Annotated in this window: 97 protein-coding genes and 3 riboswitches (2 of these 100 only partly in view); of the genes, 42 read left to right on the forward strand and 55 right to left on the reverse strand. The window is 52.5% G+C overall.

Annotation, left to right across the window (positions count from 1 at the left end; genetic code table 11):
* The 3 genes in view from Q5741_RS09955 to Q5741_RS09965 are tightly spaced (at most 4 nt apart) and all read right to left on the reverse strand, a layout consistent with a single transcriptional unit that may run on beyond the window.
* Window positions 1–1364, reverse strand: the 5' portion of a protein-coding gene (locus tag Q5741_RS09955) for a response regulator (protein ID WP_305023939.1). 316 nt of this gene lie to the left of the window's left edge; 1364 of the gene's 1680 nt are visible here — the first part of the coding sequence; its start codon is at window positions 1362–1364; the stop codon falls past the left edge of the window.
* Window positions 1361–4420, reverse strand: coding sequence for an ATP-binding protein (locus Q5741_RS09960; RefSeq protein WP_305023940.1), 3060 nt, complete (start codon window positions 4418–4420; stop codon window positions 1361–1363). The genes Q5741_RS09955 and Q5741_RS09960 overlap by 4 nt, the downstream gene beginning before the upstream one ends.
* Before the next feature lie 4 nt (window positions 4421–4424).
* Window positions 4425–4811, reverse strand: a complete 387-nt coding sequence (locus Q5741_RS09965; protein WP_305023941.1) for a response regulator — start codon at window positions 4809–4811, stop codon at window positions 4425–4427.
* Window positions 4812–5061: 250 nt separating this feature from the next.
* Here Q5741_RS09965 and Q5741_RS09970 point away from each other — a divergent pair, with 250 nt between their 5' ends.
* Window positions 5062–5526 (forward strand): CcdC family protein, encoded by a 465-nt coding sequence (locus tag Q5741_RS09970; protein ID WP_407074344.1) that lies wholly within the window; start codon window positions 5062–5064, stop codon window positions 5524–5526.
* Window positions 5527–5600: 74 nt separating this feature from the next.
* Here Q5741_RS09970 and Q5741_RS09975 read toward each other — a convergent pair whose 3' ends face one another.
* The 3 genes from Q5741_RS09975 to map all read right to left on the reverse strand — a co-directional run bounded on the left by Q5741_RS09975 (window position 5601) and on the right by map (window position 9074).
* On the reverse strand, window positions 5601–7040 hold the full coding sequence (locus Q5741_RS09975) for a sensor domain-containing diguanylate cyclase (protein ID WP_305023943.1): 1440 nt from the start codon (window positions 7038–7040) through the stop codon (window positions 5601–5603).
* 174 nt (window positions 7041–7214) lie between these two features.
* A complete protein-coding gene (locus Q5741_RS09980; RefSeq protein WP_305023944.1) occupies window positions 7215–8234 on the reverse strand; it encodes an NADP-dependent oxidoreductase in 1020 nt (339 codons plus the stop codon).
* Between the two features lie 93 nt (window positions 8235–8327).
* Complete coding sequence (gene map / locus Q5741_RS09985; protein ID WP_305023945.1) at window positions 8328–9074, reverse strand: type I methionyl aminopeptidase; 747 nt, start codon at window positions 9072–9074, stop codon at window positions 8328–8330.
* Between the two features lie 311 nt (window positions 9075–9385).
* Here map and Q5741_RS09990 point away from each other — a divergent pair, with 311 nt between their 5' ends.
* The 8 genes from Q5741_RS09990 to Q5741_RS10025 all read left to right on the forward strand — a co-directional run bounded on the left by Q5741_RS09990 (window position 9386) and on the right by Q5741_RS10025 (window position 18040).
* On the forward strand, window positions 9386–10084 hold the full coding sequence (locus Q5741_RS09990; RefSeq protein ID WP_305023946.1) for a GntR family transcriptional regulator: 699 nt from the start codon (window positions 9386–9388) through the stop codon (window positions 10082–10084).
* Between the two features lie 195 nt (window positions 10085–10279).
* Window positions 10280–11641, forward strand: coding sequence for a GntP family permease (locus Q5741_RS09995; protein ID WP_305023947.1), 1362 nt, complete (start codon window positions 10280–10282; stop codon window positions 11639–11641).
* Between the two features lie 143 nt (window positions 11642–11784).
* On the forward strand, window positions 11785–13317 hold the full coding sequence (gene gntK, locus Q5741_RS10000) for a gluconokinase (RefSeq protein ID WP_407074345.1): 1533 nt from the start codon (window positions 11785–11787) through the stop codon (window positions 13315–13317).
* A gap of 202 nt (window positions 13318–13519) precedes the next feature.
* A complete protein-coding gene (locus Q5741_RS10005; protein WP_305023948.1) occupies window positions 13520–14221 on the forward strand; it encodes a response regulator transcription factor in 702 nt (233 codons plus the stop codon).
* Window positions 14218–15705 carry a sensor histidine kinase gene (locus tag Q5741_RS10010; RefSeq protein ID WP_305023949.1) on the forward strand — a complete coding sequence of 496 codons (1488 nt, stop codon included), beginning with the start codon at window positions 14218–14220 and terminating at the stop codon, window positions 15703–15705. The genes Q5741_RS10005 and Q5741_RS10010 overlap by 4 nt, the downstream gene beginning before the upstream one ends.
* 110 nt (window positions 15706–15815) lie before the next feature.
* On the forward strand, window positions 15816–16964 hold the full coding sequence (locus tag Q5741_RS10015; protein ID WP_305023950.1) for a TolB-like translocation protein: 1149 nt from the start codon (window positions 15816–15818) through the stop codon (window positions 16962–16964).
* A 47-nt stretch (window positions 16965–17011) separates the two neighbouring features.
* Entirely contained in the window at window positions 17012–17701 is a 690-nt protein-coding gene (locus tag Q5741_RS10020; protein WP_305023951.1) for a DUF4309 domain-containing protein, read from the forward strand.
* 120 nt (window positions 17702–17821) lie between these two features.
* Entirely contained in the window at window positions 17822–18040 is a 219-nt protein-coding gene (locus Q5741_RS10025; protein WP_305023952.1) for a hypothetical protein, read from the forward strand.
* A 111-nt stretch (window positions 18041–18151) separates the two neighbouring features.
* On the opposite strand, the gene Q5741_RS10030 is transcribed toward Q5741_RS10025, so the two are convergent.
* A complete protein-coding gene (locus Q5741_RS10030) occupies window positions 18152–18988 on the reverse strand; it encodes a serine/threonine protein kinase (RefSeq protein ID WP_305023953.1) in 837 nt (278 codons plus the stop codon).
* A 92-nt stretch (window positions 18989–19080) separates the two neighbouring features.
* On the reverse strand, window positions 19081–19854 hold the full coding sequence (locus Q5741_RS10035; protein WP_305023954.1) for a MerR family transcriptional regulator: 774 nt from the start codon (window positions 19852–19854) through the stop codon (window positions 19081–19083).
* 345 nt (window positions 19855–20199) lie between these two features.
* Here Q5741_RS10035 and Q5741_RS10040 point away from each other — a divergent pair, with 345 nt between their 5' ends.
* A complete protein-coding gene (locus Q5741_RS10040) occupies window positions 20200–21153 on the forward strand; it encodes an L-lactate dehydrogenase (RefSeq protein ID WP_305024061.1) in 954 nt (317 codons plus the stop codon).
* Window positions 21154–21244: 91 nt separating this feature from the next.
* On the opposite strand, the gene Q5741_RS10045 is transcribed toward Q5741_RS10040, so the two are convergent.
* The 6 genes from Q5741_RS10045 to Q5741_RS10070 form a co-directional block, all read right to left on the reverse strand.
* Window positions 21245–24706 (reverse strand): PAS domain S-box protein, encoded by a 3462-nt coding sequence (locus Q5741_RS10045; protein WP_305024062.1) that lies wholly within the window; start codon window positions 24704–24706, stop codon window positions 21245–21247.
* A gap of 395 nt (window positions 24707–25101) precedes the next feature.
* Window positions 25102–25830, reverse strand: coding sequence for an ABC transporter permease (locus Q5741_RS10050; RefSeq protein WP_305023955.1), 729 nt, complete (start codon window positions 25828–25830; stop codon window positions 25102–25104).
* Window positions 25831–26544: an ABC transporter permease gene (locus Q5741_RS10055; RefSeq protein WP_305023956.1), complete on the reverse strand. Its 714-nt coding sequence runs from the start codon at window positions 26542–26544 to the stop codon at window positions 25831–25833.
* Window positions 26541–27512, reverse strand: coding sequence for an ABC transporter ATP-binding protein (locus Q5741_RS10060; RefSeq protein WP_305024063.1), 972 nt, complete (start codon window positions 27510–27512; stop codon window positions 26541–26543). The genes Q5741_RS10055 and Q5741_RS10060 overlap by 4 nt, the downstream gene beginning before the upstream one ends.
* 84 nt (window positions 27513–27596) lie before the next feature.
* Window positions 27597–29024: a sensor histidine kinase gene (locus Q5741_RS10065; protein ID WP_305023957.1), complete on the reverse strand. Its 1428-nt coding sequence runs from the start codon at window positions 29022–29024 to the stop codon at window positions 27597–27599.
* The gene (locus tag Q5741_RS10070) at window positions 29021–29701 is read right to left on the reverse strand and encodes a response regulator transcription factor (protein ID WP_305023958.1); all 681 of its coding nucleotides are present in this window, start codon (window positions 29699–29701) and stop codon (window positions 29021–29023) included. Before Q5741_RS10070 ends, Q5741_RS10065 begins: the two co-directional genes overlap by 4 nt.
* 193 nt (window positions 29702–29894) lie before the next feature.
* Here Q5741_RS10070 and Q5741_RS10075 point away from each other — a divergent pair, with 193 nt between their 5' ends.
* Window positions 29895–31694 (forward strand): alpha-glycosidase, encoded by a 1800-nt coding sequence (locus Q5741_RS10075; RefSeq protein ID WP_305023959.1) that lies wholly within the window; start codon window positions 29895–29897, stop codon window positions 31692–31694.
* A gap of 62 nt (window positions 31695–31756) precedes the next feature.
* Here Q5741_RS10075 and Q5741_RS10080 read toward each other — a convergent pair whose 3' ends face one another.
* Both Q5741_RS10080 and Q5741_RS10085 read right to left on the reverse strand, forming a co-directional pair.
* Window positions 31757–33265, reverse strand: coding sequence for a multicopper oxidase family protein (locus tag Q5741_RS10080; RefSeq protein WP_305023960.1), 1509 nt, complete (start codon window positions 33263–33265; stop codon window positions 31757–31759).
* 444 nt (window positions 33266–33709) lie between these two features.
* Entirely contained in the window at window positions 33710–34603 is an 894-nt protein-coding gene (locus Q5741_RS10085; RefSeq protein WP_305023961.1) for a DMT family transporter, read from the reverse strand.
* Between the two features lie 277 nt (window positions 34604–34880).
* Between Q5741_RS10085 and Q5741_RS10090 the strand changes: the two genes are divergently transcribed.
* The 3 genes from Q5741_RS10090 (at window position 34881) to poxB (ending at window position 41191) form a co-directional block, all read left to right on the forward strand.
* Entirely contained in the window at window positions 34881–36932 is a 2052-nt protein-coding gene (locus Q5741_RS10090) for a methyl-accepting chemotaxis protein (RefSeq protein WP_305023962.1), read from the forward strand.
* Window positions 36933–37257: 325 nt separating this feature from the next.
* On the forward strand, window positions 37258–39270 hold the full coding sequence (locus Q5741_RS10095; protein ID WP_305023963.1) for a methyl-accepting chemotaxis protein: 2013 nt from the start codon (window positions 37258–37260) through the stop codon (window positions 39268–39270).
* 196 nt (window positions 39271–39466) lie between these two features.
* Window positions 39467–41191, forward strand: coding sequence for a ubiquinone-dependent pyruvate dehydrogenase (gene poxB / locus Q5741_RS10100; RefSeq protein ID WP_305023964.1), 1725 nt, complete (start codon window positions 39467–39469; stop codon window positions 41189–41191).
* Window positions 41192–41274: 83 nt separating this feature from the next.
* Here poxB and Q5741_RS10105 read toward each other — a convergent pair whose 3' ends face one another.
* Both Q5741_RS10105 and Q5741_RS10110 read right to left on the reverse strand, forming a co-directional pair.
* A complete protein-coding gene (locus tag Q5741_RS10105; protein WP_305023965.1) occupies window positions 41275–42720 on the reverse strand; it encodes a PH domain-containing protein in 1446 nt (481 codons plus the stop codon).
* Window positions 42713–43204, reverse strand: a complete 492-nt coding sequence (locus tag Q5741_RS10110; RefSeq protein WP_305023966.1) for a PH domain-containing protein — start codon at window positions 43202–43204, stop codon at window positions 42713–42715. Before Q5741_RS10110 ends, Q5741_RS10105 begins: the two co-directional genes overlap by 8 nt.
* Window positions 43205–43386: 182 nt before the next feature.
* Here Q5741_RS10110 and pdaA point away from each other — a divergent pair, with 182 nt between their 5' ends.
* Complete coding sequence (pdaA, locus tag Q5741_RS10115) at window positions 43387–44181, forward strand: delta-lactam-biosynthetic de-N-acetylase (RefSeq protein ID WP_305023967.1); 795 nt, start codon at window positions 43387–43389, stop codon at window positions 44179–44181.
* A gap of 52 nt (window positions 44182–44233) precedes the next feature.
* On the opposite strand, the gene Q5741_RS10120 is transcribed toward pdaA, so the two are convergent.
* The 3 genes from Q5741_RS10120 to Q5741_RS10130 all read right to left on the reverse strand — a co-directional run bounded on the left by Q5741_RS10120 (window position 44234) and on the right by Q5741_RS10130 (window position 46703).
* Complete coding sequence (locus Q5741_RS10120) at window positions 44234–45925, reverse strand: glycoside hydrolase family 13 protein (RefSeq protein ID WP_305023968.1); 1692 nt, start codon at window positions 45923–45925, stop codon at window positions 44234–44236.
* A gap of 219 nt (window positions 45926–46144) precedes the next feature.
* A complete protein-coding gene (locus Q5741_RS10125; RefSeq protein ID WP_305023969.1) occupies window positions 46145–46486 on the reverse strand; it encodes a hypothetical protein in 342 nt (113 codons plus the stop codon).
* The gene (locus Q5741_RS10130; protein WP_305023970.1) at window positions 46479–46703 is read right to left on the reverse strand and encodes a hypothetical protein; all 225 of its coding nucleotides are present in this window, start codon (window positions 46701–46703) and stop codon (window positions 46479–46481) included. The genes Q5741_RS10125 and Q5741_RS10130 overlap by 8 nt, the downstream gene beginning before the upstream one ends.
* Before the next feature lie 421 nt (window positions 46704–47124).
* Here Q5741_RS10130 and Q5741_RS10135 point away from each other — a divergent pair, with 421 nt between their 5' ends.
* Both Q5741_RS10135 and Q5741_RS10140 read left to right on the forward strand, forming a co-directional pair.
* The gene (locus Q5741_RS10135; RefSeq protein ID WP_305024064.1) at window positions 47125–48168 is read left to right on the forward strand and encodes a site-2 protease family protein; all 1044 of its coding nucleotides are present in this window, start codon (window positions 47125–47127) and stop codon (window positions 48166–48168) included.
* A gap of 102 nt (window positions 48169–48270) precedes the next feature.
* Window positions 48271–48492: an excalibur calcium-binding domain-containing protein gene (locus tag Q5741_RS10140; RefSeq protein ID WP_305024065.1), complete on the forward strand. Its 222-nt coding sequence runs from the start codon at window positions 48271–48273 to the stop codon at window positions 48490–48492.
* Between the two features lie 87 nt (window positions 48493–48579).
* Here Q5741_RS10140 and Q5741_RS10145 read toward each other — a convergent pair whose 3' ends face one another.
* On the reverse strand, window positions 48580–49560 hold the full coding sequence (locus Q5741_RS10145) for a cation diffusion facilitator family transporter (RefSeq protein WP_305023971.1): 981 nt from the start codon (window positions 49558–49560) through the stop codon (window positions 48580–48582).
* A gap of 134 nt (window positions 49561–49694) precedes the next feature.
* Window positions 49695–50480, reverse strand: coding sequence for a GNAT family N-acetyltransferase (locus Q5741_RS10150; RefSeq protein WP_305023972.1), 786 nt, complete (start codon window positions 50478–50480; stop codon window positions 49695–49697).
* A 171-nt stretch (window positions 50481–50651) separates the two neighbouring features.
* On the opposite strand from Q5741_RS10150, the gene Q5741_RS10155 reads away from it, so the two are divergent.
* Window positions 50652–51734 carry a hypothetical protein gene (locus Q5741_RS10155; protein WP_305023973.1) on the forward strand — a complete coding sequence of 361 codons (1083 nt, stop codon included), beginning with the start codon at window positions 50652–50654 and terminating at the stop codon, window positions 51732–51734.
* Window positions 51735–51794: 60 nt separating this feature from the next.
* Here the strand turns inward: Q5741_RS10155 and Q5741_RS10160 are convergent, their stop codons facing one another.
* From Q5741_RS10160 to serS, 3 genes are all read right to left on the reverse strand, one after another.
* The gene (locus tag Q5741_RS10160; RefSeq protein ID WP_305023974.1) at window positions 51795–52817 is read right to left on the reverse strand and encodes an EAL domain-containing protein; all 1023 of its coding nucleotides are present in this window, start codon (window positions 52815–52817) and stop codon (window positions 51795–51797) included.
* A gap of 236 nt (window positions 52818–53053) precedes the next feature.
* The gene (locus Q5741_RS10165; protein ID WP_305023975.1) at window positions 53054–53488 is read right to left on the reverse strand and encodes a pyridoxamine 5'-phosphate oxidase family protein; all 435 of its coding nucleotides are present in this window, start codon (window positions 53486–53488) and stop codon (window positions 53054–53056) included.
* A gap of 72 nt (window positions 53489–53560) precedes the next feature.
* A complete protein-coding gene (gene serS / locus Q5741_RS10170) occupies window positions 53561–54859 on the reverse strand; it encodes a serine--tRNA ligase (RefSeq protein ID WP_305023976.1) in 1299 nt (432 codons plus the stop codon).
* Window positions 54860–55246: 387 nt separating this feature from the next.
* Window positions 55247–55354: riboswitch (TPP riboswitch) on the forward strand.
* Between the two features lie 135 nt (window positions 55355–55489).
* On the opposite strand from serS, the gene Q5741_RS10175 reads away from it, so the two are divergent.
* From Q5741_RS10175 to Q5741_RS10195, 5 genes are all read left to right on the forward strand, one after another.
* Complete coding sequence (locus tag Q5741_RS10175) at window positions 55490–56518, forward strand: ABC transporter substrate-binding protein (protein WP_305023977.1); 1029 nt, start codon at window positions 55490–55492, stop codon at window positions 56516–56518.
* Between the two features lie 70 nt (window positions 56519–56588).
* Window positions 56589–56882 carry an MTH1187 family thiamine-binding protein gene (locus Q5741_RS10180; protein WP_305023978.1) on the forward strand — a complete coding sequence of 98 codons (294 nt, stop codon included), beginning with the start codon at window positions 56589–56591 and terminating at the stop codon, window positions 56880–56882.
* The gene (locus Q5741_RS10185; protein ID WP_305023979.1) at window positions 56879–57643 is read left to right on the forward strand and encodes an ABC transporter permease; all 765 of its coding nucleotides are present in this window, start codon (window positions 56879–56881) and stop codon (window positions 57641–57643) included. Before Q5741_RS10180 ends, Q5741_RS10185 begins: the two co-directional genes overlap by 4 nt.
* A gap of 47 nt (window positions 57644–57690) precedes the next feature.
* Window positions 57691–58545, forward strand: a complete 855-nt coding sequence (locus tag Q5741_RS10190; protein ID WP_305023980.1) for an ABC transporter ATP-binding protein — start codon at window positions 57691–57693, stop codon at window positions 58543–58545.
* Between the two features lie 51 nt (window positions 58546–58596).
* Window positions 58597–59421: a TatD family hydrolase gene (locus tag Q5741_RS10195; RefSeq protein ID WP_305023981.1), complete on the forward strand. Its 825-nt coding sequence runs from the start codon at window positions 58597–58599 to the stop codon at window positions 59419–59421.
* A 19-nt stretch (window positions 59422–59440) separates the two neighbouring features.
* On the opposite strand, the gene Q5741_RS10200 is transcribed toward Q5741_RS10195, so the two are convergent.
* The 9 genes from Q5741_RS10200 to Q5741_RS10240 form a co-directional block, all read right to left on the reverse strand.
* Complete coding sequence (locus tag Q5741_RS10200; protein ID WP_305023982.1) at window positions 59441–59968, reverse strand: transporter; 528 nt, start codon at window positions 59966–59968, stop codon at window positions 59441–59443.
* A 154-nt stretch (window positions 59969–60122) separates the two neighbouring features.
* Window positions 60123–60866 carry an oxygen-insensitive NADPH nitroreductase gene (gene nfsA / locus Q5741_RS10205; RefSeq protein ID WP_305023983.1) on the reverse strand — a complete coding sequence of 248 codons (744 nt, stop codon included), beginning with the start codon at window positions 60864–60866 and terminating at the stop codon, window positions 60123–60125.
* Entirely contained in the window at window positions 60863–61456 is a 594-nt protein-coding gene (locus Q5741_RS10210; protein WP_305023984.1) for a TetR family transcriptional regulator, read from the reverse strand. The genes nfsA and Q5741_RS10210 overlap by 4 nt, the downstream gene beginning before the upstream one ends.
* Window positions 61457–61598: 142 nt before the next feature.
* The gene (locus Q5741_RS10215; RefSeq protein WP_305023985.1) at window positions 61599–62765 is read right to left on the reverse strand and encodes a YhgE/Pip domain-containing protein; all 1167 of its coding nucleotides are present in this window, start codon (window positions 62763–62765) and stop codon (window positions 61599–61601) included.
* Between the two features lie 170 nt (window positions 62766–62935).
* A complete protein-coding gene (locus Q5741_RS10220) occupies window positions 62936–66475 on the reverse strand; it encodes a fibronectin type III domain-containing protein (RefSeq protein ID WP_305023986.1) in 3540 nt (1179 codons plus the stop codon).
* A gap of 207 nt (window positions 66476–66682) precedes the next feature.
* Window positions 66683–69133, reverse strand: a complete 2451-nt coding sequence (locus Q5741_RS10225) for a heavy metal translocating P-type ATPase (RefSeq protein WP_305023987.1) — start codon at window positions 69131–69133, stop codon at window positions 66683–66685.
* Between the two features lie 148 nt (window positions 69134–69281).
* Window positions 69282–69482: a copper ion binding protein gene (locus Q5741_RS10230; RefSeq protein ID WP_305023988.1), complete on the reverse strand. Its 201-nt coding sequence runs from the start codon at window positions 69480–69482 to the stop codon at window positions 69282–69284.
* Window positions 69483–69541: 59 nt separating this feature from the next.
* A complete protein-coding gene (locus tag Q5741_RS10235; RefSeq protein ID WP_305023989.1) occupies window positions 69542–69880 on the reverse strand; it encodes a metal-sensitive transcriptional regulator in 339 nt (112 codons plus the stop codon).
* Window positions 69881–69958: 78 nt separating this feature from the next.
* Window positions 69959–70630 (reverse strand): sulfite oxidase-like oxidoreductase, encoded by a 672-nt coding sequence (locus Q5741_RS10240; RefSeq protein WP_305023990.1) that lies wholly within the window; start codon window positions 70628–70630, stop codon window positions 69959–69961.
* Between the two features lie 401 nt (window positions 70631–71031).
* Between Q5741_RS10240 and Q5741_RS10245 the strand changes: the two genes are divergently transcribed.
* The 6 genes from Q5741_RS10245 (at window position 71032) to Q5741_RS10270 (ending at window position 78134) form a co-directional block, all read left to right on the forward strand.
* Window positions 71032–71619, forward strand: a complete 588-nt coding sequence (locus Q5741_RS10245) for a DUF5317 domain-containing protein (RefSeq protein WP_305023991.1) — start codon at window positions 71032–71034, stop codon at window positions 71617–71619.
* Window positions 71620–71938: 319 nt separating this feature from the next.
* Window positions 71939–73813, forward strand: a complete 1875-nt coding sequence (locus Q5741_RS10250) for a bifunctional diguanylate cyclase/phosphohydrolase (RefSeq protein WP_407074341.1) — start codon at window positions 71939–71941, stop codon at window positions 73811–73813.
* 122 nt (window positions 73814–73935) lie between these two features.
* Entirely contained in the window at window positions 73936–74769 is an 834-nt protein-coding gene (locus Q5741_RS10255; RefSeq protein WP_305023993.1) for a sensor histidine kinase, read from the forward strand.
* Window positions 74766–75428, forward strand: a complete 663-nt coding sequence (locus tag Q5741_RS10260) for a response regulator (RefSeq protein WP_305023994.1) — start codon at window positions 74766–74768, stop codon at window positions 75426–75428. The genes Q5741_RS10255 and Q5741_RS10260 overlap by 4 nt, the downstream gene beginning before the upstream one ends.
* Window positions 75429–75628: 200 nt before the next feature.
* The gene (locus tag Q5741_RS10265; RefSeq protein ID WP_305023995.1) at window positions 75629–77359 is read left to right on the forward strand and encodes a copper resistance CopC/CopD family protein; all 1731 of its coding nucleotides are present in this window, start codon (window positions 75629–75631) and stop codon (window positions 77357–77359) included.
* 79 nt (window positions 77360–77438) lie between these two features.
* Window positions 77439–78134 carry a YcnI family copper-binding membrane protein gene (locus Q5741_RS10270; protein WP_305023996.1) on the forward strand — a complete coding sequence of 232 codons (696 nt, stop codon included), beginning with the start codon at window positions 77439–77441 and terminating at the stop codon, window positions 78132–78134.
* A gap of 179 nt (window positions 78135–78313) precedes the next feature.
* On the opposite strand, the gene Q5741_RS10275 is transcribed toward Q5741_RS10270, so the two are convergent.
* From Q5741_RS10275 to Q5741_RS10300, 6 genes are all read right to left on the reverse strand, one after another.
* On the reverse strand, window positions 78314–78784 hold the full coding sequence (locus Q5741_RS10275) for a KGG domain-containing protein (RefSeq protein WP_305023997.1): 471 nt from the start codon (window positions 78782–78784) through the stop codon (window positions 78314–78316).
* A gap of 208 nt (window positions 78785–78992) precedes the next feature.
* Complete coding sequence (locus Q5741_RS10280) at window positions 78993–79955, reverse strand: acetylxylan esterase (protein WP_305023998.1); 963 nt, start codon at window positions 79953–79955, stop codon at window positions 78993–78995.
* Between the two features lie 29 nt (window positions 79956–79984).
* Window positions 79985–80920, reverse strand: a complete 936-nt coding sequence (locus tag Q5741_RS10285) for a glycoside hydrolase family 113 (RefSeq protein WP_305023999.1) — start codon at window positions 80918–80920, stop codon at window positions 79985–79987.
* 43 nt (window positions 80921–80963) lie between these two features.
* On the reverse strand, window positions 80964–81797 hold the full coding sequence (locus tag Q5741_RS10290) for a carbohydrate ABC transporter permease (RefSeq protein WP_305024000.1): 834 nt from the start codon (window positions 81795–81797) through the stop codon (window positions 80964–80966).
* Between the two features lie 2 nt (window positions 81798–81799).
* Complete coding sequence (locus Q5741_RS10295) at window positions 81800–82681, reverse strand: carbohydrate ABC transporter permease (protein ID WP_305024001.1); 882 nt, start codon at window positions 82679–82681, stop codon at window positions 81800–81802.
* Between the two features lie 86 nt (window positions 82682–82767).
* On the reverse strand, window positions 82768–84087 hold the full coding sequence (locus Q5741_RS10300; protein WP_305024002.1) for an ABC transporter substrate-binding protein: 1320 nt from the start codon (window positions 84085–84087) through the stop codon (window positions 82768–82770).
* A 276-nt stretch (window positions 84088–84363) separates the two neighbouring features.
* On the opposite strand from Q5741_RS10300, the gene Q5741_RS10305 reads away from it, so the two are divergent.
* The 3 genes from Q5741_RS10305 to Q5741_RS10315 all read left to right on the forward strand — a co-directional run bounded on the left by Q5741_RS10305 (window position 84364) and on the right by Q5741_RS10315 (window position 87931).
* Window positions 84364–85539, forward strand: coding sequence for an AGE family epimerase/isomerase (locus Q5741_RS10305; protein ID WP_305024003.1), 1176 nt, complete (start codon window positions 84364–84366; stop codon window positions 85537–85539).
* The gene (locus tag Q5741_RS10310) at window positions 85536–86717 is read left to right on the forward strand and encodes a glycoside hydrolase family 130 protein (RefSeq protein WP_305024004.1); all 1182 of its coding nucleotides are present in this window, start codon (window positions 85536–85538) and stop codon (window positions 86715–86717) included. The genes Q5741_RS10305 and Q5741_RS10310 overlap by 4 nt, the downstream gene beginning before the upstream one ends.
* 176 nt (window positions 86718–86893) lie before the next feature.
* On the forward strand, window positions 86894–87931 hold the full coding sequence (locus Q5741_RS10315) for a substrate-binding domain-containing protein (protein ID WP_305024005.1): 1038 nt from the start codon (window positions 86894–86896) through the stop codon (window positions 87929–87931).
* 74 nt (window positions 87932–88005) lie between these two features.
* Here the strand turns inward: Q5741_RS10315 and Q5741_RS10320 are convergent, their stop codons facing one another.
* Together Q5741_RS10320 and Q5741_RS10325 are read right to left on the reverse strand one after the other, a co-directional pair.
* Window positions 88006–88968, reverse strand: a complete 963-nt coding sequence (locus Q5741_RS10320) for a copper amine oxidase N-terminal domain-containing protein (RefSeq protein WP_305024006.1) — start codon at window positions 88966–88968, stop codon at window positions 88006–88008.
* Window positions 88969–89161: 193 nt separating this feature from the next.
* Window positions 89162–90418 (reverse strand): DUF445 domain-containing protein, encoded by a 1257-nt coding sequence (locus Q5741_RS10325; protein WP_305024007.1) that lies wholly within the window; start codon window positions 90416–90418, stop codon window positions 89162–89164.
* Between the two features lie 238 nt (window positions 90419–90656).
* Here Q5741_RS10325 and Q5741_RS10330 point away from each other — a divergent pair, with 238 nt between their 5' ends.
* The gene (locus tag Q5741_RS10330) at window positions 90657–91484 is read left to right on the forward strand and encodes an aldo/keto reductase (RefSeq protein WP_305024066.1); all 828 of its coding nucleotides are present in this window, start codon (window positions 90657–90659) and stop codon (window positions 91482–91484) included.
* 86 nt (window positions 91485–91570) lie between these two features.
* Here Q5741_RS10330 and Q5741_RS10335 read toward each other — a convergent pair whose 3' ends face one another.
* Entirely contained in the window at window positions 91571–92029 is a 459-nt protein-coding gene (locus tag Q5741_RS10335; RefSeq protein ID WP_305024008.1) for a cupin domain-containing protein, read from the reverse strand.
* A gap of 447 nt (window positions 92030–92476) precedes the next feature.
* On the opposite strand from Q5741_RS10335, the gene Q5741_RS10340 reads away from it, so the two are divergent.
* The 4 genes from Q5741_RS10340 to Q5741_RS10355 all read left to right on the forward strand — a co-directional run bounded on the left by Q5741_RS10340 (window position 92477) and on the right by Q5741_RS10355 (window position 95475).
* Window positions 92477–93205 carry an amino acid ABC transporter ATP-binding protein gene (locus tag Q5741_RS10340; RefSeq protein WP_305024067.1) on the forward strand — a complete coding sequence of 243 codons (729 nt, stop codon included), beginning with the start codon at window positions 92477–92479 and terminating at the stop codon, window positions 93203–93205.
* Between the two features lie 48 nt (window positions 93206–93253).
* A complete protein-coding gene (locus Q5741_RS10345; RefSeq protein WP_305024009.1) occupies window positions 93254–94072 on the forward strand; it encodes an ABC transporter substrate-binding protein in 819 nt (272 codons plus the stop codon).
* Window positions 94073–94149: 77 nt separating this feature from the next.
* Window positions 94150–94809: an amino acid ABC transporter permease gene (locus Q5741_RS10350; RefSeq protein WP_305024010.1), complete on the forward strand. Its 660-nt coding sequence runs from the start codon at window positions 94150–94152 to the stop codon at window positions 94807–94809.
* A gap of 15 nt (window positions 94810–94824) precedes the next feature.
* Window positions 94825–95475: an amino acid ABC transporter permease gene (locus Q5741_RS10355; protein ID WP_305024011.1), complete on the forward strand. Its 651-nt coding sequence runs from the start codon at window positions 94825–94827 to the stop codon at window positions 95473–95475.
* A gap of 90 nt (window positions 95476–95565) precedes the next feature.
* Here Q5741_RS10355 and Q5741_RS10360 read toward each other — a convergent pair whose 3' ends face one another.
* The 4 genes from Q5741_RS10360 to Q5741_RS10375 all read right to left on the reverse strand — a co-directional run bounded on the left by Q5741_RS10360 (window position 95566) and on the right by Q5741_RS10375 (window position 100271).
* Window positions 95566–96444, reverse strand: coding sequence for a S1 family peptidase (locus Q5741_RS10360; RefSeq protein ID WP_305024012.1), 879 nt, complete (start codon window positions 96442–96444; stop codon window positions 95566–95568).
* A gap of 111 nt (window positions 96445–96555) precedes the next feature.
* Window positions 96556–97989, reverse strand: coding sequence for an NAD(P)/FAD-dependent oxidoreductase (locus tag Q5741_RS10365; RefSeq protein WP_305024013.1), 1434 nt, complete (start codon window positions 97987–97989; stop codon window positions 96556–96558).
* A gap of 77 nt (window positions 97990–98066) precedes the next feature.
* Window positions 98067–98166: riboswitch (purine riboswitch) on the reverse strand.
* A gap of 177 nt (window positions 98167–98343) precedes the next feature.
* On the reverse strand, window positions 98344–99105 hold the full coding sequence (locus Q5741_RS10370) for a GTP cyclohydrolase II (protein ID WP_305024014.1): 762 nt from the start codon (window positions 99103–99105) through the stop codon (window positions 98344–98346).
* A gap of 68 nt (window positions 99106–99173) precedes the next feature.
* Window positions 99174–100271 (reverse strand): FAD-dependent monooxygenase, encoded by a 1098-nt coding sequence (locus tag Q5741_RS10375; protein WP_305024015.1) that lies wholly within the window; start codon window positions 100269–100271, stop codon window positions 99174–99176.
* Window positions 100272–100743: 472 nt separating this feature from the next.
* Window positions 100744–100857: riboswitch (glycine riboswitch) on the forward strand.
* 253 nt (window positions 100858–101110) lie between these two features.
* Here Q5741_RS10375 and sdaAB point away from each other — a divergent pair.
* From sdaAB to Q5741_RS10390, 3 genes are all read left to right on the forward strand, one after another.
* On the forward strand, window positions 101111–101785 hold the full coding sequence (gene sdaAB, locus Q5741_RS10380; protein WP_305024016.1) for an L-serine ammonia-lyase, iron-sulfur-dependent subunit beta: 675 nt from the start codon (window positions 101111–101113) through the stop codon (window positions 101783–101785).
* Window positions 101786–101790: 5 nt separating this feature from the next.
* Complete coding sequence (gene sdaAA, locus Q5741_RS10385; protein WP_305024017.1) at window positions 101791–102696, forward strand: L-serine ammonia-lyase, iron-sulfur-dependent, subunit alpha; 906 nt, start codon at window positions 101791–101793, stop codon at window positions 102694–102696.
* A 135-nt stretch (window positions 102697–102831) separates the two neighbouring features.
* Window positions 102832–103779 carry an alpha/beta hydrolase gene (locus Q5741_RS10390; RefSeq protein ID WP_305024018.1) on the forward strand — a complete coding sequence of 316 codons (948 nt, stop codon included), beginning with the start codon at window positions 102832–102834 and terminating at the stop codon, window positions 103777–103779.
* A gap of 83 nt (window positions 103780–103862) precedes the next feature.
* On the opposite strand, the gene Q5741_RS10395 is transcribed toward Q5741_RS10390, so the two are convergent.
* Window positions 103863–106208 (reverse strand): Ig-like domain-containing protein, encoded by a 2346-nt coding sequence (locus Q5741_RS10395; RefSeq protein WP_305024019.1) that lies wholly within the window; start codon window positions 106206–106208, stop codon window positions 103863–103865.
* Window positions 106209–106460: 252 nt separating this feature from the next.
* Between Q5741_RS10395 and Q5741_RS10400 the strand changes: the two genes are divergently transcribed.
* Window positions 106461–106721 carry a hypothetical protein gene (locus Q5741_RS10400; protein ID WP_305024020.1) on the forward strand — a complete coding sequence of 87 codons (261 nt, stop codon included), beginning with the start codon at window positions 106461–106463 and terminating at the stop codon, window positions 106719–106721.
* Between the two features lie 86 nt (window positions 106722–106807).
* Here the strand turns inward: Q5741_RS10400 and Q5741_RS10405 are convergent, their stop codons facing one another.
* The 6 genes from Q5741_RS10405 to Q5741_RS10430 all read right to left on the reverse strand — a co-directional run bounded on the left by Q5741_RS10405 (window position 106808) and on the right by Q5741_RS10430 (window position 113469).
* On the reverse strand, window positions 106808–107266 hold the full coding sequence (locus tag Q5741_RS10405; protein WP_305024021.1) for a pyridoxamine 5'-phosphate oxidase family protein: 459 nt from the start codon (window positions 107264–107266) through the stop codon (window positions 106808–106810).
* 26 nt (window positions 107267–107292) lie between these two features.
* Complete coding sequence (locus Q5741_RS10410) at window positions 107293–108474, reverse strand: response regulator transcription factor (RefSeq protein WP_305024022.1); 1182 nt, start codon at window positions 108472–108474, stop codon at window positions 107293–107295.
* Window positions 108471–110186: a sensor histidine kinase gene (locus tag Q5741_RS10415; RefSeq protein ID WP_305024068.1), complete on the reverse strand. Its 1716-nt coding sequence runs from the start codon at window positions 110184–110186 to the stop codon at window positions 108471–108473. Before Q5741_RS10415 ends, Q5741_RS10410 begins: the two co-directional genes overlap by 4 nt.
* Before the next feature lie 112 nt (window positions 110187–110298).
* The gene (locus Q5741_RS10420; RefSeq protein ID WP_305024023.1) at window positions 110299–111123 is read right to left on the reverse strand and encodes a carbohydrate ABC transporter permease; all 825 of its coding nucleotides are present in this window, start codon (window positions 111121–111123) and stop codon (window positions 110299–110301) included.
* A 15-nt stretch (window positions 111124–111138) separates the two neighbouring features.
* Window positions 111139–112029 carry a carbohydrate ABC transporter permease gene (locus tag Q5741_RS10425; protein WP_305024024.1) on the reverse strand — a complete coding sequence of 297 codons (891 nt, stop codon included), beginning with the start codon at window positions 112027–112029 and terminating at the stop codon, window positions 111139–111141.
* Window positions 112030–112125: 96 nt separating this feature from the next.
* Window positions 112126–113469: an extracellular solute-binding protein gene (locus Q5741_RS10430; RefSeq protein WP_305024025.1), complete on the reverse strand. Its 1344-nt coding sequence runs from the start codon at window positions 113467–113469 to the stop codon at window positions 112126–112128.
* Between the two features lie 324 nt (window positions 113470–113793).
* On the opposite strand from Q5741_RS10430, the gene Q5741_RS10435 reads away from it, so the two are divergent.
* Window positions 113794–115343, forward strand: the 5' portion of a protein-coding gene (locus Q5741_RS10435) for a gamma-glutamyltransferase family protein (RefSeq protein ID WP_305024069.1). 61 nt of this gene lie beyond the right edge of the window; 1550 of the gene's 1611 nt are visible here — the first part of the coding sequence; the start codon lies at window positions 113794–113796; its stop codon lies off the right edge, out of view.

Here is a 115343-nt window from a genome sequence, read left to right on the forward strand (position 1 = left end):
GCCAGATCACCCAGGCGCTTCGTCAGCATGCTGCGCATAAGGCCATCATCATCAATGACCGCCACCCTGATTTTGTCTGAACGTTTGGCTGCAGCAGCCCCGGTCCGATAGACGGCGGCGTACCCTCCGCCGCCCTGTTTCGCTGCTTCAAGTGCTTCATGCGCTTCATCCAGCGCGGCATCAGCCGGCATGCTGGTCCGGACCGAAGCGATACCAGCCGTTACGCTTAGACTGTAGGGCTTCCGGCCTTCAGCATAGAAGGTACGGGCGCCAAAGGTATCCAACATGTCTTGAATACATGCCCGGGCCTCCTCTTCGTTCAGCCCCGGCTGCAGCAGCAGGAAGCGGTCGGATCGGTCACGCGCCCATATGTCCCGCCTTCGCAGTCCGCCTCGAATGCCGGCTGCAAAACTCTGCAGCACCCGATCCCCTTCCTCGAATCCGTAATCTGCATTGATTCGGGCAAACCCGTCCAGATTCAATTCTGCCAGCGTGAGCGGCTGGCTGTTCAGACTGCTCTCTTCCAGGTGACGCTCTAGCTCCTGACGGAAGAAAGTAGCATTATACACTCCTGTCAATCCATCCAGCAGCAGCATGGAAGTCAGACGCTTCCGGCGGCTGATCTGACGCTCTACACGTACTGCAAACTCCTCGGGATCGAATGGCTTCACGATAAAATCGTCAGCTCCCGAACGATAGCTTCGCAGCCGGGTGTCCCTGTCACTCTTGCCGGTCATGAGAAGGGTTGGCACCAGATACTGCTCACATTTCTCCCGAATGTCCTGCAAGATATTAAACCCGCTATCCTGCTCGAGCACGATATCCAGAACGACACAATCCGGCTTCAGCTCGTAGAACCATTCCCGTGCACGGTCAGGTGAAGGGGTAGCCAGCACCATCATTCCCTGAGCCTCGAGGGTATCCTTCAGCAGGCACAGCAGACCGAGATCATCATCTACCAGCAGGACAAGCGACCTGCCCGGCTTCATCGGCGTGCCAACCTGAAGGAACGGACGCTCATGACCCGGTTCACTTTCCGCTGGCGGCCGGCGGCCAACGACTGCGGCGGGTTCCGCAGGGCTGTCTCCATGTTTCAGTGTTCTGGTCTTCAGCAGATGTACAAAGGGCTGCAGCAGCAGCTCCGTCTCCTCCCGGCTCCAGAGCCGTGGATTTCCTTCATCCACCTGCTTCAGGGCAGAAACAGCTTCCTCGCTCCACCGCGGCATCCCCATCGTCCCGCCGGTCCCCTTGATGGAATGGAGCAGCAGGTACAGCTCATTTTCCTTTACACCCTGCAGGCGCTGCAGCAGCATGTTAATGCGTGTCTCCATCTGCTCCATAAACATGTTTTGATATTTGTTCATTCGTTCTCCTGTCCAGGATCTGTCCGGCTTGCGGGATCCTTGCCGCCGGCCTGAAGATCTACTTTCATATAATCGTTGTCCACCTGCAGGTCTCCAATCGGAATTCCCTTCTCAGCGAATGCTTCCTTAACCGCTGTTTCACTCTGGACAGGCAGTACAATGTTACCCTGGGGAGCACCCTGTCCGATCAGGCTCTGTCCCAGCTCCAGCAGACGTTCCACGGTGAATGGCTTTTGCAGATATTTTTCAAAAGGCTTCTCCAGATAATCACCGGGACGCTCCAGCACAGAAGATACAATGACAGGCGCGCTGCTCCAGGTCTCCTGCTCCAGCAGCCCGGATACAACATCCCAGCCGTTCAGTATGCCGCCCAGCTGAATATCCACAATCAGGAGCAGCGGCGGGCCGCCGTCCGAGATTTCCATGCCCAGCAGGGCCTCCTCTGCCGTCTTGAAGCGGACAATATCGTAGTTCCTGTTCTCGAACGTAGCTCCGATCAGGCGTCCCAAGTTCTCGTCATCCTCCACCACGACAATCCTGCCGCTGACGGACTGGGGCTGGTAACTGTCCAGGCTTACCGTAAAGGTGCTGCCCTCTCCGAAACGGGAGACAAAAGTAACCCCGCCTCCGAGATCCTCCATAATTTCCTTCACGATCGCAAGGCCAAGTCCGGTCCCGCCAATCTGGCGGCGATCCGTATTATCTACCCGGTAAAATTTGGTGAACAGATTGGCCTTCGCCTCTTCCGGGATACCAAGACCGTAATCTGTAATATCGACATAACACTGGTCCCCCTCCAGACGGATCGAGACATCAATATCAGGAGAATGCGGGGAATACTTGATGGCATTGCTGATGATATTGTGTAAAACCTGTGTCAGCCGGTCTGCATCGGAGAGCACATAATAGGGCCGATCCGGCAGCTTCAGCAACAACCGGTGTCCTTCTTTGCCCTGCCACTGTGCACATACATCGGCAGTCAGACTCCCTAGATCCAGCGGCACCTTCATATAAACCTGACGTCCCGATTCCATTCGCTGTAAATCCAAAAAGTCATTAATCAAATTAGACAATCTGTGGGATTCCTTATAGATCGTCTCCATGTATTTCTTCTGCTTCTCGGGTTTAACATCCCGGTTCAGCAGAATTTCCATGAAGCCCAGAATACTCGCCAGCGGGGTTCGCAGTTCATGGGAGACAATACTCACGAATTCGTTTTTCGCCTGATCCGCCTTCTCCTCTTCGGTACGGTCCCGAAACACGATCAGATAACGATTCTCATGACCCTTCTCCTGCAGTGTATTCATGTAAAGCTCATAATAACGGACCATACTCCCGCAGCTCCATGCGAACTGCTCATTGTACTCGGCGGCCTCTCCGGCCAAGTTGGCAGCAAGCTGGTGCCGGACGGCCTCGGCTGCAGCTCCTCCTGATTCCAGCTGCCGGTACAGCAGCTCCACCGAAGATCCGGCATGCAGGCCTTGGCTGAGCAGTCTCGACGCCTGCTTGTTCACGAACGTAATATGTCCATCCGATCTGCACATCAGGATGGCCTCATGGATCGAGTCCACCACCTGCTGGATCATATCCCGCTGATCGGCAAGCAGCTGTTTCTCGGTAAGCAGCTCTTCATTGAGCAGTTCCAGTGAAGCCGACTGCCTGCGGCGTTCCTCGCCTGCAAGCTGGGCGAACAGGGCTAGAGCAAACTGGCGGACCAGCCCTTCAGTCACCTGCACGTTATCCTGTGCTGCGGCCGGCGAAGCATAAGCCGTCAGAAGCAAAAATCCGGCTACACGATTCTGCTCGTCCGCCAGCGGATAATACTGGTCAAATGCCTTGCGGTAGGCACCGTGAACGCCAGCTTCCGCCTCCGACAGTTCCCGGGTACGGAATAAGGGCTGCTGCTCGGAGAAGATCCGCTGAGCCGGACCGAATAGACCGTCATGGTTCATCGCAAAACCCTGTTGAGGATAGCCGGAGGCGTATACCGTCTCATAACCGGTGCCCTGACCGCGTCGATCCATGACCACAAGTGCAGCATCCTGATCGAGTGCATCCAGCAGTGCCGGAATGGCCTTCTCCAGGAAATGAGACATTTCGGTGAACCCGGTCAGCACTTCCTGATACAGATTAATGGTAGAGAGCTCCGCTTCCCGTTTGGTCAGCTTTGCAAGTGTCTCCTCCTGTTCCATCTGCTGGGCTTGAATTTCCTCGTTCTGGGCTTCCAGTTCATCATGCTGGTCTCTCATATGGCGCAGATTGCGTTCCTGCTCTTCGCTGCGGTCTTGAAGCTCTTGGGTCATGTGATTGATTCCGCTGATCAGACGGCCAATCTCGTCCTCCCGGCCAGGGGCCTGGATCAGAGAATAATGCCCTTGGCCGATCCGTGCGACAGCTGTCTCCATCTGATGGACAGGTTCAATCACGTGCCTCCGCAAATAGCGGATGAGCAGGAAAGCGATCAGACCTGTACCTGCAAAGAGCAGAACCGGAACAGCCACAATCATCTGGTTAATGCTCTTGTTCTGCTGAACGAGATCGCTTACCGACTGCCGCTGCTGATTGATCAGCAGGTCAAATTCCCTCTCAATACTGCGGACCAGCGGTGTCGCCTGGTTCTGGGAGAGCTCATTCAGCGACTTCATGTCATTCATGGTCTTGAGATCCATTGCATTCTTCAGCACACGCCAATACTGGCTGTTAAGGGTCTGCAGCTCGCGAATCCGCTGCGCTTCACCTTCCAGGCTCCCATAGCTGTTTGCATAACGCTGAACCATTGCCTGGTATTCCGACTTATTACTCCCGATATCGTCAAGAAACTCGCCTCTTCCGTAAGCAGCATAGCCACGGAAGGCGGATACAATGCCGTTAAAGACTTCTTCCATGTCCTGTATCCGGTTCAGCTGCTCAATCTGGCCCGTGATGCGCTCGTCAAGCCGGGATGTCTGGCGGTTGACGAGCAGGGTAACAGCCACTGTAATGATTGCAAATGCTATCATCAGCCGGTAGGCCGCAGCAGTTACTTTACCTGTTAATGTCTGTCGCTGGGTCACCATGCTGTTATTCCTGCCCTTCGGCTGAGAGCAGCTCTTCGATTTCATCCAGCAGCTGCAGCGGGCTGAACGGCTTCGCAATATAACGGGATACACCAACCTGCTCCGCACGCTTACGGTCCTGCTCCTGTGCCTTGGCGGTCAGCAGGATGACCGGCTTGCCGCTGTTCGGCCCGTCCCCGCTCCGCAGCCGCTCACATACCTCTATGCCGGTATGTTCTGGCATCATATAATCCAGAATGATCAGATCATAGGTTTCCCCGGCCAGCAGCTCGAGGGCTGCACGGCCATCCTCCGCCTCTGCCACTTCGTAGCCTTCATCCTCCAGCGTCTCTGTCAGCAGAAACCGCAGAGCTGCTTCATCTTCTGCAATCAAAATTCGGGTTTTGGCCATGACTATGCACTCCTCGACCACATCCTTATTGGAGGCGGCTGATATATTTTTCAGTAACCTTGTCTATCCTGTGAATAACACAGCTGCACGGCCGGCAGTCAGCCATAAGCATCCCGCTATCGCGCTATCCATCTCCTGAATATGGTATAATAAATATCACATCGGCTTTTCGTATATATAAATGTAGAGAGGGGTCTTCCTAGTGGGCTCTATCAGTCCCTCCATCTTGCAAATTGGCGGCACCGTAGGCATGGTTGCCATTGCGCTGTTAGCCATGCTGATCCGTTTCAAGACCAGAAACCGTCCCATTAACGCCAAGAGAATCATCATCCCCCCGCTCGGCATGAGCACAGGTTTTTTTATGTTCGTCGTGCCGGAAGTTCGCATCCCGCTGCTGTGGGCACTGGCTGCTTTTCTGGTCGGCTGGTTTATTTTCTCATACCCGTTGATCAAGACAACCAAGTTCGAGACCGTAGGCAATGAAATTGTCGTACAGCAGTCCCGCATGTTTTTCTTCATTCTGCTCGGCCTGCTGGCCGTTCGCTTCCTGCTTCACCAGGTTATAGAGCACTACATCACGATACCGCAGACGGCGGCCCTGTTCTTCATTCTGGCCTTCGGCACGCTGCTCCACTGGCGGGTTAACATGCTGAGCCGCTATAAGCGTCTGGTTCAGCCGCAGATCCCGCTGGAAGAGGCTGGCGGTCCATCATAAGAAAATAAAGGCAGACAGGAATCAACTCCTGAACTGCCTTTTGTGGGTATATGGACTGCGCCCAGTCGTTTCCCTTACGCCTGCGCGCTCCCGTTATAGGACACACGATTGCGCCCGCCGGCTTTGGCGGAATAGAGCGCACGGTCAGCCAGGCTGATAATTTCTTCACGCTGGGTATCCATCGACGGGTAGATGCTGTAGGCTCCGATACTGATCGTGACATAGCTGCCGGAGGCGGAAGCCTCATGTGGAATACGCTCCTTCTCAACCATCCCCCGGATATTCTCCCCGATGATCATCGCCTCCTTCATGCTGTACCCTGGCAGTATAATTCCGAATTCTTCGCCCCCATAGCGAGCTGCTGTGCCTTTAGTTCCATCGATGGCACGCTCAAGCCGCTTGGCAATCAGCTTCAGCACCCTGTCTCCGCCCTGATGCCCATAATGATCGTTATAGGCCTTGAAATGGTCGACATCCAGCATTAACAGGGACAGCGGCTTGCCGCTGCGGGCACAAGCATCCATCTCAAGGGCAAGTACCCCGTCAAACCGCCGCCGGTTCGGAATCTCAGTCAATCCATCCAGGCTTGAAAGCCTCAAGAGCTGATCATTCGCCTGCTTTAGCTCGGTCTGTGAAGCTTGAAGCAAATCGTGCTGCTTTACCAGCCGGACATACAACCGGTTTACCTCATAGATCAAAGCACAGATCACAGCTGTTGCAGCCACCAGGGAATTAATACGTGCTGCATACCAGCCCAGGCTGTATCTGGCTCCTGAATAGAGGGTTACCGTGACATCGAGCAGGAAGGCCAGGGATGCGATCGTAAGCCACAAATGCAGAATACTGCGCCCCCGGTGCTTCCATAAGGTACCTGCTAGAGCAATCAGATTAAGTGCCCAGACGACAGGTCCAACGCCCGAGGTAATCAGAATACGGAAATTTCCCTTCTGAATAATCCTAGGGAGCAGGTCATTCCCTCGGGTCGCAAGCAGATAGACGGCGAACACAAGAAGCACGGTTCCTGCAACAGCAATCAGACCATACAGCAGCACTTTGCGGCTCTCTACCGGTCTGGTGTACAACCGCTGGCTCAGAAGATACGCCAGAATGCCAACAGGAAACCCGCCATGCCAGAATGTCCACAGCCAGACGGCACTCTGATCCCCTGCCCCGAGCAGGCCGGTAGGACTGAATACACCCGGAAATACAAGGATATGTGGAATGGTAATCAAACCGGTATAAAGATATGTACATGATAAGATCAGCATGGGCAGGGATCTGGAAGCCCGGTAGCGGCTGAACAGCATATAAGCTGTAAGAATATCACCCAGGATAAACCAGGCAATAAATGCTGGTAAAAAAGGTTTGACCTCTGGCAGCATGATCGAGCCGAAAGGAAGTACTGCGGCGGATACAGCCAGCAGAAAAAGGCCCACGGTCCATGCCAGGCGGACCTCATTACGGCCTGAGTGAATATGAAGCAGCTGCACTGCTTCCTGGCCTGATTGATTCATCGTTTTCCTCCAAGTGTTTCCCTACTCTTTGACAGCAGGTCATCTTTGTCATCATTATACGATAATATCGTCAAGATTCCTTGCATTTTTTACCTAAATCTCTCTTCTTCGACAATAAAACGACAAAAAACGCACTGCCCGACTGCGGCAGTACGTTTTCTGCTAAATTCCTGGTTATGGTTCGGTGATCTCACCGACCTTGACCAGCTGTTTGCCGAGATTATCTCCTGAGAACAATCCGATAAAAGCATCCGGCGTATTCTCAAAGCCCTCGATGATATTCTCCTCATATTGAATAAGGCCTTTCTTGACCCATCCTGCGAGTTCCTTGCGTCCCTCTTCTGCTTCTGCGGCGTAATCACCTACCAGAAAGCCTTTCATCAGAGCCGTATTCTTCAGCAGCAGCGGCTGAATACGAGGTCCCACATCCTGATCCTGCAGGTTATAGAGCGAAATTTGGCCGCAGACCGGTATCCGTGCATGGCGGTTAATCAGATGGAGTACTGCATCCGAGATTTCTCCACCGACATTGTCGAAGTAGACATCCACACCGTTCGGACACGCCTGTTCCAGAGCGGCCTGGATATTATCAGCAGCCTTATAGTCAATAACCTCATCAAAGCCCAGCTCTTCCTTTAGATAACGGACTTTTCGCTCCGTGCCGGCAATGCCGACCACCCGGGCCCCTTTGATCTTAGCAATCTGGCCTACGATCATACCGACGGCACCGGCCGCACCAGATACAACCACGGTCTCCCCGGGCTGGGGATCACCGATACGCAGTAGGCCAAAATAGGCCGTTAAGCCTGTCATGCCCACGACATGCAGCGATGTCGAGATGGGCCCGTCTGCCGGGTCCACCTTCATCAGATGGGCCGTCTCCGCCGCGGCGTAACGCTGCCAGCCCCAGGTGCCGCTGACAATATCGCCCGGTGCAAATCGAGGGTCACTGGATTCCATCACCTGACCGACAGCACCTCCCCGGATGACATCGCCAACCGCGTAGGGCGGTGCATAAGACTTGGCGTCACTCATACGGCCCCGCATATAAGGGTCCACAGACAGATAGAGCGTCCGCACCAGAGCTTGCCCTGCCTGGGGCTGCGGCAGCGGTTCGCTGACGAATTCGAAATTCTCACGGGACGGCACGCCTTCAGGGCGTGAAGCCAGAATAATTTTATCGTTTACGGACATCAGAATACCCTCCTTCGATCCTCTCGGAACGTTTCTTGGTTCTGCACCCTATATATTACCCCTTTTTCGGAAACTGCCCTCTGGCAGACCCAATTATTGCGCAGTCAGAATGACAGGCCCATCCGCAGTAATCGCGAGCGTGTGCTCATATTGTGCGGACAGGCCCCCGTCCTGGGTACGGGCCGTCCAGCCGTCCTGATCCACCTTGGCCCGATATGTGCCTGTGTTGAGCATCGGCTCAATTGTAATCACCATGCCCTCTTTCAGACGGGTACCGCGGTGAGGCGGTCCATAGTGGGGAACCTGCGGTTCTTCATGCATATCCTGTCCGATACCGTGACCGATAAAGTCACGCACTACCGAGAAACCTTCGGCTTCGGCGTATATCTGAATGGCATGCGAAATGTCACCGATCCGGTTGCCGATCACCGCCTGCTCAATCCCCTTGTACAAGGAAGCCTTGGTAACATCAAGCAGACGCCGGGTTTCCGGCGCTACTTCGCCGACGGCATAGGACCAGGCGGAGTCGGCCAGCCAGCCGTTCAAATTCACAACCATATCTACGGTTACAATATCGCCCTCACGCAGCGGGGTCTGGTTAGGAAAGCCGTGACAGATGACATCATTGACCGAGCCGCAGGTCGCATACGGATAACCGTTATAACCCTTTTGCTCGGGTGTGGCACCATGCTTCTTCATAAACTTCTCGGCAAAAGCATCAATCTCCATCGTCGTGATGCCCGGCTTGATCATACCGGCAATCTCACGGTGACAGGCAGCGAGGATTTCGCCGGCTTTTTTCATATTCTCAATTTGTTCACGGGTCTTCAAAATAATCATGGATAGGTTCTCCTTATAGTTAGGGTAATCTTCATTATGATTGGCTCCAGACAACGGATCTCATGTAAAGTCTGATTGCTATATTGTAACGCGTAACAGATAGAAAAGAAAATGACCTGCCTGTAAATTCCTCCTGCACCGGATATGCCGGAAAAACCTGATACACCGGGAATGAATGAGAGCGTTTAAACTATTTTGATTCAAATTTGACTGATACCGTTTACAAATGGATGTAAGCGTATTATAATCACTTTGAACTTGTATACAAGTATGCAACGCGACAACATCTCATTAAATAGGAGTTGAGAGTTATGCCCTATCCTGCGGCTTGGCTGCAAGGGGCGTCGCTGGGCGAGAACATCACATGGGAATTAAGACTTCAGATTATCCGCGGCTTCTACAAGCCGGATACGGTTCTGTCCGAGAACCAGCTCGCTTCCGAATTTGGAACCAGCCGTTCGCCTGTGCGGGAAGCTCTGAAGGTGCTTGCCGGTGAAGGTTTGATCCGACTGGAACGTATGGGTGCTGTCGTCATCGGCATGACCCCTGGAGATATGGAGGAACTGTTCGATGTCAGGCTGCTGATCGAGAACTTCGTGACAGAGCGGCTGCTGCGGCAGGATGTGAATCACCTTGCTGATAAGCTGAACCAGATTATCGACCGTATGGAGATTGCCCTTAAGCATAAGGACGTGCTGGGATTTTCCTATCAGGACGTGCTCTTTCACGAGTCACTTGTCCAGGCTGCCAGGCACAACCGGATTCTTCATACATGGAATAATCTGCGTGCCCTCATCCTTAGCGTAATGATTGCGGCTACCGAGAAGAGATTCGAGAGCAACATTGTACAGTCCGAGGACACAATCGCCAAGCACCGGGCAGTTGTAAACGCTTTAGGGAGTAAAGATGCCCGTCTGGTACGCGAGCTTGTCCAGGAGCACTACCTGGATACACGCTTGGCCGTTAATGACAGCGTTCTCTCCACTTACCGTGAAATTACGGGACGGTAATCCCCAGTTGATGGTACCTCTTCCCTGTTCCAAAGAACAGCTGGAGGCGGTCATCACGCCTAAGTTGTCGACAAGTATACAAAGTATGGATTTTCTTGAAATGTGCAATCTATTGAACCACATTTGGTTATTCTTATATAGATTGACCCAACGAGCTTTACAACCTAATTTATATTTACTGGGAGGTCTACTTCTATGGATTCATTATTCGGTATGAGCCACAACGCCAGCCTGCTCGTATGGGCACTCGTAGCCATTGTTGTGCTTATCGTTCTGATCGCCAAATTTAAATGGAACCCGTTCGTGGTGCTGCTGATTGCTTCCATGTTCCTGGGTCTCGTCAACGGTATGAAAGGCACAGACGTTATCGCTTCTGTGACCGGCGGCCTTGGCAAAACCCTCGGCTCCATCGCGATCGTCATTGGTCTCGGCACCATGCTGGGCAAGATGATGGCAGAATCCGGCGGCGCCGAGCAAATCGCCACAACGTTAATCAACCGTTTTGGTGAGCGGCGTGTTCACTGGGCGATGATGGTCGTTGCCTTTATCGTCGGTATTCCTATTTTCTTCGAAGTCGGCATTATCCTGCTGATTCCGATTCTGTTCACGGTTGCCCGCAAGACGAATACCTCGCTGCTCAAAATCGGGATTCCGATGCTGGCTGGCCTGTCAACGGTTCATGGTCTGCTTCCGCCTCACCCTGCACCAATGATCGCTATTGACGCCTTCCAGGCAGATATCGGCCGCACGATTCTGTATGCGCTGATTGTCGGTATTCCTACAGCTATCGTGGCAGGCCCTGTCTTTGGCTCCTACATCGGCAAGCGGATTCAGGTTCAGCCAAATCCCGAACTGGTTGAGCAGTTCACGAACAAAGCCGAGCGCAAGCTGCCGGGCTTCGGAATTACCCTGTTCACGGTTCTGCTCCCTGTTATTTTGATGCTGGCTGGCTCCATTGCCAAAATTGCAGATCCCAATGCGACTTCCGGCTTAACTGTATTTTGTGAGTTTATCGGTGACGAGGTTGTTGCTCTCTTGATTTCTGCTGTGGTGGCCTTCTTCACTCTTGGTTATGCACGCGGTTTCAACAAGCACGATATTTCCAAGTTCACAAGCGAATGTCTGGCACCTACGGCTTCCATCATTCTGATTATTGGTGCAGGCGGTGCGTTCAAAACAGTTCTGATCGACAGCGGCGTCGGACAAGCCATTGCCGAGCTGGCCACAGGGGCACATGTTAATGTCATTGTGTTCGCCTTCCTCGTATCGGCACTGATCCGTGTTGCCACAGGGTCCGCAACCGTAGCTATGACAACGGCTGCAGGGATCGTTGCACCGGTATTGGCCCTGACTCCGGGCGCCAACGTTGAACTGGTTGTCCTTGCTACAGGTGCAGGCTCCCTGATCTTGTCCCATGTGAATGATGCCGGCTTCTGGATGGTTAAGGAGTTCTTCAATATGTCGGTACCTCAGACCCTGAAGTCATGGACGGTGATGGAAACGATCCTGTCGCTGATGGCCTTCGTTTTAATTCTCATTCTAAATGTGGTAATTTAACTTAGACATGTACTAGCCTTTCCATAAGTACGATCTCTGCTGCCTGTACGGCAGCGGGGGTCGTTTTATGGCTTTTATTCTATATAGTCTATATTTTTGAACAACCAAAACGTCTGAAAGAAGGGATTCCATTGACCCAATACATGATTGGCGTTGATATCGGCACCACGAGCACCAAGTCCGTCCTATTCGAAGAAAGCGGAAAAATCCGTTCCCAGTTCAGTGTAGGCTATCCGCTGCATACCCCCGCTCCCTCGGTAGCGGAACAGGATCCGGATGAGATTCTGAAGGCCGTGGTAACGACGGTTCAGGAGGTCATGAAGCAGAGCAGCGTCCGGGCGGACGATGTGCTGTTCGTCTCCTTCAGCTCTGCCATGCACAGCATGCTGGTGGTCGATGAAGCCGGTACCCCGCTGACCAACTGCATTACATGGGCGGACAACCGCAGCGCCAAATGGACGGAAGTACTGAAAAAAGAGCTAAATGGGCATGAAATCTACCGCCGCACTGGTACACCGATTCATCCGATGTCGCCGCTGACCAAGATCATGTGGCTGACACGCGAACGCCAGGACATTACTTCACTTGCACACAAATACATCTCTATTAAAGAATATGTATTTGAACGCTTCTTCCATGAGTATGTTGTCGATCATTCCATGGCTTCAGCGACCGGTATGATGAACCTGGAGAAGCTGGACTGGGATGAAGAAGCGCTGCAGGTAGCTGGCATTACACCGGATAAACTGTCACGGCTTGTACCGACAACCCACGTGATGAATGGTCTGGACGACGTGTATGCCCGCGAAATGCGCCTGCTGCCAACGACACCATTCGTCGTTGGCGCGAGTGATGGCGTCCTATCCAACCTCGGCGTGGACGCCATCAAGCCGGGCGTGGTGGCTGTAACAATCGGCACCAGTGGAGCGATCCGTACCGTCGTCGACAAGCCGGTTACGGATCCGAAGGGTCGTTTCTTCTGTTATGCCTTGACTGAGAAGCAGTGGGTCATCGGCGGTCCGGTCAACAACGGCGGTATGATTTTCCGCTGGATCCGGGATGAATTCGCAGCTTCCGAGGTGGAGACCGCCAAGCGTCTCGGTCTGGACCCTTACCACGTACTGACCCAAATTGCCGAACAGGTGAAGCCGGGCTCTGACGGTCTGCTGTTCCACCCCTACCTGTCCGGTGAACGCGCGCCCCTATGGAACCCGAACGCCCGCGGTTCCTTCTTCGGGCTCACCCTGCGCCATAAGAAAGAGCACATGATTCGTGCGGCGCTTGAGGGTGTTCTGTTCAACCTGTATACAGTTATGCTGGCTATGGAAGAGCAGATTGGACGCCCTTCGGTTATTCATGCTACCGGCGGCTTTGCACGTTCCTCCCTGTGGCGTCAGCTGATGGCTGATATTTTTGACCAGGAAGTCATTATTCCGGAGAGCCTGGAGAGCTCGTGCCTCGGCGCCGCCATTCTGGGCCTGTATGCGATCGGTCGGATCGATTCCCTAGAGAATGCCGTGAAGGGCATGATTGGGACGACACACCGTCACACACCTGTTCCTTCCCATGTGAGCATTTACCGGGAGCTGCTGCCCATTTATATCCGCATCTCACGAAAGTTCGAAGAGGAATTCGATAATATCGCCGAGTTTCAGGAGAAAATGGACCGTATGTAGTAATGCCTCCATAAGAATATGAACCTTCATGTATTTTGTATGAAAGCCCCCCATCCTTCGGGATCGGGGGCTTTTGGGCATTGTCTGTCAGCCGGCAGACTCAGGCAGGAGCTTCCGTGGTATATTAATTGCGATATCCATAAATGAAATTAAACAGCTATTACATTCTGATTCGATAGATTGCAAGACGGGAGGATTTGGTGTGGATAAACTGCGTGTGCTGGTTACTGATGATGAACAGAGTATTTCCGGAGCTATTGCCTATGCCCTAGGCCGAGAAGGCTTTGAGGTGGAGACGGCCCTGAACGGGGAGGAAGCCCTGCAGAAGGTGGATACCTTGCGGCCGCATGTACTGATCCTGGATGTGATGATGCCTGTGATGAACGGCTATGATGTATGCAGGGCTTTGATAAACCGGCCTGGACCTTCACCGGCCATTCTCCTGCTGACGGTCAAGAATGACATTGTGGATAAGGTGCTGGGACTGGAGCTCGGTGCAGACGACTTTATGACCAAGCCGTTCGATATCCGGGAGGTAACAGCACGGGTCAAGGCTCTCGCAAGACGGATGGCGAAGGGCTCGTATGCTGCTGAATCCTCAGCCCCAAGATCTGTGAGCAGCGGCCGTGTCACTCTGATTCCGGATTCAAGGCAGGTGCTGCTGGACGATAATGAAGTTGAGCTTACCCCCAAGGAATTTGATCTGCTGGCTCTGCTGCTGACAAACCCTCAGAAGGTCTATTCCCGGGATGATCTGCTTGACCTTGTATGGGGAATGGACTACGCGGGCGGTACACGTACAGTAGATATTCATGTTCAGCGTCTGCGCAAAAAAATTGAAGACACGGATCAGCGGATCCTGCAAACCGTCTACGGGGTTGGTTATAAAGCGGTACAACGATGAGCAGGAACCCTTTCGGTCTAACCTGGAAGCTGACCGCCGCCACCGCTCTCGTTCTCGTAACGGCTGTTGCGATTCTGAGTCTGCTCGTTCTGCACGGCATCCGCACGGATCAGACCCGGCAGCTGGAAGAGAGCCTCCAGCATCAGAGCGACACAGCAGCCCTGCATGTACGGCAGCTCTATGTCACCGGAACACGACTGACCCCGGCTGCCTTCATGGCTCAATACGGCCAGGAGCTGGCTGTCGAACTCGGGGCGGCAGCTGGCCTGCCTGTCGTCATCTACGACACAGCTGGTCAGGAGCAGGGAAACTCTGCCCCAGCCGGGGTTCGGCGGATCGAAGAGCAGGCTCTGCAGCATGCCCTGGCCGGACAGATAGCCTATGTAACGGATAACGATCTTGTCGAATACTTCTCTCCCGTTCAGGGACCAAATGGTCTGCTCGGCGTCATCCAGCTGGAAACGTCGATCAAGGGCCAGCATGATTTTTATCGTTATATCCAGCGCCTCCTTCTTATTTCCGGTTCTTCAGTGACCCTGCTTGGCCTGGTGCTCGGCTATCTCTTCATGACCCGTCAGACGGCTGCGCTGCGCAAACTGAAGGAAGCGGCCTATTCCATCCGGCAGAATCATTTCCTGAGCAGCCCTGTCCTGAAGCGCCGGGATGAGCTTGGCGATCTGGACGGAAGCATCTATGAAATGAGTCGTACGATCGAGTCCCAGATTGTAAGCCTAGAGGATGAACAGAGCAAGCTGCAGCTGGCTGTGGAGAAGCTGCAGCTGCTGGAGCAGCAGCAGAAGCAGTTTATAGGAAACATCAGCCATGAGTTCAAGACACCGGTAACCTCCATCAGAGCTTATGCAGACCTGCTGCAGCTCTATGGTGATGATGTTCATCTGCAGCAGGATGCGGCAAAGAACATCACCCGGGAAGCGGAGCGTCTGACCGATCTGATTGACCGGGTGATCCGGCTGTCACAGCTGGAGAGCTATGATTTTGAGAATATACCCGAAGAGGTAGACGTGAAAAATGCGCTGGAGGAGGCCTGCAGCAGGCTGCAGGGGAAGCTCCGGCAGCATCAGCTGCAGCTGCACTTGAATCTGGAATCCGCTCTTATCTGTGCCGATCGCGAGAGCCTTAATCATGTATTCATGAATCTGTTGGATAATGCCATCAAGTACAACGAACCCGGCGGGTTGATCCGGCTGAATTCATTCCAAGCGAACGGGTATGTTCAGATCATGATCCAGAATACAGGCAGCGGCATTCCGCTTGAATACAGAGAAAAAGTCTTTGAGCCGTTCTTTACCGTAAACCCGGACCGGTCGCGCCTGAGCGGGGGGACTGGGCTTGGACTTCCTCTGGTCCGGCAGCTGGTTGAGCGGCAGCATGGACGTATCGAAGTGATCGATGATCCGGGCGGGCTTACCACCTTCAGAATCAGTTATCCACTGTGGATAACTGATTCTGGCGAAAAACTATAAACAAATCAACAGCTTGTGCACAAATTGTTTACAACTTGGAAACATCCCGATATGGCACCGAAACGAGTGACGGCTACACTATAGTCAATCCACAGAGGAGTGATGACATGATGAAGAAGAACAGCACAGCTCTGAAACGGGTTCGGGCCACAACCGTCTGCGGGCTGCTTCTGCTCTCCGCTACCGCCTGTGCAGCCGGAACTCCTGACGGCCGGAAGACGACCACCGTTGGCGATGGCGTCAGACTCACAGTGCTGGGGCCATCGGTTAGCCGGTCAGCCGCTTACCAGCGCATCGATCAGATTACGAAGCTGGATGGACAGACAGGTCTGAACTGGTTATCCAACCAAGCTGTCATTACATCCACAGTGAAAATCACGTCGGCCGCGCCTGAGAAAGGTTCGACGACAGCCCCAGTTGTTACTTCTGATATCACCTCAGTGCTGAGGCTCGATACCGGATCAACCTCTGACTGGGAACCGGGCAGCAGTGTCCAATGGATTTCACCGGATCAGAAGCATGCTTTTGTCACTGTTTTTAACAAAGACAAGTATGACGCGTCAGGCTATATGTTGGATCTGGGCTCCGGGAAATCCGTCGAGATTGCACTGGAGCCGGGAATTATTAAGGGAGACTGGGCGTCCCGTGATTCTTTTACATTAGCGGACGGGTCAGGTTCACTGCTCAGTATCCGTACGGAGGGTACCGTCACCCCGATCCCTGCGAAAGCAGCCGAGAGCGGTATTCTGGATCTCCGGCAGCGTGACCGTTCATTATATACTTTAGATGGAGATGGACACCTGACTCTTATGCCTGTCAACACTCCGCTGCAGACCACCAGACTGTCACAGGCGCGTGTAACGGATTTTGATATCAGCCGGGACAATAGGTATGCGGCGATTATTGAAAATATGAGTCCCTCTGGGGCCGATACCTCGCAGGAGGTTCTGAGGCTCATTGATCTGCATAAGCCGGATGAAGGAGTTGTCATTGCCAGAGGTACGTTAGTCGAGTGCCCAGCCTGGTCGCCGGATGGCAGCAAGCTGGCATTCAGCATTTACACAGCGGGAAGCGGGGGGCTGAACGGTACTTATTTCATGGATTTGTCGTCCAGCCAGGTTGTACCCGTGAACGATTTAGCTCCCCCTGTATATCCTGTACGCTGGAGCCCATCCAGTGACCGGCTGATGCTGACCGTCAACAGCAGCCGTAAGGATCAGGACAGCACAACAACGTACATCTATACTTTCAGCCAATAAAGTATATCGTCAATTCTGACCCCCTTATTCGAAAGGATCTGAAGTTCATGTTTACCGATAAACTTAATAAACTGACGATCTTATGGCCTCGCCGAACCTTATCGACCGCGGCAGCCGCCGCCTTGTCTCTCAGCCTTTGCACAGCCTGCGGCAGTACTGCGCCGGTACCGCAGAAACAGGCACCTGTACAGCAGCCCGCACCCTCCGCAACCAGCCCATCAAGCCAAGGGTCCAGCGGCAATCCATCAGCGGCACCGTCCGACTCTAAGAGCGATGACGATGGCAGCAGCATACAACCCGCGCCGGGCATGTCTGCAGCGTCCACCTTAAGCTCGGCCAAGAAGGGGACACTGCCTCATCTGCCCCAGGAAATTCAACTGGGCACGGGGAGCGACCTTCTGCTGCAGCTGTGGGGACAGCCCCAGGACGGGACGAGCGGCAGACTCTGGACCTACGAGAGCAAACAAACCACGCTTACTCTCGATGGCAGCGACAAAGTTGTACAGATCGAGTCCGGCGCGGCCCCGTATCAGAAGCTCCATATGAACAACGTGATGAAGGAGATCGGCAAACCCGCTCAGATAAACGATACTTCCAAGGATCAAGCCGGGACCGCTGAAGCTGTCTATGATATTCCCACTACGGTTGGGCCTGTGTACCATTTGTCCTTCCAATACCATGTAAAGACACTTCGGGTATCTTATCTGACCTTATGGTTTGAATCCTTGACACCGTAACAGTCGAATCAAATAGACCATCACAACGAAACCTTCATTCTGCCAATGCGTAATAGAAGAAAACCAGTGCGCAGCGGTCGCGGATCCAAGGACCCGGCGTACGGAAAGGAGGAATCGACGATGCTGAAGGATCTTATGAACAGGCTGCTTCACTCCGCCTCCCACTCCCGCAAAAAGCACCACAGCAGCTCTGGCAAAGGCCATTATTATAAGCGCCATTCCAGCAGTTCCCGTAAACGCCCTCTCCACCGCCATTCTTCTTCGGATGCCAGATATGGCCACGGCCGCCGCGGCCACGATTATTACAAAGACAGACGCCGGAGCTTCTCTTCAAGCTAATCGGCAGAACACGCCCAGGGCATTCCGGCTCTCAGAAGCCGGAATGCCTTTTTTTATCCTTACACACAAAAAAGACAGCACGTCATCTGCGCACCGTCTTTGTAAAACAGCCTATGCTGGTCCGTCGGTTTTCAGCCGATTCAGGACAGACTGCAAATCCCTTACACAATCAGCCGAATCGTGATACGGTACTGCAAGCTGCAGTGTCCGCTCAAGTACAACCCTTGTACCTGGATGCAGATGCAGCTCCTCCTGCCAGCCTGCTGGCGCCTGTCCCGGTGCCGGATCATAGCTGGAATACAGCATGAAGAGCATGAAATGCCCGATGTCGTACAAATCCGTACGCACCTCCGGAGCCTGGCGCTCCGGGTCCCGCTCAGGCATCATGGCATCTACCATCAACCGTTCCTCCTCGCTCTCCCCGCCCAGGCGCCGGGCCAAGCCGAAATCAATCAGGCAGGTCTCTCCTTCACGCATAATTACATTAGGAATCCTCACATCCATATGCACATAACCCTGTTCATGCACATGACAGACCACATCCATCAGCTGAAGCGTCCATTGCAGACATTCCCGTTCTGTAAAGCGGCGTCCTTCGCCAAAAATCAGATCCTCCAGCGTAGATCCTGTCAAATAGGCGGACACCATACAGGCCCTTCCCCGATATTCCGTCAACTCCATCAGCTTCGGAATACACGGGTGGTCCATGCAGCCCAGTATGCCGGCTTCCCGCTGCAGCATACGCTCTGCACGCGGACCCTTGCTGCGCTTGGCCATCTTGACCGCTACCTTCAGACCGCTCAGTCTGTCGAGGCAGCGATAGGTTAATCCATAACTGCCAACTCCTATATAATCGATGATTTCATAACGTTCTGCCAGCAGGATCCCTTTGCGTAAAGGATAATCCAACCAGGCTTCATAAGCGCCGCGCCAATAGGATTTGAGCATGGTTCCTCCTTGGGCCGGCATGCAAGCCGGCTCTTCTTGGCACCATTATAACGGCTCCTTCCTTGGAATTCACGCCAGACAGCCTGCAATCGTCAAGCCTCCCGATGCTTTTTGTTCCATAATCCGAACAACGTGAAGAACGAACTGCGCGGCTTGCGCTTCCTGCCCTGATACGTGCGCAGATTGGTGACCAGCTGCCGGTCCCGCTCGCCATCCATCTTCTCCTTGATCCAATTGCGCTGTTCCTCCAGCTGGTTCAGCAGACTGGCATTCATCTCCACCAGGGCCTGCTGCTGCTCCTCCAGCTCACGGATCCGGTTGTGAAGCTCCTCAAGGGTGTGCAGTTCAGCAGTTGGCACCACAGCAGCCTCCTGCACATCAGTCTCGTTTATAACCGCCTCTTCCGGCACATAAGATATGACTTCGTTGACAATCTCCTGCAGCAAAATTTCCCGGTTTTCCTTCATCATGAATTCGGTATCCCTGTTCATGCCTTCTTCAAAGAAACCAGGCTCCTGCGGATCAGATCCTGCCGGCTCTGCAGCGAATACCTGTTCATGCTCCTGTTCCCTCTCCTGCTCCAGGCTTACAGCTGCTGGCCGGGTGTCCGCCTTTATGGCATTTTGGTTATCCTCCATGCCAAGAATTGCACTCGCCGCCTGCACCAGTGACAGATTATGCTCACGCAGGACGGTCATCATCCCGCGAACCGTTTCAATATCCTCCGGATTGAACAATCTCGATTTATTGGCTGCCCGCTCAAAACGGTACCCCTGTTCTTCCAGAGCCGCTGCGTACTTTCGCAGGGTACTGGCACCAATCCCCATTCCTTTGGCGACGGCCGACGTTGCCTTTGTATCCATCATGTGCCTTACCTCCCTAATAAAAATGGTTATTGCCTCAGGACTGAACCCCATCGCAAGACATTGTAAAATTTCTTGTCTTTTCCAATTCTATAGGAGGCTTTTAATGTCCTTTGGCAAATTTCTTCTAATATTAGGGATTGCTAAGAAGTTTTGTCGGGGAACAAATCAAACGGTTCTTTGTAATTATTCCTGTTTTATGTCAATATACTTAACGCCTTTGCCGCTTTACAGCATGTTGATTGTTAAATAGCACAAAACTGTGTTATCTTATGTAACGTAAACTTGAACATACGCATATCTTAATATTCATAATACATTTTGGATTCGGTATGGAGGCGTAACATGATTAAAGGAAAAACTAGAAAAGTCGCGATCATCGGTGCAGGGAATGTCGGATCCAGCTGTGCCTATTCCATGATCAATCAGTCGATCTGCGATGAAATTATGATGGTGGACCGGACCTATGACAAGGCTTTAGCACAGGCACTGGATCTATCCCACTGTATGGATTTCACACATAACCGCACTAAGGTTTATGCCGGACGCTACGAAGACTGCGGTTCCATGGATGTGATTATCCTGACAGCTGGCGCCAATCCTGCAGCAAATCAGACGAGATTGGACGTGCTGGATGCAGCAACCGTGATTACCCGGGAGATTGTAACAGCCATCATGGCATCGGGGTTCCAGGGTATTTTCATTATTGCGGCCAATCCCGTCGATATCGTAACTTATCTTGTACAGAGCATCTCCGGGTTCCCGCGCAGCAAGGTCATCGGAACAGGAACCTCTATCGACTCAGCACGCCTGAAGACGCTGCTGTCGGATGTCTTCTCTATTAACCCCCGCAGTGTTCAAGGCTATGCGCTGGGTGAGCATGGAGAATCCCAATTTGTAGCCTGGTCCCATGTAACCATTGGCGGCAAGCCGATCCTGCATATTCTGGACCAGCACAAGGAGCGGTTCCAGCATGTTGATCTGGAGGATATCGCACGCAAGACGAAGGATGCCGGCTGGGAAATTTTTACCCGCAAGGGCTCCACACATTTTGGTATCGGCAATGCCCTGGCTTATATTGCAAGGGCGATCCTGAATGATGAGCACAAGATCATTGCAGTATCGGCGGTTCTGGACGGAGAATACGGACAAAAGGATATCTGCGTCGGCGTGCCTGCCATTATCGGCGGTGACGGAATCCAGGAAGTGCTGGAGCTGCAGCTGACGCCGGAAGAAGCCGCCAAGCTGGAGCAGTCCTGTCACGTCATCCGCGGCGGAATTCACAGCCTCGCGATCTCCTGACCCTCTCTGTTAGCTTTTCTTTGATTGTAGACAAAAAAACTCCCGAAGCTCTCATAGCTCCGGGAGTTTTTTGAGTCGTTGCCGTGTCCGATTATCCATTCGTCCTGCCGCGGGTTAAATACCCCCAGCGATCCAGCACCCTGGATATCTCATTCAAATGGATCGGCTTGCTGATGAAATCCTGCATGCCGCTGCGCAGGCACTTTTCCTGGTCCTCCGGCCGTGCATAGGCTGTTACGGCTACGATAACAGGCAGCCGGTCTTCCGGCAGCAGCCGGCGGATCAGCGCGGTTGCCTTGATTCCGTCCATAATCGGCATTTGCACGTCCATGAACACTAGATCGTATTCCCTGCGCGTCACGGCTTCGATGGCTTCCATTCCATTCGTGCAGAAATCCGCCTCATAGCCGAGCTTCTCCAGCAGCTTCAACAGCAGCTCCCGGTTAACGGGATGGTCTTCGACCACCAGAATATCCAGCCTTGGCGACAATTGCTGCTCCAGAGCTGCAGATTCACCTGCCGCGGCCAGCTCGCTTCCACCTTCCAGCGGCTGCTGATCAGGGTCCATATTGCCCAGCAGCAGGGTGAACCAGAACACGGATCCTGCACCTTCTTCGCTGTCTACCCCAATGGCGCCGCCCATCAGCTCAACCAGCCGCTTGCAGATGGCCAGCCCGAGTCCTGTGCCGCCGTGCTTACGGGTGATTACCGGATGCAGCTGGGAGAAGGACTGGAACAGCAATCCGATTTTGTCCCCTGGTATACCGATGCCCGTATCTCTGATCTCGGCTTGTATCATATACTCCCCGGGACCAACCCCCTGCCTTCCGGCCAGCCTGACTTCAATAGATCCGCATTCCGTGAACTTAATTGCATTGCCGATCAGATTCACCAGAATCTGCCGGACCCGCTGAGCATCGCCGATCAGATTCTCCGGAATTCCTTCTTCAATAAAGCTAGTGAGCTGAAGATGCTTCTCCTCAGTGCGCGGCTGCAGCAGTTGAATGACCTGATTCACCGTATCCCGCAGGTCGAAAGGCTCCTGTTCCAGCTCCAGCTTGCCCGAATCAATTTTGCTGAAATCGAGAATATCATTCACAATCGCCAGGAGCGAGCTGCCGCTTTGACGAATAATGTCCGCATAGTTGCGCTGCTCCTCATCGAGTGTGGTATCGAGCAGCAGATCGGTCATACCGATCACCCCGTTCATCGGCGTCCGGATCTCATGGCTGACCATAGCGAGAAATTCCGCTTTGGCCTGGGCGGTCTGCTCGGCGAATTCCTTCGCCCGGATAATCTCCCGCTCGTTCGTCACATCATGGAAGACGACCACAGCTCCCTGTACTTCTCCATTCTCCAGGATTGGAGTTACCTGATAGTTTACCAGAAAGGTGGAGCCGTCTGAACGCCAGAACACCTCTTCTTGTATGGCACGGGGCATGCCGTCCTTCAAGGTCAGATGAATAGGACACTCCTCGAGCGGATACAGGCTGCCATTCGCTTTGGTATGGTGAACCAGGCTGTGTGTCAGTGTGCCGATAATCTGGTCGGAAGCATATCCCAGCATCGTGGAGGCCGCCGGGTTAATGAACATCGTTCTGCCCTCTCGGTCCAGCCCATAGATGCCTTCGGTAACGGAATTCAGAATAAGAGCATGACGGTTGCTAAGCTCCTGGATCTGTTCCATGCGCTGCTTGCGCTCTGTAATATCATTGGCAATACCGAAGACGCCGACCGTCTCTCCTTCAATAATGATCGGCACATTGGTCACCGCAATCTCAACCTGAGCTCCGCTGCGATGAATAACACGAGTCTCGTAATTTTGCGGAACACCATGCCTTGCTGCATTAAAATAGGCTCCTACCTTCTGCAGTTCCTCTTGAGGCAGAACCATGCTGAAGCTCTGCCCGACCAGCTCTTCCTTGGTGTAACCGAGCAGCTGCTCCAGCCCTTTGTTCACCGAGTCGTACTCTCCCTGCAGATTGAAGGCATATACGGCAAAAGGATGATATTCAAACAGCGACTTGAAACGCTGCTCACTTTCCTTGAGACGTCTCTCCGACTCTACACGCTCGGTCACATCCCGCGAGATCGCTACGATCTCCCGAATATCCCCAGTCAGAGCATCTACCGCATACTTGCCGGTACTCTCGAACCAGATATAGCGGCCATCCCGGTGGCGGATGCGATAGGTTACGGGAATGTTCGTCTCGTGATGCAAAATCCCCTTGAGATATTCCTCTACAAGCTCTACATCATCAGGATGGTAATAATCGAACACACTGGTGCCGACCATCTCTTCCGGCGTATAGCCGAGAAGCGGAAGTGCAGCCGGTGAGGCGTAGAGAAAATTGGCATGCCGGCCATGGGCATCATGAATAGTTATGAAATCCTGAGAATTCTCAGCCATCAGCTGATATAGTTTCTCACGCTCTACCAGCTGCTGCTTCATCCGGCTGTATTCGGTTACATCCTGAAGAATACCTCGGATTACTACACTTTCATCCCTTTCCTCTTCCACATTGGCCTGGACGAACAGGATGATGTCAGGCTGATCCTTGATCCTGAGCCTGATCTCCTGCGATACCGACTGCCTGTGTTTGACAGCAGCCCTGAATCGCCGGACCAGCTCGTTATAATCTTCCGTATAAATATTGCCCAGCACATATTCCATGATCACTGCCGGATCCTTGGTATGCAGCTTGAGAAGGTGCGCAAGTTCATCAGTACAACTCAACTTCTTGCGCTGCAAATCCCATTCCCAAGAGCCCATCTTGGCAATCCGCTGGGATTGTACGAGCATCTCCTGGCTGCGGCGCAGTTCTTCCTCCGCCTGCTTGCGGGAGGTGACATCACGGCAGATACCGATCCGCTTCTCCAGTTCACCCTTATCATTCCAGATGGGCCGGTAAGCCATTTCCAGCCAGATATATTTGTTATCTTTGCGACGGATACGCACCGTACATACCCCACCATGCAGAGTAGATACCTTCAACAGATACATATCCTGCGGATGGCAGTAATCTGTAACCTTACGGCCCATCACTTCGTCTGCTGTATAACCAAGCAGCCGGTCTACCGAAGCAGACACGTAAATAAGGACACCGCTCGGGTCAATCCAGGCAATCAGATCCTTATCACTTTCGGCGAGAACCTGATACATTTCCTCTGTCATTTTCAGAATCAGCTGATTGGCTCTGGCTTCGGTAATATCCTTGGCAATGGCATGAATACCTATGACCTGTCCCTCGGCTTCGATTGGAACGTAAGTAAACTCTGCAAGAACAATTCTGCCCTCTCTGTGGTGAATAGAGCCTTCAAAATGAACCGTTTCCCCTTGTAAAGCATGCTGCAGATGACGGTTGCGCTGGGCAACATCATCCGGCGGGGATAGATCTGAGGGCTTCATCTGCACAAACCGGTCTGCCGGGTATCCCGTCAGGTGTTCAATGGCAGGGTTCGCCGCTACATAGCGGCCTTCGATATCAAGCGTGTATACGGCGTCAGGAAAATTTTCGTAAAGTGAACGGTAGCTGCCATTCTCCGAGATCATTTTTTTCAACATTCCAAGTCTGTCCACTTAGGCACACCTTCTTCCTCTACGATAGTTCAGGAAAATGATAAGTCGTCATCCAACCACTCTCATTCGTTGTATCTATATCATTCACCGCCCGCATACGGCTCTCTCCATCCCTCCCCTTCACCATATAAACATCTGCCGGGCACAATGAACGGGTGGAAATAAAGCACGAATACTGTCAGCGAAGTGCAGCTAAAAAGGTGATAGTCGGTCAAATTATACAATATTTTAACTAAAATAGGGCGAATTTGTACCGGGTTACCACGAAAAATAAGGATTCTCCCGTCTTGTCTGCGGGAAAATCCTTATTCACGTGATGTCAGTCTGCGATTTCGGCTCCGCTGTATCGAAGCCGGGGTAATTCGCTTCTAAATTTCTTTGCGATTAAATGTAAACCATCCGGCGCCCATGCACAGGGCCAAGCTGCAGATGACCACCGTAAAGATTGTCGGCAGAGGTACCTGGAATGCACCGAACTGCTCGCCGCCGGAAGGAATCATGAGCAGCAATGGCTGTGCCCAAGGATACAGCGGGCCGATGTGCTGCGAGTTAATGATCAGCATGTTCGGTATCGTCAGCGCAATATTAAGAGCCAAAGGGGCAGCAAAGCTGCTCCAGAGGAAGGATACCAGCAGCTGCAGGGCTGCCAGCGGCATACAGGCAATCCAGCCCAGCATCAGGCTTTTCGCCATGATGAACCAGGGCAGCGGTCCGCTGAGCTTAAGGAACCAGCCGGCAGCCAAGACAGCCCCCAGGAACAGCAGCTGCAGAATGGCCAGCATCAGCATAATGACTGTGAATTTGGCAATATACAGCCCTGTCCGGGATACCGGCAGCACCAGCAGCTGCTTCCAGCCGCCCCCGGCATGTTCGAAGCGACAGACGAAAGCTCCCAGCACACCGGTCATTATGGGCAGAAACAGCAGCGCATGGCCATAAACCATCATCAGCAGCAGTTCCGGCCAACCGGCCCCGCCTCCTTGTGTAACGCCGAGCAGCAGGGCAATCGCCGGGCTGATCAGAAGAAGCAGCCATACCGGCGAGCGCATCAATTTCAGACGTTCCGTCGAGAGCAGCCGGAAATAAGTCGAAATCATCTACGCCACATCCCTTCGATTGAAATGCAGCTGCCCGCACGCATAGACGACGAGCGCAAGTGCAGCTCCAGCTGCCGCGAACTTCCACCCTTCCGGGTCGCGCCAGGCTACGACCGGCCAAGCCAGCGGAATCCACTTCGTATAGCCGGCCACTGCCAGACTGCCGATGGCAAGTGTCAGCCCCATCGTGACAGGAAGCGCCTGATTACGATAGACGACACAGACCCAGCATTCCAGTGCGACAACTGGCAGAGCCGCTGCCAAAGGATATAACCCAAGCTTCAGCAGGGCCAGTACAGGCATGCCTTCACCGAAGCTCAAGATGATCCCGAGGCACGCTGTTGCCGCAGACAGCAGCAGACAGGATACGGCCAGCAGACCGATAACGACGGCCAGCTTGGCCGCGAATACGGCTGCTCTTGATACAGGCAGAGCGAGCAGCTGCTTCCAGGCACCTGTCATATGCTCCACATTCGCAATCATGGATGAGAGCAAGGTGGCTCCCATGATCAGGGCCAGCGGAACGAAGTTAGCCACATTATCGATCAATCCGCCCCACAGATCGTCTGCATAAACCTTCGTCAGGTAGTCATAACGCAGACCAAAGTTCAGGGCCTGCATCGCAGTCAGTCCAAGCGGAGCAAGGAACACTAGGAACCACAGCCCCTTCCTGCGAATCTTCAGCAGGTCTGCAGCGATACTTCGGGCCATCATAAGGACGCCCCCCTGCCGACCACCTGCAGGAACAGATCCTCCAGCGAGCGGCGCTGCTCCTCGACACGGTATATGGCATGCCTGTTCTCCACCAGACGCTTCACCAGCAGGGAGACAGCCTCATCATTCATCTGGCCGAACTCCAGCGCTGCTCCGCTTTTCGTACTGTGATAACCGCACTCCCGGGCGAGATGCTGGGCATCCTCCGGTTCCGATACCACGATCCGTATGCCGCCGGCTGCCTGTTGATGGAGACTCTCAATCGTATCCTGAAACACCATCTCACCTTCGCGGATAATCCCGACTGTAGTCGCCATCTGCTCAACTTCTCCAAGCAGGTGACTGGAGACAAGAACGGTAATTCCGCGCTGACGCGGCATCTCCTTGATCAGCTCGCGTACTTCCTGGATACCTTCAGGGTCCAGACCGTTCGTAGGTTCATCCAGGATGAGCAGCTCCGGCTGACCCAGCAGAGCCGCAGCAATTCCAAGACGCTGCTTCATCCCAAGAGAATAGCCCTTGACCGGGCGCTTGGCATGAGCGGTCAACCGGACGATGGAGAGAACCTCATCGATTCTAGAACGCGGCACATCCAGGATCCGCCGGATTGCCTCCAGATTCTCAATGGCATTCAGATGCCCATAATTCGAAGGGTATTCGACCAGCGAACCGACCCGGCGCAGGATATCCATCCGTTCCTTACGGATATCCTTGCCAAAGATTCGGATAGATCCCCGTGTCGGCCGGATCAAACCCAGCAGCATACGGATTGTTGTTGTTTTACCTGCTCCATTCGGCCCGAGAAAGCCGTAGATATCCCCCTGCCTGATCTGCAGGTCCAAATGCTTGACGGCCGCACGGCTGCGGTAGGTCTTCCATAATTCCCTTGTCTCTATAATGAGCTTGTCAACGGGCTTGTTCACGGGCTTGTTGATTGCATGGTTAACTGGATTTTCCTTCCAAGTCATACTCGGATTCATCTGCTTATCACCTCGAATCCCATCATAGCCCGGCGAGGTTAAAGCAGAGGGTGGATGAAGTTTAAGTTTTGTTTAAATCTGCGGATACAGATAAACAGAGGTGCCTTCCGGCGTGCTGATCATTTCCCGTTCCAGTCCCATCTCCTTCGCTAACAGCTCCACAATAGCAAGACCGACCCCCGCCCCCTTCGCGGAGGAGGCTCCCCCTAGGCCGGGCCCCCGGTCAGCGATGACTACCGCTGCAGCACCCTTGTACACTTCAGCTCGAATCCCGATGTAGGCTCCTTCTCTGGCATGCCGCACTGCATTCTGGAACAAGTTATCCAGAATCCGCCGGATTGCATTGCTGTCCACATCCCAGATCAGCTGCTCATCCGGCAGCTCGATATCGACCTCAAAGCCTTCCCTCTCCCAGAGCGGGTACCAGGCCGCCGCACATTCTCTCACCAGGCGAAGAATATCCTGTCTGGACCGGTGAAGTGTATAGCGTCCGCTCACCAGCAGATTGTAGGACAGCAGGTTGTCGATCATACCTCCCAGACTGTCCAGCTTACTCTCCATGAGCTGCAGTGAATCTTTTCCAGCCGGGCTGATGGGCTCCTTTTGCAGGGAATACAAATGACTCCGGACGACCGTAAGGGGTGTACGGATATCATGGGATATTTCGGCCACCACCTTCTTGCGGAGTTCCTCTTCCTCGCGCTCCCGCCGCCGTGCCTCGGCCAGCTGCTCTATCATCCGGTTGAACCCGCTCTCCAGCTGTCCGATCTCATCCGCACGTGTAACTGCAACTTTAGCGGGTATGCCATTCTCCCCCTGATCCGCCATAGCTTCCTGTAGGGCAACCAGCCTGCGCCGGATCCGGATGAAGAAAACGAGTGAGAAGGACAGGAAGATCACAAGAATGAACAAAGTAATCAGTGCAAAATAGGTCAGATCGATACGAGCACCATAGGTGGGCTGCAGCGCGGACGAGGGCATTTCGAGTACCATAAATCCCTGGTTGGCGTTGTCGGTATCACCAATAAATGCAACAACCGTGAAAGGGTCTCCCGCTTGTACGGCCTGTTTCATAAACCGAATAGCCTCACCAGCACTCCAGTAGGCAGGAATCTCTGCATTCTCAGGCAGCATGTACTGTGTTCTTCCCCCGGAGTCCACCCAGAAGAGAGTGGCCTCCGGATATTCCTTATTCAGTTCGCGCAGCCGGCCGGAGATCTGGTCCGGTGAAGCATGATCCAGCTTCCCGGCTTCCTGATGCCATCGCTGAGTTACACTAGTGCTGCCTCCGTAAGGTGTTTCATACTGCGAATGGCTGATCCAGTTGCCAATAATGATATATATGACCGACACCAGCGGCAGCACAATCGGCAGCAGAATGAATGCCCCCAGCAGAATCATCAGATAGCGGAACAGCAGGGATTGCCGGAACTTGACGGCTGTCTCTGCGATGCCTTGCCGTGTCCAGCGGCTGACAATCCGGGACTTGAGCTGCTTCATCCGCGTTTCACCCGGTAGCCGACACCGCGGATAGTCTCCAGAACTCGCGGGAATGCAGGGTCCTTCTCGATTTTTTCACGCAAATACCGGATATGTACCATTAATGTCTTGTCCCCTTCCAGGTACTGCTCGCCCCAGACGGCCTCGTAAATCTGCTCCTTCGTCTTAATCTGTCCGAGATGCTGCAGCAGATAAGCGAAGATATGGTACTGCTTGCCTGTCAGTAGGATTTCTTCGCCGGTCTCTGCATGGATGATCCGGTTATCTGCTTCATATACACTGAGATGCTGAAGCTGCAGAGGGCCTGAAGAGCCGGCTTCACCGGACCGCCGCAGCAGCACTTCGATCCGCGCAGACAGCTCATCCGGATGGAAGGGCTTCGTCATGTAATCATCTGCAAACTGCAGCCCCTGCAGCTTGTCGTCAATCGAAGTACGGGCAGAGAGCATCATTACAGGCTTACCCGGGTACTCCTTCTTCAACCGCTGTCCGATCGTAAAACCATCCAGACCAGGCAGCATGACATCCAGGATGGCCAGGCTGCATGATTCCGCTGCTTCAACAGCCTGTTCCCCGCTCAGCAGCCAGGTCACCTGGTAGCCTTTCTCCTCCAGATTCCTGCTCACCCAGCTGCCGATTTCATGGTCATCTTCAATTAATAAAATCTGCATGGACATCGCTTATAATCTCTCCTTATTCAACATTCGTCCCCTGCATTATACCATTTGCCTTATTTGCCGGCCGCCATTGTGTTAATAATCACAGGGTCTGGGTAATGAGGAACACGGGATTTTATTCCATTCTTCACTGGCAGCATGCATGATCTGTACATAGGCTTGCCATACTTTTCTAAACAGGGAGGAATTAACGATGCTGCTCGAAGCTATTTATCATCAACCTAAACGCAACTGGGCTTATGCCCTGGACCCGGATACCATCCGTCTTCGCCTGCGGGCCAAAAAAGGGGATTTGACCGAGGTACATGCCATAACCGGTGACAAGTATGACTGGGAACGCACCACCCAGACTGTCCCTTTGGTCAAATTCGCTTCCGACAAGCGGTTTGATTATTTTGAGGGCTCGGTCAAGCCGCCTTTCCGCCGTATGAAATACGGCTTCCAGCTTCAGAGCGGAGATGAGACCCTCTGGCTGAATGAGAATGATTTTGTCGATAAGCCTATTACAGGGCCGGACAATCTGTTCCAGTTCCCGTATATCAATCACGTGGATATTTACTCGCCGCCTGCGTGGGTGAAGGACACCGTGTTCTATCAGATTTTCCCGGAACGTTTCGCGAACGGCGATCCTTCTAACGATCCGAAGGGTACAGAGCCCTGGGGCGGGGAACCTCGCACAGATAATTTCTTTGGCGGGGATTTGCAGGGGGTGCTTGACCATCTCGATTACCTGTCTGATCTGGGCATCAACGGAATTTACTTTACGCCAGTCTTCACGGCTACAACCAATCACAAGTATGACACGGAGGACTATCTGCAGGTAGATCCGCATTTTGGCGATGTAGAGCTGCTGAAGAAGCTGGTGCAGGCCTGTCATGACCGCGGTATTCGTGTCATTCTGGATGCCGTCTTCAACCACTCGGGCCGCACGTTCGCCCCGTTCGTGGATTTGCTGAAGAACGAAGAGCACTCCCGGTACAAGGACTGGTTCCACATCCACAGCTTCCCGCTGGAGGTGAAGGACGGCGCAGCCAGTTATGAAACCTTCTCCTTTGAGCCGATGATGCCAAAACTGAACACCGAAAATCCCGAAGTGAAGGAATACCTGCTTAAGGTAGCCGAATTCTGGATCCGTGAAGTGGGCATGGACGGCTGGCGTCTGGACGTGGCGGATGAGGTAGACCATGCGTTCTGGCGTGATTTCCGGCGGACGGTCAAACAGGCTAATCCGGAGGCGTACATTCTGGGCGAAATGTGGAACGAATCCGCGGAATGGCTGCAGGGCGACCAATTTGATGCCACGATGAACTATCCGTTCACAACTGCGGTTGTCGACTTCTTCGTCAAAGATGATGTTGATGCCCAGAATTTCGCCTTCTCGATTGGCAACCAGATGGCCCGTTATACCCAGCCGGCGACAGATGTCGCCTTTAACCTGCTGGACAGTCATGATGTTCCCCGTCTGCTGACCCTTTGTCAGGGTGACAAGCGCCGAATGCGCCTCGCTGCCGTATTCCAGTTCACTTACATGGGAGCACCCTGCATCTTCTATGGTGATGAGATCGGCCTCGATGGAGGCCCGGATCCGGAGTGCCGCGGGTGTATGATCTGGGAACCGGAGCAGCAGGACCTGGAGCTTCTCCGTTTCTACAAGGAGCTCATTGCTGCTCGTCGGGCTAATCCTTCACTGCGCTCGGGCCACCTGAATTTCCTGCAGGCCGATGCCGGCAGCGGCATTCTGGTATTCGAACGGACCAGTGAAGCGGCGGACCAGAGTGTGGATCAGGAAGGCTCGGGGACAAGCACGCGCCAATCCGGTGCCGAGCGTTCCATCATTCTGATGAACCGCAGCGAAGAACCGCAGACCATCACGGTCAGCGTGGAGGGCAGAGACTGGAAGACGCTGATTGGCCACGATGACTTCGTTTACAGAAACGGAACGCTGGAAACGAAATTGAAGCCATTCGGTTATCTGGTCCTGAAGGAGATCTAAGTCCATCGTTTAGAGAGACAAAGAACCCCATCACGGGCATCCCTGTGATGGGGTTCTTCATGTTATTCAGGCATATTGTGAGCATGCTCATCCGGCTGATAGGCTGATTGGTAGCCCTCATAGTTTACATCAATCATCATACCCTTGGAGGCGTGGCTCAGGACATGACAATGGTACATCCAGTAACCGGGATTATCCGCCAGGAAGGCAACGGTCACTTCCTCTCCGGGCTGCAGGTCAACCGTATCCTTCATGATCGGCGCTCCGGACGAAGGAACTCCATTGCGCTCAAGCACCTGAAAAGTATGGCCGTGCAGATGCATCGGATGATCATCATTTTGGGATTGATTGACCATCTTCACCTTTACCCGGTCACCTTCCTTCACCGTAATGGGAGGGACATCGGGAAAAGCTTTACCATTGATCGTATACATCACGCCGTTGTCATGCTGCATCGTTCCCAGCTCAAGGATATATTCCTTGTCGTACTGCTCGTTCAAGCTGAATTTCGGCTTGGCCGCTGTACCATAGGAATTGTAATCAAAAAGGGATAGCTGCCTGTTTCCTTGTGATGCTGCGGAAGCCGCTGTGGAAGGCACCTCCGGAGAGCTACTCCCCTCCGTTACGATTTGCGCTGTCATCCCTTTAGCTAAATCCCCCTCGCTGCGGTCCTCCAGGACCGTCCCTCCGCTGGCCGGCATCGTAAATTCGATATCATATCGTTCCCCTGCAGCGATACCGATCAGCTTGTCCTTGAACGGCTGCGGGCCATTCACAGGCTGACCGTCTGTAGCAACAACGGACAGCATCTGATCCTTCAAGTACATATCATGCCGCAGTGATCCTGCGTTAATCATCCGGATGCGTACCTTCTCACCTGGTTTGGCGGTCAGCTTCTCGGCAGCATGACCCGTTTTGCCATTAATCGTGTAGAGATTGGAGGCCCCAAACCATTCATCCAGCATTAGTGTATAATCACGGTCCGCTGTATCTTTCGGATCTTCCACAATGAATGCCCCGTACAATCCCTTATCCACCTGCTGTACGCTGTTCTGATGGGAATGGTACCAGTATGTTCCTGGGGTCGTAGCTTTGAACTCATACGTAAAGGTTTGCCCGGGCTCTACCGCATCCTGCGTTACCCCGGGTACCCCATCCTGGTCATTCGGCACCGGCACTCCATGCCAGTGAATGGTCGTCGGTACAGGCAGCTTGTTCGTCAGTATGACTTTTACTGTCTCGCCAACCTTCACACGAATCTGTGGTCCAGGAACACTATTGTTATACGTCCATACCGGGATCTTCTCGCCTGTACCCGGATCCAGGTTGGATTCCTCAGCTGTCAGGCGGATGACCGGCCCATGCAAAATTTCAGGGGTGGTGGTCACTGTCGTTACTGGGGACGCCGTTGGATTGGAGGCTGTGTCCTGAGCAGATGGGGACGAGACTGTACTCTGATGGCCATCATGATGGGCTGCACCCGCCTGTCCGTCCTGATCTTTGCAGCCTGCCAGTATCAAAACCATTCCAATAACCGCTGCCATATATAAAAATGACTTTCTACCCTTCATTACGCTAAAAACTCCCTTCAACTTCCAGACCGTTCTTTTTCATTCAATTCAAATTTGTTCTCTTCATCTCCAGTCTATCAGAATCCCGGCTTCTTAGACGCCGTGGTTTTGTCCATTTTATTACACCGGTTTACTACAGATATAGTCCGTATGATTGCAGAATGGCTGATGCGACAAATAACTGCGAGACATTATTCAGGTGCATTAACCGTCTCAAAAACCCTCCTTCTTCTTGTTCAAGTTCGGGGCCGACTGCTCGCCTTCCAGCTACACGTTTACTATTCGGACATAACAGTAGACTACAAAAAATCCCTTGTCAGAGTCCCCGCGGCTTCAGCCGCAGACCAGACAAGAGATTTTCATTAAAATATTTAGAAGAGTCCTGCTTTTCTCCGAAAAGCTAAGCCTATGCTCTCGAAGCAGCTTTTCTCCGAAAAGCTAAGCCTATGCTCTCGAAGCAGCTTTTCTCCGAAAAGCTTTACCAGCAACAAAAACCCCTCCCAAAATCAACACCAAACCCGCAATCAAATTCCACCCCACCGGCTCATCCAGCAGTGTATACCCCCAGATCATCGCCGTAGCCGGCACCAGATAAGTCACCGATGTCGCAAATTCCGGACTGCCCTTCAGAATCATGTAATTGAACAGAATATAAGCCACTCCTGATCCGAACACACCCAATCCGATCAATCCACCGAGATTGGCTGGCTTCAGCACGCTTCCCAGATTCATGTCTTCCGTCAACACCGCGAGCACTCCGCTGCCAATCACCGCCCCCAGAAGGGTTGCAAAACTAAGCTGAAACATCGACAGACCGCTCAGGAATCGTTTCGACAGCTGCGAGCCCACCGCATAGCATAAGGTTGCCGACAGCATACCCGCAAAGCCCAGCGGATCCACTGTTGTCAGCGAGCCTGGTGTAATTCCCAGCAGGATGACGAGCCCCACCATCGCAATGCCCATACCGAGCCACTGCATCCCGCGGACAACTGTACCAAAGAACAGCAGGCCCACCAGCAGAGTCCATATTGGCGTCGTCGCATTCATGACCGAAGCCACATTACTGGCCAGACGTGTCTCACTGAATCCGATTAGCGTCCAGGGCACGGCCATATTCACCATAGCCACGATGAAGGCGGTCAGCCACTTGACTTTACGCAAGCCCAGAGGCTCCCGGGTCACCAGCATAACAGCCATAATCAACAGCAGGCCAAAAGCAGAACGCAGAAAAGCTATCGTCCATGGTCCGAAGTCATTCAGCAAATTTTTAATAAAAAAGAACGATCCGCCCCAGATCAGACTGAGCATAATGAGAGCTATGTATAATTGACGAGGCAAACAGGCACCTTCTTTCCTTCCTGATACACACATCCCTTAGATGGTTAGTGCAGTAATAAAACTATCATATCCCCGGTCTTGAGACCATCTTTAATTTAATGCAATTCTCTCCCCCTCCACACCATCGATAATTACATATTCACACATTTACCGTTATAAATTAGGTCTATAGTCTATAAATGTTGCTTTTATTTAGAAAAAACATCTCAAGTTTCTACATATAATGATGTATTTTGTCGAAATAGTACATATCTAATATGACAAAGGGAGTACGAAGATGGAGAAAAAACGCTCATGGCTTAACAAATTGAAAGGAGGTCTGCAAAAATGGGGGTTTCGTAAAATCCGCACAAGACTGGTTGCATCTTTCTGTGCTGTCTTGATTGTACCGAGCATATTAATCGGTTATTTCTCATACCAGAGTGCCAAAACGGAGATCCGGGAACAGATGGTGGCTTCCACTAAAACCAGTCTAAAGCTGCTTCAGTCTAATACTGCGAGCTACATAAAGCCCGTTATTAATAACCTTGAGATGTTCTCTGCCGGGTTTCACTCAGAATCAGCCTACGGCGGAAGTGAAGTAGGTAGTCTCATTAAACAGTTCATGGCTGCCCATACAGATATCGATGAGATCGTGATCGGTAACGGCAGCGGCTCTTACACGTCATCTTCCGGCGCTGCAGCAGCCGATTATGACCCACGCAATGAGGATTGGTACAAAAAAGCTCTTGCAGCAAACGGGAAGGTGGTCATCGGCGAACCCAAACCGAATCCGCAGACCGGACATATCATTGTTGAAATCTCCAAAGCTCTCTCAGATGGAAAAGGGGCTATCACTTTTGACCTGAATATGCAGGAATTTAATGAGCTCATCAAAAAGATGACCGTCGCCGAAACGGGAACAGTTCTTGTAGCTGATACCAAGTGGCGCGTGGTGGCAGCTTCCTCGGTATTGATTGACTACTTTGGCTATAAGCCGGGACAGCCCATGCCAGGCAGTGAATCCGCTGCTGCATCTAGCTCGGAACAGCCAAAACCCGATGAAGAAGGTTTTTATTTCTCAACCGTCGACTTATCTGGATATAAGCTTGAAATCTATTCTTTTGCCGACCCGACGACCGGCTGGAGCCTGAACGGATTTGTCGGCGTACAGGATTATACAACAGCCGCTCTTCCGATTCTGATCCGTACGTTTATCGTTATTGCGGCTTCTCTGGTCGGAGCCGCCATCTTGATCTTTTTCATGGTCCGATCTTTCCTGATCCCGATGAATCGCTTGCAGGCCGGAACCCGCAGTATCAGCGATGGTGATCTGGCAGCACGCGTGCTTTTGAAAGGCAGGAATGAATTTACCGAATTAGCGGATGATTTCAATCAGATGGCCTCCTCCCTGCACCAAATGGTTGATGAAGTCAGCCAGACTTCCGCCAAATTGGCTTCAGCTTCCCGTACCATCCAGGAGAGTACAGAGCAGACAACTTTGTCTGTCCAGCATGTAGCTGAAAATGTCTCTGAATCTGCTGAGCATGCACGGACAGGCGCCGAAGCCTCCAAGCAGACAGCCGTCGCGGTCGATGAAATGGCCCGGGGCATCGCTTCCATTGCCGGATCCGCCACCTCGATCGTGGATTCTGCCAGCGTTACCGAAGATCATGTTGCGCGCGGCGGAGAGGTTATGATCAGTATGCAGAGTCAGATGGATGAGATTCTGAATGCCGTTAGTGACTCTTCCGAGAAGATTAATGGTTTGTCCAGATTGTCGGATGAAGCCAAGCAGATGAATGCCAGCATTGCAGCTATTGCGAAACAGACCAATCTCTTGTCCCTGAATGCGGCGATCGAAGCTTCCCGTGCCGGTGAAGCCGGGCGCGGTTTCGCCGTCGTCGCATCCGAGGTGCGTAAGCTGTCTGAGCAGTCCCGGCAGGCTGCTGACCGGATCAATTCGACGATTACCCAAATGTTCGTGCTGATCGCCCAGACCACTGCAGCCATGAACGGTAATGTCCGCGAACAGGTGCAGAAAGGCCTTCAGGTCAGTGAGGAAGCCAGTGCGGTATTCCAGAGCATCAAGCTGTCCACCTCTTCCATTGTGGAGCAGATTCAGGGTATTTCTGCAGCGGCAGAGCAGATTTCAGCAAGCACCGAGGAGGTATCTGCTACTGTGAACCAGCTCTCTCACATTACCCACCACACCTCAGACAGTGCACAGTCCACCTCCGCCGCGGCCGAAGAGCAGATGGCAGCCATGCAGGAAATCTCAAGCTCGACCCAGGAGCTGACAGACCTGGCGGTCAACCTGGAACAAATGGTACAGCGTTTCAAACTGTAATTCTTACGCATGAGAGCCTTCCCATCCTGCGATGGGGGGCTCTTTGTATAATATATTTTTTTAAATTTGGAACTTTCATGAAAATACTGAAAGCGTATATCATCTCACCTGCAATCTAAGTCTTTAGACTCAAAAAAACCTCTTTAACCCCTCTTCACCCCTTATGATCCTACATAAAAGCACATGTAATGTCGAAATAAAGAACAACACTATACTTGATGAAAAGGGAGCAGTAAACATGAGCAAACGGGGGTCGCGGAGGTCCTGGGGATCCAGGATGACAGAAACCGCGAGAAAATGGAGCATTCGGAGAATTCGAGCCAGATTGATAGCATCTTTCTGTGCAGTTCTGATCATACCAAGTGTACTTATCGGCTATTTTTCTTATCAAAGTGCTAAAAATGAAGTCCATGACCAGATGGCGTTCGCCGTTCAGAACAGTCTGGATATGATGCGGAACAACCTGTTTCAATATGTTACCCCGGTCGTGAATAACCTGGAGTTGTTCTCACGGGAGTTCACTTCTGATTCTGCCTATGGAAGCACAGAAGGCAGAGAGCGGCTGGAAGAAATCCGAGGCACTCACCCGGAACTGGATGCTATCATCATCGGTAATGGAAACGGGAATTACATCAAATCGCCGGCCGACAACAAAACCGATTATGATCCGCGCAAACTGGCCTGGTACACCAGAGCTATGGCAGCACCCGGACAGGTCATGATTGGCGAGCCGAAGATCAGCGTTTCCACAGGGAACCTGATTGTCACCGTATCCAAGACGCTGCCTGACGGCAAAGGAGTCATCACGTTCAATATATCTCTGGACCGCCTGAACGAGACGGTGAAATCCGCTAAAATCGGCGAGACCGGTTCCCTGCTGATCGCAGATGTAAACGGTAAAGTTGTTGGGGCTTCCGAGAGGCTTATCAAATCCGGTATAAAAGCAGCGCAAAAGGTCGATGGCCTGCCTCTGGTGAAGGCCGAGAAGGCATCTGCCCCCAATCAGGAATCGGATGCCCAGAATGCCCCTCCACAGACCGGAGCACCGGCTGCGGCGGCTGTTCATCAATCGACTATGAATATCAGCGGGATGGAGCTGGAGACTTATACCAGCGTGGAGCCCATCACAGGCTGGAATATGATAGCTGCAGTCAATAAAGAGGACTATACCCAAGCAGCAAGACCCATTATGATCCGCAGCTTTACGGTCATTGGAACATCTATGGTTCTGGCCGCGATCCTCATTTTCTTTATCGTTCGTTCGGTCATCGTCCCGCTGAAGAAGCTGCAGCGGGGTACTCAAAGCGTGCGGGACGGTATTCTGTCAGAACGCGTTCATTTGAAAGGCCGAAATGAGTTTACAGAACTGGCAAATGACTTTAACCAGATGGCAGCCGCGCTGCACAATATGGTGAGTGAGGTCAGTCAGACTTCGGCCAAGCTCGCATCGGCCTCCCGTACCATCCAGGAGAGCACGGAACAGACGGCCCAGTCTGTCCAGCTTGTAGCGGAGCGGACTGCCGAATCCGCCAGCTCGGCACTTACCGGTGCAGAAGCCGCTGAACAGACAGCCGTCGCTGTTGAAGAGATGGCACACGCCATCGGTTCGATCGCAGAATCTGCAGCTTCTATTGTGGATGCTGCCGGCAGCACCGAGCACAATGTCGCCCACGGCGGAGAAGTTATTTCCAGCATGCACAGACAGATGGATCAAATTCTGAGCGCGGTGAGTGAATCTTCCGAGAAGATCAACGGCCTGTCCAAGCTGTCGGATGAAGCCAAGCTGATGAATGCCAGCATTGCAGCCATTGCGAAGCAGACCAATCTTCTGTCGCTGAACGCGGCCATCGAAGCTTCACGTGCCGGCGAAGCCGGACGCGGATTCGCTGTCGTCGCTTCCGAGGTGCGCAAGCTATCTGAGCAATCCAAGCAGGCAGCCGATGAAATCAATGCCACGATCACCCAAATGTTCGTGCTGATTGCCCAGACCACCGCGGATATGAATGGAAATGTACGTGAACAGGTACAGAAGGGACTTCAGGTCAGCGAAGAAGCCGGTGTCGTATTTGAGAATATTAAGACGTCCACCTCTTCTATTGTGGAACAGATTCAGGGCATTTCAGCCGCTGCAGAGCAAATTTCTGCCAGCACCCAAGAGGTATCTGCCACGGTGAGTCAGCTCTCCAATATTTCTCGAAGTGCTTCAGATGGTGCCCAAACCACTTCCGCAGCTGCCGAGGAACAGATGGCTGCCATGGAGGAGATTTCAAGCTCGACACAGGAGCTGGCTGATCTGGCCGTCAATCTGGAGACCATGGTACAGCGTTTCAAATTATAAATACATCCCGGTTTCAAAGAGGCCTATGAATTTCATTTCGAAAATCATAGGCTTTTTTGTATATTCGCCCAGTACAGGGCCCCAGCCGCTTCGGCTTAAGCATCTGCCCCCTCTGTTTCTCGTATATGTCACTATGGGTATAAACATAACGATGAGAGGGGAACGTATTCATATGAATGATTAGGAGGGACGCTGTTTGAAAACCATCGCAGACGCTATCGTCGAAATCCTCATTAACGCAGGCATCAAACGTATTTATGGCATTACCGGCGACTCCCTGAACAACATGATTGACGCCATCCGCAGTAACGGACAGATTGAATGGATTCATGTCCGTCATGAAGAGGTAGCCGCCTTCGCTGCAGGAGCGGAAGCTGAAATGACAGGAAGTATTGCTGTCTGCGCAGGCAGCAGCGGTCCGGGTAACCTGCATCTGATCAACGGTCTGTACGATTGTCACCGCAACCGGGTACCGGTGCTTGCAATCGCTGCGCACATCCCCAGTGATGAGATCGGGAGTGAATATTTTCAGGCTACGCATCCGGAACAGATCTTCGCGGAATGCAGTCACTTCTGCGAATTAATCTCCACCCCGAGACAGGTTCCGCGCACCGTGACGATGGCCATCCAGCAGGCCGTTGCTAAGTCCGGCGTTTCCGTCATCGTCCTGCCAGGCGATGTGGCAGCGCTCAGCGCCGAGAAATCGCCGATTCCGGAGCAAGTCTATCATGTTACTTCACCCGTCGTTCATCCTTCCGAGACAGAGATCGCACGGCTGGCAGAGTACCTTAATAACGGCAAGAAGATTACACTGCTGTGCGGAGCAGGCTGCAAGCACGCTCATGAACCGCTCATGGAGCTGTGTGACCGGCTGCAGTCTCCGATGGTGGTTGCGCTGCGAGGCAAGGAGTATCTGGAGTATGACAATCCGTTTTTTGCCGGTCTGACCGGTCTGATCGGTTATCATTCGGGCTACCAGGCGATGATGGACTGTGATGTGCTGCTGATGCTGGGGACAGACTTTCCGTACAGGCAGTTCTATCCCGAGCATGCGACGATTCTGCAGGTTGACATTAATTCTTCCCATCTAGGGAGACGAACGCCTTTGGCCTACGGCCTGTGCGGGGATGTGAGGGCGACGATTGAGATGCTGCTGCCGCACCTTACAGCAGAGCACGATCCGGATCACCTCCATAAAATGACCTCCTCTTACGCCAAGGTCCGCGAGGGACTGGATGACCTGGCAGTGGGCAAGCCTGGCAGGACGCCGATACATCCCCAGTATCTGACCAAGATCATCAGTGATCAGGCTGATCCGGATGCCGTCTTCACTTGTGACGTCGGTACACCAACCGTCTGGGCCGCCCGTTACCTGGAGATGAACGGCGACCGCCGCCTGCTCGGTTCGTTCAACCACGGAACGATGGCTAATGCCATGCCGCAGGCAATCGGCGTGCAGGCGACAGAACGGGGCCGGCAGGTGATTGCCCTGTCCGGAGACGGCGGAATCTCCATGCTGATGGGAGATCTGCTCACCCTGCGGCAGCACCGGCTGCCTGTCAAAGTAATTATTTTCAACAACGGAGCATTGAGCTTCGTTGAGCTGGAGATGAAAGCTGCCGGCTTTTTGGAGACCGGAACCGATCTCGTGAACCCGGACTTCGCTGCTGTTGCCATGGCCCTTGGCCTGACCGGAATTCGCGTAGAAGATCCGGCCGATCTGGAGGATGCCATCACGCGCGCCTTTGCTCACGATGGACCTGTCGTAGTGGACGTCGTGGTGAACCGCCAGGAGCTATCTCTGCCGCCGAAGATCAATCTGAAGCAGGCGGAAGGCTTTACGCTCTGGATGATGAAGGCTGTGCTTAATGGCCGCGGCGATGAATTGATTGAGCTGGCAAAGACGAACTTGCTGCGGTAACCCAATTCTATCTGTGCAAAAAGGGTATCCCTGCCCAGCTGCCTGTTCAGCAGCTGGTGCCGGAATACCCTTTCCTGCTTTATTCAGCCGCGCAGCCAGGCTCGCGCCGCCTGTGCATGTTCCCGTTCCAGACCTGGTGCACGATAAGCACTCGCCTTCAGCATCAGGTGGACAGAGAAGGTCTGCAGCCCTCTGCGCCGCTGGCCGGCTGTCGTGCTTACCGCGGCTTCCACCACATGACTGCGCCGGGTCCATACTGTGAAGCGGGCCATCCGCCGGAATGACATCGTAAGCTGCTTGCCATCCAAGCCCGCACCCGTATTCGCCCAGCAGGCCCAGCCCCACCAGATGCTAAGTGGAAGAAACAGCACCGCCCAGACGCCGTCAAATCCCAGATAAAGTATGCCGGCGGCAGCAGAAGCAGCAGCGGCCAACAGCTTCCAGCGGATATAAAACCACCGGGCCTTTACCGGTGGACGGAATTGAACATCATGACACCCGTAATGCGGAAGAGTACCGGCGATTAGCAGCGGTACATCCTTGCGCCGAATTAAGGGATGCAGCATAAGCCCCTGTTCCGTATCCGAAGACAGCAGCCGCAGCTGAACCTCACAGCAGCCGAGCAGCTGGCGAAGCAGGCCCTCCTTCACGATGACTGCCTGTACCCGCTCCGGCTTAAACAGATGCCTTTTTCGGTCCAGCAGCCCGTATGTTACCCGGATTTGTCCATCTGCCCTCTCCATCGTAAACCCGGCATATTTGACTGTAAACAGAATGGCTGATAGCAGCCAGCTGAACACCAGTACACCCAGTAAAATCAGCAGCCAGCCTGCAGTGGAATACTGCCCCAGACTTGCAAACATTCTCTGATACATTCCGTCCGGCAGCAAATCATCCGCAAAGGAATACACTCCCGCAAAAAATACGACAGCAAGCGAGAGGTTAAGCGTGCTTAGCGCGGCTTTCAGCAGGTCAGAGGCAGTCAGACGCAGCAGTACCTCGGCTGATGATTCATACGGCGCTGCATACTCAGCTGACAGCAGTTCCGCCTCAGGCAGACCTGTCCCTGTGTCGCGGTTATGATGCTGGCCTTCATGCAGCCAGGTCTGCAGATGTCCTGCGTCTGCCGCACTCAGTGCCGGCAGGACACCGTCGGATTTTTTCTTGCCGCCGGGCACCTCAAACTGAGCCTGTACAATGCCGAGCAGACGCTGCACGACAGGCTGTTCTGTATTCAGTGAATGAATTTTGCTTATGTATAAGGTCTTTTCCTCATAAAACAGCAGCCCCTGCCGGATCATAATCCGATCGTTCTCAAGGGTGTAGCAGTTCCTTCTCCAGCGCAGCCATCCGTACCCTAAACAGACAGCCGTGAGCAGCAGCGGAGCGCCAAGGTAGATGTACCAGGGAATGTTCTCCCAAGGAAATCCTTTGACATACCAAATGAACAGGACCGGTATCAATCCTTTGAGCGCCGAGAATAATGGGAACAGAATATAGAGCCGGTGCTGGCGGCGGTCCTCATTCATCATCATCGACCACCTTCGCCAGCTCGCCGATTTGGCGCTTTACCTGCTCCGCCTCCATCTGCTTCAATCCCCGGATAGTATGGGTTGTGGCCGCTGTGACCACCTTGACCTCAGCCAACCCGTATCTGCGGAGCAGCGGACCGCTCTCCAGTTCCACATGCTGCACACGTGTCATGGGAATTAACGTCTCTTTACGCCAGATCAGACCGGCTCTAATCTCCATTTCTTCATCGGACAGGCGGTAAGCGTATCTGCTGTAAACCAGGCTTGGCGATAAGCCGGCATACCATACAGCCAGAATGACGGCAGCTGCAGCCCCGATCCATGCCGGCCAGACCGGCCATTCTCTAAGGTAAGCTGCTGCAATCCAAACTGCGGCGGCGAGACCCCCTGGAACCGTGAACAGCAATGCCGATATCCGTGCCGTTCTGACGGTCTCCGGATGGGCTGGACGAAATGCCCCTTTCTCTATAAGCTTCATCATTCCTTTGTTCCCCCTCAAAATCCAGTTTTCTCCCATTACCAAACTAACATATTATGTGAATATTTCACATCCTTTCAAGGGAATGAATTCCCACTCCGGGTGGAAACCTAAAGTCATTCCTCCGCGTTGAGCGGGAGCTGTAAATAAACTACCTGTTGAAAGAAGGAGCTGACATTCGGTTCATGAGACATGTACGACGTATCCTGCCGGCTCTGCTGGCTGTGCTGCTGCTGGGTGCCGTAATTTATCCACAGCATATTCATGCGGAAGGCGCCGCGGCTTATCACTTTGGATTCAAGAAAAGCCGTAATGGTGAGCTTCCATCCATCGCTCAAGAAGGGTTCATGGATCTGCTGCAGAAGCATGGAGCCATCTTCCTGGGCGATACCAGCCAGAAGGATCTTTATCTGACTTTTGATAACGGGTATGAGAATGGCTACACTGCCAAAGTGCTTGATGTGCTGCGGGATAAGCAGGTACCTGCTGCCTTTTTTGTTACCGGCCACTACGTTGAGACCCAGCCGGAGCTGCTGCGCCGTATGGTGAAGGAAGGGCATCTGATCGGCAACCACTCCTGGAGCCATCCGGATATGACACAGATCTCGGCAGAACGGATCAAGGACGAACTGGCCAAGGTACAGGCAGAAGGGATTCGGACCTCAGGCCAGCGCACGATGACTTATTTGCGGCCGCCGCGCGGGATTTTTAACGATAAAGTGCTGGGTGTAAGCCGGGAGCTTGGCTATACCAGTGTCTTCTGGTCTGTAGCCTACAAGGACTGGGATACCAAGGCGCAGCGCGGCGCAGCTTATGCCCATCAGCAGGTCATGGCTCAGCTCCATCCGGGAGCGGTGATCCTGCTTCATTCGGTATCCTCTGACAATGCAGAGGCCCTTGGCTCCATTATTGATGATGCCCGCAAGCAGGGCTATACGTTCCGCAGCCTGGATCATTTGCAGAAGAGGGTCTATCGTTAAACGTTTCCTGATTTACGGTTATACCAAAAGGACGGCCCGCGGGCCGTCCTTTTTAGTGTGGAGTTAAAGATATCCGGTAGACTCTGGCTTCGTAGGGCCGCAGCTCAAGCTTGCGCAGGTCCTCGCCATCCACGGGTTGATAGTTGGAGATCAGCAGCTCTGCCTGCCGCGGCAGCCCTTCCGGCCATTCAAAAACCGGGCTGCGATCAAAGAAGTTCAGAATAACAAGCAGGCAATCGTTCTCGAGCGTACGTGTATACACATACATTTCCGGATCCAGCGGCAGCAGCAATTTATATTCCCCGTATACGATGACTTCATGCTGCTTGCGCAGGGAAATCAGCTTCCGGTAATAATGATAGATCGAATCTGGATCCTGACGTGCGGCTTCTACATTGATGGTACTGCAGTTCGGATTGACGCCAATCCAAGGCTCGCCATCTGTGAAGCCACCGTGAACCTCATGATTCCACTGCATCGGCGTCCGGGCATTATCCCGGCTTTTCTTCTCAATGGCATCCATAATCTTGGTCTCAGCGACGCCTGCTTTCCTTTGCTGCTCGTAATAGTTGAGCGTCTCCACATCCCGATAGCTGTCAATGCTGCCATAGCGAATATTGGTCATCCCAATCTCCTCACCCTGATAGATATAAGGTGTCCCTTCCAGAGTATGAATGAAGGTAGCCAGCATCTTGGCTGATTCCTCCCGGTATCTCTTGTCATTACCAAATCGGGATACCGGCCGCGGCTGATCGTGATTGCTCAGGTAGTTCGCGTTCCAGCCCCGGTCATGCAGCACAGTCTGCCAGCGGCTCATAATTTTCTTAAGCTCCACCAGTGTCCAGGTGCGGATGTCCCACTTGCCTGTTCCGGGTGATCCTGCGTCCAGATACATGTGCTCGAACTGAAACACCATGTTAAGCTCATTACGTTCGTTGCCGACATAGTCTAACGCCCGCTCGGGACCGAGGCCGGACGTTTCCCCCACCGTCATAATATCGTATTCGTCCAGCACATCTTCATTCAGCTTGCGCAGCAGGACATGAACCTTGTCCAGGTTGCTGAAGAGATGGTAGGCCTGTACATATGGCAAATGCTCCGGATTCTCCCCATCCGGCAGGCCCTCGGCTTTGACAATATGGGCAATCGCGTCAAAACGGAAGCCGTCGACCCCCTTCTTCAGCCACCACTGCACCATGCGGTGAAGCTCCTTGACCATCTCTTCGTTCTCCCAGTTCAGATCAGGCTGATGCTCCGAATATAGATGCATGTAGTAGTCACCGGTCTGCTTGTTGTATTTCCATACCGAGCCGCTGAAATATGATTCCCAGTTGTTCGGCAGGTGGCCGTCTTTGGCTTCCTGCCATATGTAATAATCCCGTTTGGGGCTTTCTTTGGAAGAACGTGCCTCCGTAAACCAAGGATGCTCGTCAGAGGTGTGGTTGAGCACCAGATCCATCATGATCTTGAGACCCCGGTGATGCGCTTGGCTCAGGAGCTCGTCAAAGTCTTCCATCGTGCCGAACTCGTCCATAATGGCATAGTAGTCGCTGATATCATAACCGTTGTCATAGTTGGGGGATTTGTAAATGGGGCAAATCCAGATGACATCTACGCCAAGCTCTTTAAGGTAATCCAGTTTAGATAGAATCCCCCGCAGATCCCCTTTTCCGTCGCCGTCCGCGTCCTTGAAGCTGATCGGATAAATTTGATATACTACGCTTTCCTTCCACCAGGTTTTCACATCGGTCCACTCCCCTGTGACTCTTTAATATATGCAGCCCTTGTCCAGACAGCTCTACTTCATTTTATACACACACCTACCATTTAAGAATCCTTAACTTGACATAAAGGACGATCATGCTGATGGTCTCATCCACAAAAAAATCACTCCATCACGGCAGTGAAGCCGCAATCCAGGAGTGATTTCCCTTCACGAGCCGCGTTCTATTCAGCGCCTTACTCAAGACACTGTGATGTCATAGTGGGCGCGCCCTGTTTCGACGGTCATGGACTTACCATCCATGCGGGCCTGCATCATCTCTTCCACTGGGATGAGGAAGGTATTGCTTGGGAGCGGAAGCTCTTCCCCGCCCGGCTGAATGACCCGTCCTTCCCCCCGCAGATAGAGTACCGGCCCGCCTGTATAGTCATCAAGCGCATGCGTGTGATCATCATGTACTCCGCGATGCTCCAGCTTCAAGCGGACCTCGTCTGTATCGCCCTGCTCCAGCTTACGAATATACAGGCTGCTGCCGATCCGCTCATCGAGCCAGTCCATCATCGGCTGCAGACATTCATTCATCAATGTCCACGTCCTTTCGCTGTTTTAGCGCATCTGGGGAAAGAGTGACACAAGCTCCCTTGTAACCATCATTCGCTTTCATCTCATCCAGATGCTGCCGCATATTCTCGTCACCCGGCAGATCGGCTGTCAACTTCACCATAGGCGGATGAAATTCCACCTGTCCTCGTTTGTCTGTCTTGTTCACTTTTGTCCGCACCACCTTCCTGATCGTCACCAGCAGCCAATAGCCGAGAATGCACCTAGTATAACCGTTCCTCTGCTGGATTATCCTTCTGCAGGACTCTGCGGGCAACCCCCATTAATTTACATTTGACCAAGAATCAGTTACCCTCTAGGGAAGAGCTTCTGCTCTCCTGAGGTTCTACATCTATAAATGTAAGGAGGATTCTCTCTTGTCTTATAAACCGCAATCAACGGATGAATATAAGAGCCGTCCGGAATCGGCCGATTCCGAACCTGCAGCACATCATCCTGAAACGGCGGCATCCCGTCAAGCGCATCCGGATACCCGGCAGTCCGGTTCGACCGGACGTCCGCCGCTCCGGCCCGAGCCTTCCGGGCCGCCATCATCGGATCCGCCAGATGAACCTGAAGAGAAAAACAAATCCAAGAATGGACTATGGTATCTCGGCTCCTTGGCCTTGATTCTTCTGGCCAAAGGAAAATCACTGCTGACCCTGTTGAAATTCGGCAAGTTTGGCGGAGCCCTCGTCTCCATGGCTGCTTCGATCGGCGCTTACGCCCTCATTTATCCCTGGGGATTTGCGATCGGTTTGGTTCTTCTGCTCTTCATTCATGAAGTGGGGCATGTGCTGGCTGCCAAACGTAAGGGGATGCCAGTCTCCGCACCGTTGTTCATCCCCTTCATGGGTGCCTTGATCAACATGAAGCGGCACCCGGCAGATGCACAAACTGAGGCTTATATTGCCTTTGGCGGTCCGCTGCTGGGTACAGTCGGAGCTCTAGCTGTCTATGGAGCGGCTTACTACACGGGCAGTCCGCTGCTCTATTCGCTGGCTTATGTAGGCTTCTTCCTGAATTTGATTAACCTGCTCCCGATCCACCCCCTTGACGGCGGCCGTATTTCAACTGCAGTTACCCGCTGGTTGTGGCTGGTCGGTGTGGTGGGAGGACTTGCAGTTATTATCTATCTCAAATCGGTCTTGTTCTTTATCATCTGGGCCATGTTCGCCTATGATCTGTACAAGAAATTTGTACGCAGAGCTAAGCCTGGAGAGCAGGTCCGCACTTCGATCTCAAGCTTCCTTCTTCCTGTCGAGGTGCTGTCGCAGCAGCCGGGATTTCTGCTGCCCGCCCCAGACCACCGCCGTGAGCTGAGCTTTCAAACCTTCAGCACGCTGGACCGCGTCCAGCATGTGGAGCTGCGATGGGACAGTCTTGAATTTAGAGGTGAACTGGAGCTGCCTGAACAGGGTCTGATTCAGCGGACACGGGTCGCCGGACTGCAGCATCTTCATGAAGAAGACGGTCTTCATCTCAAGCTTTACTGTGAGGTGGATTATATTCCCTTCGAGAATAATCTCTATTACGAAGTTCCACAGGCTGTACGCTGGCGGTACGGAGTTGGCTACTTCCTGCTGGCCGCCTTCCTGGTGGTATGTATGTACAGCGTCCATCAGGTTGATGGATTTTTGGCTTTAGCAGATCATCGCCGCTAACCGATCACTGCTTCTTTCCGATATAAAAAGAAGGAAGGAGAGTGTATCATGTTCAGGAAATTAACTACTGCTTGTCTGGCCCTGCTGCTGCTTGGCGGTACGATGGCAGCTGTCCCTGCTGCCAATGCCCAAGGAAGCGGGGCTGCACAGAAATATAAGAACTGTACTGAGCTCCGCAAAGACTACAAGGGCGGAGTCGCACGCAGTGCCACTGTGAAGAACAAAGGCGGGAAAACCAAATACAAACCGTTTGTCTCTCAGGCGCTGTATGACCGGAACAGCGGCCTTGATCGGGATAAAGACGGAATAGCCTGTGAAAAATAACGGATGTATCCGGCATAAACCAAAAAACCACGATGAACTTCATCGTGGTTTTTTGGCGCGAGAGTAAGTTAGCCAAACACTAATCTCTTAATTCTGCTTGTCTGTATCCGGCTCATGATTCCAGTTCTGTACACCGTTATCCTCCAGGATGGCCAGCAGCGCATCCGAGATATCCGGATCAGTCAGCAGCTTGTCCCTTACACGGAATTTAATATCATCCGCATCCGCCAACGTAAGCCCCTTAACCAGCTCGATATATCCTTCGACATGGTACGTGCGGCCCTCCTGTAGAATACGCATCCGGTTAATGTCCGTCACCTGCGGATCAGCCAGGATAATGGCAGCTACCTTGTCCTCAATGTCTTTGGGAGCTGCGACGCCAATCAAGCCAACCATGTTGTCATAGCCCACTTTGAATACGACGCCGATCATCAGAAAGCCGATCAGAATCGTGGCAATGCCGTCCAGCAGCTTGAAATCGGTAAAAGTCGATACCACAACCGCAATGAGAGCCAGCAGGGAACCCGTCGTAGCGACAAGATCCTCATAAAATACAAGACGTGTCGGCGGGGCTGCCCTGCCCACGTTTTTGAAGGCGGATCCGAAAACAGCCATCCCCTTGGCCCCCGAGCGGGTTTCATGCGCGATCTCACGCATCGCCTTGGTCAAGACGTAACCATCCACCCCGATCGAGATCGCCAGCACAATGACATTCAGCAGCAAATGAGAAGCATGCGCCGGATGCGAGAGCATATGAAAGCCTTCAAGAATAGTCTCATAAGCCATAATAGATACAACGATAACTGCGGCCATACAGAAAATATTGATGACCCGGCCGAAGCCGACCGGGAATTTGCGTGAAGGGCTCCGCTCTGCCAGCACACTCCCCGTGAATACAAACCCTTGATTAATGGCATCGGCGATGGAATGCATGGCTGATGCAAACATGGCCCCGCTGCCGCTAAAAGAGGCTGCAATCCCTTTTAATATCGCAATACCCGTGTTCCCCAGTGCGGCTGCAGCCGATGAGGTGTTGCCTTTTTTAAGTGTCTCGATCAATGAGCCCATGTGTACTGCTGAACCTCCATTTCAAATTCTCCTGTTTGTTATATTGTATCCACGGAGGATTGGATTGAAAAGGAAATTAATTAACAAGTCTGAAGGTATATCTAAACATTTATGATAAAAATCGGCTGAAACGTTTAATTGCGAATTTCATTAATCCTTTTTCCACTTAGAAAGGCATGTCCCATCGTCAAATTTATCACCGTTTGAAATCCGTATTTTTCATACAACTTTCCGACCCAATCATTTATCGGGTATACCCAAAGCTGCTTTACGCCTCTGTTTTCTACCTCTTTTTGAATATAGTGAATTAATTCTCCTATCAAACCCTTGCCTCTATATTCTTCAACTGTAGCTACACTTTCCATTCGAATGTGTTTCTCATCTTCAAAGATACAAGCTGTTGAGCAGGGGACACCATCGTATCTGAGAAGGTAATGCGTGAAGAACGGATGATTGAATTGTTCCCTGTACACCTTTTCAATGGATTCCTTTCCTCCAAACTCTTTAATGCTTCCCTCAACATCCAGGGCTTCTTGATAATTTTCATCTGTAACTACTTCGATAACAACATGTTTATTATTCCTTATCTCAATCACTTGGTTATTCCACAGCTGAATAGGACTGTCCAGCTCCTCATAACCGAAGCCTCTAATTTTCAATTCATGAATGAGCTTCTGCTGAACTTCAACATTATAGATATACAACCGGGGTACAATCTTCTTGGCCTGATAAAATTGAATAATCTCGTCGGGCATTAACTGAGGATTCCTACACTCATCAACAATATGAGCATGATTGGAATCATAGTAACCGGGTTGGTTTTCATTATAAAAAAACGGTCCCCATGAGGTGTCCTTTCGTTTTGAAAAGGCCCCCAGATACGAAATATCAAGCATTAAAAGCTCCCTTACGTTTAACATGGCTTCCTCCGGTGTCCGTCATATTTTTCAAAACCTATCGAATCTGTAAAAAAACGTTCTAACGGGTTGTTAAAATTCATATTTAATCCACTTTTATAATAGAGTTCAGCAGGAGGCTGAACATACACAGACAGATGCGCAACCATCTTACATTCCAGGGAGGAAAACAGGATGAACAGCAATGTACAGGTTTTGCCCGTAGAGACACTCAGCGTTCCAGGTAATATCAATGTGGACATGGCCTCCGCTTCCGGCGGAGGAAAACGCAGACTTATGGTCAGCGATAACCCTGAGACGCTCACACCCCAAAGCCTGCCGGAGAACACCGGGACGCTCTGGCATGATGTAGTGCAGACAACACGCCATTCCGTGAAGCACCGGATTTTCGGCTGGCATTACAACCTGACTGGTGTGGATGTACAGATCGGGGTGACTGTCGAGAACAAGTGCTCCGACCGGATTGAAGTCCGCCACATTGAGCGAAGTCTGGTTATCAGCCCAAGCGACGGCAATTGGCTGATTGACGTGGGGCAGAAGCTGGCGGTCGATTGTATCGGCGGTACACTGGAAGCCATTCGCCCGGTCGATCCTTACAAATTCGGTGCAGGTAACGCTCTCCTAGAATCGTTCGGGCTCCCCGCTGGCAGTCTGGCCGGATTTATTTATGAATTTACCGTGGAACATGCGGACGGGCGCGGCAGTCTCGATTATAGGGTCCGGACCGTGGCCAGCAAAGATGCGGAAACGGATCTGCGGGAGATCACCGCTCCCGCTCTGCCAGCTCTCCCGCCTCCTCAAGGGCACCCTCGCGGCGTATGGCCGTTCTCGCTCACAGATGCTGTGACACCTGTCTACACAGTAGGCACCAGCGCCAACTACCGTGCCTGTGCTTCCAAGACACTCAGTGGTGGGGTGCCTGCGGATCTGCTGTATCGCGCCGCTTCAAGCCTGCTGGAGCCTGCGCTCGATAACAGCGGACAGTTCGGTGCCGTCTACCAGGTAACCATTCCGATCCGCAATACGGGCAGTGAGACGAAGACCGTACGAATTCGCATCAATCCTCGCGGCGGCGCCTTCGCCGGTGCCGTTCGGGTCGGAGACGATGTGTACGGAGTCCCTCTGCTCCGCGACAATACTAAAGCTTGCCGCATAGCTGACCTTGCTGTTGCTCCAGGCGAGACCGCGTTCACCTTCCAATTTATGACCGGCGGAGCATCAAGCACACCGCTTGGCATCTATGTCACTACGGAGTAAAAGCATAAAAAGGCACTCCAGAGCCAAATCCGGGGTGCCTTTCTGCTGATTAGTTTTCATTTACCTTACTGATAGCGGATGAGCTGTCGGTTTGCCGAACAGGTAACCCTGCGCCAGCGTAATGCCGGCTTCCCTGCAGAACCGGAATTCCTCAGGCCGCTCGATTCCCTCAGCCAGGACCTGCCCTCCGAAACGGCTGGCCGATTCAATAATTTCGGAAATCTGACGCTGCTTCTCGGTATCGGTATCACAGCCATCCACAAGGCCGCGGTCAATTTTAACATAGTCCGGTTCCAGATGACGCAGGACCTCAACCGTGGAATAACCAGAGCCGACATCATCCAGCGCTACAGAAATGCCGTTCTGACGGTATACATCAAAGATCCGCTGCAGCCGTGCCATGCTCTCGATCTTCTCCGTCTCGACCACCTCGAACACGAAATCGTTGGGATCCTGCTCCAGCCGTTCAATCGCTTCAAAGGTATGCGTCAGACAGTATTCAGGATTATAGATAGAGGAAGGCAGGAAGTTGATGAAACGTTTGAAGCCTCTGGGCAGAAACTGGGCACCTGTCTCGATCGCAGAAATCCGGGCTGCGCGGTCCAGGAATGAATGCAGGCCTGTTGTCCGTGCCACATCAAACAATTTATAAGGTTGAAAAGGAGCGCCACCCTGCGAGGGCCGAAGCAGAAATTCATAACCCACGACCGCTTGGGACCGGTCAACGATCGGCTGCATATGACTGGTAAACTGGCGGTCTATGATAATGCTGACGATATCGTAATTCTCCACTCTCTGTTCCATCAGGCTAAGAGGAAACCAGTTTTCCGGGATATCACTTTTGCTGCCATCAATGGATAAAGTCAGACCGTTCTTCAATTCCTCCGGCAGCTTGCGAAGGCTCCGAAGCATGTACAGCAGCTGCTCCCGGTCCTGATATAATATGCAAGCCGTGCCATTCTCAATTGCAACAAAATAGCCCTCATCTTCCAAATGGTGAATCAGTACGGGAGTCGTGGGCAGAAACCTAACGGTTCCTTGGTCCTCAATGGGTTGGATTGCTCTGCAGCCGCTGCACGTCATGGGGCTCCTCCTTGATCGCTATAATCTGTCAAGCATAGTCATTTTTTTCCTCGCTTGTTACGATTATAGCACAAATGTCCTATTTATTCTGAGTTTTTTCTGCGCTCTACTGATTCTCAGGTATCATTTTTTTCGTTTTTAACAGGAGGGCGACTTAAATTCCCCCGTTTTTATTAACCCAAAAAGCGCCCCATGTAAACACGGGACGCTAAGAACTGTCATCTATCGGCAGAAATTTATCTCTCCCATACCTGACGGCCGGTATCCTTGCTGCTGTATTCAATACGGGTCGGTGTAATATCCAGAATTACATAATCCGGATCCTCCGGTCCCTCGAACCACTGCTTCAGCTCATCATTCCAGACTTTACTGCGCAGCTCTTCATTTTTGGTGATATCAGCGGTGCCCTCGATCTCCACCACTTCCTTGGTTCCGCCAGCCTCGTAGCCCAGCAGCAGAGCAATGTTGGAATTCTGCTTTAATTCCTCTACTTTGTGGGTTTTACGGTCGGTCACAAGATGAATGTTCAATCCATCATTAAATACGGCCATATAACGTACTTTGGGCTTACCCGCTTCAACGGTCCCGAAGGATCCGAATTTATTGTTACTGATCGCCTGAACGATCGCCTGTTCCAGCTGGGTACGGTCCATTACCTGGGTTTTGTTCATGTCCAAAAACTCCTTTCACAAAGTAAGTGTACAACTATAGTGTACCCGTAGCATGGACAATTGAACCCTTGGTCAGCCCTTCGGGTGCGGCGCAGTCAGTTTTTCCATTCCGCCGACATACGGCTGCAGCGCCTTAGGAATTCGTATCGAACCATCCGCTTCCTGATGATTCTCCAGCAAGGGAATAAGAATGCGCGGAGCGGCAACCGCTGTGTTGTTCAGCGTGTGACAGTAGCGGAGCTGGCCCTTCTCATCCCGGTAACGGATGTTGGCACGGCGGGCCTGGAAATCCAGCAGATTCGACGACGAATGCGTTTCACCAAACGCCCCGCGCCCTGCCATCCATGTCTCGATATCCCACTGTTTGAACGTCTTTTGTGACATATCTCCTGTACAGACAGCCATGACACGGTAAGGCAGCTCCAGCAGCTGCAGAATCTGTTCAGCATGAGCTGTAATCTCAGTATGCAGTAATTCCGAAGTCTTCAGGCTGCCTTCACAGATCACCACCTGCTCTACTTTGGCAAACTGGTGAACCCGGTACAAGCCGCGCACATCCCGTCCGGCCGAACCTACTTCACGGCGGAAGCATGCCGATATCCCCGCCAGCCGGATCGGTTCCCGGACGTCCACCGTCTCTCCGGCATAATACGAGATAAGCGGTACCTCCGAGGTGCCAGCCAGCCAGCGGTTTTCTTCTGCGATCCGGAAGGTCTGGTTCTGTCCGCTCGGGAAGAAGCCGGTATGCTCCAGCGCCTCACCGCGGACCATAAGCGGTACCTCCATCGGAACAAAGCCCTTCTCACAGAGCAGATCCAGTGCCAGCTGCTGGACAGCCCGGTGAAGCAGCAGCCCGGCACCCTTCAGATAATAACTGCGCGCCCCTCCTGTCTTGACACCGCGTGTGATATCTACGATGCCATGCAGCTCGCCAAGTTCGACATGATCACGGATCGGAAAATCAAAGACGGGTAATTCTCCGACGTGCCGTACCACCACATTATCTGCATCGCTTGCTCCTCTTGGCGAATCCGGCGATACGAGGTTAGGTACCTGCAGCAGCTTTTGGCGAATCGTTTCTTCGACGGCTGCCAGCTTCAGCTCCTCCTCGGTGATACGGTCATTCAGCTGCCGCATTTCCTGTCTGCACCGGACAGCTTCAGGATGCCCGCTCCCTTGTATCTTCAGCAGCCTCCCCATTTCAGCCGACCCTTCATTACGCTCCTGACGCCAAACTTCAATACGTCCCAGCGTGTTCCGGCGCAGGACATCAAGTTCCAGCAGCTCCTCCACCGATACGTCCAGCCCCTTCAAGATAGCCGCCTCCTGCACCGCTTCCGCATGCTCCCTGACCCATTTCATATCCAACATTCCACTCGCTCCTTTATCTGATGTGAACGACAAAAAGCACCCCTCGTCACTTGGGACGAGGAGTGCTTGGACTCGCGGTGCCACCCAATTTGCCTGAACGCAGAACGTTCAAGCCTCTTTGGTTCCGCGGTAACGGGCGGTGTCCGGTTCACTTAGGAACATGGCGGGCACAGGCCGGCCAGTCTTGACGAGAACGCCTCCGAGTTGGATTCTCTTCACGGGCATAATTCATGTTTGGATTTATTGTTAACCAGTATATAAGATAACATTCGGTAGATCAAGCCTCTTGCTTGTTCCGTACCATCCAAAGGGACTCGGCTGTTCGTTTTGCTGGACACCCCGGTCCTTAAGGACTATAATCATCCTAGTAAATCCCGACAATCTGCATATAGCAACCAGGGGAGCTGGAACGGCCGGCTGAGAGTGTATCTTCGATACTGACCCTTATAACCTGATCTGGATAATGCCAGCGTAGGAATGTGTTTAATTGATGTGCCATGACGGCCATCCTTTTCCTTTGATGCGCATGCGTCCCGAATAACGGGGCGCTTTTTTTGTGAAGAATGACAGCTACGGGTTACACGGTTTTGCTGTGCGGCCTGCGGGTATAAGCAAAGGAGAGACAGTAACATGAAACGAAGCAAAGCGTGGATGCTCCCACTGACAGCCCTGATCATTCTGGCGTTGACAGCCTGCGGGGGCAGCAAACCGGACAGCCCAGGCACCTCGGAAGGGTCTGCAAAAGGCAGTGATAAGCCGCTGAAGGATGTCAAAGTGGTGCTGGACTGGACGCCGAATACGAATCATACCGGACTGTATGTGGCCAAAGAGAAAGGCTTTTACGAGAAGGAAGGACTTAACGTCGAGATTGTGCAGCCGGGGCAGGCTTCCGCTGACGACCTCGTCGCTTCCAACAAGATTCCCTTCGGGATCAGCTATCAGGAGAGCGTGACCCAGGCGCGGATTCAGGGTGTGCCTCTTGTATCCATTGCAGCTGTTATTCAGCACAATACCTCCGGCTTCGCCGCTCCAGTAGACCGCAGTATCCAATCACCCAAGGATTTTGAGGGCAAAACTTATGGCGGCTGGGGATCCCCTGTTGAGGAAGCCGTTATGAAATCCATCATGGACCTGCAGGGTGCTGATGTGAAGAAAGTCAAGAATATCAATATCGGCGATGCCGATTATTTTACAGCGGTCAAAAGGGATATTGATTTTGCCTGGATTTATTATGCCTGGACCGGTGTGGAAGCCGAACTGCGCGGTGAACCGCTCGACATGCTGTATGTAAAAGATTACTCCAAAGATCTGGACTATTACACTCCGGTAATTGTGACCAATGAAGAGACGATCAAGAGCGATCCGGAGCTGGTCAAGTCATTCATGAAGGCTACTTCCGAAGGCTATAAATTCGCTATCGACAAGCCGGAGGAAGCCGCGGGTATTTTGTCCGCAGCAGTACCGGAGCTTGACAAAAAGCTGGTCGCTGCCAGCCAGAAATGGCTGAGTCCGCGTTACCAGGATGATGCTTCCCAGTGGGGAGTTCAGAAGGCGGAGGTCTGGAGCAACTACGCCACCTGGATGTATGACCACAAGCTTCTCGATAAGCAGCTCGAGGCCGATAAGGCATTCACGAACGACTTTTTACCAAAAGAATAAACCCGGCCTCATTCAAGCAAATCATTTATAGATTTACCGGAAATTATTCATATAAAGGAGACGATAAATCATGGCTAACACCCTGCTCAGCATTCAGGTCATTCCAAAAACGCCCGGCAACGAAAATTCATACGCATATGTAGATAAAGCTATTGAAGTGATTCAGCGCTCAGGTGTTAAATATCAGGTTCATCCGCTGGAGACAACGATGGAGGGTGAGCTGTCCGACCTGCTGCGGATCGTTCAGGACATGCATGAGGCGCTTATCGAGGCTGGCAGTCCCAGCGTCATCTCCCAGATCAAGATTGCCCATACTCCAACTGGTATCAGCATGGACACGCTGACCGAGAAATACCGTCCATGAGATCCTGGTGGAACCTCGCATGGCCGCCCGTTGTGGCGGTCATCTTGTTTTTGGCAGGCTGGCAGCTGGCCGTCTCGGCTTTTCACATTGAGGCATGGCTGCTCCCCAGTCCTTTGCAGATCGTACGCAAGGGCTGGGAGCAGGCAAGTGTCCTGACCGGGCATACCTGGGCAACGGTCAAACTGACCTTGATGGGCTTCCTGATTGGCGTCGGAACGGGACTCCTGATTGCCATGATTCTGCATCTGATCCCTTTTCTGCGATCGGCGCTTTACCCGCTGCTGATTCTGAGCCAGAACGTACCGGCCATTATTTTGGCCCCTCTGCTGATGATCTGGTTTGGCTTTGGGCTGCTCCCCAAACTGATCGTCATTACGCTGGTATGCTTCTTCCCGGTCGCTGTAGCGGCTATGAGCGGCTTTAATCAGACAGACCGGATGATGCTGAACTATATGCGAATGGCCGGCGCAGGGAAACGGCAGATCTTCACGAAACTGGAACTACCGCATGCTCTGCCTTCTATTTTCTCTGGTCTTAAAATTGCCGCAACCTACAGTGTCATGGGGGCTGTGATTGCGGAATGGATGGGTGCGGACCAGGGCATCGGCTATTATATGAATCTTCAGAAATCAGGCTACCGGACCGACCTGGTCTTCGCAGCTGTATTTATTATCGTAGCCCTCAGCCTTCTGCTGTTCGGCCTCATCGCTCTACTCGAGAAAGGCGTTATCCGCTGGCGTCCACAAAGGCAAAATTCCTGACGCTTATGACATATACCTGTCAAAATTCGATGAAAGGAGCTGACCCTATGCCAACAGATCAGCTACAACATTCTTCGCAAAGCGGTGGAACTTCAGCCCCCGGCCCTTCGGCACCATCTGCTCTGGAAGTTGACCGGGTTCACCTCTCCTTCCGGGAGAACAAGCAGATCCTTCCAGTCCTAAACGATATTTCCTTGACCGTTCGTCAGGGAGAATTCGTCTCGATCATCGGACCTTCGGGCTCTGGGAAGAGCACCCTATTTAACCTGATCGGCGGCATGCTGAAGCCGGATCAGGGCCGAATTACGATCCAGGGCAAGGAGGCGGGCGGCCAGCGCGGCGTCATCAGCTACATGCCGCAGCAGCCGGCCCTGCTGCCCTGGCGTACCACGCTCGACAACGTGCTGCTCGGGCTTGAGGTGGCGCCGGATGCGCAGCGCGGCGGCCGGGATCTTGCACAGGCCCGGGAGGAGGCACGGGCCTGGCTGGCTCAGGCGGGGCTGGCCGAGTTCGAGCAGGCCTATCCGCACAAGCTGTCTGGCGGTATGCAGCAGCGGGCAGCTTTCCTGCGCGCGCTGCTCAGTCCGCAGGAACTGATGCTGCTGGACGAGCCGTTCAGCGCGCTGGATGCCTTGACCCGCAGCGATATGCAGCGCTGGCTGCTGGACATCTGGGAGCGCAGCCGGCGTTCTGTACTGTTCATCACCCATAACATTGAAGAGGCGCTGCTGCTGTCAGATACGATCTATGTCTTCTCAAGCCGCCCTTCGACCGTGCTTCATCGGGTGGAGGTTCCATTCCCCCGTCCCCGCACAGATGCCATGGCCGACGATCCCGCCTTCCTGGAGTGGAAGCGGACGTTATCCGGCTGGCTGCGTGAGGAACAGGCCAAGCAGGGCTGAATTTCCCGGCTTGGCCTGTTCCTGTAGTATCAAGCACAAGGAGGCTTATGTATGAATTCCGAACCGTCCCATGTTACCCTTGCCCCATTAATTGATGCGCATCTCCATCTGGACAGCTATAACGGGGAGGAGCAGCAGTTAATCCTTGATTCACTGTCTTCCAACGGGATAGAGCATTTGATTGCCGTTTCCATGAATTTGGCATCCTCACAGCATAATCTGGAGCTTGCATATCGTTCACCTGAGGTTCATCCGGCCTTCGGCTTCCACCCCGAGCAGAAGCTGCCATCCCCTGCCGAGCTGGATCGGCTGTTCTCCTGGATGGAAGAGCATCATGATCAGATGATTGCCGTTGGCGAAGTGGGGCTTCCTTATTACACCCGGCAGGAAGCCGAGCAAAAAGGCCATCTCTTCGAGACAGCCCCTTATGCTGCATTGTTAGAACGCTTCATGATCTTCGCCCGTCGTTATGATAAACCGATCGTCCTGCATGCCGTCTATGAGGATGCTGATACAGCGTGTAACCTGCTGGAGAAGCACGGAGTAACCCGTGCCCACTTCCATTGGTTTAAGGGAAACCCTGTCACCGTCCGCCGTATGGCAGATCAGGGATTTCATATCTCCTTCACACCGGATCTGCTCTACGAGGAAGAAATTCAGGAACTGGCACGTCAGTATCCGGAACATCAGGTTATGTCTGAGACGGACGGACCCTGGCCATTTGAAGGGCCCTTCACAGGCAGGCTTACTGACCCGGCTATGACTGCAGACGTAGCGGCTGCATATGCTCATCTCAAAGGATGGACCGAAGCTGAAGCAAGACAGCTGCTGTATACGAACGCCATGAATTTCTATCGGATTGGAAAGGGCAGCTGACCGTTAACCGCGCTTACGCTTAATAGCAGGTAAACGACTCAATCTGATTCAAATCCACACCAAGATAAGTCCAGAAGAAGCCGTTCCAGCGGAAGCCGGCAACCGAGTTGCGGCCCACGAATACCGGATAGAACCAGAAACGTTGACCATTACGCAGCCATACAAACGTGTTGCGGAACAAGCATCCGGCGATGGCACCCGGATCCACGGCGTACACCGACGTCAGCGGCTTGGGCGGGATAAAAGACGGCGGCGGGGAAGAAGGCTGCTGTGATCCAGGTCCGGGACCAGGACCTGGGCCTGGGGACGGAAATACCGGGCCGAAGGGATTGAATGGTCCTTGAGGGCCAAGAGGACCCACCGGGCCGACAGGCCCCGGAGGGTTCAAGGGTCCGATTGGACCGCCACCCGGACCGCCGGCAGGACCTGGAGGATTAAACGGACCTTGGGGCCCGACCGGACCTTGACCTCCTGGTCCACCGATCGGATTAAATGGGCCTTGAGGACTCAAGGGACCTTGATTTCCTGGGGGTGAAAAAATAGACACGATCAACTCACTCCTTATTGACTTAGGCTACTACAGCCTATGCGTGATATTCGCCCTGGTGCCTGGGCAGTCACCCAGAAAAGCCAATAAAGAAGGATACCCTGTCCTCCGTCAGCGGAAATCAGGGTACCCTTCTTGATGTCTATCATTTTGTTTACTGTTTCATGAAGCCCTTGGCTTCGAGGAACGGCTTCATATGCAGTCTCACCGGTTCAGTGAGGCGCGTTGCCATAATTTCAGACCACGAAGTCGTACGCTGGCCGCCGGTGCGCTCAGACAAATAATTTACCATCGTCTCATCATAGAGCTTCACCTGCTGAACCGTCTCTTCCTTATCGTAGCCGTTCATATGAAGAACAGCAGCCAGCGGCAGACGCGGACGTGTTCCCGGCTCCTGGTCCGGAACCCCGACGCACATGCCGAATGCCGGATACACCAGCTCCGGTAGTCCCAGCAGCTCGGAGACCTCCTGAATCCGGCTGCGGATCCCGCCAATATAGACAACCCCCAGCCCCATTGCTTCCGCTGCAATCGCTGCATTTTGAGAAGCAAGAGCTGCATCAATGGTAGCCACGGTAAAGTTCTCAACCGAGTCTTCATAGGATGCCTTGTCACCGATATAAGGCGCCGATGCCTGTTTCAGGCGATACAGATCTGCACACCATACAAGGAAAACCGGGCATTCCGCTACATATGCCTGTCCGCCCGCGAGTTCTGCCAGCTGACTCTTCAGCCCTTGGTCGGTAACCGCAATAACGGAGTAAGCCTGCACGTTACTGGAGCTGGATGCCATCTGGCCAGCGCCCACGATCGTGGCCAGCTGTTCCTGCGAGACAGGATCGCTTGTAAATTTGCGGATCGAACGATGCTTCATTAATAGAGATACTGTTTCATTCACGGCTTGTTCACTCCTAATCCCTGTAATATAAAACGAACGGCCTCTTCTGCCGCTTCATCCGGACCCAGCAGATCCTCTTCGTAAATATCCTCAAAATCATATGTCCGCTTATTGGACAAGGCTACCCCTTTAATAATGAGCAGGGTGGTAGACGAAGACTCAAAGGAGAAAACCCCTTCTTTTTTACCCCGAATGAGAAGCTTCTGCGCCTCTGACCAGACCGCCTTAAGATATTTCATAACAATACTGCGCCGCGGGGAGTTCATCATCATTTCCTGGTGAATGATATCACTCAGCTGCCGATCTCTGCTGGTGAAGTACATGATATTTTTGATCAGCAGAGTCAATCCGTCTACAGGAGACATGGCGTTAAAATCGACCCCAAGCATCTGGCGATGCGGGAAAAAGTGTTCAAAGATGGCCTGGAACACACCCTCTTTGCCTCCAAAATGATAGGAAACGAGCGCCACATTTGCACAGGCTTCCTCGCAAATTTGTCTGATGCTGGTGCCGTCATATCCTTTTTGGGAGAACAGCTTTTTGGCTGCCAGCATGATCCGCATTTTAATATCCGGTTCGGAATGGGTCATAAATGTAGGCTCCTCATCTTATGCTTACCCTATTATGAAACTTTGCAGACATGGAAGCAAGCATTCCGGCCTGTAAGAAACAGGGCGGAATGCTTGCGGTGTAAGCTGTTATTTTATACAAAATACCGATTCGATCCAGTGGTTAAGCTGCCTCACCTGCAGGCGCCGCGACTACGACAGGCACCGGATGTCTCCGCAATGCTGTGACAAGTACCGACACTCCTGCACATACGATGAGAATAGCGACCAGGGCGAGTGCTGCCTTGCCGGCATCCGGACCTCCCAGCTGAATACTCATAATGCCGTTCACTGCATAGGTCGCCGGAAGAACTGCGCTCAGATCATGGTAGAAGCTGCTCAGCATTTCTCGCGGCATCATCGCACCGGAGGATACCAGCTGCAGGGACATCATAATAATGTTAAAGAACATACCTGCCATGCCAAAGACGATCAGGAACATTTGTGTAAAGAACATGAACGTAAGCATCATCAGACTCTCATACATCCAGAGCGGCAGGAAACCCTGCTCCATCTGACCGCCGAACGAAACCACCAGGGTCGTGCCCACCAGAGAGACGAACAGCGCTGTACCTACATTGATTAGAACGCGGGCGCCAAACTTGCTCCACTTGCCCGCCTGAGCACCAATCATACCGCTGGACTGCTGAATATTCAGACCCATAATCATGGATCCTACGAAGGAAGCGAGAAGCATCATCATCGGCAACATTTGGTTATTCATTCCATTCACGGTGTGGATAGAAGTCAATTTCGATTCCACTTTGTTATGAATGGCTGTGGACAGCTGACCGGCTGCAGCAGTATCCATCCCTGCCTGTGCCAGTACGGAAGTTGTGCCTTGAACAGCTGTCTGTTGGCTGATCATGGCTGATACCTTTTGTTCAACTCCCTGCATGATGCTCTTCACAGTCATCGGATTTGCCTCGTTGATGGTATACTGTATTTCCGCCTTTTCCCCGGCACTTGCGGAAGTCAGGCGCTGGCTGAAATCAGCCGGAATGTCCATAACCATCTGCAAATCACGATGGTTCAGCTGACTTTGAGCCTGCGAAGCGGTAAGACCTGTAACAATCTCGAACGGCAGGCTGGATGCCAACGTATCTACGATTGTTTTCCCTGCACCTTGGTCTTCATTGACGATGGCAATCTTCAGCTGATCGCTGCGTTCACTAACACCGGAATAGGCTGTCATCCATACGACACTGAACACGATCTGGAACATGAGGGCCGTTATGATCCCAATGATGGTTGTAGGTTTTTTGAAAAATAATTTAAACGCCTTAAACATATCCGATTAAATCCCCCTAAATTTAATTTAAACGACCGTTTTAATCAAACGATTGTTTAAATCATATGAAAATTTAGTTAATCTGTCAATTGGTTTACAGAAAATATTTCACAAAAAAACCGCCCTGGAAAGGGCGGCTAGTTTTTCAGCTAATTTTACGTTATGAACAGCTAATTTAAAGTTTTAAAACTGCTCACTGCACTCCAAAGACTGCTGTTAGTGCTTGTCAATGCGCGTACCCGGTACTTATGCAGTGTCAACGGAAGCAGATTCTCATGAATGTATATATTATCATTTACTGTAGCCACAACTGCACCATCCGCTTCTATTTCATAAGCAGTTGCACCTGGAACAGCATCCCAGCTTAATGAAACGCTACTGTTTGTGACAGTGCCTTTGACAACAGGTGTGTTCAGCAGAGTTAATCCACTGATCAGGCTGCCCCAATTGCCTGTGCCTGCCGCATTTTTGGCTCGGATGCGGAACGTATGCTCACTGTTCGCGGCTAAGCCCGACTTGGTGTAACTGGTTGCTGTTAAGGACACCGCTGTACCGTCGATCTCCAGGTCGTATCCTGTCGCTCCCGTTACGGCATTCCATTTCACGCCGATCGCTGCATTCGTAACCGTGCTTATGTTCAGGCCGGTTACGTCGGCTGGAATGGTGCTCTGCGTCAGCAGCGCGGCCCAGGCACTTGTATTCGTATCCGTCAGAGCGCGGATCCGGTATTTGTGTGCCGTTCCCGGTACCAGGTTGGCATGAACGTACGTTGGATCCGTTACCGTCCCTACGACAACTCCATCCGCTTCCACTTCATATTTCACTCCATCTGCAATCTCTGCCCAGGTCAAGGTAACGGCTGTATCCGTCGACGCCGCCTTCAGCACCGGAGTGTTCAGCTGCGTGGTCCCGCTCACCGGGCTGCTCCAGCTGCCGACACCGGCTGCGTTCTTCGATCGGATGCGGAACGTATGCTCACTGTTCGCGGCTAAGCCCGACTTGGTGTAACTGGTTGCTGTTAAGGACACCGCTGTACCGTCGATCTCCAGGTCGTATCCTGTCGCTCCCGTTACGGCGGTCCATTTCACGCCGATCGCTGCATTCGTAACCGTGCTTATGTTCAGGCCGGTTACGTCGGCTGGAATCGTGCTCTGTGTCAGCAGCGCGGTCCAGGCACTTGTATTCGTATCGGTCAGAGCGCGAATCCGGTATTTGTGCGCCGTTCCTGGTACCAGATTGGCATGAACATACGCTGGATCCGTTACCGTACCTACGACAACCCCGTCCGCTTCCACTTCATATTTCGCTGCATCTGCAATCTTTGCCCAGGTCAAGGTAACGGCTGTATCCGTCGACGCTGCCTTCAGCACCGGCGTGTTCAGCTGCGTCGTCCCGCTCACCGGGCTGCTCCAGCTGCCGGTACCGGCTGCGTTCTTCGAACGGATGCGGAACGTATGCTCACTGTTCGCGGCCAAGCCCGATTTGGTGTAGCTCGTACCCGTGACGGCTACCGTTGTTCCATCGATCTCCAGGTCGTATCCTGTTGCTCCCGTTACGGCGGTCCATTTCACGCCAATCGCTGCATTCGTAACCGTGCTTATGCTCAGGCCGGTTACGTCGGCTGGAATCGTGCTCTGTGTCAGCAGTGCGGTCCAGGCACTTGTATTCGTATCGGTCAGAGCACGGATCCGGTATTTATGCGCCGTTCCCGGTACCAGATTGGCATGAACATACGTTGGATCCGTTACCGTCCCTACGACAACCCCATCCGCTTCCACTTCATATTTCGCTGCATCTGCAATCTCTGCCCAGGTCAAAGTAACGGCTGTATCCGTCGACGCTGCCTTCAGCACCGGCGTGTTCAGCTGTGTCGTCCCGCTCACCGGGCTGCTCCAGCTGCCGGTACCGGCTGCGTTCTTCGATCGGATGCGGAACGTATGCTCACTGTTCGCGGCCAAGCCCGATTTGGTGTAGCTCGTACCCGTGACGGCTACCGTTGTTCCATCGATCTCCAGGTCGTATCCTGTCGCTCCCGTTACGGCGGTCCATTTCACGCCGATCGCTGCATTCGTAACCGTGCTTATGTTCAGGCCGGTTACGTCGGCTGGAATCGTACTCTGTGTCAGCAGCGCGGTCCAGGCACTTGTATTCGTATCATTCACAGCCCTTACACGGTATTTATGCGCCGTTCCAGGGAGCAATCCCGATTGAACAAAAGCAGAATCTGTCACAGTTCCTACAACAGCCCCATCCGCTTCAATCTCATAAGATGATGCTCCGTCAATGGCTGTCCATACCAACGCTATACTATTTTGTGTAGAGCTGGCTTGCAGCGCAGGTGTGCTGAGAGATGTGAATGCGGTTAGCGGATCGCTCCAGCTGCCGGCTCCCCCGCTGTTTTTTGAACGAACCCGGAAAGAATGCTCTGTATTGGCAGCTAGTCCTGTCTTGTTGTAAGACGTCCCCGTTACAGCAGTAATGACCCCATCGACTTCCAGATCATATCCTGTCGCCCCCGCGACAGCGTTCCAGCTCACCGACAGCTTGTTAAACGTTGTGTCTGTGATTTTCAACCCGCCAGCACGCTCAGGAACTGTTTTCTGGGTAACGACCTTGCTCCACTGGCTTTCATTATCCCCGGAATAGGCTTTAAGCTGGTAGGTGTGGGTCGAGTTGGCCTCTAAAGCCTCATGCTTATAATTTAATACGTTCCCTAAATCCACTGGAGAAGCATTATCGATCTGGATCGAATAACTCGTGGCATGATCGACAGCCGCCCAGCTCACTATATTTGCACCTTCTGAAGGTTCTACATTAAGGACGGGCTGCTGCAAAAGAGTTCGAACCTGAACCGGACTGCTCCAGTCACTTTGGCCGAATTTATTGACTGCTCGAACCCTGTACGTATGTAATGTGTCAGGCTGAAGTCCTCCGGCCGTATAACTCTCACCATAGTAAGGTCCTTTATTCACACCATTTTCTTCAATTTCGTATTGAACCGCCTGATTAATGTGCGGCCATTGCAGACGGATGCTCGTCGCTGTCTTGTCAGCTATAATATTATTGGGCACGCCCGGGATATCCGTAACGGGTTCCGGTGAGCTCGTCTCTTTGACAAACTTCGGCAAGCCGTTTTGAGTGTAATAGGGGTTCACATCTGACAACAAATCCACAACCGTGCCGGTATCCGCATTTACAACCAGCGCCAGTGACTTTGTCTCAAAGCTGTAGACATCCCTCGGGGTCGGGAGACCGAAAACATCCACATTAGAATTGTTCCAAACCCCTACATTCATGCCGGACTGTCTGTACTCCATGGTGCTGTACAGCTCCCAAAGTTTATCAAAATCAATCAGAAAAGCATGAGGCACATTTCCTGAATAGGAAGAATTATAAGAGCCGTAAGAAACTTTCAATATATCGTTGAGATTACCTAAGATAGATTGACTTCTGGAAAAAAAGTACCCGGTTGCTGATACACTGTAATCACGCTTCCAGCTTAAATCGACTGCCTTTTGATTTACATAAAGCTTTCCGTCCTGCGAATGCATCACAAAGCTGTAATTACTGCTCGATGACCATACCCCATCAGCTGCTGCAGCATAAACCTGTTTTCCCCCAGGCAGGACAAACAGACCCATTACCATTACGATCACCAGTAATCGGGCTGTCCACCTTATAAATCGTTTATTCGGTTGTCTTTCAATCACGTTCTTCTCCCCTTAGATGAAGTTTAGCTGTATAACACTACCGTTAATTTTTTGCAGCATTAGAATGTTACAGCTTAGTGTATTATTCAATATTTTTTCTGCAATCCCTCTTTTACCCATTTAACATTTTATATTGTGTTAACACATCCGTTATCTTCTTCTTACAAAATAAAAAATAAGCCGGTGAAACCCGGCTTCTTATTCTCTCTACAACTTCACCCTCTGCAGACGCAGCGCATTCAGTACAACGGATACCGAGCTGAAAGCCATCGCAGCTCCCGCCAGCCACGGGGCCAGAAATCCGAGCGCTGCGATCGGTATGCCGATGACATTATAAGCCAGCGCCCAGAACAAATTCTGGCGGATATTACGCATCGTACGGCGGCTCATTAGAATCGCGTCCGGAATACTGTTCAGGCTGCCGCGCATCAGGGTGATATCCGCTGCCTCCATAGCAACATCGGTACCCGTCCCCATGGCCATGCCGATGTCGGCTGTCGCCAGTGCAGGGGCATCGTTGATACCGTCGCCGGCCATGGCCACCTTAACTCCCTGTGCCTGCAGACGGGAGACTTCCTCCGCTTTGCCTTCCGGCAGCACCTCGGCCAAAACCTTGTCGATGCCTGCCTCCGCGGCCACAGCAAGGGCCGTACGTTGGTTGTCCCCGGTGATCATGATCACATGGATGCCCATCTGTTTCAGTCTCGTGATGGCTTCCCGTGAGCTTTCCTTGATGGTATCCGCTACGGCGATCAGACCCGCATAAACACCGTCAACAGCTGTCAGCATAACGGTCTTGCCCTGACCCTCCAGATCCGTCATCCGATCCTCCACAGCGGTATCCAGCACAACCCCTTCCTGTGCCATCAGCTTCCGGGTTCCGACCACCACACGCTTCCCTTCGAACGCGGCCTTCACGCCATAGCCGGGAATATTCTCAAATTCACTTGTACGGCCCAGCACGATGCTCCGTTCTACCGCACCTTTCGCGATGGCCTGGGCCAACGGGTGCTCTGAAGATTTCTCGGCTGTACCTGCCAGATACAGCAGTTCCCCTTCGCTACGGCCAAGCGAAGCTTCCACATCAGTCAGCCGGGGTTTGCCATGTGTCACGGTTCCGGTTTTGTCCAGGACGACGGTCTGAACGGACTGAGCTGCTTCCAGATGTTCTCCGCCCTTGAACAAAATGCCGTACTCCGCTGCCCGGCCCGATCCAGCCATAATCGAAGTAGGGGTGGCAAGTCCCAGCGCGCACGGACAGGCAATGACCAGTACCGCGATCGCCTTCTCCAGTGCGTCTGCGAATTCCCAAGGGGTGACGAACAGATACCATACAGTAAAAGTAACCAGTGCAATTCCTACCACAATCGGCACAAAAATCCCTGATATGACATCGGCAATCCGCTGAATCGGAGCTTTGGAGCCCTGGGCTTCTTCGACCACTTTAATAATCTGCGCCAAAGCCGTATCCGAGCCGACACGTACTGCCCGGATCTGCAGTACACCGTTGGCATTGACCGTAGCCCCTGTGACAGCATCCCCGGGAGCTTTGTCGACCGGCAGACTTTCACCGGTGAGCATCGATTCATCCACGGAGGATTTGCCCTCCACCACTTCACCGTCTACCGGAATCTTTTCGCCCGGCTTTACCAACAAAAGATCCCCCGGCATAACCTGCTCGAGCGGAACCTCAATCTCTGATCCGTCCCTTAAAAGCCTTGCCGTCCGTGCCTGCAATCCCATCAGACTCTTGATGGCTTCCGAAGAGCGTCCTTTGGCCAGAGCCTCGAACCATTTGCCGACCAGAATCAGCGTGATCAGAATGGCACTGGTCTCATAATAAAGCTCCGGCCGGCTGTGCCCGTGCAAGCCGATAGAACGGAACGTCTGGTACAGACTGTAAAAGTAGGCAGCAGAGGTTCCCAGGGCCACCAGCACATCCATATTGGCACTGCCGCTGCGAAGCGATTTGTATGCACCCACATAGAACTGCCAGCCGATGATAAACTGGACCGGCGTAGCCAGTGCCAGCTGGAACCAGGGATTCATCAACAGCTCCGGGACATACAGCCAGGAGGTGAAGGAAAAATGTCCTGCCATCGCCCACAGCAGAGGCAGAGACAGAATCGCTGAGATCATCCATTTTAGGCGCTTGCGCTGAAGCTCCCGCTGCCGAAGATCCGCAACCTCTTCCCTGCCGGCCTGACGATGAGCATCATATCCAAGCTGGCGGATTTTCCCTATCACTTCTTCTACTCCGACCGCACCAGCCCTGTATTCAACCTGCGCAGTCTCCAGCGCGAGATTAACATTCGCCGTAATCACACCCGGCATACGCGATAATCCCTTCTCGATCCGCACCGCACAGGCGGCGCAGGTCATTCCCGTAATATCGAGATAGGCTGTAGCTTTCAGCGTATCATAACCGAGCGCCTGCACCTTCTCCTCCAGACGGCTGATATCCGTCATCTCCGGATCGTAAGTGACGGAGGCCTGCTCCAACGCAAGATTAACATGGGCTGTGTTTACCCCTTCCATCCGGCTCAGCCCTTTCTCGATCCGGGTTGCACAGGCAGCGCACGTCATCCCTGTTATCATCATCGTTGTCTGTGAAGCGGCTTGAGAATCAGGTTCCGCCTTTTCCTTGGCATTGTCCATGGTTCCTTTCCTCCTTACAATACCCCCATAGGGTATATAGATATCAAAAAAAATATACACTACAATTTGGTCTCTATTCCTCATTCTCCGGCCTTACCGATATGAAGAAGACCAGGACTGATACACAGCCCCGGTCCGGCCGATATACTCAGACTACGTCGTATCCTTGCTCTTCAATGGCTTCCTTAATGCTCTCCAGCTGCAGCTTGGCCTCGTCATATTCAACGGCTACCGTCTTGGACGGCAGATCGACTTTACCCGAAGCGCCAATATTCTTCAAGGCACCTTCTACAGCGTTCACACAATGGTTACAAGACATGCCTTCTACTTGCAGTGTTACATTTTTCATAAATCATTACCTCCCGGTTGTTCTGAATTTATGTTGCTTTATATGATTGCTTCACTAAATTACTTCATCAGTTTCTTCACCGTTACGAGCAGCTCGTCAATTACTTCAGATTCTCCAGCCTGGATCCGCTCTACCACACAGCTCCGCATATGACCCTCCAGCAGCAGCTTACCTACACCGTTCAGTGCCGACTGTACAGCTGCAATCTGATTCAGCACATCATCGCAGTAGGTATCCTTCTCGATCAGGCCCTTAATCCCGCGAATTTGTCCTTCAATTCGGTTCAGCCGAGATGTCAGACTGCTCTTCATTTGTTCACTATGGTGACTGCGCCGCGGCTGAGCCTCGGAAGTACTATGACACGCTTCCTGGACCGGAGTCTGCCCTTCGTCCTTCAATATGGCGTCCCCCTCCGTTTAAGTTATACCTGCATCTTAATATACCCCTTGGGGGTATGTCAAGCGATTTGCACCTTCTTAATCATAATCACAGTATTTCCATTCATCTTCCGGCATCTCATATTCCTCTTCTGAGAAACGTTCTTCCTTAAAGGGATCGGCCTCATTATGAAATCCGTGATTCTCCCAGAAGCCCTGCCGGTCTTCCTTCATAAATTCAATTCCCCGGATCCACTTGGCACTCTTCCAAAAATACAATTGCGGCACCACCAGCCGAATGGGCCAGCCATGCTTGGGTGTCAGCGGTTTGCCGTCATAATGATACGCCAGCAGCACGTCGTCTCCCATAAGCTCTGTTAACGGCAGGTTGGTCTCATAATCAGGATCCGCATGAATCATGACATAACCAGCATCCTTCTTCGGCGAGACGGCAGCGAGCAGATCACGGAACCGGACTCCCTCCCAGACGGTATCAAACTTGGACCAGCGTGTCACACAATGAATATCACTGACACTCTGTACTCGCGGGAGCTGCAGCAGATCAGCATAGGTAAATGTTTGTTCTTCCTCAACTTCGCCGAATACCCGGAGTGTCCACGTATCCAGTTCATAGCGCGGCACTTCCCCTATATGCAGAATGGGGAAACGATCGGTCAAGGATTGTCCCGGCGGCAGTCGGTCTCCCTCTTCGTGTGCAGACGGCCCGATTCGCCGGCTGGCGGCTTTGAGGCGCTTGGCCTTGTCTTCCATAATTCCCGCTCCTGTTCTCGCCTCTGTGGTACAGGCTTATTCTTTAAACAGCGTACAGCGGCCATGCGGTCTGAATATACCCAAAACCAGATGTGTGCTCTACAGGACAGGGTGGTTCTTGCCAGGCGGCCGCTGATCGTTCTCAATAAATTATACCATATAGCGGTATAGGCCTGACCGAATATGTACAGGCACAGACTATGCAAAACGCATTACTTTTAAATGAAATGGCAGGATTACTGTTAGCGAATCTGTTCGATTTATGCGGAATTGCTGACCTCAATCGACCTCATTTGATCTGATCTTCAATTTTTTTAGACATTCGTCAAAAAAACAAGAAGGAATTTCCATTTTTATTCCGAATATCTAATTATAAAATCTACAAGTTATGGAGTGTTCCCATGGTTTATGACGGTATTGTGCTGGGTCTCATCGTCGGTCTTTTCCGCGGAGGCTGGCGGCACGGGCTTCGGCAGTTCAGCAGCCTGAAGCTTCGTGGAGGCCTGTTGTTCCCGGTCCTGCTGCTGTTCCAGCTGTTTCTGTTCTATTTCCAGGAGAAATCCCAGTTTATCGCCTCAATCAACGGTTACCTTTTCTCAGCCTGTTACCTGGCAGGGCTGTATCTCCTCTGGCTGAACCGCCACCACAAGGGATTCTGGCTGATTTTCGCCGGTGTCTTCATGAACTTTCTGGTCATGGCAGTGAATGGAGGACGCATGCCGGTATCTCTCTCTGCCTCAGAGGTGCTAGGGCCCTACTATACAGAGCTCCTTAAGGAAGGCGCTGTGGTATCGAAGCATTTCATGATGGACAGCTCGACCCGTCTGTCGTTCCTTGGCGACATCATTCCTATTTCCAGCCCTTACCCGCGTACGCAGGTGATCAGTATCGGGGATGTTGTCATGAATCTGGGAATTTTCCTCTTTATCCAATCTCTTATGGTTGGCAAGAAAGAGAAACCGCAAAGCGCAGAACCGCATCATGCTTAATATACAGCAGACTCTGGGGAAAGGAGGCGAATGAAGGATGAAAAAACATTTTGAAGGCATCAAGACTTCCCGTCTTGTTATTAATGCAGTCATCGTAGCTTCCGTTGTTGTTGCTCTTACTTCCGGCTGGCGCTTAATCTAAAACATAGCATCACTGAAACAGGCTGATCTCTCGGCCTGTTTTTTTTCTGGCTTTAATGGACCGACCTTGTTATCTTTTTATACAAGGATCCTCACGAATAACTGCATCCCGGCTGGTTCCAGAGACGAAGCCGCGATGCCTGACATCCTAGAACGAAATTAGAGGCAGGAGAAGAACATGATGTCCAAATTCCATACCCTTGTGAGACGGTTTGAGCCAGGCAACTTGTATCTCGCGGTTTTGTGTGTTGCCGGACTGGCCGCTTTTATCCATACCAATCAATGGTCCTATTTCCGCTACTCCACATCCGATTGGGTACTTGTCTACACGATGCTCGGCGCTGCCCTGATGATGGAGTATTTCACTTTCCAGCTGCCTCCTGAAGGCAACACCCAGTCGATGGATTCCTCCATCTACCTGGCATGTATATTTATTTATGGAAGTGAATTAAGCCTTTCTGTCCTGCTGTTATCTTCCATCATCGTTGCCGTGTACAACCGTAAAATTAACGTCTGGCGCCATATGGCTAATTTCTCGGTATACTGCTTAATGATTTTTGTCTCTTCCTACGTATACATCTGGGCAGGCGGGATAGCAGGTCCACTGGATAATGAAAACTTGCTGCCCTATTTTCTCGCTCTGACGGCTTATTGTGTAACGAATGCCATCGCGATCGGTTTGTATTATTTTATCCGCTTCCGTTATTCGTTGTACGATTCCCTGCGCGGCTTCTTCGCGGAATCCCTGCTGGTGTATTTATGTACGCTGATTCTGTCCCTCATTCTGACGGTCCTGATCGTACATAACGGGATACTGGGCCTGCTGCTGTTCCTCGGCATCACGATTCTGCTGTCCCACGCCTTCAAACAGCTGTTTGACATGTACCGCAAAATTGAGGAAAAAGCCAATATGGATCGGCGGACAGGCCTCTTTAACCACAGCTATTTCGAGAACATCCTGGAAGTGGAAATGCACAAAGCCAAAGCTGAAGGCACGCCGCTGACACTCGCTCTGATTGATATTGATGATTTCAAAAAATATAACGATCATTTCGGACACCTCAAGGGCGATCAGCTGTTAGGCTTTCTCGGGGAACGTTTGAAGCAGGAGAGCGAAGGGTCCGAGGTAACCGTTTCGCGCTATGGCGGCGAGGAATTCACCCTGCTCATGCCCGGTATGGAGCTGGAAGAGGCTTACCGGTATATTGACCGCATCCGCAAAAAGCTGAATGATACGTATTTCGACGGTGTCGAAATCTTCCCGCACGGCTGCCTGTCCTTCTCAGCAGGAGTCGCGCCTTACCAGATCGATCTGTATGACAAGTCCCAGCTGGTAGATCAGGCAGACAAAGCGCTGTATTATGCCAAAAAGCAGGGTAAAAATGTCGTTCACGCATACGGCAGCCATAACAGCATTGAGCAGGAAATTAACCTGGGCCAGGAGATCCACGATATTGAGCAGCAGCTGAACTTGTTTATCTATAAAGACATCGGCACGTTCAAACATTCCAAAAGGGTTTTCAAATATGCGATGGATATGAGCGAGGTCCTTCAGCTGCAGCCTCAGGAGAAACGGACCTTCGTGCTAGGAGCACTTATCCATGATATCGGCAAGCTGGAGCTTCCCTGGAACGTACTGAACAAAAAAGAGAAACTGACGGACGAAGAATGGGAACTCATCAAAAGTCATGTCACCTGGGGCAAAAGAATCGCTTCCACGAACGAAAATTTCAAGGAGCTGATTCCCTATATCGAGCTGCACCATGAACGGTATGACGGCAAGGGGTACCCCTATGGCTTTAGAGGCAGCGAAATCCCACGGTTATGCCGGATGCTTACAATTATTGACTCTTTTGATGCGATGACGACCGAGCGTCCATACCAGCAGACCAAAAGTGTGGAACAGGCGATCACGGAGCTCAGAGCCTGTGCAGGCACCCAATTTGATCCTGAACTCACGGAGCTCTTTATCCGCTATATTCAGGACCTTCACCACATGCATGTTAGCAGTAAGGAGGAAAATGACGAACTTGTAAGTCCGATGTTGGACTAGCCGTATCGGCTCTAGGAGCTCATTTCTGCAGACAAAGGGGTACGCCGCAGGTCATATATGGCTTGCAGTGTGCCCTTTCTGTATAATTAGGTCCAAATGCTTGTTCGAGGTGAAGATTTCCCATGTCCTATAAACAGCTAAAATGGATGATTCTGCTCATTCCGACCCTTACCGTTGGTTTATGGGAGTATATCCGGCACCAGCTGCTGATGCCCTACCTCTCCATGGGAGCTGGTAATTGGCTTACTCCGCTTATTGTATACATCGTTAGCGTCACTCTGCTCAGCCGGCTGTTCACCATGATGGAGACGGCCCGCTCGGAGCTGGAACGAGAACGAGCCTCCAAAGCCTCACTTGAAGCAAGGGAACAGCTTGCCCGTGAACTGCATGACGGCATCGCCCAGTCGCTCTTCCTGCTGTCCGTCAAACTCGATAAGGCCAAACGCCATGATCCTAACCCGGCTATTACCCAGGATTTGCAGGAGATCACCAAAACGGTTCATGAGGTTAACCGCTACGTTCGGCAGGCCATCTCCGACCTGCGTGAGGTTCACGAAGAATTGCCGGAAGAGCCGCCGCTTGATCTGCGCCGCAAGGTTGCGGCTTTGACGGAATCGATCCTGCCCGGCACTCTGCTCGACTGGCACATCGCGGATGACCAGCTGGTACCGCGTGAACAGGCCGAGCTGCTCGCTTGTATACGCGAAGGTCTTCTGAATGCCCGCAAGCACGCCCAAGCGGAACGGACCGCTGTCGTTGGCAGGAAAACAAGGACTGGCTGGGAAGTGGTCATTGAGGATGACGGTATCGGTATTACCGGTGATCCGCTGCTTATCCCTGACCGTTACGGCCTGCGCATCACCCGGGAGCGGGCAGCCCAGATGGGCTGGATGTTCTCATTCGAGCACGAACCCGGCTGTACCCGCATGATCATTCAGAAGGAGGAGACCCTATGACTACCAGAATACGTGTACTTGTTGCAGATGATTCAGCTCATGCCCGTGAAGCGGTCTGTGAAATCCTTGCGGAAGACCCCTGCTTTGAGGTACTCGGCACGGCCTCATCCGCGGAAGAGGCCCTTGAGCTGACAGAGCAGTGGATGCCGGACCTCATTCTTATGGATATCCGCATGCCCGGTATGAACGGACTGGAAGCCACCAGACTGATCAAACTGCGTTACCCTTACGTCAAAATTGTAATGATTACTGTCTCCGATGATGTGGCCCATTTGTTCGAAGCGCTGCGCCAGGGGGCGCAGGGATATCTTCTTAAAAACCTGGCCCCCTCCACCTGGCTGGAATATCTGCGTGCCATCGTGAATGATGAAGCTCCCTTCAGCCGGGAGCTGGCGTACCGGATTTTGCAGGAGTTCCCGACATCGGCCAAAGAAACGCAGCAGGCCTCTCCGCTTACAGCCAGAGAGCGTGAAATCCTGAACTGGGTTGCCTCCGGCAGCACCAACAAAGAAATCGGTGAAGGCCTGGGCATTTCGGACCAGACTGTCAAAAATCATCTCAAAAATATCCTGCAGAAGCTGCAGCTGGAGAACCGGGTGCAGCTCACGCGCTATGCCCTGGAACAGGGTCTGGTAGAGCGCAGATTTAACCGGTCTTGAATCATCGCATGTTCCCGCTTTAAACCACCACATTACGAGGGTTCGGTCCAACCGGAGCCTCTTTTTGTCGCACATCTGTAACATTTGCCATTCTGCTCTAGGTGATGCATAGCCCAATGTGGTCATGTGGAAGCCCGTCTCCGGCAACTATAATAAAGTTAATGTACAAGCCAATTTCTGTGTAAGCAGGTGAAACCAACATGACACGACATCGTTTGTCCTTTACATTAGGCACGCTGATTCTCGGGCTGGTGTTCCTTCTGCTGTTTCCCCAGCTAACCCTGGCTCACGCCTATGTGGTACAGTCCACCCCGGCCGCAAATGCCGAAATGGATCAGCCGCCGCAGCAGATCACTATTGAATTTAATGAAGCTGTTCAATCAGCCTTCTATTCGCTCCAGGTCAGTAACGAGAACGGCCGGCGCGTCGATCTCGATCAGGCCCGGATTGATCCCGGTAATCCGGCTGTGCTGGAGAATGATCTGGCCGCCGGCCTGCCGAACGGCTCCTACCTGATCTCCTGGAAGGTACTCTCCGGGGACGGTCATCCGATCCAAGGCACGATCCCCTTCCAGGTGGGTCCCGCCGGAGCCGCTGGCGGAACCGGCACACCGCAGCCGGCAGCGGAAGCCAACGCCGTGCAGCCCCAGCTGGTCGCTGACCGCTGGCTGCTGTACGCCGGATTGGCAGTGCTGCTCGGTGCCCTGGCCTTCCCGCTCTATGTCTACCCGCCGGGTCGACGTGCTGACGGCCAGGACAACATGCGCGGCTGGACTCCCCTGCCGCGCACCGGCCCGCTGCTGTGGAGCGCCTACGGCGTGATGGCAGCAGCGCTGGTGTGCAGCCTGCCCCTGCAGGCTGCCTGGGATGCCGGCGTGCCGCTGCTTGCAGCGATAAAGCCCGCCGTGCTCGCGGACACGCTGCAGCATACCGCCTTCGGCACCGTCTGGCTGATCCAGACGGTGCTGGCGCTGCTGCTGAGCGTCCTGCTCATCGCGGTGATGGACCGCGATGTATCGGCACGCATGCGTACCTTGTGCGCGCATGCGGCGGTGGCCCTGGTCCTGGGCATCATGCTGGCCCAGGCCAGCAGCGGCCATGCCGCCGCCGCGGCGTGGAAGGGGCTGGCCATCGCGATGGACTTCGTCCATCTGGCGGCAGCCTCCTTCTGGATCGGCGCGCTCGCCGTCATGGCCATCGGCCTGCCTGCGGCCGTCCGCAGCCTGGAAGGGCTGCAGCGCAAGCAGGCCTATGCCCGGGCCATCCGTTCCTTCGGCGGCTGGGGCATGTACGCGGTGGCCCTGCTGGCAGCCACCGGCGTCTACGGCAGCATCATCTATCTGCCGGCCTGGTCTTCGCTGTGGAGCAGCACCTACGGTCTGGTTCTGATCGCGAAGACGCTGCTGATGCTGGCCATGCTGGGATTTGCGGCACGACAGTTCCGTGCCGGAAGACAGTCCGCAGCCCCGGACCGGGATAAGACAAGCAGCCCAGGAGGAAAAAGCATCTGGTGGGAATTCGGAATTGGTGCCGCCATTCTGCTGCTAGCCGCTCTGTTGACCCACCTGTCACCGCCCCATCCGGAGCCGCCGGGTCCCTATGCAGTTACGCAAAAGACAGACCAGGGCTATCAGGTCAAACTGATGATCAGCCCTGGCCAGGTGGGCCGGAACCGCTTTGAGGTCCAGATTCTGGACCCGCAGGAGCAAGCCGTATCCGGCATTCAGCAGGTGACTTTGACGCTCAGGCATACCGAAATGGATATGGGTACCGAGGAGATCGTGATGCCTTATGCCGAAGGCAAACCGTTTGAAAGTTCAGGTATTTTCAGCATGCTTGGTGAATTCGAGGTCAAAGTGCATGCATTGACCCAATCGCTCGACGCCATTGACAGCACGTTTACCGTACAGGTAAGCCCGCCCGATTCCTGATGCAGGCAGCAGACTGCTATCAGTGGAACCAACTGAATGTAATAGATTATTTCTCTAAAAGTGAAGGAGCTAACGATTCATGAAAATTAAAGGAGCAAAAAAACTGATCTCTGTCATGGCAGCCGCAGCTGCTTCCATGATGCTGTTCACAGGCATCGCCAGTGCCCATGTATCCGTCAAGCCGGCGGTCTCGCAGACAGAAGCCTGGGAAACCTATTCCATGAAGGTACCGGTTGAGAAAAACCTGCCCACCACGAAGATTGTACTGAAAGTGCCCGAACAAGTGATGTTCAAGCAGTATCAGCCGATCCCGGGCTGGTCTGTAGACCTGGAGAAGAATTCCATGGATGTTATTACACAAGTGACCTGGACGGCAGCCGGGGACGGCATTCAGCCTGGGCAATATCAGCTGTTCAGCTTTGTCGCGCAGAATCCGGCAGCCGATGCTGAGGTAGCCTGGAATGCTTACCAGTATTACAGCGACGGCAGCATCGTAGAGTGGACCGGTGATGAAGGCGCAGATCATCCGCACTCCATAACCAAAATCAGTGCCGCACCAGCTGAGACGGCAGCACCTGCGGACAGCGGCCATCACAGTGCAGGGGCTGCTGACAGCACAGGTACCTCTTCGGAGAGCAAGGATAATGCCAACAGTGCTCCGGCCGATGACAGCGGAAATACCACCCGGACAGTAACGTTAATTATTGCGGTTGCAGCTCTTGTTTTATCCGTCATTACCTTGGTCGTAACCTTGGGTAAACGCCGGAGCCGCTAAAAAATGCACCTCCGTCCGGGACAGGGCTGACTATAGCAATAATGATTCAAAAGAATAAAGACCCAAAAAACCGCCGGGGCTTCCCGGCGGTCTTTATGTTCCTGCAACCCGGCAGCAGGCCCAGCCTGATGTCGTCATTACAGAATATATATATATGCACTTAATCGCTGCTAAAAAATTTAGTCTTTGTTACGCTGGCGGGCACGAGCCTCGCCGCCTTTGCGGCCTGCCTCTTCACGGCTCATCTTGCCGTCACCGCCGTCATTGCCAGAGTTATTACGGGATTCGCCGCCTTTTTGGCCAATCTCCTGGTAGAATTCCTTACCATGGGAATCCGATGTGGCCTCTCCGCCTTTTTGACCGATCTCCTGATAGAAGTCTTTGCCATGGGAATCGGAAGTGGCTTCCCCGCCTTTTTGACCGATCTCTTGGTAGAATTCCTTACCATGGGAATCCGATGTGGCCTCTCCGCCTTTTTGACCGATCTCCTGATAAAATTGTTTATCGTGAGAATTTGAAGTGGCTTCGCCGCCTTTTTGGCCGATTTCCTGATAAAATTCTTTGTCATGATTTTTTGCAGTAGCTTCTCCACCCATACGGCCCGCTTCTTCTCGACTCATTTTGCCATTCTGGTTTTGATTCTTTGCCATGTTAATCACTCCTCTGAATTTTTTGAATTTTTAGTAAAATCTGTGACGATATGTAATTAACCGAACACAGAATTTTTAAACATTCGGAAGCTCGCTTGGTCATCCAGCTCAGCACTTCCTTGACCTCTACTTACCCGCTGTGTGAGGAATTAAGCGCTGTTAAATATATGAAAAAAGACCCTGCCAGCACGGGCAGGGCCTTCACTATTTACAGTTTCATGAATGTCTGCAAAATACGGTCAGACAGGTACGGCAGGTATTCGTGACCGTATTCGTGGTAGATGAGCAATTCTTTGTCCGCCTGGATTTTGTTATACACCGCAAACTGCGTGGAAGGCGGACAGACCGTATCGGTCAGCCCTGTCACGAATAGTATTTTGCCTTGAATCCGGTCTGCGAGATTCTGGATATCGATATAGCCAAGCCGCTTAAACACGGTATCCTCCCGCCGGTGATTCGGGTCAAAAAAACGGAAATAATAGTGCAGCTCCTCGTAAGCCGAAGTCGTGATATCCAGTTCAAATGCCCTTTTATAGTCGGACAGGAAAGGATATACAGTAACTGCTGAACGTACACGCGGTTCCAACGCCGCACATGCTGTAGTCAGCGCTCCTCCCTGCGACATCCCGAATACACCGATCCGCTCTTCATCCACCTGTTCCATGGACATCAAAATGCGGACCGTCTGAACCGTATCGAGGAACACATTGCGGTAATACAGCTTATCCGGGTCGGGATCGTCAATCCCGCGGATCATATGCCCCCGCACCGTCGTCCCCTGCACCGTCAGATTATCTTCGGACAGACCGCCCTGGCCGCGGCAGTCCATGGCCAGCACCGTGAAGCCATAAGCTGCATACCCCGCCTTCTCGGACCAGTCACCGCTGTCGCATGCGTATCCGTGAAAGTAAGCCAAGCCCGGTCCCGGCGCAGCAGCAGGTACTTTGGGCCGTGCCATTTTGCAATGGATGCGCGCCCCGCCTACACCTGTAAAATAAAGATGAAAACAGTCGGCAAGCGGAGATTGAAATTCCGCCGGAACCAGTTCGTAATCAAGCGGCTGGTTATCCAGTTCCTTCAAAGCTCTGGCCCAGTAGTCATCAAAGTCAGCCGGTTTGGGACTGATTCCGTTATAGCTGTACAGCTCTGATAAAGGCATATCTGCGGGCATTTGCAGCCCTCCTTTATATTTAATATTTACTACTTTGCCATACCATCATAAAATTCCTTGATCACACGTTCAGCCGGCTTCCCATAAACACCGTAACCATCATTAACACGCGCCGTTTCTTCGGGGTAGAGCAGCGCCTCCCAGTCCCACAGGCCGAACCCGCTCACCCAATCCCGCTGGGAAGCATGACGGAACATCGTTTCATAGAAAGCCTGCTGCTCCTCCACGTTGACTTTGCCCTGCAGCCCCCAATCGTTCGGAATCATCGAAGATCCGGCACGGCTCGGACAGCCCGCTTCAGCGAAGAAGAACGGACGGTTAAAAGGAGCAATAATGGTCTCAATCCGGTCCAGCTGCCGCACCCAATCGTTGATCGGGTAATATCCGCTGGAAGAAATGACATCCACAGCATCCCACCAGCTGACGTTACCTTCCTGATATTTATCTGTGTTGTATGAAATCAGCCCTTTATATTCCCCGCGCACCTTCCCGATCAGCTTGCGCCATTCTGATGCCCTGCGCTCCGTCTGTACCATCTCACATCCTACGATCATCATCTCGCAGCCGGACTGTTCGGCCAGGCGGGCATAATGCAGCTGATAGGCTGTATAGCTCTCGAACCATTCATGCCATTTCGGTTCACACGGAACATCCAAATCAAAGAAATTGATATGTGCCCGCCAAGTCCCATCCGAGCAGTTAACTGTAGGTTTCATGATCGTCTTCATCCCCAGCGACTGGGCATATGCAATCATATCCAGCAGTTCTTCATCTTCAACCATATGCTCACCCTGATAATGAACAACTGTCGTATGCGGAGTATCCTGAAGGGCGGCCAGGGCAAAGATGACATGCGTTGTTCCTGTCCGTTCCTGCAGCAGTCTCAGCGATTCCTTTGCCTCCGGCTTGCGGAAATCGCCCCTCCGGTTCATCCAGCCGAAAGTAAAACCTTTAATATAGTCCATCTTGTCCTCCTTAGTACGGTGTCTCAGGCTGTATCGATCCTTCTTATTTCACAGAGCCGTTCGTCAGTCCGTTATAAATGTATTTCTGCAGGAACAGGAAGATGATCAGTGTCGGAATGATGGCGATCATGATGCCGGCGCTGATCACTTCCCACTGCGAGCCATACGGCCCTTTAAACTTGAATAGTGCGGTTGATATAACCTGCAGACCTGACTTCGGCATATACAGAAACGGGGTATAGAAATCGTTGTAGATATTGACGCCCTTGACGATAATCACAGTTACGATGGCCGGCTTCAGCAGCGGCAGAATGATGCGCCAATAGATGGTGAAGTAGGATGCACCGTCCAGCATAGCGGACTCATCCAGCGCTACGGCAATGGAATCCAGAAACTGCAGGAAAATATATACGGCAATAATGTCAGTACCGAGATAAAGAACAATGGCAGCCCAGCGGGTATTCACGAGGTCAAGGGCACTGATAATCTGAAAGGTTGCCACCTGGGTCGTTACACTTGGAATGAGGGTAGCAAGCAGAAAGGCACCCATCATTAGTTTGCTGCCTCTGAATTTGAAACGGCTGAGTACAAAGGCAATCATGGAGCCTGTCAGCGTGGCACCAATGATTGAGATAATGAGAATGAAGGCCGTATTTGCGAAGCCCATGAGCATTTTGCCGTCAATGAAGGCCTTCGTATAGTTAGCAAAATTCAGCCAGTCGGCCGGTGGTGTAAGCGGACTGGTGGAGCCATATTCCGCCTTCGTTTTGAAAGAGGCGAAGAAGACAACCACGATCGGCAGCAGTGCTACAAAAGCACCGAGCAGCAGTGTCACATATTTAAAGATACCTGCGGATGATTGTTTGAGCATGTTCATCTTTATTTCTCCTCCCTAACCGCCAGCCGCTGCAGAAGCGTGACTATGATAACGATAAACAGCAGAACGACCGCCATCGCAGAAGCCAGACCCAGCTTGCTGTACTTGAAGGCCACGTCAATGGTCTGGATAACAAAGGTTTTACTTCCATTCGCACCGTCTACCATAATGTAAGGAATGTCAAAGGCACTGATCGCACCGCTGATGGCCAGGATCAGGTTCAGCTGCAGGATACGCTTGATGCTCGGCAGAATGATATGACGGAACTGATGCCAGCGGTTTGCACCATCGATATCGGCCGCTTCATAGATATCCCGGTCAATGGAGCTGATCGCGCCGAGAAAGATAATGAAGTTAAAGCCCATGTATCTCCATACCGAGGCTCCTGCCAGCGAGACGTTGATAATATCCGGGTTCCCCAGCCAAAGATTAATATAATGGCTGAGTCCCAGCGCATTCAGCAGGGTATCAAAGGTACCATCCGGCCGGAAGAAAAACAGGAAGATGAAACCAATCGCTACGCCGTTCAGCATATAAGGGAAGAATAGGACGCCTTTGAAAAAGTTCTTGAAACGGACCTTAAAGCTGAGAATGGTTGCAAAATAAAGTGCCAGCCCCATCTGCACGAATGTACCGACAAAGTAATACAGGCTGACTTTAAATACAGAGAAGTACTCACTGTCCGTAAAAATCTTCTTGTAATTATCAAAGCCGACATAATCCATATGCTTGCTGTAACCGTTCCAGTCGGTAAAGCTGTAACGGAACATGTTAAAGACCGGCAGGTAAGCGAAGACCGCCAGCAGCACGAGCGGAATCAGGGAGAACGCAGCAATAATCACCTTTCTCTGGGACTTGTAGCTCAAATTTGAGAATTTTAACATCATGCACCTCCGGTTCGAATTGAAAGTGCCGGACAAGATCGCCTTATTGGGACGGCGATCTCGACCGGCTGCAGGATTCGGATGGATTATTCCGCGACTTCCTTGCGGGCTTTAACCCATTTTTCATTGAGGGCCTTCATGATGTCGTCATAGGATTCTTTACGGTTGCCGATACCAGATTCAATAATCATCTTCTTGAAGTCAGGCTGCCAGAGACCGATCTCTGCTTCCTTATCAATCTTGTCTACAAGACCTTCCTGTCCGGCTTTACCTGGAGTCAGTGTCTTGAACTCAACGCCCTGCTCACCATACTGTTTCAAAATATCTGGCAGCGCAGCGCCTACAACCGGGCTTACACTTCCAGCCTGCTCCACAGCATAATTGGATTCGTTCAAGAACCAGTCTAACCAGGCTCTGGCTGCTTCCTTGTTCTCACTATTCACGTTGATACCAACGTTATAATCGGCCGCCAGCGGTACCATAACCTTAGAAGCGTTGGTAGGGAACGGCATGAAACCGATATCGTCCTTGTTCTGTGCCAGACCTTTGATCTGGTCAATCGCCCAGGAACCAAGAACCATTGTTGCGATCTTGCCGTTTGCCATATCCGCCTTGGAGCTCTCCCAGTCCGTAGTCGTCGGATCCTTTTCAATCAAGCCTTCCTTGGCTACGTCATACATAATTTTGTACAGATCATAGTGCGGCTGGCCTGGAACGAAGTTGTCATCCGAGTTAGGCTGAGTCACATTCACATAATCCGGGTCGCCTGCCATCGTAGGCACATCCGCTTCCCACTGGGTTAATGGCCAGCCGGCAGCATAGTTGGTATACAGCGGCACTGCGCTTGTTTTGGCTTTAACCTGCTTCAGAGCAGCCAGGAATTGATCCGGTGTTTTCGGAATTTCTGTGACGCCTGCATCGTTAAACACTTTTTTGTTATAGATCACACCGGAATACGTAATAGCGATCGGAACTCCGTATACCTTGTTATCCACCATACGTTCCTCGATGCCTGTATACTTCGCTTTCATTTCATCATAAGAGCCCAGCGGCTCGAAGAAGTCCGGAATATCGGCAATCGGAATGCTGGTTGGAATCAGCAGGACATCACCGTAGTCTTTGGTGCCCATACGTACCTTGATCTGTCCCTCATAATCTGAGAGAGCCTCAAACTGTACGTTGATATTAGGATATTTCTCATTAAATTTCTTTTTATAATCCTGAAAAACGGTATCAACGATATCTGTGCGCTGCGTAATGACCGTGATATCGCCTTTCAGCTCTTTGGGATCATTACTGGCAGCAGCTCCGCCGCTGCTCTCCTCTTGTTTGGAAGAACAACCCGCGAACAGACCCGCCACCAGCATCAGGGACAGGAATACAGACGCAAACTTCCTTTTGTTCATGTTAGAACCCCTTTCTTTAGCTCAATATTAGTTAATCGATAAGGTTACAAATGCATTCTATATTGGTAACGCTTTCGAGTCAATATGTAATTCAAAATATTTTGTATGCGCTTAACTTTTCTCTATTCCCTAAAAAACAATACTTATTGATTACTTAACGACCTTATGTTCATTCTTATTCATGCTGATTATCTGATTGACAACGTAATAATCAAGTGTTTAAACTATTTTTGTAAGGTTAACGATAACTTTATGAAAAGGAAGTGTTATTATACATTGGAAATAATGCAGCAGGAAGTCAGCAAAGAGTGGCAGGAGCATATTCTCCCTTTCTGGGCAGGACTGCAGGACTTGGAACATGGAGGATATTACGGTGAAGTCAACGTTCATCTGGAGAGAGACCCGCTTGCTCCTAAGGGAGGGATTGCTGCTGCCCGTCAGCTGTGGTCTTTTGCAGCAGCCTACCGGGTAACCCGGGATCCGCAGTGGGCGGGACACGCAAGACATGCATATTTATTTCTGAGGGACCGGCTATACGACCAGGAATACGGCGGAATCTACTGGATGGCAGACTATAGCGGCAGGCCGCAGGATACACGGAAACATATCTATGCACAATCCTTTGCCGTTTACTCGCTTAGCGAATACTGCCGTGCCACTGGCGATCAGGAGGCGCTCTCCCTGGCCCAAAATATTTTCGCATTAGTTGAAGGGAAAGGGTATGATCCGCAAATCCAGGCTTATAAGGAAGAGTTCGACCGCGAATGGAACGAGCAGCCGAATGAAATGCTCAGCGAGAATGGTGTTGTCGCGGAGATTACAATGAACACCACTATTCATATACTCGAGGCCTATACTACGCTCTACCGCGTCTGGCCGGATCCTCTTGTACATTCTGCACTGGAGAACCTTCTCTCCATGCTCTACCAACGGGTATATGACCCGGTCAGGAAACGTCTGAATGTGTTCTTCGACCGCAGTTGGAACTCCTTGCTCGATCTGACCTCGTTCGGTCACGATATTGAAGCAAGCTGGCTGATCGACGACGCTCTACAGGCTATCGGTTCCGCGAATCCCGATTATGTCCGGATGGTGATTGATATCGCCTATCAGATTGCGGACACAGCTGTCCAACCTGACGGTTCACTGATAAATGAGCGGCACGGGGACCATATCGATGACACCCGGATCTGGTGGGTGCAGGCTGAGGCTATGGTTGGCTTCTATAACGCCTACCAGCGGACCGGGGATGAACGTTTCCTGGAAAGGATCCAGCAGATGTGGGCCTACACCAAGGCTCATATTATTGATTCCAGAAACGGCGGGGAATGGTACTGGTCGGTTCAGGGAAGCGGGCAGCCTGACAGCCGCGAGATTGCAGGTCCGTGGAAATGCCCGTATCACAACAGCCGCTTTTGTATAGAACTGATTGAAAGGATGAACCAGGCATGATCCATGATAAATATGCTGAACTCGCAGCACGCCAGGAAGAACTGCTCTCCCGTCCCAATGAACACAATACCGATTTCTATAATGGTGTCTATGACCGTTACAAACATCCTGTTTTGACGAGGCATCATGTACCCATCCACTGGCGATTTGACCTGGATGCAGGGAGAAATCCGTTCTTCATGGAACGGCTTGGCATCAATGCTACGCTGAATCCGGGTGCCATCTATCACGAAGGCAAGTACATTCTGGTGTCCCGGACCGAAGGTCTGGACCGCAAATCCATTTTCGCCCTGGCAGAAAGCGATACCGGAATCGATCAATTCCGCTTCGTGGACCGGCCGCTGGTCTGGGATGATGTCGATCCGAATGAGACGAACATGTATGATATGCGGCTTGTGAAGCATGAAGACGGCTGGATTTACGGCATCTATTGCTCCGAACAGAAGGATCCGGAGGCACCCGTCTCTGATACATCAAGCGCTGTCGCTCAGGCGGGACTGGTAAGGACCCGGGACCTGAAGAGCTGGGAGCGCCTGCCGAACATTACAACCGGTTCCCCGCAGCAGCGCAATGTCGTGCTCCATCCCGAATTCGTGGACGGTCAATACGCCTTCTATACCCGCCCCCAGGATGGATTTATTTCCACCGGATCTGGCGGGGGCATTGCCTTTGGTCTCTGCAAGGATATTCTGAATCCTGTCATTGAGCACGAAACCGTTATCGACGAGCGCCGCTATCACACTGTGTATGAGGTAAAGAACGGCCAGGGGCCTGCTCCCATCCGGACAGACCGCGGCTGGATTCATATTGCACACGGCGTCCGCAATACAGCTGCCGGGCTGCGCTATGTGCTGTATACGTTCGCTACCAGCCTGAGTGATCCAACCCAAGTGATTGCCAAACCGGGCGGACATTTTATCGCCCCTTATGATGATGAACGCGTCGGAGATGTCTCCAACGTCATTTTCTGCAACGGGGCGGTTGTGAACGAGAAGAACGAAGTATTCATCTATTACGCATCAAGTGATACCCGGATCCATGTCGCCACAACAACTGTTGAGCGGTTAATTGATTACACATTTAATACACCGGAAGACGAGTTCCGCTCATTGCAGAATGCCGCACAACGAGCCAGGCTCATCGAAAAGAATGAACAGCTCCTGCGCAGCCAGTCTTAAAGCACAGGCATTGCACATCATCCTTCCCTTCCCTCTACATCCTTCTTTATTAGTGATCTGGAACAGGGTATACTTGAAGTCAATGAACAACAGATTGAACTTCCGGCTGCAGGAAGCAGCTGGGGTTCAATAATACGGACTTGTATACAGCAAGCGTTGGTTAAGGAGTTGGCGGGATGAACAAGAATATCACCATGCGGGACATTGCCGAGAAAATGGGTGTCAGCAGCGTTACCGTCTCTAAGGCTCTGAATGATAAGGAGGGCGTCAGCGAAGAGCTCAAGGAACGCATCAAGCTGCTGGCTGGTGAGATGGGTTACCGGATCAATACGGTTGCCAAATCCATGAAGGAAGGCCTCACCTACAATATTGGTGTGGTTATTCCCGAGAGGTTCACCGGGCCGGCACAGTCCTTCTATCTGCGGGTCTATCAGGAAATCTCCATTGCGCTGGAGCGGTACGGTTATTATGGCATTCTGCATATCCTGACTCACGAAGATGAGAAGCAGCTGAACCTGCCCCGCGTCTATTATGACCGTAAGGTAGATGGCTTCATCATCCTCGGGCAGATCAGCAAGCCCTACATTGAAGCCGTAGAGCAGATCGAACAGCCCAAACTGTTCCTCGACTTCTATGACGAGCATGCGGATATTGACTCGGTGACCACAGACAACTTCTACTGCGCGTATGAATTGACCAACTATCTGATCCAACAGGGACACCGCAGCATCGCCTACGTCGGTAACATTTATTCCACGAGCAGCATTCAGGACCGTTATCTGGGGTATTACAAGTCGCTGCTGGAGCACCGGATCCCGCTGAAGGAAAGCTGGATTCTGAATGACCGTGACGATGAGGGCAGCTTTATTGATATCGACATACCTGAAGAGCTGCCTACGGCATTTGTCTGCAACTGTGACCAGATTGCACACCTGCTTGTGCTGAAGCTGAAATCACTGGGGCACCGCGTGCCGGAAGACTGCTCTGTTGTCGGCTTCGATAACGACGTGTTCGCGACGTTAACCGAACCTCATCTGACGACGGTTGAGGTGGACATTGAGAAAATGGCCCAGACCGCCATTCACTCTCTGCTCAGGAAAATTAGTTCACCTGAAGTGCGTTTTGGCCGGGTCCTTGTACAGGGCAAGATCATTTACCGGGAGTCGGTCAACGAGAAGAATAAATCTTTGCAGGACGAAGTTTCTCATCATTAAACAAAGGGTGTTATCTCCGAGGCTTTACAGCCTGGAAGATAACACCCTTTTATTATGAAATCATAAAATTCCGGTTATTCCGCAGCAGCGGCTGACGCCGAAGATTCTTCATACACGATAACAGATTGGCTCTCAGGCTCCCACTTCACCGTGGCACCCAGTGCTTCGCTCACGAGTCGAATCGGGACGAGCGTTACACCGCTCTTCACAACGGCTGCTGTCTGCAGACTAACGGCCTTGCCGTTTACCAGCGCTTTTTTGCTGTTCAGGTACAGGACAACCGTATCTGAACCGCGTTTCACTGTCACCGTCTTGTTAGCTGGGTTGTAGGACACATCCGCCTGGAGTGCCTCGGATACGGTGCGGAACGGAACGAGCGTTGTTCCATTGGTCACAACCGGAGTTGTTCCCTGGTAGCGGACACCATTAACGAACAGCTTCTTGCCCTGCTTCTCACCGGCCTGACGACTGAGCTTATCCAGCGTGATGTAGCCGTCCAGATCCGTGACATCCGCCAGTACAGCCTCCTGCTGCATGTATACCGCATCGGTTACACTGCCGTTCTTCGCGAGCAGCTCGGCTGCTTTGGAAAGTGCATCACGAGATGCCTTAATGCCCTCCAGTTCCGCAGTCAGCTCCGGTGTCAGACGATCCGGATATTTGGTCAGCAGCAGGTTGGCGATTACAGAACCTGCCGGCTTATCCTTCGTATGATTAATGGCGTTCAGCAGTCCTTTGTAACCCTGTGGTCCCTTGCCGCTGCCATAGACAGCGTCGGTCACCGAAGCGGATGAATCATTACCGTATACAGCACTCGACACTGAACCCGCCGGCTTGTTATCCTTCTTGTCATTACCTTTCCCCGGATTGCCCTTGTCCTCCGGCTTGCCCTTGTCTGCATTCTTCGATGCCGCCGCCTGCGGCGGATTGGCTCCATTGCCCGGCTTGCCAGCATGCTCCGGCTTGGCCAAAGCTGTCCCCGCTGTCAGACCCAATACCAGCAGACCTGTCAGCAGTGTTGATCCCAATTTCTTCATTGTTGCTCCTCCTCTGTGCTGTTTGAATAGGATAATACCTGGAGTATATAACGGAGATTTGCTGCTTATTATGAAGGGGTACGATGGCCTAATTTGTTAGAAATACAGATACAAAAAAAGAGAGGGGGATCCTCGCGGATCACCTCTCTCTTCAGCCTGTTGTCCTCAGAACCGGATATACACTCCCCCTGGTTTATTCCAGAAACATTCGGAGACCTGTCAGCACTACACCAATTACAAAACCGGTCACCGCCCCATTGATGCGGATCCACTGCAGGTCCTGGCCCAGCTTGTCCTCCATCATGGCAATCAGCGTTTCATTGTCCATCTTCTCAATGTTCTCCCTGACCAGCTTGCCGATCCGGCTGTGGTTCGCTTCCACGATACCTGTTGCGATGTCAACGATTTTGGCGTTCAGCCGCTCCATCGTCTCTTCACTCCCTCGCAAATCCTGAAGAAGCCCTTCCAGCAGCGGCATGATGTGAAGGTTCACGTAAGAGCCATCCTCCATATAATCCAGGATCCGTGACCGCAGCTCCTCCATCTTGGCAAGCACGAGTGCCTCCCCGTCCCAGCTGTTCATCAGGCCGTTCTTCCATGTATTCACGCCTTCTCTTACACGTTCACTTTCCGACAGTTCACCAAGCTGCCGGCGCAGCCCGTAGAGAATAGCTTCTCTGCGCTGTCCGCCTTCCTCCTGAAGTTCCGTCACCTGGTCCAGCAGAAACTGCTGAATCATACCGCCGAGCCGCTCTTCATTCAGATAGCCGAGGAAGGCGTTCAGGGCAAACTGCATCAGACCGTTCACCTGCAGTCCGCTCACCGCGCGCATCCCCATCTGTCCAAGGGTATACATCGTCTCCGGCTTCATCAGCCAGGCTTCAGCCCGGTTCAATCCATAATCCAGTGCAATACGGTCATACCCCCGCTCCTCAATCTGGCGGGCCAGCAGCGTCAGCAGCGGTCCGGCATCAAAGGCAGTAACCTGCTTGCGGATTTCAGCGGTAATTACCGGTGCAAGCTGCTCCAGCGGAGCCTTCCGGATCAGCTGCTTCAGCATACCATCAATAGCCGCTGCCGCCTGCGGGGAGCGCAGCTCCCGTTCCGCGGTGTCAAGCAGCATCCCCCCCAGCCGGACCTCCGCAATTTTGGAGGCGATGCTTTCTTTGTTCAGCAGGTTATTCTCCACCGTATTCACCAGAGCATCCGTAATTTTACCGCGGTTCTTCGGCAGCAGCGCAGTATGCGGAATTGGAATGCCCAGCGGGTGGCGGAAGAGCGCCGTTACGGCGAACCAGTCTGCCAATCCCCCTACCATTCCTGCTTCAAAGGAGCCTGCCAGCAGGCGTCCAGCGGTATATTCCTGAAACGGCAGCGAAGCGACGAAGCCGGCGCCCATAGCGACCAGCGACCAGGCGGCTGCACGTTTGGTTTGTTTTTCTTTAGCCATATATTCCATACCTCCATTAAAGGACACATCTATTATCACGAAAAGCGGCAGCGGTAAATTTCGGACCTAACTAGATCTATTACCCTGCGTACAACATCATATCACCGCCCGGCGGCAATTCCAAAGGCAGAGCAGGATTTAATTTTTTCATTATGAATTGAACATTCCGGGGCAAATTAGGGTAATAGTTACATAGCCTTTGAGGCAAGCCATTTCATTAGAGGAGGAATCGACATTGATTAACAATCTGCAGGATACGGTAACGCTGAACAACGGTGTCAAAATGCCGCAATTCGGCCTCGGCGTATGGAAAGCCGATAATGGAGAAGAAGTCGTTAACGCTGTTAAATCAGCGATAAAAGCAGGCTACCGCAGTATCGACACGGCCAAGGCCTACAATAATGAGGACGGTGTCGCCAGAGGGATTGCCGAATCTGGTATCGCCCGGGATGAATTGTTCATCACCACCAAACTGTGGAACGCGGATCAGGGATATGACAGTACGCTGAAAGCTTTTGATGAGAGCATGAAACGTCTCGATCTGGAGACGCTGGATCTGTATCTGATTCACTGGCCGGTTAAAGGCAAATACAAAGACACCTGGCGTGCGATGGAAAAACTGTATCGGGATGGCCGTGTGCGTGCCATCGGCGTCAGCAACTTCCAGATTCATCATCTGAAGGACCTAATGAGTGAAGCTACCGTCAAACCGGCTGTCAACCAGGTGGAGTTCCATCCGCAGCTGACCCAGGAAGAGCTGCGTACGTTCTGCCGCGAACAGGAAATCCAGCTGGAGGCCTGGTCTCCGCTGGGCGGCGGCGGTCTGCTGGACAATGAAGCACTGCGTGCCATCGGTGCAGAGTACGGCAAATCAGCGGCGCAGGTCATTCTTCGCTGGGATCTCCAGCACGGAATCGTAACCATTCCAAAATCTGTACACGAGCAGCGTATCATCGAGAACGCCGACATCTACGATTTTGAACTGAGCAGTGATGATATGGCACGCATCGACGCACTGAACGAGAATAAACGGACCGGTGCGGACCCGGATAATTTCAATTTCTAAGCGCCTTTCCTGCATAAAACACATAAAAGCAAGCCCTGTTAAACGGGGCTTGCTTTTATTGTTCCAGCCAAGCTTATCTTTCTCTCCTACTCAGGACGGGAAATCAGCTTAAAATCATCAAAATGGAAACCTGGTGCGACCACGCAGGTAACGAGAACCGGCTCATCCCCCAGCGGACGCGCGGTCTGCCATACCGTTCCCGGAACCAGCGCCTGCGGAGACTGCCCTGCTTCAACATCCGCGCCCAGCACGATAACCTGCTCCTCACCCGGCTGATCCCCGCTTCCACCCAGCTTCAGTTCAATCGGACTGCCCGAATGATAGAGCCACAATTCGTCAGAATGAACGACATGCCACTCCGAGAACTCGTCCGGATGGAGGAGAAAATAGGTCGAGGATGCAGCAAAACGCGGTCCAGAATACACATCCGGCAGCACCGGCTTCGGAATCTGGAAGCTTGATTTCCACATCTCCTTATACCAGCCGCCTTCCGGATGTGGTTCCATACCAAGCGCCCCAACCAGCGGTGAAATCATCTTTGTCATAAGCCTTACCTTCCTTCTCTTTTTCCATTAATAAAGGGACTCTTGTCCGGTCCCACGGCACTCTTACTCTACTCTAAATCAACCCTATCCATTTGTCACGGTTTCACCCCTGCTTCATGGAAAATGCCCGAATGACAAACTTTGGTTCAGGGTACACTCTCCTTGAATCAACTTTAGTTCTACTGTCTGAATAACTCATTGGAATAGCGCAATAAACTTCACATAAGCTTAGTATTGAATGCATTTTTATATAACTCATGTCATATTAACTAACAAAAGTTCTTGTCACAAGCTGGATTATCATTGTATCATTAGTTAACTATTTTGCATGAATGGATTACATTGTCATTCTTTGGAAGCATATTTATTAACACACAGCACGATCTATGCATCTGTAACCGATGCCGGATCACTGCTGACAGAGATATTAGGGAGGGGGCTTCTCTTTTGATTCAGTTCAAGCAGGTCAATAAGCACTATGGTCAATTCCACGTTCTCAAGGACATCAACCTCCAGATCGAGGAAGGCGAAGTTGTTGTTATTATCGGTCCCTCTGGTTCTGGCAAGAGTACATTGCTGCGCTGCATCAACCGTCTGGAGACGATCTCCGGCGGAGAGCTTATCGTAAACGGTGTGCCGCTGCATGACAAGAAGGTCGACATCAACAAGTTCCGCCGGGATATCGGCATGGTGTTCCAGCACTTTAATCTCTACCCGCACAAGCGGGTGGTGGACAACATCACGCTGGCTCCCACCAAAGTATTAGGTGTCTCCAAGGAAGAAGCCCGTCAGACTGCGGTTGGTTATCTGGAGAAGGTCGGTATCGCCGATAAAGCGCAAAGCTATCCTTCCCAGCTGTCCGGCGGACAGCAGCAGCGCGTTGCGATTGCCCGCGGTCTGGCGATGAAGCCCAAGATCATGCTCTTCGACGAGCCGACCTCGGCGCTGGACCCGGAAACGATCGGCGAGGTGCTGGACGTGATGCGCTCCCTGGCACATGAAGGCATGACCATGGTCATCGTTACCCACGAGATGGGCTTCGCCCGCGAGGTGGCTGACCGGGTCATCTTCATGGATCAGGGACAGATTCTGGAAGACAGCACCCCAGCCGAGTTCTTCGCGAAGCCGCGCGAGGAGCGGGCGCAGGTGTTCCTGAGCCGACTGATTAATCATTAATCAATGATCATTCATCAACAACGATTCACATGAGAGGGGATTTTACGGATGAGAAAACGTTTAGGTTGGAATGTCATGCTTCTGGTTGTACTGTGTTTCAGCTTTGTGATGGCGGGCTGCGGCAAAAAAGATGAGAATGCCGGCAGCAGCTCGGCCAATGCCCTGGATGCGATCAAGCAGCGCGGCAAGCTGGTGGTTGGCGTGAAATACGATACCAAGCTGTTCGGCCTGAAGGACCCTGCAACCAACAAGGTGGAAGGCTTCGATATTGATATCGCCAAACAGATCGCCAAGCATATTCTCGGTGACGAGAACAAGATTGAATTGAAGGAAGTCACATCCAAAACGCGTATTCAGCTGCTGCAGAGCGGGGATATCGACATGATTATTGCGACGATGACGATTACGGACGAGCGGAAGAAGCAGGTTGATTTCAGTGACGTCTACTTCAAGGCGGGCCAGTCTCTTCTGGTGAAGAAGGGAAGCCCGATCACCGGACTGGATTCCATTACAAAAGGCACTAAAGTTCTTGCGGTTAAAGGCTCCACATCAGCCAAAAACATTCGTGAGAAGGCTCCGGACGCTACCGTGCTGGAGTTCGAAAACTACCAGGATGCCTTTAATGCTCTCAAAGCAGGTCAAGGGGATGCGCTGACAACCGATAACGCTATTCTCCTCGGTATGCAAAAGCAGGATCCAAACTACACCCTCGTGGGTGGTAACTTTACAGATGAACCCTACGGTATTGCTGTGAAGAAAGGGAACAGTGATCTGCTGCAGGCCGTGAATGATACGCTTAAAGAATTGAAAGATAACGGGGAGTACGACAAACTGTACGAACAGTGGATGGGAACCAAACCTGAATAAGATAGATCGGCCGGAAGGAGCCGCCACCTGCGCGCTCCTTCCTTCTCTTATGATCTGTGATGGAGGTATGAACCGATATGGTTACATTTGATATTCATGTGCTGTTTGACAACTGGGACCGGTTCATGGACGGGTTTCTTAATACTATAGAAGCCAGTCTGATCGCTCTGGCAGGCAGCTTCGTGCTGGGGGCAATTATTGCCGTCATGCGGATTTCCCCGATGAAGCTGCTGAATTGGATTGGCACTGTATATGTTGAAATTATTCGTAATATTCCGCTGTTGATCGTTGTATTATTCTTTTTCCTGGGGCTGCCCGCCATGGGAGTTCCACTCGACGGCTTTACCGCCGGTACACTGGGGCTCACCATCTATACGGCCTCCTTCATCGCAGAGGCCATTCGCGCGGGCATTCAGTCGGTTCCACGAGGACAGTCCGAAGCTGCACGCTCGTCCGGCTTGTCCTATAACCAGGCGATGCTGTACATCATTCTTCCGCAGGCCATCAAGATTGTGCTGCCGGCTATCGGCAACCAATTCATCAACCTGGTGAAGAACTCATCCGTTCTCGCTATTGTCGCTGGACTTGATCTCATGTACTACTCGGATCTGATTAACTCCGATACCTTCATGCCCATCACTGTCTATGCAATTACTGCATTATTCTACCTGGTGCTGACCATTCCACTCAGCATTCTGGTGCACTACATGGAAGGCCGGCTGGCCAGAAGGTCTTAAGGAGGGAACCCCGGAATGTCATTTTTTGATTTCTTTACCTGGCCCAATGTCCGCTTTATTCTGGAAGGCTTCCTGCTGACGATTGAAGTCGCGGCCTATTCCATCGTATTCAGCTTTATCATCGGCCTGATCTTTGGCACGCTGCGATATACACGGATTCCTGTGCTCTCGCAGGTGGCTGGTCTGCTGATCGACCTGATCCGCAATCTGCCGCTGCTGCTCATTATCTTCTTTATCGGGGTCGTGCTGCCTGTTACCGGTTTTGATATTTCACTCAAATGGGCGGCCATTACCGGACTCAGCATCTTCGAAGGTGCGATGATTGCCGAGATTATCCGCAGCGGACTCAAATCGGTGGACAAAGGCCAGATTGAAGCCGCTCGCTCTTCAGCACTGAATTACAGCCAGACCTTGTGGCATATCGTGATGCCGCAGGCGCTGCGCCGGATGGTGCCGCCGATCGTCAGCCAGTTCATTTCCCTGTTTAAGGATACTTCTCTCGCCGTGATTATTACACTGCCCGAACTGACTCACAACGTACAGATCGTCGGAGGCCAGCAGCAGTCCTTTGTTATTCCGGCGCTGATCTTTGCCGCGTTCCTGTACTTTGTCGTGAACTACACGATGTCCCGGATCGCCCGGAGGCTTGAAGTACGGACTCACTAATCACATCATGGCTTCAAGTCCAGGTCCACAATACAAAAACCGCGTAATCCCTAGGTTGGGTATACGCGGTTTTGTGTTATCCGACCATCCTCAAGGTTTACCTACAATGCGGCCGGGTACGGTAATTATATTCGTGCTGCCTGAAGCGCTGATGGTTCCCTTCACCGTGGTCGTACTTCCGATAAATTCCTGCAGCGTTTTGGCATTGATAAAATAGGTTTTCCCTTTATAAGTAAAGGTCATCATGCCCACTACATGCATATCAGCATCCAGCACAGGTCCGCCGGAATTCCCCTGCTTCACCGCTCGCTGCATGCTTCCTACATAATCCATACCGGGTACATCCTTCGACTGGGCATCATAGACCCAGGTGCTGGATAACGTGTTCAGCTTAAAATTCGCATCCCCGGTCAACCGGTCCAGCAAGGTCAGCTGTCCCATCGGATTCTCCGGATAACCAATCGTATAGACCGGCTCATTGTCCCTGGCTTTGCTGAATGTAATAGGGGTGTAGCTCACCTTCTGCGACAGCTTCAGCAGCGCCATATCCCGGTTCTTATCAGCCTTAATGATCTGTGCGTCAATCGCCTGAAGCGGATTTGAAGGGCTGGCTACCCGCAGTGTACCCTTGCTGCCTGCAGGAAGCTCCGCATACTCCTTCACGACATGGTAATTGGTCAGTACCGTATCCTCAGAGACCAGCATGGAAGTGCCGACATCATAATGAATGGTATATGGATCGCTGTTAGATACCCAGCGGACATTCACGACCAGGATGGAATCGGCTGTCTGTGAGAGCTGCCCTTTAAGCTGCGAGTTATAATAACCGCCGCTGAAATACATGGAATCCAGCGACTGTGCCTGAACCCCTTGTACCGGAAGCAGAAGAGATAATCCGAGAATCGCCACGGAAGCAAACATTTTCCACCCCTGTATAGCCTGTATCTTGTGTTTTGTAGAGAATATCATGGATAACCCTCCTGCTTGTGAAATCTGATCTTGAAGTCGTGCACATGCATAAGTATGAAGTGCCCGCTGTATCTTATTTCGGCAGGAAGGCGGCAAAATGTTTGATCACGCTCAGACAGATTGATTCGCCATACTGCGTGCGATCCATACGCCGGCCGCACCGGCCTGGGCCAGTCCGCGTGTGATCCCCGCGCCGTCCCCGCCGCAGTACAATCCTTGAATTTCGGTCTCGAGTGTACGATCGAGCTTCGGACGGGCCGAGTAAAATTTGGCTTCCACTCCGTAGAAGAGGGTATGCTCGGAAGCAATCCCCGGCGTAACTTTCTCCAGTGCTTCGACCATCTCTACCAGACTCTTCATTGTGTTGTAAGGGAGCACCAGACCGAGATCCCCCGGCACAGCTTCCTTCAAGGTAGGCTCCAGGAATCCTTCGGCAATCCGGCCAGCCGTCGAACGGCGTCCGCGCACAATATCCCCGAATTTCTGTACAATGACTCCGCCGCTGGATAAATCATTCGCTCTTTTACAAATTTCACGTGCGTATTCGTTCGGCTTGTCGAACGGCTCCGTAAATTTATGAGAAACAAGGAGCGCAAAGTTCGTGTTCGGCGAACCCAATGCCGGGTCTTTATAGGAATGTCCATTGGCGGCCATGACGCCGCTGTGGTTTTCAACGACAACATGACCGGAAGGATTACTGCAGAAAGTGCGCACCCGTGTACCCACCGAAGTATTATAGATAAATTTGCCCTCGTACAGATGCTCGTTAATTTCCTGCATGACTACATCCGAGGTCTCAACCCGCACACCGACATCCACCTGGTTGTTGTACATCTTGAGACGGCGCTTCTTCAGCACTTCGGTCAGCCAGGCTGATCCGTCACGTCCCGGTGCGATCATGACACGGTCGGCCTCGTAGGTTTCGCCGTTCTTGAGCTGAATGCCTTGTGCACGGTGTACTCCCCCCTCCTTAACCGTCAAGATGTCAGCTACCTCAGTCTTGAACAGCATATCAACACGGGTTTTGAGGTATTCATAAATCGACTTCAAAATCTCGAGATTCTGCTCAGTCCCCAGATGACGTACTTCGGCACGCAGCAGCTTCAGTCCTGCCGCATATCCCCGCTGCTCAATGCTGCGGATCCGGTCTGTCGTCGGATCGGTAATGTTCGTTGTTGCACCGTGCTCCAGGTTAATACTATCAACATAGCGAATCAGCTCCATCACTTGGGATGGGGCCAGATAATCTGTCAGCCAGCCTCCAAACTCGGTGGTAACATTGAATTTACCGTCACTGTAAGCACCGGCACCGCCAAAACCAGCTGTAATAGAGCAGGCCGGCAGACAGCCGGAGAAATCCTTTTTGCCAGCAGGCGGTGGACACAGTTGAATTTTCTCCTCCAGAATCGGGCAGCTGCGGCGGTAAATATCATGACCCTTGTCCACCAGCAGCACCTTCCACTCCGGCTTGCGGCGTGTCAGCTCATAGCAGGCAAAAATCCCGGCAGGTCCGGCTCCAACAACGATAACATCATATTTACTCATGAGTTCCTCCTGGTTATATAACATAATGTGTCAGGTTATAAACGGACGCAAAAAATCCCGGCTCTCCATAGGTATGCGGAAAATGGCATCCTATTCGTAGCCGGGAATTTACGGTCCCCTGTAGAAACCCTCAAACCGTATCATTGAGGATATACGAATTCATAACGTTCGTGATTAAAATAAATATACTAATTTATCTGTCAACAAACGTTATATTATCGGATAAATACGAATGTGTCAAATATATATTTATATTAATGTTCGTGTTTTACTGCCGCACAGCAGCAAAAAGCCCAAACGGTCAAACCGTTCGGGCTTTTTATTCAGGGTGAATCCAATTGTTTGGAGGCTGCTTTACGCTTCACTTTCCCTGCCAAAGTGACCGGACCGGGCCACCTTCGTGGCCAGGTATTTCTCATTAAATTCCGAGATGTCGCCCCATAGCGGGATACGTCCAGACAGGTTGGCGCCGGACTCCTGCAGAGCATTCATTTTGCGCGGGTTGTTCGTGATCAGTGTGACTGGCTTCTCACGCAGTCTTTTCAAAACCTGAATAGCATCTTCATAACTCCGCTGGTCATCTTCAAATCCAAGCTGAAGGTTCGCTTCAACGGTATCCAGGCCTTTCTCCTGCAGTACATAAGCCATAGCTTTACTGAACAGCCCGATGCCTCTACCCTCATGATTCGCCAGGTAGAACAGTGCGCCAGAGCCGTGCGCCTGAATCATCTTCATGGACTGCTTCAGCTGGTAACCGCAGTCACAGCGCTTGCTGCCGAAAATATCTCCGGTATGGCAAATGCTGTGCATCCGGATCAGCGCATCCGGACTGTTCGCGAAGTCGCCGTAGACAAGCACACTGGACTGCTGCATTTCCGCCAGATTGGCGGAGGAGAGGTGCTCAATAATTTTGGACGTTTCCAAATCCTTGCCTCCGCACAGATCTGCATCCTGAAAGCTGTCACAGCGCAGCCAGCAGTACCACTGGAACTGAACCGTTTCTCCGTCCAGATTCACTGGCAGCTTGATAGGTCCAACTATATACAGCGACTTGTCACCGCTGGGCACTACATTTATTTTGTCCCGCAGGGCGGATACAATCGTCTCGCTAATCATGTGCATTTCTCCTTTAGTAGGGACACAGCAGGTCCGATATTTACACCATTATCCTATAGAATGCCAAATCATGACACTAGTGATGCGAACATTTCGGCAAATGAACGTTCCTTCTCCCGCTGCACCGCCTGCTGTTCTTCAACCTGCGGCCGTCTCAGCTGCTCGAACAGCTTCAAAGCCCCGGCATCGGATCTGCCAGCATGCAGCGCATGTTCCACGATAGGCAGCAGAACCTCCGCATCCTTCAGTGCACCATTTACACCGTATGCTCCCGTTGGACTGAACGTATGGGCCGCATCTCCCAGCAGCACCACACCATCCTTCACCCAGCTCTCGCAGGAACTGCTGTGCACCTGAAGGAGTACGAAATCCTTCCAATCCCGAATCCAATCCGGCACTGCCCGGGCCAATTCAGGACAAGCCTCGATCAGCGCCTGTCTCAGCGGATCCACAGACTGCTTCCGTAGTAGGGGGTAAGAGCCCTCGGCAATGTTCCAGCCGATCTGGATCCATCCCCCCTGCTGGGTAAACAGTGCCAGCTGCATGCCGTTCACCCGGGCCATGCGCACAGTGGGCTCCCATCCTGGCGGAGAAGGAATCCGGGCCCAGAGCAGGTCATAGCCATGAGCATGAACCTGATACGGAATGCGCGCGAGCTTGCGCACGGTCGAGTAACGGCCGTCTGCGCCAACGACCAGCTTGCTGTGAATGGCAATGTCCAGCTCACCGCATTTAGCCATTACGCCGGCAGCACCGCCTTGATCATTAAAGATCATATCGGTTACTGTAGTATTTAACATAAGCTCAAAACCATCATTCTTCTCTGCATGCGCAGCAAGGACGCCCAGAAGATGTTTCTGCGGAACGTGAATACCCATATGACGTTCGCCCGGGCCAGGCTCGATCACCTTAAGAATCCGTCCCTTGTCCATGTACTCCAGTCGCTCCATCAGCAGCATACCGGCCGCATCCAGATCCGCCAGCAGCCCTTCAGCCGCCAGCACCGCTTCCCCTTCTGCATTCAGATGCTCCCCACGGAAATCCTTGTGCAGACGGGACATGCGCTCAATAACGATAACAGATATTTGACGCTTGCTCAGCAGGTACCCAAGCATGAGACCGCCTGGACCGCCGCCCACAATACACACATCGGCTTCCATCTGCATGCTTCGTCCCTCCACTTCCAATCCTGATCCGCCAACAGCAGCGATATCTCTATATTTACATGAATTTTACCTTAGACTTACATTATGTTAATTAGTTACTTATAATTAGTATTATATTTTGCGTCAAAAATACTGTCAAGCAATCCACCCGATTCTCCTAACCAAAAACAACAACCGGCATCAAACCTGGCTGCTGCTTTCTTACAGTTTCACTTATAGTCTCTTTTCACTTATAGTCTCTAATGTTTGTAATGTTCAGCTTGTCGCCCTTTCCCGGGTCGAGACGATAGACGTAGGCCTCATGCTGAAATTCGCCGTTCCCATCCGGTGCAGAGGATATATAGACGAACGTCTTTTGCTGCGGATACAGTAACTTCCATACTAGACCTTGTATACTCAACCCTGTAACCATATTGACACTAAAGCTTGCTTTACCTTAATCTTAAGAAGTATAAATGAACATAATCAGCGGATGACGATGGACGGGAGAGACTGAGCGGTACGCCGCCAGGCACCGAAGGAGCAAGCTTATCGGGCACCCGGCCCGTAAGTTAATCTCTCAGGTACAAGGAACCGCCATGGGACGCAGCTCTGGAGAGTGCGATCAGCCACCAAAGGGGTAAAACTTGCAGCAGCGGTCCGGAGCTAGCCTCCTCCTGCTGTTTCACAAGTCATAAACTCTCAGGTACAAGGACAGGGAAAAGGGTAAACCCTTTTTGCTGTCCTTTTTTGCGCGTTGACATGGCGTGTCAACCTCTCAGGGGGCTATGAACAGCCTGCCGTCATGGCTTCAAACCATACATTAATGTGTTCATCATGACTTCAATGGAGGGTTCGTAATGAGATTTAAAGATGTATTCTCCATCATCGGTCCGGCTATGACCGGACCTTCCAGCTCCCATACCGCTGGCGCTGTCCGTCTCGGACGCATTGCGCGCCACTGGATGGGGATGCAGCCGGAACGGGCGGTGCTGACGCTGTATGGCTCTTTTGCCGATACGTATAAAGGTCATGGCACCGATCTTGCACTCATCGGAGGCCTGCTCGATTATGATACCGACGACAGCCGGATACCGGATGCCGAGCAGCGGGCAGAAGAAGCGGGTATGGAGGTTGAATTTACGGTCAGCGGGCTGAATGCTCCGCATCCAAACACTGTAAAAATCGAGTTGTGGCACGGGGACGATTACCGTTCGCTGATGGGATCCTCCATCGGCGGTGGAAGTGTCGCCGTACAGCAGCTCAATGATTTCCGTGTCAACCTGACCGGAGAACTGCCTGCTGCTGTCCTCCTGCATTCTGACAAACCGGGAATGCTGGCATCGATTACATCCGCAATGGGACATTCCGGCGTGAACATCGCCTATATGAATGTGGACCGGAAGAGCCGGGATGGGGAAGCCCTCACGGTGATTGAGACCGATACAGCTGTGCCGGACAACGTTCTTCAGCAGCTGCGCAGACTGCAGCATATGTATGAAATTAAAGTGATTGATTTGAAGAAAAGGGGCTAAGGGTTATGCGATTCAGCCATCTCCGTGAACTCGCCGAGCTTTGCCGCAAGGAAGGCAAGAGCATCGCCGGGATCATGCTGGAAGACCAGTCTCACGAGACAGGTATAGACCAGGAGGACATTTTCCGTCAAATGGCGGACTATTATCAGATTATGAAAGAGGCTGTCCGAAAAGGGCAGACGGAGGATACCGTATCCCGGAGCGGCCTGACCGGCGGGGACGGCAAACGCGTAGCCGAATACCTGCGGTCAGGCGAAACCTGCTCTGGCGATGCTTCGGCGCTGGCCATGGCTTATGCCCTCTCGGTGTCGGAAGTCAACGCCTCCATGGGCCGGATTGTGGCTACACCGACGGCAGGCTCCTGCGGTGTCATTCCAGGCGTGTTCATTAGCGCACAGGAACGCTTTGGTTGGGACGATGACCATATGGTCCGCGGTCTGTTCACGGCCGGTGCCATCGGCTATGTTATTGCCAACAACTCCTTCATCTCCGGCGCTGAAGGCGGCTGCCAGGCTGAGATTGGCTCGGCGATCGGCATGGCAGCGGGTGCCATGGTAGAGCTGCGCGGAGGCACAACGGATCAGGCGATTCATGCCGTTGGCCTGGCACTGAAGAATACATTGGGGCTGATCTGTGACCCCGTTGCAGGTCTGGTCGAAATTCCTTGTATCGTACGTAACGGACTCGGTGCAGTAACCGCTCTGGCCGCTGCCGATATGGCACTGGCCGGGGTACGCAGTGCGATTCCGACCGATGAGGTCATCGACGTCATGCTGGAGGTTGGCAGCGCCATGCCGACCAAACACCGCGAGACGGCCAAAGGCGGCCTTGCCCAGACGCCAACCGGGCGCAAGCTGACCGAATCCCTACGCGGGAAGCGTAAAGAGTCACCGGATCCGGCTCAAGCCTGACCATCCCTTAAGGACTATGGTTCTGTTCCCTTATGAAGACTGTCTGCTGCCGATTGGTTTTAATGTTCCTGGTGTAATTTAGAAGTGTATTCATTGGTTTCATAGATCACTTTTGATTCAGAGGAGGAACCCGTTATGCCCCTTGATCCTGCTATTTCACAAATGATGAAGTATATGGGCCAGCGTCCGGCCTTGAACGAGCATACTCTACGGCATATCCGCGGTCTTTCTGAAGCAGGCTCGCGCCTGCTGGGCCAGCATGCGAAGCCCGAGCCGGTCGGCCGTGTTGTCGACATCACTATCCCTGCTGCAGACGGATATAAAATTCCGGCTCGCTGCTACTATCCCGAAGCGGACATGGACGTGTACCCTGTTCTTATCTACTATCATGGCGGCGGCTTTGTACTCGGCAGCGTGCAGTCCCATGATCACATTGCCCGCCTGTTCTGTAAGCTGGCCCGCTGTGCGGTAGTATCCGTGGACTACCGCCTTGCACCAGAGCATCCGTTCCCGGCAGCGGTAGATGATGCTTATACCTCCCTGCTCCTTGTTCACCGCCAGGCATCCGAGCATCAATGGGACCCGGAGCGCATCGCCATAGGGGGCGACAGTGCCGGCGGGAACCTGGCGGCGGTCGCCTCCATCTTGGCCGCCTCTCAGCAGGGACCGGCAATCCGATATCAGCTGCTCTACTACCCGGTCACCGATATGGGCGGAGATTATCCGTCTAAGCAGTCAGCCGAGCATTCGCCGCTGTTATCGACTGACGATATGGCTTTTTTCTCCCGCTGTTATATAGGCGAGCAGGCCGATCCCGATGACCCGCGCCTGTCGCCGATCCGGTACGGGCATCTGGAACAGCTCCCGCCTGCACTCGTAATCACTGCTGAGTATGACCCGCTGCGGGATGAAGGCGAAGCGTTCGCGGAGCGGCTGAAGGAAGCGGGTGTACCTACGGAAGCTGCCCGCTATGACGGGATGATTCATGGCTTCATCACCTTTCCTCAGCTGCTGCCTCAGGGCATGCAGGCAATTGAACAAGGCGCCAATGCCCTGGTTCAGGCATTCCGGATGGACGAATAACAATATATCATTTCCAAAACAGCCCAGGTCCCTTATAAGGGACCTGGGCTGTTTGCTGTTGTCGTCCTAACAGGCTGAACCTGTTAGTTAACGACAACCTGAATTTTCGTCTTCTTACCAGCGTACGATACTGTAATCACAGCTTTCCCTTTGCCGGTAGCTTTCACGACACCGTCTTTGGCTGTTACCACCGTAATTTTGGAGGAGGCCCACAGCGCAGGCTTGGAGACATCCTTCTCGGATTCGTCCTTAAAGGTAGCGGTGGCGGTCACTTTAACCTGGTCGCCTGCCTTGAGATTCAGGATCACTTCGCTGGTCTCCAAATATTTCAGCTGATCAATATCGACTGGAATCGTGATCGTTTTGCCGCTGAATTTGGCCGTAATCCGGGCTGTTCCGTAGCTGACAGCCGTCACCTGCCCGCCCTCGACCGTAGCAATCTTATAGCTTGACGATTTCCACTCGGCCTGGTCACCGACATCCTTCACCGTACCGTCTGAATAAGTTGCCTTGATCGCAATCGTCTTCTTGTCTCCGGACTTCAGGGAGAGGGAGTTGACGCTGGCCGTCACTTTCTGCACAATATCGACTTCTACGCGGATGGTTACCTTCTGGGAGCCATAATCAGCTGTGATCGTAGCTTTACCGCTGCTGTAAGCTGTTACAACACCCTTGTTAACCTCGGCTACGTCCGGTGTATTCGATGACCATTTGGCATCTGCCGTTACGTCTTTGCCGCCAGCAGTACCATCTGGTGTAGTCAGCGTTATCGCCGCTTTATCTTTTACACTGAGGTAGAGCACTTTCGTACTTGCTTCCAGCTTGTCCACGATCCCTACCTTGACAGTTGCGGTGAGCTTCTTTCCGTTGAATTCGGTAGTGACTGTTGCATTCCCCATCGCAATCCCTGTCAGCAGGCCATCTTCTACTTCAACGACCTTATCTGAGCTGGACGTCCATTTCGCCTGGCTTGATACGTTCTCCTCACGGCCATCCTCGTACTCAGCGATCAGATTGATCTGCATCTGCTTGTCCACATCGAGCGAAATCGATTTGGCCGACAAGCTCATCTTCACAGGCACATTAACGGCTACCTTGACGGTTGCTGTCTTTCCGCCATAGGAAGCAGTAATCGTCGCCTCGCCGGTCTCATGCGCCGTGATGATTCCTTTATCCGATACAAAAGCAATATTACCATTGCTGGAAGTCCATGAAGCCTTGGCAGTCACATCCTCTTTGCTACCATCAATATACGTAGCCTGCAGCTTCAGCTCCTTGGTTCCGTCGGTCTTCAGCGCCACTTCCTCTGTTCCGAGATCCAGGTACTGGGCCACTTCAACGGATACCGGAATCTGGATCGTTTTATCTCCATATTTACCGGTAATAACGGCTGTTCCCGCGCTGTTGCCGCGCACCTTGCCTGCTGTGACGGACGCCACCGCCTCATTGCTGGAAGTCCATGTAGAGCCTGTCGTTACATCGGCTTCCGGGCGCTCCGGATATACCGCCGAAAGATTGAGCTGTTTGCTGTCATCGATATGAAGGAAAAGGCTGCTCTCGTTCACCTTGAGCCGGCTTGTTTTATCTACATCTACATTAATCGCTGCTGTTCTGGCACCATACTTGGCTGTAATTACGGCAGAACCGGAGCTGTAGCCGGTAATCACACCTTTTAGCACATCCGCTACCTTCTCATTGCTGGATGACCATTCCGCTGCTGCAGTGACATCCTTTACATCTCCATTCGGATACGTGGCTGTGAGAACAATCTGATCATCCTTCTCGTTCAGCAGCAGTGTGGTGGCCGTCTTGTTGGCTTCCAGACGCTTTAGCTGCTCTACCGTTACCGGAATGATAACCGTTTGCTTGCCGTATACGGCCTGGATGTTCGCGGATCCGGCACTCACGGCCGTCACCTTACCGTTCAGGACCGTGGCCACCTTCGTGTTATCCGAGGTCCAGACGGCTGTACCAGCCACATCCATCGTCGTATTGTCAGCATACATCGCCGTCAATCCGATCATCTCGCTGCCGCCCAAGCGCAGGTCTACACTCTGTGTGCTGTTCAGCAGAGCTTTGACCTTTTTCGTCACCGTTACCTGGACGGTCTTGGTTATTCCTTTGTACGCCGCTTCGATGGTGGCGGTCCCGCTGCTCTTCGCTGTTACGGAACCCCCGTTGACTGCTGCGACGATATCGTTCTTGCTGCTCCACTCTGCACTCAGCGTTACGTTGCCGGAAGTTCCGTCACTATATACCGCTGTTGCTGTTAAAGCCGCTGATTCACCAGCCTCCAGGGTCAATTCGCTTTTGGAGAGGACCAGATTGGATAATGCGGCTTCCGCCGCCCGGGTCACCCCTGCCGGGACAGCCAGCAGACTGACAATCAGAATCAGCGTGGTCATCGCTGCAATACTCTTCTTTAACATGATTACCTCCTGTTATTGAATTCTGTACCAGCATTTGAATACGCAAGACATATGCTGTGAACCTTCCGTTTTAATGTCGGTCCCTGAACAGGAAAATTTTAGGGCTTTGTTAAATTTGACATAGGATTGTTTGGTAAATATTAACTACATTTATGTTAATTTTTCGTATAATAAAAGTAGAAAAATTATTGCAATCAGCCGTACACCCCTGACACTGAGAACTCCGCTGCAGGGAAGGGAGGGAAGTATCCTATGAATGAAACAACTTGGTTTGATATATTTGTTAATATTTTCCTCAGTACATTTCTGGTCTTTATTCCTTTCGCCGGCATCCTGCTATATATGTATTTCTACCCGGCAGAGAGCATGATGTGGGGGAAACGCGGGATGTTCGCGAGTGAACCGGAATTATCTGATGAAGCGATCCGCCGGACCAAGAAAAGGGGCTTCATTGGATTAATCGTCACGGGCATCCTCTACGTACTGTTTATCTTCCTAGAGCTCATAAGGTGAAGTAACTTCCTTATCTACCACAGCCAAAACAAAGACCCACTCCAGCGGATCGTATCCGCCAGCGTGGGTCTTCATCATTCCTAACGTTAACGCAGCAATTCCTCCAGCGTATCCCGCCAGCGCGGCAGGACAGCTTCCGGCTCCTTGAGAGCAAAGGTTACACCGGAACGCAGCTCGGCATATTTTGCAACGTCCTCGCGGACCGCTGCAACCGCCGCTTCAAAGCGGGCGCGGGGATACATCGCCTGCTCCAGTTCCGGCAGCAGCTGCAATTCCAGCCGGATATAGTAGGCTGTTCCTTCGTGCACCAGCACGAGCAGGGCACGACCGCTGCGGATCAGGTTGCCCGTTGTTGTTGTTCCCGGCCATAAGGCAAGCCGCAGCCTGCCGTTGTCCAGGGCTACGACCTCACCCACACTCAGCATTGCATTGTGCGGCCATCCGTCTTCGGTTACCGTCTGCAGCATCATGGCATCATGCTGTTTATCCTCCAGGTGCTGTCCATTCAGCAGATGAAGAAGCGCTTCAGGCAGTTGGACTTCCATCCTTATTACACCTTCCTTCTGCCTGACTACTTCTTCACCTCACCGTATTTCCCCTGCCTGTATTCGGTCGGGGTCACTGAACATTTTTTGCGGAACACCTGGGTAAAATGGCGCACATCCTGGTAGCCGATCTGCTCGGCCACATCCGCCAGCTTCAGCTCTGAATTCAGCAGCAGCCGCTTAGCCTGCTCCATCCGCAGGGAAATGACGTACTCCTTATACCCCTGACCAGTTTTCTGTTTGAACAGCTGGCTGAAATAGACCGGTGTCAAAAACACGACGGAGGCTACCTTCTCCAGCGACAAATCATCGGCATAATGAGCACGGATATACTGCAGGGCCACCTCAATCGCCTTGTCCCCGCTGCTCTTCACACACTCATTGCCCTGTCCGGCTGCTGCCTGGCGCAGCTTCGCCACCTCTTCCGGCACCTGCCCGAAATCCTGGTGAGGACCGGAACGAATGACATGAAACGGAACCTTGATATACCGGCGGAGATGGGACAGCAGCTCCTCTTCCAATCCACCCGCCTCGTCCTCCCGGTTCAGCTTGACAAGCCCCAGCAGGCTCTGCCGGTCCAGACTAACGACAAATCCCAATCCACTGCGCTCGATAAGCTCTGACAGGACATTCTCAATGATAAAATGCTCCAAATGCGTCTTCTTGCGCTCGGCCTCCATCTGCACCATATATAGATGAAAATGCGGATAATTCTCGACGAACGGAGTCACGTCCAGCTTGCCGGTGTCCAGCCCGAGCGCATGCCGCTGGAAGACGGCCTCGCGCAGGTATCCGATGCTGCCCTGCAGCAGTTTGCCCTCCTTCATCCGCTGACGCTCAGCCCGGGCTTCGTCGGCAAGTGTCTCGACACATTCGATCAGCTTCTTTTTACCAATAGGTTTAAGCAGATAATCCTTGGCTCCCAGCTTGACAGCCTTCTGGGCATAAGCGAATTCCGAGTGGGCGGAGATCACCACCCATTTCATCTGTGGATGCTTGCGCTTGGAGATCCGCATGAATTCCAGCCCATCCATACCAGGCATTAGAATGTCCGTTAAAACGATATCAACCGGCTGTTCCTGCAGAATCGCAGCGGCCTCCTCGGTAGAGGATGCCAGGTGTATGGCGTAGGATGGATAGGCCTGCTCGATGGTCCGCTTGATTCCCTGTCGAATGACGCTCTCATCATCTGCGATCAGTATATTCATATGCAAACCTCTCCTTTGTCCAGCGGCAGCGGAATACTGACGACGATCTTCGTCCCAACATCCGGTCCGCTGTAGATATCCATTCCATAATCTTCTCCGTACATGTGGCGCAATCTCAGATTCAGGTTCTCCAAGCCGATGCCATTCCCGGTATGTCCGCCATGGCGGACACCGGCCAGAAGAGACTTTAATTCCAGCAGCCGTGCCGCACTCATGCCCACACCGTTATCTTCAACAATAATATGCAGCACGCTGCCCTCTGTCGCCGTCCGGACACGCAGCAGTCCGTTTACTTCACCCGGCAGCGGTTCCAGTCCGTGCTTCACCGCATTCTCAATCAGGGGCTGCAGCGTCATCTTCGGCAGCTGAATGTCCATCCAGCTCTCATCCACTTCCAGGCTGACTTCGAGCCGACCCTCCAGCCTTGCTTTAATAATGGTCAAATAATGGCCGGTCTGCTCCAGCTCCCCGCGGAGCGTGGCCCGGTCCCCTTCTTCCCAATGACTGCTGTAGCGGAACATATGGGAGAGGGAAAGCACAACGTCCCCGAGATGGTCCTGACCCTTCTCATCCAGCATCCAATAGATCATATCCAAAGTATTGTATAGAAAATGCGGGTTCACCTGGGATTGCAGCGCATGCAGCTCCGCATTTTTTTCACTGACCGAGGAAATTTTGACCAGTTCAATTAATTCCTCAATACGTCCAACCATGTGATTAAAGGAAACGACGAGATGGTCAATCTCCTGGAAGGAGCTGACCTGGAGGGTAGTAGTGAAGTTCCCGTTCTCGACCTCCTTCATCTCGCGGACCAGCCGTTTCAGCGGCATGGAAATGCTTCTCGACACAAACAAAGCGATTAGGGCAGAGACAACAATCAGGATCGGAACCATGATCAGCATGTAACGCTGCGTCTGGGCCAGCTCCACATTCAGATCGTGGTTCGGGGTCACACTGATGACCGACCAGTTGGCAAAAGGCAGCTTGGAAGCGATTACAATTTCGTCCCCGCGCCGTTCCACCTTCATCTGTCCGTCATCGTCCTCCAATCCTTGCAGGGACGGCGGCGGATTCGAGGTGGTGGCAGAGACAACCCGGTGATCGTGACCCATAAGAAAAACCTCACTGTTAGGCCCCAGACGCAAATTATCCAGTGCAGACAAGATAGATTTCGGATCCGTCTCGAACAGCACGATGCCTATGGGACGATGCTCATTGAGGTCATAGATCTGGCGGCCGAACGCAAAAACCGGCTTATCCTCCATCTCGTCAATGATCGAGCGTGGATAGACGCCGAGCCAGACGATTTTGCCGGCTGATCGCTTGATCTCCTGGTACCAGTCCGTCTGCGGATAATCCGGATTCACCACATTCATGAAGTTACCATAGTTATAGACCTTGCCGGTGTCCGTCAGAATATGAATCCCGGTCAGGTCCTCCCTGGAATAGTAAATGGCGCCGATCATATTCGTGATCGTACGCTCGTTGATGTAAGAGACCGCGGGTGCCTGTCCCGGCTGGGACAAGAGACGCACGAGGTCCATATTATTGCTGATGGATTTGGACAGACTGTCATAACCGTTCAGCAGCAGCTCGAACAGATTGGCTGTCTGCGAGACGTTCTTCTGGGACAGATCACTGACCTTGTTCTGGAACTGTGTCGTTGCCCGGTTGTAGAACAGCAGGCTGACACACAGCACGATCCCGGACATGCAAAACAGGAACAGCAGAAACAGGCGTTGATGAATGGTATCAAAACGACGGGATAACACGTCTTCTCCTTTCAGGCCGCCTCAGCCTGTTCCTGCTCCGCAGCAGTCTGGATCAGCCTTTCACAGCGCCGGCGACCATGCCCTTCGTAATTTTCTCCGATAAAATAAAGTAAATCACAATGACCGGCAGTGCGGCCATCACGAGGAACGCGCCAATATTGCCGTAGTTCACCGAATACTGGCTGACGAAGGTGTACACGCCGAACGGAAGAGTCTTCAGCTTCTCGGACGAAATAAACGTCGCCGCCATAATATATTCGTTCCAGATATTGATAAAGGTCAGAATACAGACCGTCATCACCGGAGGCACCGAGATCGGTACGATAATGCTGCGGAATATCCGGTAAATGCTTGCGCCGTCCATATATGCGGATTCCTCAATCTCATGGGGAATGGCCCTCATGAAACCGCTGAGGATAAAAACTGCAATCGGTGTCTGAAATGCCACATAGGGCAGGATCAGCGACAGATGGGTGTTAAGGATATGAATATTCTTGAAAATAATCATCAGCGGCAGCAGCGTAGCCTGCATCGGAATCATCATTCCGACGAGGAACAGCAGCATAACCAGGCCGCCGTAACGCCAGCGGAAGCGGGTAATCGCATATGCCGCCATAGAACTCAGCAGAATAACACATGCCATCGTAATGACAGTAACGAATACACTGTTGCCCAGATAACGTAAATAGTTGCCCGCCTCATAAGCCTCTTTGTAGTTATGCCATTGGGGGGCCCCGGGCAGAGCGAAAAAGCTCGAACCAAGGATTTCCTCATTGGTCTTCAGCGAGTAGGTGAGCAGCCAGAATAGCGGATAAATCTGCGTCAGCACCAGGATCGCCAAAATCAAATAGATAATACTCTTCTTAAGCGCTATCATTCTCTCTTGTCCCCCCTAGCTTACCTTATTTTCCAGCCGTTTGAAAACAAAATTTATGAACACCGTACATACCAGACACAGCACGACGAGCACGGTCGCCAGAGCGCTTCCGTAGCCGTATTTCAAGGATAGGAAGGACATGTTATACATATACGTAGCAACCGTATCCGTGGCATGCGCCGGACCGCCGGCGGTCATGACCCAGATGAGGTCAAACGACTGCAGGGAACCGATAAAGGCAAGGACAATTGAAATTTTGAACACAGGTACGATCAGTGGAAATGTAATATGACGGTCAGCCTTGAAGCCTTCCGCTCCGTCGATCTTGGCTGCCTCGTACAGCTCGTCCGGAATATTCTGCACACCGGTAAACTGGATCAGCAGATGATAGCCGAAGTACTGCCATAAGGATACAAAATACAGCGAATACATAGCGATGGAAGGATCGGTCAGCCAGTTACGCCCCCAATCGCCGAGTCCTACCCATTCCAGAATACCGTTCAGCATACCGCCCATGGAAGCCGGGTTATAGATGGTCTTCCACAGCTGTCCAATGATAACCACCGACAGGATGACCGGCAGAAAATAGAGCGTCACCAGCGTGTTGGACTTCTTCACGTAACGGTTAAGCAGAATGGCCAGATACAGACAGACTGGAATCTCCAGCATAGAGAACACCGCGAACATCAGCGTGCGGCGGACGGACGGCCAGAACACCGGATCATTCGTAAGAATATTGCGGAAATTGTCCAGTCCTACAAATTTCGACTCCGTTATACCATCCCAGCTCAGCAGACCAGTATAGATGGAAACCAGAATCGGAACAAACACCATACATACATACAGCAGCACGCAGGGCAGTACAAATGCCGCTATCGTGCGGGCCGGTACTTTGAGCACATTCACCGGTAATCACTCCCCCTAAAAAGTAAGGCCGTTTGGATGCAGCGAAACCGGAGGAAAGGAGCTAAGCTCCCTCCCCCTGTCTCTGCCGTACTATGTTTACTTGTTGGAATCAAATGCTGCCTGATGCTCCTGTGCTACCTGCGCAGGATCCACCTGCTGCACGAACAGATTCTGGATGCTGCTCAAATGCGCCTGAGCCACAGCCGGGTTCATTGTGTTATCAAAGGCAAGATCGCCGCCTTTAATGTTCTTGAACAGGTCCAGCAGTCCGATGGCCAGATCGGAGTAACCTGCAGCCTTGAAATCACCATCGATTTTCTGTCCGCTGCCGACTGCATTCTTCAGCTCAAACTGCTTCTTCGGCATTTCAGATGTGAAAAAGTGAAGGAAATCCTTTGTTTCCTGAAGATGTTCGCTGTTGGCAGACACTGCAAAGGCACTGCCTGGTGCAATCACATAATCGTTCGGGTCCCCTTTGCCATTCACGGTCGGGAACTGGAACGCTCCAACCTTGCCGGCTACGGACGAGGAGTCAATAGAACCGGTCTCCCAAGTACCCATGATATACATGGCCGCTTTACCTGTTTTGAAAATATTGCCGCCTGCATTATAGTCAATGGATGTAGCTCCATCCGGGAATGCGCCTGCTTTGACCAGCTCCTGGAAGGCTGCGACAGCTTCCGTAAAGGCCGGGTCGTTAAACGTTTTTTTGCCGTCCAGTACATCCTGCAGGAAGCCAGGTCCGCCATTCGTACGCAGCAGAATGTTCATGAACAGGAAGGAACCCGTCCAGGAATCTTTCTCCCCGATCGCGATTGGCGTGATGCCTTTGGCCTTCAGTGCTTTGACTGCAGCCAGCAGCTCGTCAAATGTCTTCGGCAGCTCCTTGATGCCTGCCTGATCGAACAGCTCCTTGTTATAGAACACAACTTCAATATTGCTGCCATCCGGAACGGCATAAACCTTATTGTCAAAGCTGTAGTAATCGAGCAGTCCGCTCAGATACGTATCTCTGAGACCGTCCTTATCCAGCATGTCATCCAGCGGTGCCAGCAGCTTGGCATCGACGAACGGTTTCATCTGCGCAGCCGGGTTCACGATCGTAATATCCGGTACCTCTTTGGATGCCGCCTGGGTCTTCAGCTTCAGCTTCTGCTGGTCGGTGTTGAGGGAATCAAGCTCAATATGGACATTCGGATGATCTTTCTGATATTGATCCACCAGTTCGTTGATCATTTTATAAGAAGGTGTCGTCGGATCCGGGTTAATATTCTGGAAGGTAATTGTCACATCCTTGGCCTTGCTGCCTCCGCTGCCGTCGGCCGCTTTGTTACTGCCTGTGTCATTGCTGTTCTCCTGACCGCCGCATGCGGCCAGACTCAGTACCATCAGGCTGGAAATCACACCTGTAGCAAACGCTTTCATCCTCTTTTTACTCATGCCCCTTTTCTCCTCCTCAGTGGAATATAAGTCCATTATGTGCCAAGCGGACTATACGAACAATGTGTGAAATTATGAAGTGAGGTTTGGTTTTTTAAGGTTCGTGTCCTGCACCAAATCTTAAAAAAGGCTTCGGGCGAGATGTGCCTAAGCTGAACCTATTCATAATAAAAAGCTATTCATTACACCGTGATGTCACCGTTGAATAATCATGCACTTGAACTTATCATTATTACCAACAAACATCCGGCCTTGCTGACTGTTATGACTGAGCTTTATCAGCACGCACCAGCCAACGTCGCCACAAAGGAGCTGACTGATCTCATGCAATTCGATTCACTGTACCAGCCCTACCCTTCCTACCGTGTTCCGGTTTATGCCCGCCAGGGCATGGTCGCCACCTCCCAGCCGCTCGCCGCGCAGGCCGGTCTCGATATTCTGAAGAAGGGCGGCAACGCGATCGACGCGGCCATCGCCACAGCTGCCGCCTTGACCGTGCTGGAGCCAACGTCGAATGGAATCGGCGGCGATGCCTTCGCCCTCGTCTGGACCGAGGGCAAGCTGCACGGACTCAATTCGAGCGGCCCGGCGCCGCAGTCGATCTCCATCGAGGCCGTGAAGGCGCTCGGCCACGAGGAGATGCCCAAGTTCGGTCCCGTTCCGGTGACCGTACCTGGCGCTCCGGCTGCCTGGGCCGAGCTGTCCCGCCGTTTCGGCAGGCTGTCCCTGGCCGAAACACTGGCTCCCGCGATCCGTTACGCGGAGGAAGGCTACCCGCTCGCGCCGGTGCTGGCTGGCTTCTGGGAGCGCGGTGCCCGAGTATTCGGGCAGGTGCTGAAGGGCTCCCTGCTGGATGCCTGGCGCGAGACATTCACGCCGGACGGCTTCGAGCCGAAGGCCGGCGCCGTCTGGCGTTCGCCCGGCCACGCGGCAACACTGCGGGCCATCGGGGAGAGCGACGCCCGCGACTTCTACGAGGGCGAGCTGGCGCAGCGTATTCACGACTGCATCGCGGAACACGGCGGCTTCCTGACGAAGGAAGACCTGGCCGCCTTCCAGCCGGAATGGGTCGACCCGATCTCCGTGAACTACCGGGGATATGACGTATGGGAGATCCCGCCGAACGGGCAGGGTCTGGTCGCCCTTCTGGCATTAAATGTACTGAAAGGGTTCGAATTCCCCGAGAAGGAATCCGTAACCGCGTACCACCGCCAGCTGGAGGCGATCAAGCTGGCCTTCGCGGACGGGCAGCAGTACATTACCGACTCCCGGGATATGAAGGTGCCTTTCGAGGAGCTGCTGTCTGAGGCTTATGCAGCGCAGCGGCGGGCGCTGATCGGGGAGCAGGCGGCGGTGCCGGAGGCCGGCAGGCCTAATGGCAGTGGAACCGTCTATCTCGCTGCAGCCGATGCGGAAGGCAACATGGTCTCCTTCATTCAGAGTAACTACATGGGTTTTGGCTCCGGTGTCGTGGTACCGGGTACCGGAATCGGTCTGCAGAACCGCGGCCATAATTTCTCGCTGGACCCGGACCATGACAATTGCCTGGCCCCGGGCAAGCGTACTTACCATACGATTATTCCGGGCTTTCTGACAAAGAACGGCGCGCCGGTTGGCCCGTTCGGGGTGATGGGCGGCTTCATGCAGCCGCAGGGACATGTACAGGTCGTGATGAATACGATCGACCATGGCCTGAATCCCCAGGCGGCACTCGATTCACCGCGCTGGCAGTGGACCCGGGACAAGACGATCTGGGTCGAGCCCCATTTCCCGGTGCACATCGCTCAGGCGCTTGCCCGGCTTGGCCACGATATCCGCATCGCGACGGATTCCGGCATCTTCGGCCGCGGCCAGGCCATCTGGCGTGATCCGGC

The sequence above is a fragment of the Paenibacillus lacisoli genome (assembly GCF_030580655.1).
Taxonomy (GTDB): domain Bacteria; phylum Bacillota; class Bacilli; order Paenibacillales; family Paenibacillaceae; genus Paenibacillus; species Paenibacillus lacisoli.

Bases quoted from the DNA above. Each gene is read 5' to 3' on its own strand.
- Q5741_RS09970 (WP_407074344.1), top strand. From the start codon at position 5,062: ATGGTTGCCATTGCGCTGTTAGCCATGCTGATCCGTTTCAAGACCAGA.
- Q5741_RS10315 (WP_305024005.1), top strand. From the start codon at position 86,894: ATGAACAAGAATATCACCATGCGGGACATTGCCGAGAAAATGGGTGTC.
- Q5741_RS10010 (WP_305023949.1), top strand. From the start codon at position 14,218: ATGAGCAGGAACCCTTTCGGTCTAACCTGGAAGCTGACCGCCGCCACC.
- Q5741_RS10060 (WP_305024063.1), bottom strand. From the start codon at position 27,512: ATGACTTGGAAGGAAAATCCAGTTAACCATGCAATCAACAAGCCCGTG.
- Q5741_RS10345 (WP_305024009.1), top strand. From the start codon at position 93,254: ATGAGAAAACGTTTAGGTTGGAATGTCATGCTTCTGGTTGTACTGTGT.
- Q5741_RS10360 (WP_305024012.1), bottom strand. From the start codon at position 96,444: ATGATATTCTCTACAAAACACAAGATACAGGCTATACAGGGGTGGAAA.
- Q5741_RS10075 (WP_305023959.1), top strand. From the start codon at position 29,895: ATGCTGCTCGAAGCTATTTATCATCAACCTAAACGCAACTGGGCTTAT.
- Q5741_RS10290 (WP_305024000.1), bottom strand. From the start codon at position 81,797: ATGAACATGCTCAAACAATCATCCGCAGGTATCTTTAAATATGTGACA.
- Q5741_RS10275 (WP_305023997.1), bottom strand. From the start codon at position 78,784: ATGGCAAAGAATCAAAACCAGAATGGCAAAATGAGTCGAGAAGAAGCG.
- Q5741_RS10125 (WP_305023969.1), bottom strand. From the start codon at position 46,486: ATGAATGAATGTCTGCAGCCGATGATGGACTGGCTCGATGAGCGGATC.
- Q5741_RS10025 (WP_305023952.1), top strand. From the start codon at position 17,822: ATGCTGAAGGATCTTATGAACAGGCTGCTTCACTCCGCCTCCCACTCC.
- sdaAB (WP_305024016.1), top strand. From the start codon at position 101,111: ATGAGATTTAAAGATGTATTCTCCATCATCGGTCCGGCTATGACCGGA.
- Q5741_RS09965 (WP_305023941.1), bottom strand. From the start codon at position 4,811: ATGGCCAAAACCCGAATTTTGATTGCAGAAGATGAAGCAGCTCTGCGG.
- Q5741_RS10020 (WP_305023951.1), top strand. From the start codon at position 17,012: ATGTTTACCGATAAACTTAATAAACTGACGATCTTATGGCCTCGCCGA.
- Q5741_RS10210 (WP_305023984.1), bottom strand. From the start codon at position 61,456: ATGACCCATTCCGAACCGGATATTAAAATGCGGATCATGCTGGCAGCC.
- gntK (WP_407074345.1), top strand. From the start codon at position 11,785: ATGATTGGCGTTGATATCGGCACCACGAGCACCAAGTCCGTCCTATTC.
- Q5741_RS09960 (WP_305023940.1), bottom strand. From the start codon at position 4,420: ATGGTGACCCAGCGACAGACATTAACAGGTAAAGTAACTGCTGCGGCC.
- Q5741_RS10430 (WP_305024025.1), bottom strand. From the start codon at position 113,469: ATGAGTAAAAAGAGGATGAAAGCGTTTGCTACAGGTGTGATTTCCAGC.
- Q5741_RS10375 (WP_305024015.1), bottom strand. From the start codon at position 100,271: ATGCAGATGGAAGCCGATGTGTGTATTGTGGGCGGCGGTCCAGGCGGT.
- Q5741_RS10180 (WP_305023978.1), top strand. From the start codon at position 56,589: ATGGCTAACACCCTGCTCAGCATTCAGGTCATTCCAAAAACGCCCGGC.
- Q5741_RS09990 (WP_305023946.1), top strand. From the start codon at position 9,386: ATGCCCTATCCTGCGGCTTGGCTGCAAGGGGCGTCGCTGGGCGAGAAC.
- Q5741_RS10280 (WP_305023998.1), bottom strand. From the start codon at position 79,955: ATGCCCGCAGATATGCCTTTATCAGAGCTGTACAGCTATAACGGAATC.
- Q5741_RS10355 (WP_305024011.1), top strand. From the start codon at position 94,825: ATGTCATTTTTTGATTTCTTTACCTGGCCCAATGTCCGCTTTATTCTG.
- Q5741_RS10395 (WP_305024019.1), bottom strand. From the start codon at position 106,208: ATGTTAAAGAAGAGTATTGCAGCGATGACCACGCTGATTCTGATTGTC.
- Q5741_RS10265 (WP_305023995.1), top strand. From the start codon at position 75,629: ATGACACGACATCGTTTGTCCTTTACATTAGGCACGCTGATTCTCGGG.
- Q5741_RS10250 (WP_407074341.1), top strand. From the start codon at position 71,939: ATGATGTCCAAATTCCATACCCTTGTGAGACGGTTTGAGCCAGGCAAC.
- Q5741_RS10320 (WP_305024006.1), bottom strand. From the start codon at position 88,968: ATGAAGAAATTGGGATCAACACTGCTGACAGGTCTGCTGGTATTGGGT.
- Q5741_RS10225 (WP_305023987.1), bottom strand. From the start codon at position 69,133: ATGGACAATGCCAAGGAAAAGGCGGAACCTGATTCTCAAGCCGCTTCA.
- Q5741_RS10335 (WP_305024008.1), bottom strand. From the start codon at position 92,029: ATGACAAAGATGATTTCACCGCTGGTTGGGGCGCTTGGTATGGAACCA.
- Q5741_RS10390 (WP_305024018.1), top strand. From the start codon at position 102,832: ATGCCCCTTGATCCTGCTATTTCACAAATGATGAAGTATATGGGCCAG.
- Q5741_RS10055 (WP_305023956.1), bottom strand. From the start codon at position 26,544: ATGATGGCCCGAAGTATCGCTGCAGACCTGCTGAAGATTCGCAGGAAG.
- Q5741_RS10155 (WP_305023973.1), top strand. From the start codon at position 50,652: ATGAACAGCAATGTACAGGTTTTGCCCGTAGAGACACTCAGCGTTCCA.
- Q5741_RS10420 (WP_305024023.1), bottom strand. From the start codon at position 111,123: ATGATAGCGCTTAAGAAGAGTATTATCTATTTGATTTTGGCGATCCTG.
- Q5741_RS10270 (WP_305023996.1), top strand. From the start codon at position 77,439: ATGAAAATTAAAGGAGCAAAAAAACTGATCTCTGTCATGGCAGCCGCA.
- Q5741_RS10065 (WP_305023957.1), bottom strand. From the start codon at position 29,024: ATGAAGCAGCTCAAGTCCCGGATTGTCAGCCGCTGGACACGGCAAGGC.
- Q5741_RS10300 (WP_305024002.1), bottom strand. From the start codon at position 84,087: ATGAACAAAAGGAAGTTTGCGTCTGTATTCCTGTCCCTGATGCTGGTG.
- Q5741_RS10070 (WP_305023958.1), bottom strand. From the start codon at position 29,701: ATGTCCATGCAGATTTTATTAATTGAAGATGACCATGAAATCGGCAGC.
- Q5741_RS10310 (WP_305024004.1), top strand. From the start codon at position 85,536: ATGATCCATGATAAATATGCTGAACTCGCAGCACGCCAGGAAGAACTG.
- Q5741_RS10015 (WP_305023950.1), top strand. From the start codon at position 15,816: ATGAAGAAGAACAGCACAGCTCTGAAACGGGTTCGGGCCACAACCGTC.
- Q5741_RS09995 (WP_305023947.1), top strand. From the start codon at position 10,280: ATGGATTCATTATTCGGTATGAGCCACAACGCCAGCCTGCTCGTATGG.
- map (WP_305023945.1), bottom strand. From the start codon at position 9,074: ATGATTATTTTGAAGACCCGTGAACAAATTGAGAATATGAAAAAAGCC.
- Q5741_RS10045 (WP_305024062.1), bottom strand. From the start codon at position 24,706: ATGATCTCGGAGAATGGCAGCTACCGTTCACTTTACGAAAATTTTCCT.
- Q5741_RS10185 (WP_305023979.1), top strand. From the start codon at position 56,879: ATGAGATCCTGGTGGAACCTCGCATGGCCGCCCGTTGTGGCGGTCATC.
- Q5741_RS10195 (WP_305023981.1), top strand. From the start codon at position 58,597: ATGAATTCCGAACCGTCCCATGTTACCCTTGCCCCATTAATTGATGCG.
- Q5741_RS10370 (WP_305024014.1), bottom strand. From the start codon at position 99,105: ATGATTAGCGAGACGATTGTATCCGCCCTGCGGGACAAAATAAATGTA.
- sdaAA (WP_305024017.1), top strand. From the start codon at position 101,791: ATGCGATTCAGCCATCTCCGTGAACTCGCCGAGCTTTGCCGCAAGGAA.
- Q5741_RS09980 (WP_305023944.1), bottom strand. From the start codon at position 8,234: ATGTCCGTAAACGATAAAATTATTCTGGCTTCACGCCCTGAAGGCGTG.
- Q5741_RS10295 (WP_305024001.1), bottom strand. From the start codon at position 82,681: ATGTTAAAATTCTCAAATTTGAGCTACAAGTCCCAGAGAAAGGTGATT.
- Q5741_RS10255 (WP_305023993.1), top strand. From the start codon at position 73,936: ATGTCCTATAAACAGCTAAAATGGATGATTCTGCTCATTCCGACCCTT.
- Q5741_RS10325 (WP_305024007.1), bottom strand. From the start codon at position 90,418: ATGGCTAAAGAAAAACAAACCAAACGTGCAGCCGCCTGGTCGCTGGTC.
- Q5741_RS10090 (WP_305023962.1), top strand. From the start codon at position 34,881: ATGGAGAAAAAACGCTCATGGCTTAACAAATTGAAAGGAGGTCTGCAA.
- Q5741_RS10080 (WP_305023960.1), bottom strand. From the start codon at position 33,265: ATGAAGGGTAGAAAGTCATTTTTATATATGGCAGCGGTTATTGGAATG.
- Q5741_RS10350 (WP_305024010.1), top strand. From the start codon at position 94,150: ATGGTTACATTTGATATTCATGTGCTGTTTGACAACTGGGACCGGTTC.
- Q5741_RS10400 (WP_305024020.1), top strand. From the start codon at position 106,461: ATGAATGAAACAACTTGGTTTGATATATTTGTTAATATTTTCCTCAGT.
- Q5741_RS10285 (WP_305023999.1), bottom strand. From the start codon at position 80,920: ATGGACTATATTAAAGGTTTTACTTTCGGCTGGATGAACCGGAGGGGC.
- Q5741_RS10240 (WP_305023990.1), bottom strand. From the start codon at position 70,630: ATGGAAGACAAGGCCAAGCGCCTCAAAGCCGCCAGCCGGCGAATCGGG.
- Q5741_RS10105 (WP_305023965.1), bottom strand. From the start codon at position 42,720: ATGAATGAGGACCGCCGCCAGCACCGGCTCTATATTCTGTTCCCATTA.
- serS (WP_305023976.1), bottom strand. From the start codon at position 54,859: ATGTTGGATATGAAATGGGTCAGGGAGCATGCGGAAGCGGTGCAGGAG.
- Q5741_RS10260 (WP_305023994.1), top strand. From the start codon at position 74,766: ATGACTACCAGAATACGTGTACTTGTTGCAGATGATTCAGCTCATGCC.
- Q5741_RS10165 (WP_305023975.1), bottom strand. From the start codon at position 53,488: ATGAACAAAACCCAGGTAATGGACCGTACCCAGCTGGAACAGGCGATC.
- Q5741_RS10160 (WP_305023974.1), bottom strand. From the start codon at position 52,817: ATGACGTGCAGCGGCTGCAGAGCAATCCAACCCATTGAGGACCAAGGA.
- Q5741_RS10030 (WP_305023953.1), bottom strand. From the start codon at position 18,988: ATGCTCAAATCCTATTGGCGCGGCGCTTATGAAGCCTGGTTGGATTAT.
- Q5741_RS10415 (WP_305024068.1), bottom strand. From the start codon at position 110,186: ATGTCCGGGATCGTGCTGTGTGTCAGCCTGCTGTTCTACAACCGGGCA.
- Q5741_RS10175 (WP_305023977.1), top strand. From the start codon at position 55,490: ATGAAACGAAGCAAAGCGTGGATGCTCCCACTGACAGCCCTGATCATT.
- Q5741_RS10410 (WP_305024022.1), bottom strand. From the start codon at position 108,474: ATGAATATACTGATCGCAGATGATGAGAGCGTCATTCGACAGGGAATC.
- Q5741_RS10245 (WP_305023991.1), top strand. From the start codon at position 71,032: ATGGTTTATGACGGTATTGTGCTGGGTCTCATCGTCGGTCTTTTCCGC.
- Q5741_RS10230 (WP_305023988.1), bottom strand. From the start codon at position 69,482: ATGAAAAATGTAACACTGCAAGTAGAAGGCATGTCTTGTAACCATTGT.
- Q5741_RS10110 (WP_305023966.1), bottom strand. From the start codon at position 43,204: ATGATGAAGCTTATAGAGAAAGGGGCATTTCGTCCAGCCCATCCGGAG.
- Q5741_RS10405 (WP_305024021.1), bottom strand. From the start codon at position 107,266: ATGGAAGTCCAACTGCCTGAAGCGCTTCTTCATCTGCTGAATGGACAG.
- Q5741_RS10215 (WP_305023985.1), bottom strand. From the start codon at position 62,765: ATGTTTAAGGCGTTTAAATTATTTTTCAAAAAACCTACAACCATCATT.
- Q5741_RS10050 (WP_305023955.1), bottom strand. From the start codon at position 25,830: ATGATTTCGACTTATTTCCGGCTGCTCTCGACGGAACGTCTGAAATTG.
- Q5741_RS10035 (WP_305023954.1), bottom strand. From the start codon at position 19,854: ATGATGGATACAAAGGCAACGTCGGCCGTCGCCAAAGGAATGGGGATT.
- Q5741_RS10150 (WP_305023972.1), bottom strand. From the start codon at position 50,480: ATGTTAAACGTAAGGGAGCTTTTAATGCTTGATATTTCGTATCTGGGG.
- Q5741_RS10365 (WP_305024013.1), bottom strand. From the start codon at position 97,989: ATGAGTAAATATGATGTTATCGTTGTTGGAGCCGGACCTGCCGGGATT.
- Q5741_RS10140 (WP_305024065.1), top strand. From the start codon at position 48,271: ATGGCAGCTGTCCCTGCTGCCAATGCCCAAGGAAGCGGGGCTGCACAG.
- pdaA (WP_305023967.1), top strand. From the start codon at position 43,387: ATGAGACATGTACGACGTATCCTGCCGGCTCTGCTGGCTGTGCTGCTG.
- Q5741_RS10190 (WP_305023980.1), top strand. From the start codon at position 57,691: ATGCCAACAGATCAGCTACAACATTCTTCGCAAAGCGGTGGAACTTCA.
- Q5741_RS10145 (WP_305023971.1), bottom strand. From the start codon at position 49,560: ATGGGCTCATTGATCGAGACACTTAAAAAAGGCAACACCTCATCGGCT.
- Q5741_RS09975 (WP_305023943.1), bottom strand. From the start codon at position 7,040: ATGAATCAATCAGGCCAGGAAGCAGTGCAGCTGCTTCATATTCACTCA.